Source organism: Paraburkholderia bannensis NBRC 103871 (genome assembly GCF_000685015.1).
GTDB classification, from domain to species: domain Bacteria; phylum Pseudomonadota; class Gammaproteobacteria; order Burkholderiales; family Burkholderiaceae; genus Paraburkholderia; species Paraburkholderia bannensis.
On record NZ_BAYA01000032.1, the window covers coordinates 1 to 86,851 of the forward strand.

Consider the following 86,851-nt stretch of genomic DNA (forward strand, 5'->3'; position numbering starts at 1 on the left):
CTGGAAGCTGGAAGTGCCGTTCTCGATGCCGGGCCTCATCTGGAACATGATGATGTCGATGTCGGGCGGCTGGTTCTTCGTGGTGGCGTCGGAAGCCATCACGGTGGGCAACAACACGATCACCCTGCCGGGTATCGGCGCGTACCTGGCCCAGGCCATCACCGAAAAGAACCTGCACGCCATCGGCTGGGTGATCCTGGCGATGACGGTCGTGATCCTGGCTTACGACCAGTTCCTGTTCCGCCCGCTCGTCGCCTGGGCCGACAAGTTCCGCATGGAGAACACGAGTTCCGGCGACGCGCCCGAATCGTGGCTGCTCGACCTGATCCGCCGCACGCGCCTGATTCATCGTCTGCTCGTGCCGATGGGCTTCATGCTCGCGACGCTCGCGCGCATTCCGATCCGCGTGCAACTGCCGAAGGCCATGCCCGCGATCAGCACGACGCGCAGCAAGAGCTCGCGCGTCGGCGACATCGTCTGGGCGATCTGCGTGATCGTGCTCACCGTGTTCGTGGTCTGGCGCGTGTTCTCCTACGTGCGCACGGGCGTGACGCTCGACGAAGTCGGCCACGTGTTCGTGCTCGGCCTCATCACGCTGCTGCGCGTGGTGCTGCTGATCGCGATTGCCTCGGTGATCTGGGTGCCGCTCGGCGTGCTGATCGGCCTGCGCCCCGCGCTCGCCGAAAAATTCCAGCCGCTCGCGCAGTTCCTCGCCGCGTTCCCGGCCAACCTGCTGTTCCCGGTGTTCGTGATCGTCATCGTGCGTTTCCACCTGAACCCGGACATCTGGCTCTCGCCGCTGATCGTGCTGGGCACGCAGTGGTACATCCTGTTCAACGTGATTGCGGGCGCAAGCGCCTATCCGAACGACTACAAGGAAGCGTCGAAGAACTTCCACATTCGTGGCTGGCAGTGGTGGCGTCAGGCGATGCTGCCGGGCATCTTCCCGTACTACGTCACGGGCGCGATCACGGCCTCGGGCGGTGCATGGAACGCGAGCATCGTCTCCGAATTCGTGCAGTGGGGCGATACGAAGCTCCAGGCGCACGGCCTCGGCGCATATATCGCGCAGATGACCGCCGCCGGCGACTTCCCGAAAATCATTGTGGGCATCGCGATGATGTCCCTGTTCGTCACGCTCTTTAACCGCGTGCTCTGGCGTCCGCTGTACACCTACGCCGAGTCCAGGCTGCGCCTCGATTGAGATGGAGTAGATCATCATGCTGAATCCCAAGACCGTCTCATCCGACCTGCTGCCGCTGCGTCCGACGCTCGGCGAAGAAGTGCTCTCGGTCAAGCACATGTCGCGCGGCTTCGCGAAGAAGGACGACGAGCGCCTCGTGCTCGACGACGTCAATCTCTCGCTGCGCGAGGGCGAAATCGTCGGCCTGCTGGGCCGTTCGGGCTCGGGCAAGTCCACCCTGTTGCGCATCATCTCGGGCCTCATCGAAGCCAGCTCAGGCGAAGTGAACTGGCGCGGCAAGCCGCTCGACGGCCCCGCTGAAGGCGTGTCGATGGTGTTCCAGACCTTCGCGCTGTTCCCGTGGCTGACCGTGCTGCAAAACGTGGAAGCGGGCCTCGAAGCGCAGGGCGTGCCCGCGCGCGAGCGCCGCGAGCGCGCTCTGGCCGCGATCGACCTGATCGGGCTGGACGGCTTCGAAAACGCCTATCCGCGCGAACTGTCGGGCGGCATGCGCCAGCGCGTGGGCTTCGCGCGCGCGCTGGTGGTCGATCCGATGCTCATGCTGATGGACGAGCCGTTCTCGGCACTCGACGTGCTGACCGCCGAAACGCTGCGTACCGACCTGCTCGACCTGTGGACGCAAGGCCGCATGCCGATCAAGTCCATGCTGATCGTCACGCACAACATCGAGGAAGCCGTGTTCATGTGCGACCGCATCCTCGTGCTGTCGTCGAATCCGGGCCGCGTGGTCGCCGAAATCAAGGTGCCGTTCAAGCATCCGCGCAACCGTCTCGACCCGGCGTTCCGCAAGCTGGTCGACGAGATCTACGCGAAGATGACCGCGCGCGATGCGGCGGAAACGTCGTCGCGCCGTCTCGAAGTGGGCAGCCGCCTGCCGGACGTGTCGACCAACCTGATGGCCGGCCTGATCGAAACGCTGGCGGCAGCGCCTTATCATGGCCGCGCCGACATGCCGGAAATCGCGCGTTCGCTGCACCTCGAAGTGGACGACCTGTTCCCGATCGCGGAAATGCTGCAACAACTCGGTTTCGCCGATGTGCGCGACGGCGACCTGCTGCTCACGCCGCCCGCGCGCGTATTCGCGGAAATGGGCACGCAGGCGCGCAAGCTGATGTTCGCCGATCACCTGCTGCGCAACGTGCCGCTCGCGGCGCGGATCAAGAAGGTGCTCAACGAGCGTCCGGGTCATCGCGCACCGCGCGTGCGTTTCGAGCAGGAGCTGGAAGATTTCCTTTCGGACGTCGCGGCGGAACAGACGCTCGATACGGTGATCGACTGGGGCCGTTACGGCGAAATTTTCTCGTATAACGACCAGTCGGAAATCTTCAGTCTCGAAGACGTCGAGGCTTGATACGGCGAGCGCCGTCGAAGCTTTATGCGCAAAAAGCCGGGGCCAGGTGCCCCGGCTTTTTTTTCGTGCGTCGCGTATCTAAAACGCGGCTAAAGGTGAGCTTGTTCGGGAGTGGGGCGGGACGCGCGATCGTTGTGTCGGCAAGCATCGCGCAAAGCCCTTATTTCAAGGCTTTCAACGCTGTGCGTGAATGCGGGGAATCGCGCGCGACAGCGCTAGAGGTGAGGGTTTTCGGGAGGGGCGTTAGGGTGAGGCCGGTGCGTGCGAGACATGCACCGGCCAGAGCGACATCAGTTTGGCTTGCTGCGCGGGGTGTTCTGGGCGTTGCGCTTCTGGGCGCCGCTGCCTGAAGCCGGCGTGCGTCCAGCACGCGAGTCCTGGGTAGCGTCACCATCGTCGCGTTCATCGTCGTCGAGCGTGCGGCCTTCGACATCGTGCTCGTTCGACAGGTTGATGAGGAAGTTGCGCTGCGGATTGGCCAGTTCGATGCCGCGTTCCGTGAAGGTCGTGAGCACGCGGCGATTGAACTCGCGCTGCACGCCCCAGCGCGACGAGTCCTTGCACTGGATCTGGCCGACCAGCGTGACGCTCGCGCCATCGACGGAATCGACGCCCCAGTAGGCGAAGTCGCTGAGAATGCCGTTCTTGAATGCGTCGTCCTTGCGGATTGCCGCGCCAATGTCCTTGAGCGTGGCGATGGCGCGTTCGAGATCCGCGCCATTGGCGATCATCACCTTGACCGCCGCGTTGCCGATCCCGCGGTTCGTGTTGTTCACCGTCGTCACCGAACTGAACGGCACCGTGTAGAGCGAGCCGTCGCCGCCGCGCAAGCGCACCGTGCGGATCGACAGGAACTCCACCGTGCCCGATACGCCCGCGACCGTCACCCAGTCGCCGACCTGCATGGCGTTTTCGGTGAGCAGGAAGATGCCGGTGATGAAGTCCTGCACGAGCTTCTGCGAACCGAACCCGAGCGCCACGCCGAAGATACTCGCGCCTGCAATCAGCGGCGCGGTGTTGATGCCCAGTTGCGAGAGCGCCGTAAGCCCCACCACCACGAAGATCGCCACGAACAGCGTGGTGCGGAACATCGGCAGCAGCGTGCGCAGGCGCGCGGCGCGCACGTAGTCGCCCGCCTCCGTCCACGAGGTCAGGCGGCGCTCGGCCGCGCAGTTGGCGGCTTCCCAGATGACGATGGCGACCACGATGGCGACGGCGATCGTCAGCAGCGCGGAGCCGATCAGGTGGCCGATCGGCGCATCAACCAGGAAGCGCCCCGGATGCAGGCCCCAGACATGCAGCAGCACGTCGATCAGGACGATCCAGAGCACCGCCATCACGACGCGCCGCAGCGCGGGGTAATAGCGATAGGCGCGGCGTTGCGCGATCGAGAGGTTTTCGCCCTTGCCGTTCGGGTCGAAGACGCGCCCGAGCGCACCCAGCGCGACAATCGCGACCATGCGCGCGACCAGCGTCACGCCGAGCGAAATGGCGCCCGCGCGCAGCAGTTCCTGATAGCCGCCGCGCAGGTCGAGCGCCCACACGAACCACAGCGCCATCACGACGAAGATCGCGGCGGTAGCCCAGATGTCCGAGAACCAGTGCACGAGCCAGGAGAACGACCCGCGTGCGGCCGCCGAGTTGCGGATGCGCTCGGCGACGGCATGGCGGCATTGCAGGATCATGATGGCAATGGCGATGTGCGCGACGAGGATCACGAGCTTGACGAGCGCAAGATGCGCGTCCTCGGTCATGCCGAGCGGCACCGCGCCCGCGAGCGCGCCACCCACGCCGCCGATCACGACGATGCGCGCGAGCCAGCGCTGCGAGAACGCCGCCCACGGCGCCGTCATCGGCATGAGGCGCAGGTCGTCCGAATCGGGCGCGAACAGCAGGTGACCGGCTGCGACGATGATGCGGCAGATCACCCACGTATCGACGACATGGCCGACGGCGGCGGCGGGCGCCGCGTCTTCAGGGCCGAACAGCGAGAGCACCCCTGCGGCGCACAGGCCGAACGCGATCACCGGCACAAGGTCGAGCAAGGTGAGGACGAAGGCGAGCGGCAGGCGCTTGAGCAGGCCCCAGTGGTGTGAGCCACGGCTGCGTTGCAGGGCCTCGCGCGCGAGCGTGGCGGCGCTGCGCATGTAGGACGTGTCGCTGGCGGCCGGCACGTGCGAGATCTCGGCGGCGATTGCGTTGGCATCGACGCCTTTCTCGCTGGCGTCGTCCTGCACGGCTGCGGCGTCTTGCGTGCCCATGCCGGCGGCGATGCGCAGCGCGTCCTTTTCGGCGTCCTTGCGGGCGTCTTGCTGCGTAGCGGCTTCGCGCACGGCGGCGGTGCCGCTGGCTTCAGGCGTTTGCGGCTGGGCGGGTTCGCGCGCATCAGCAGTGGCGGCCGGCGTGGCGTTTTCGCTGCTGTCCTCGCGATGCGCATGCGCGACGATGGCGCGATGAGGGCGCACCATCAAGCGCCGCAGCAGCGCTTCGAGCAGCACCGCAGGCACGAGCGTGAGCAGCAGCACGCGCAGCAGGCCGATCAGCATGGCATGGCCTTGCGGCGTGCCCAGCTTCACGCTCCACCAGTCGCGCGCCGAATGCACGTTGAAAAGCGCGCTGCGCGCGCGCAACAACTGCTTGCCTGCGACGTGCGCGCCGCGAGCGGCGCCATCGGCGATCTGGAGCACGAGACCGTTCGAGCGCAGCGCGGTCGAGAGCGCATCGGAAGCGGGCGAGGCGCTGGCCGCGGACGCGGCGGCCGGGGCGCTCGCGCCAGCCGTACCGTTGGCGGCGGCGCTACCCGGCGTGGACGCTGCGGGCGTGGCGAGCGCCCCGGCGGCGGCAATTGCCCGCAGCGTGTCCGAGACGTGCGCGCGCTGCACCGGATCGTTGAGCACCTGCAGCGCCGCGCGGGCCTGTGTTGGCGTCAGCACGACGGGCGCTGCCGGATTGGCCGCGGCCGCCGATGCAGCGGCACCCGCCGCCATGGCCTGGCCCGGCGCTGCGGCGAACATCAGCACGCAGGCGAGCAGGGCAATCAGGGGATCGAAGCGCCGCGCCCGTAAATCGACAAGAGAGCGGAAAAGAGAGCGAGAGAGCAAGGGCATCCTTGGCATGGGAAAAACGAAGTCGAACTCGATGGCTGGCGGACTTGCGGGCGCATGCCTTCACGCTGTCCGGATGAATATTCGACGCACTGCCGCAAATTTTGTGCCCCCGGACAGCGCTGTGCGCGCAGATTTCGATTGTGCGAAGCAGAACCGGGCGAGCGAGTGGGGGCGCTAAATGGTGTCGGACACCATGACGGACTGCAGTTGTCAGTCCGTGTGCGCGGCAGACGCGCGAGCGTTTTGAAGTGACAGAGTATGCGCTCAATGGCATTCGACTGGCGTCGAGTTCGCATGGCCGCGTGCATGCATCAGGCATCGCGATCAAACAAAACGCGCCCCTGAAATAGGGGCGCGAAAATCTTGCTTGCCGCGTTATTACGAAGTGCTTACGTATTGGTTGCGCGTACCTGGCGAGCCGCTTCGAGATTGGCGTCGAGCTGGCGCGCGAGTCCATAGAGCATGCCGAGCGACGGAGCACCAATGCCCGCGCGCTGTGCGAGTTCGTAAGGCGCGCCGAGCAGGGCTTCGACTTCGAGCGTGCGGCCCGCTTCCACGTCCTGCAACATCGACGTCTTGAACGCGCCGAGCTTGCGCGTGATGGCGTTGCGCTCGTCGATCGTCATGGCAAGGCCGATTCCCATTGCCTCGCCGATCGTGCGTGCTTCTGCCATGACCGCCGCGACCAGTTGCGCCGTGAGCGGATCGTCGAGGATCACGTCCGCCGTCGAGCGCGTCAGCGCGCTAATGGGGTTCATCGTCATGTTGCCCCAGAGCTTGGCCCAGATTTCGTGCTGGATGGACTCGGGCGCCTGCACGTCGAAACCGGCCTGGGTCAGCAGCGCGCGCGCTTCGTCGGCTTGCGCGGCCGTGCGTGCGGACGCCGCGCCCACGATCAGCAGATTGCCCCGGCCCTTGCGAATCACGCCAGGCGCGGCAATCGACGAGGACAGATGCACGACGCAGCCCGACGCCTGCGCGGGCGGCAGCGCCGCCGAAACCGCGCCGCCCGGATCGACCGATTCGAGCCGGCCATTGGCCAGCGTCTTGCCGAAATCGCTCAAGAACCACCAGGGCACGCCGTTCATCGCCGACACGATGTGCGTGTGCGGCCCGACGAGCGGCGCGAGCGAAGCCGCCGATTGCGCGAGTGCCTGACCCTTCAGGCAGACGAACACAATGTCCTGTGCGCCGAGCGTGGCGGCGTTGTCGGTCGCGTTCACGTGCGCGGTGTAACGCTCGCCTTCAGCATCGCCTTCGATGACGGTCAGGCCGTTGCGGCGAATTGCTTCGAGTTGCGCGCCGCGCGCGAGCACGCTGACGTTGGCCTGCGTGGAAGCGTAATGAGCGAGGCGCGCGGCGACCAGGCCGCCGATTGCGCCCGCGCCCACCACGGTGATACTGCGCTGCGAGGCGTTCACGGCTTACTCCTTGTATGAGGGATCCTGGCGATCGACGCGCCGGATCAGCGCGGCGAGGATGTTGTCGCCGGCACCGTGCGCGGGCGAGAACTGCAGCGCGTCGCGCGTGGAGCGCGCCGTGATGGCGGGATCGATGGGAATGGCGTTGCCGCGCATCGAATCGGTCACGACCTGGATTTCGCACGCGCGATTGAGCGTCCACAGCAGCGCGAACGCGTGCGCGAGACTCACGCCGTGCGCGAGCAGCCCGTGATTGCGCAGGATGAGCAGGCGCTTGTCGCCCATCGATTCGAGCAGACGCGGCTTTTCTTCGTCGTGCACGGTGATGCCTTCGAAGTCGTGATACGCGACCATGCCGTGCAACTGGGCCGAATAAAAATTGGTCGAGGCCAGGCCGTCTTCCATGCACGCGACGGCGAGACCTGCCGTGGTGTGCGTGTGCATGACGCAATGCGCGTCTTCCACGTTCGCGTGGATTGCGCTGTGAATCACGAAACCCGCCGGGTTGATCGGGTAATCGCCGGGACTGAGGATCTTGCCTTCGAGATCGATCTTGACGAGATTCGACGCCTTGATTTCGTCGTACGCCAGGCCAAACGGATTGATCAGGAAATGTTTGTGCGGCCCCGGCACGCGCAGCGTGATGTGATTGAAGATCAGCTCGCTCCAGCCCATCTGATGAAACACGCGGTAGGTGGCCGCGAGTTGCACGCGGGCGGCCCATTCCTGCGGGTCGCACCAGTCGGGCCGGGTGGATTCGGCAGTTGCGCTCATGGGTGTCTCCTCATGGGGCATGTCGTCGGGACTTCTCGATTTGATGAGGCGATGCTACGCGCAAATAAATGCGTGCGCAAGCATCAAATTTTATCGAAGAGGCCATGTTTTAAGGGCTTGCTGCGATGCTATCCTAGCGACACGTATTGATACGGCGCACGACAGGCTGCGCGCGAGACGAGCCATGACTACAGCAAAATACCCGATCGAAGAACTGTTCACCTACCGGCTGCATGTGCTCAAGAAGCAGACCGACCGCATGATGAACGAGGCGTTTGCCTCGGCGCTTGCGCTCACGCTGACGGAGGCGCGCATCCTGCTGAGCGTGGGGGCGTTCGGGCCGATTTCGGTGTCGGATCTCGGGCGCGTGTCGAATCTCGACCGCAGCCAGGCGAGCCGCGCGACCGACGCGCTGGAGCGCAAAGGACTGCTGGAAAAGGCGTCGAACGAGGCGGACGCGCGTGGCGTGCTCGTCAAGCTTGGCGCACAGGGGCGCAATACCTACCGGCGTGCGTCGGCGATATCGATGGCGCAAAACGAGGCCATTCTGGCCGCGCTCAGCGCGCACGAGCGCGAGGTGCTGGAAAGCGCGCTCGCAAAACTCGTGGCGCAAGGCGGGGAGGAGGCGTAATTCAGGCTGCGTTCGCGCGAAACGCGACTGCAAGTTCGCTGGCGCTTTTCGCGAGCAACGAAACATCGCTGCCCACCGCGACGAAGTTTGCGCCCGCTTCCAGGTACTCGCGCGCAATGGCGCGATCGGCGGCCAGCACGCCTGCGGCCTTGCCGAGCGAGCGCACCGCGCGTATGCCCGCGACGATCGCTTCACGCACCGCTGGCGCGCCCGGCTGACCCAGCAGGCCCATCGACGCACTCAAGTCCGCCGGGCCGAAGAACACGCCATCCACGCCTTCCACCGCGGCGATTTCATGCAACTGCGCGAGCGCGTTGGCCGTTTCCACCTGCACCAGCACGCAAAGCTCGTCGGCTGCGCCGTGCAGATAGTCGGGCGAGCCGTTCCAGCGCGACGCGCGCGCGAGCGCACTGCCCACGCCGCGAATGCCCAGCGGCGGATAGCGCGTGGCGGCGACGGCGTCGCGTGCGTCGTTGGCGCTTTCGATCATCGGCACCAGCAGCGTCTGCGTGCCGATATCGAGCAGCTGCTTGATGAGCGACGCGTCGTTGCGCACGGGGCGCACGATCGGATGCGTGGGATGCGGCGCGACGGCCTGCAATTGCGCGAGCGTGCTGCGCAGGTCGTTGGGCGCATGTTCGCCGTCGATCAGCAGCCAGTCGAAGCCCGTGGTCGCGAGCAGTTCCGTGACATAGGAATCGGCAAGCGCGGCCCACAGGCCGATCTGCGCGCGTCCATCGTGGAGCGCGTGTTTGAACGTGTTGGCAGGGACGGTCATCGTATTCGTTAGCAGTATGGATTAAATATCAAACGAAGCTGAAGCCGATGCCGCCAAGCGGGCCGTAGTCGGCATGGAACGTGTCGCCTGCGCGCGCGGGGATCGGCGCGGTGAACGAGCCGCTCAGGATCACGTCGCCGGCTTCGAGCCGTTCGTCGTGACGCGCGATCTTGTTCGCAAGCCAGGCCACGCCCGTTGCCGGATGATTGAGCACCGCGGCGGCCAGCCCGCTTTCCTCGACGCCGCCGTTCTTGTAGAGCAGCGCGCCCACCCAGCGCAGGTCAACGTCGAGCGGCTTGACGGGCCGTCCGCCCAGCACCACGCCCGCATTCGCGGCGAAGTCCGAGATCGTGTCGAACACCTTGCGCGGCGCCTTGGTGTCGCGGTCGAACTGCTCGATGCGCGCATCGATGATCTCGATGGCGGGTGTCACATACGCCGTGGCGTCGAGCACATCGAACAGCGATACGTCCGGCCCTTGCAGCGGCTTTTGCAGCACGAAAGCCAGCTCCACCTCCACGCGCGGCGCGATGAAACGATCCGCGCGGATCGCGCTGCCCGCTTCGATGAACATGCTGTCGAGCAGCGGCGCGTAATCGGGTTCGTCGATCTGCGAGGCGCGCTGCATCGCGCGCGACGTGAGGCCGATCTTGCGCCCCTTGATCGTGTGGCCTGCCGCGAGCTTGAGCTTGACCCACTCGCGCTGGATGGCGTAACCATCGTCGATGGTCATGGACGGATGCGCGCGCGAGAAATGGCGCAACTGCGTGCGCGTGCGTTCGGCTTCGTCGAGCTGCGCGGCCAGCTCACGGATGATGTGCGGTTCTAGCATGTCGAATTCCTCAGGCGCGCGTGCAGGTTGTTGTGTTTCCACGCGCCTTCCTCGCTGAATTCGACGATCTCCAGCGAGAGCGCGAGTCCGTGCGCGGCGAACGCCTCGGCGAAATGCTGCTTGATCGCTTCGAACAAGGCTTCGCCGGTGGCGCGGCGCACTTCGGGCGATCGTCCCGCGCCGATCTTCAGGCAGCCGTGCAGGAAGGCATTGTGCGGATCGCCGTCGGCGATGAAGTACTGCTCGCAACGCAGCGCGCGCGTGCGGATGCCGCCGCGCGGATAGACGCGCGCGCCATCGGCGTCGCGCTGCGCATCGAGCACCTGCGCGAGCGTTGCGCAGAGCTGGCCGATGCTCGCCGCGTCGGCGAGATTGGCGCTGTATTCAAGGGTGAGATGGGGCACGTTGGACTCCTTCGTCGTTCAGCGCGGCAGCGGCGTAACCGGCAGCACGGCATTGATCTGCCCGGTGCCCGAACTGCCGAAGTACGGCGTGATGACTTCGGCGCGGCCTTCGTACTGATCCCAGCCGAGCGCGCCCAGCAGCATCGCCGTGTCGTGCATGCCGCCTTCGCCCCAGCACTTTTCGTTATAGAGCGGCAGCATCGCGCAGAAAGTCTTCCAGTCGCCGCGCTCCCAGAGCGACACGACCTGGCGGTCGGTCTGTTCGAGAAACGGATCCCAGACCTTGTGCATGAACTGCTCGGCGGTGCCGTTGTTCGCGAAGTGATGGCTCAGCGACCCGCTCGCGAGAATCGCGACCGTGCCGTCGTAACGCTCCTCGATGGCCTTACGCACAGCAAGGCCAAAGCGCGCGCTCGTCGCGAGGTCGTGCCACATGCACCAGCCCGCGACGGACACCGTCTTGAAGTGCTGATCGGCGTTCATGTAGCGCATCGGCACCAGCGTGCCGTATTCGAGTTCGAGCGTGGTTTCGCTATGCGCGCGGCTTTTCACGCCCATCTCGTTCGCGACATCGGCGATCAGATGGCCGAGCCCCGGGTTGCCCGGATACGCGTACTCCATGTTCTTGATGAAGTGCGGCAGCTCATTGCTGGTGTAATTGCCCGCGAAATGCGGCGCGCAATTGATGTGATATTCGCTGTTCACGAGCCAGTGCACGTCGAACACGACGATCGTGTCCACGCCCAGCTCGCGGCAGCGCCGCCCGATTTCCTTGTGACCGTCGATGGCGGCCTGACGGCAGCCCTTGTGCGGGCCGTCGAGTTCCGAAAGGTACATCGACGGTACGTGAGTGATCTTTGCTGCCAGCGCGAGTTTGCCCATCGCTGTGTCTCCTGTTCTAGTGGGCGGCCAGGTGAATCAGGCGCCCCAGCGCGGGATGTGATGCGAGCCCAGCGACACGCACACGTTCTTCGGTTCGAGAAAAACCTCGTAGCTCCACGTGCCGCCTTCGCGGCCCACGCCCGATGCCTTGGTGCCGCCGAACGGCTGGCGCAGGTCGCGCACGTTCTGGCTGTTCACGAAGCACATGCCCGCTTCCACGGCGGCGGCCACGCGCAGCGCACGGCCCGTGTTTTCAGTCCACACGTAGCTCGACAGGCCGTAGGCGATGTCGTTCGAGATGCGGATGGCGTCGGCTTCGTCCTCGAAGGGGATCAGGCACGCGACCGGGCCGAAGATCTCTTCCTGCGCGATGCGCATACGGTTGTCGACGTCGACGAACACGGTCGGCTGCACGAAGTTGCCTTTTTTAAGGGCATCCGGCAGGTCGGGCATGTCGAGTCCGCCGCAGGCGAGCGTCGCGCCTTCCTTCGGCCCCAGCTCGATATAGCTGCGCACTTTCGCCAGATGGCCCGCGCTGATCATCGGGCCGACCACGGTTTTCTCGTCGAGCGGATCGCCCACGACGATGCGCTTCGCGCGCTCGACAAAACGTTCCGCAAACTTCGCATAGATCGAGCGTTGCACGAGAATGCGCGAACCGGCCGTGCAGCGCTCGCCGTTGTTCGAGAAGATCATGAACACGGCGGCATCGAGCGCGCGCTCGAAATCGGCATCGTCGAAGATCACGAACGGCGACTTGCCGCCCAGTTCCATCGAGAACTTCTTGAGGCCCGCGCTCTGCACGATGCGGTTGCCCGTTGCCGTCGACCCGGTGAACGACACGGCGCGCACATCGGGATGCGCGACCAGCGGCTCGCCCGTTTCCTGTCCGAAGCCGTGCACGACGTTCAGGACGCCTGCGGGAATGCCCGCTTCCAGCGCGAGCTGCCCGAGCATCGACGCGGTGAGCGGCGACAGCTCGCTCATCTTCAGCACGGCGGTATTGCCGAACGCCAGGCACGGCGCGACCTTCCACGTTGCCGTCATGAACGGCACGTTCCACGGCGAAATCAGCGCGCACACGCCGGTTGGATGAAACAGCGTGTAGTTCAGGTGCGTGCTGGTGGGATAGGTGTGGCCGTCCACCGCCGTGCACATCTCGGCAAAGTAGGTGAAGTTGTCGGCGGCGCGCGGCACGAGTTGCTTGCCCGTCTGCGAGATCGTCTGGCCGGTGTCCTTCGTTTCGGTCAGCGCGATCTCCGGCACGTTCTTCGCGATCAGCTCGCCGAGCTTGCGCACGAGCTTCGCGCGCTCGGCTGCAGGCTTCGCGGCCCACGCGGGAAACGCGTTCTTCGCGGCGCTCACGGCGAGATTCACTTCTTCCGCACCGCCGCGCGCGACTTCCGCGAGCACTTCCTGATTGGCGGGATTCACGGTTTCGAAGTAGTCGCGCCCAGCGTGGGCGCGGCCGTCGATCAGGTGTTCTATGCGTCCTGTGGACATGGCGTGTTCATTCCGTCGGAGTGGCGCGACCGAAATCGGCATCGGACGCGATCGTGTTGACAAGGCGGCCGAGGCCGTCGATTTCGCAAATCACTTCGTCGCCAGCGTTCACGTTGACGACGCCTTCGGGCGTGCCGGTAAGGATCACGTCGCCGGGCGCGAGCGTCATGAAGCCGCTCAGGTATTCGATCAGTTCCGCGATGCCCGTCACCAGGTCGCGCGTGTTGCCGTGCTGCTTGAGTTCGCCGTTCACGAAGGTGCGCAGGTCGAGCGCGTTGACGTCGGCGATATCGGCGGCATCGACGAACCAGGGGCCGAGCACCGTGCCGCCGTCGCGGTTCTTCACGCGCAGGTTCGGGCGGTAGTAGTTCTCCAGGTAGTCGCGGATCGCATAGTCGTTCGCGATCGTGTAGCCCGCGACGTATTGCATGGCGTCCTCGCGCTTCACATTCTGCGCCGCGCGGCCGATCACGACGGCCAGCTCGCACTCGTAGTGCATGAAGGTGACGTCGGCCGGGCGGCGGGTGAAGCCGCGATGGCCGATCACGCTGCCCGGCCCCTTGAGGAACACGAGCGGCTCGTCCTGCTTGCTGAATTGCAGTTCTTTCGCATGTTCGGCGTAGTTCAGGCCGAGCGCGAAGATCGTGCCCGGCTCGAACGGCGCGAGCCAGACGACTTCGTGTTCCGCGCGCACGCGGCCGTCGGCCAGGCGGACACGTCCTTCGCCGTGTGGGTACGCTTCGTGAATGGCGCCTGCGTAGGCGACGCGTCCTCGCATCATGCTGCTGCTCCTTGTGCGGCGTGGGAGCCGATGAATTCGACGGCGAGCGACGGCCAGCCTTCAATCGAGATCGTTGCGCGCGCACCTTCATGCACGACGGGCGAACCGTGCGGCACGCCGAGCGTGATGACATCGCCGGGCGCAAGCGTCATGAAATCGGTGACATCGGCGAGCAGTTGCGCGACGTTGCGCACGCTGGCGGCGGTGTTGGCCGTGAAGCGCGCCGCGCCTGCGATATCGACGTTGATGGCGAGATGGTTTGCATCGGCGACGTGACGGCGTGCGATCACCGTCGGGCCAATCACGCAGAAATTGTCACGCGCCCGAAAGCGCACGGACGGCCGATAGACGCTTTCGTGCGGCACGCTCAGGTCTGCGACCAGCGTATAGCCCGCGATGTAGTCGAGCGCATCGCTTGCCGCGACGCGCGTGGCCGTGCGCCCGATCACGATGCCCAGCGACGCGCCAACCTGCACGCCCTGCGCGTCGGGCACGACGACGCGTGCGCCGTGGCCCGCGAGCGTATTGCGCGGCTTCAGATAGAGAATGGGCGCGCGCGGCGGCGCTTTATAGGGCGGCGCATTGACGGCGTCGCCGAGCGCTTCCAGCGCGTGGCGGTCGTTGAGCAGCGTGCCGTACACGGCGCCGGAGAGCGGCGCGCGGCAGCGTGCGCCGCCCGCGAGCAGCGCGTGGGCCTGCGCGGCGCTGACGTCGCGCGGCAGGGCTTCGCCTTCCAGATGCAGCAGATGATCGTCTACGGAAAACATGGCGTGGGTCGCTTTCCCGGAAAACACTAATATGTGAGTGATTCTGCGCTTGCTATCATCCAGCGTCAACCATCGACGTCGCTTTCGCGGGTTTCCCCTGGGCCACCGGGTATCCGCCGCTACGTCCTGAACAGAACCATCATGTCCGATTCCTCACGCACCTCCACGCGCGTCGCGCACCGCAACCTGCCCATGCTGCTCCTGCGGGCGCGCGAAAAGATGATGGAGCGCTTTCGCCCGCTCATCACCGCGCACGGGCTGACGGAGCAGCAGTGGCGCGTGATTCGCGCGCTCAACGAAAGCGGGCCGCTGGAGCCGCGCCAGATTTCCGATCTGTGCACGATTTCGAGTCCGAGCATGGCAGGCGTGCTCGCGCGCATGGAGGCGCTCGGGCTCGTGACCAAGGAGCGGTTCGCCGACGATCAGCGGCGCGTGCTCGTGACGCTCACGAAGAAGAGCCATCAGCTCGTGAAGGCGATCACGAAGGAACTGGAAGCGCGCTACAAGGCGCTTGAGGAAGAGGTGGGGCCGGAAGTGGTGGAGCGCGTCTATCGCGCCATCGACGATCTGCTCGCCGGGCTCGAATGAGCGAGCGCCGCGCGAGGCGGCGCCCGCGCGGCGGCGTTAGATCCGCTGGAAAGCAGCTAAAGGTGAGAACTTTCGGGAGGCGGGGCTGCGCTCAGGCGAGCGCTTCGAAAGCGTCTTCGAGTTCGCTGGCCGAGGTGGGCCGCACGATGCGCGCGACTTCGGCGCCGTCGCGCAGAAAAATCAGCGTGGGCCAGAGCTTCACGCGAAACGAGCGGCCCAGCGCCCGGCCCGGGCCGTCTTCCACCTGAATGCGGCGCACGCCGGGATGCTTCGCGAACGTGTCGCCAATCAGCGGCTGCGCGCCCTGGCAGTAGCCGCACCAGTCGGTGCCGAATTCCAGCACGGCGCGGCCTTGCAGCGCGTCGATCTCCTTGCGGGCGGGGGCCTGGGTGGCATAGCTCATCGCGATTCCTTACGTGTCAGGGCATCTTCATACGATAACGCAAGCGGCGCGAACGCGCTTCAGCTCGCTTCGCGCGCGGCGAGCGTCACCGTCGATTCGATACGCTCGACCAGCCAGCCGTCGCTGCCGTGCTCCGCGACGATTGCATCGACCTGCGAGAGCAGCGTATCGAGCCGCTCGCCCAGCCGCTCGCGCGACAGGCTCGACATCGACAGCGGACGCGCCTTCAACTGTTCCGCGCTCACGCGGCGGTATTCGATCACCGAAATACGCTCGATCGCACAGAACGCCGAGCGCGCCAGCACATCGGTATGGCTTTCCCATTCTTCCGAGCGGCGCAACGCGCGGGTGGGATCGCTGTTTGCATAGCTGTCCAGCAGGTTGCGATATTGCGCGGCCCACGGGCGCTGCGGATCGTCGAGTTGCGCGGTATTGAACAGCGCGACCGCACCGCGTGGCGCCAGGATCGTATCGAGCCGCGCGAGCGTATCCATGCGATCCATCCAGTGAAACGCGCGGCCAATCACGGCGAGATGAAACGTGCCGAGATCGGCGCAGAGATCGTACGAACTGCCCTGGCGATACGCGATATTGGGCGCGATGCCTGCGCCCAGTTGCGCCGCGACTTCGAGCATGGCGGGCTCGGGGTCGATCGCGGTGGCGTCGGCCACCCAGCTTGCGAACGCGAGCGAAAGCTGGCCCGGGCCGCAACCGAGATCGAGCAGACGCTGCGTACCGTCCAGTCCCATGCGCTGCGCGACGCGGCGAATCAACGCGGGCGAATAGGCGGGGCGGCCGATGAGGTAATGCGGCGCGGCGTGGTGGAAGCGGTCGGCGACGAAAGGGGTGATCTGGCTCATGGCGCGTGCGGAGTTTGCGGCGATAGGGGGACTCGCACAGTCTGGAGACGCGCTGCGGCGGCGTCAAGACGGGATAAGGTGAGGGTTTCCGGGAGTGAGCGACGAAGGCGCTGCGAGCGCACCTTTGCACTTTGCGCGTGCGTTGCTTTCCTGCGAGAAACAACAGAAGACACCGTAAAACAAGCGGTAAAGTGAATGGTCTATTGCTTTGTGCTGATACACGGAGCCAGCCGTGTGGGCGCGACGAGGCGCTGTGCAACTGCAATGGTGAGCGTTTGCGGGAGTGCCTGGCTTGCTCGGCAAACAGGCGTCGAAAAACGCTAAGTCATGCCGATGTCATTTTCGTAAACCAATAAAACCCCTGATTTTCAGGGGTTTTATTCGGCATCGGCATGAACCGGATCAAGCGGGCGCGGTGCGCAAACCTGCGCTCAACGCACAAAGGTGAGAAGATTCGGGAGTGGTCGGGAGGCCATTGGACGGCTGCCTGCGATGGGTATATAACAGCAGTGCGGGATTCTTTCTACGAAGCATTAGCGAGGGGAAACCATTCATCATGACGAGCGACGACACGCAAAAGCATGACGCTCAAGCGCCAGGCGCGAACGCGCCTCAAACCGATCTGGACAATCTGAACGCCGCTTTCTCGCACGTCGACGAAGGCGTGAAAAGCGGCAGTATCGCGGCAGGCGCGGCCAAGGGCCTCGTCTTCAGCCTGATCGAAACGCTGGGCGCGCTGGTGGGCGATCCTGACTTGCCCGAACACGCGCGTTCCGGCTATGAAGGCTTGCTCGAAGCCGCGCGCGAACTGCGCGTGAAGCTGGAGCGTTAAGCGGTAGTGTTAAACGTTGATGTTCAACCTGGGCATCAATCGGCAAAGGCGCTTCAGGCATCGCCTTGAAGCGCCTGCGCGAGCAAGGCGTCGGCCAGCCCGTCCGGCGCTTCGCCAATGCGCAATTCGGGTGTCCCATGCCAGTCGGCGCAACGTTGCAGCGCGCGCCGTAAATCGCTGACCAGCCGACCGCTTACGCGCACGCCCGGCTCCAGATGCAGCGACTTCACTTCGAAGACCTGCTGCGCGCGATGCGCTTTTGCATCCACGCGCCCCACCAGCTTTCCACGATTCAATATCGGCAGTACGAAGTAACCGTACTTGCGCTTGTGCGCGGGGACGTAGCATTCGATTGCGTAGTCGAAGTCGAACAGCGCCACCGCGCGCTTGCGATCCCACACCACTGGATCGAACGGCGACAGCAGTGTCGTGACGGTTGAAGCGAGCGTGCCGTTCGCGGCGGCGTCGAGCAGGGCCGCGTGCTCGCGGTGCACGAACGCATCGGCTTTCCAGCCATCCACGCGCACGGGGATCAGGTCGCCTGCATCGGCGAGCGCATGCAGCGCTTCGGCATACGGGCGGCGCGGCAGGCGATAGTAGTCGGCGGCCCAGTCCGCGCGCAGCACGCCCAGCGCGTGCGCGGTGCGCAGCAGCAGCGCGCGTTCGGCGTCGGCGCGCGAGGGCAGGTCGCGCGCATCGCTCCAGTTGGGCAGCACGCGTTCGGCCACGTCGTAGACGCGCTGGAAATTACGCCGCTCCGAGACCATCAGCGCGCCGGTCGCAAACAGCACTTCCAGATGGCGCTTTTCGGGCTTCCAGTCCCACCAGCCGCCGCCCTTGTCGCCTTCCGCGCGTGCGAAATCGGCGGAGCGCACCGGGCCGCTCGCACGGATGCGTTCGAGCAGTGCGTCGATGTCGCGTCGATGCTTCTTATGCCAGTCGGCCGCGTATTTCCAGCCCATGCCCGACGGATCCAGCATGCGATGGCGCAGCAGCCCATAGTCCTCGATCGGCACGAAACAGGCTTCATGCGACCAGTATTCGAACAGCCGGCCATCGGCGAGATGGGCGTCGAGCCAGCCCATGTCGTACGCGCCCACACGGCTGAACAGCACGAAATAAGGACTGCGTGCGACCACGTGAATCGTGTCGATCTGCAATTGCGCCATGCGGCGGATCGCGGCCAGCACATCGTCCTGCGTGGCCTTGCGGCGCGGCGGCGCGAGCAGGCCTTGCGCCGCCAGGTGCAGCGTGCGCGCCGCCGCGAGCGGCAGCGTCACACGCGCGGCGTCGTTCGGCGAGGCAGGCGCGGCATCGTTGCCTCGGCCGTCGAGCGCCGCGTCGTCACGCATGCAGGCCCGCCATCGCGGCCACCGGCGTCGCTGCCTGCACGATGGTGGAGGGCGTCGCGCCCAGCAACTGATGGATCTGCGCGACCACGGCCGCACCTTCGCCCACCGCCGCCGCGACGCGTTTGGTCGAGCCCGCGCGGGCATCGCCGATCGCGTAGACGCCTTCGACCGATGTCGCGAGACTGCACGACGCATCGTTCGCACCGGTCAGCACGAAGCCGTTCGCGTCGAGCGCCACGCCGCATTCGCGCAGCCAGCCGGTGTTGGGGTCGGCGCCCGTGAAGAGAAACAGATGGCGCGAGTCGAAGTGATCGATGCCTTCCGGGCACGGTTCCTTGAGCCGGATCGAGGAGAGGCCGGCGGCGTCTTCGTCGAGGCCGCCGATTTCGCTGCGCGGATGCACATTCACGTTCGGCAGCGAGGCGATGCGGTCGATCAGGTAGCGCGACATCGTCGATTCGAAACCGGCCTTGCGGATCAGCACGTCGATCTGCCGCGCCTGGGTGGACAGATAAACGATCGCCTGCCCTGCCGAGTTGCCGCCGCCCACCAGCACGACGTTCTCGTGCTTGCAGAGCTTGCCCTCGACCGGCGAGGCCCAGTAATAGACGCCGCGCCCGGTATAGCGGTCGAGGCCCGCGATGCTCGGACGCCGATAGTTCGCGCCGCTCGCGATCACGACGGTGCGCGCACGCACGTCGCCGCTACAGGTTTCGAGGCGGCGCGGATGCTCGTTGCAATGGAGCTTTTTCACCGTGACCGGAATCGCCACGTGCGCGCCGAACTTCTGCGCCTGCACGAACGCGCGGCCCGCGAGCGCCTGGCCGGAGATGCCGGTCGGAAAGCCCAGGTAGTTTTCGATGCGCGAACTCGCGCCCGCCTGGCCGCCCGGCGCGCGGGAGTCGAGCACGATCACCGATAAACCTTCGGACGCCGCATACACGGCGGTCGCAAGCCCGGCAGGCCCGGCGCCCACGACGGCCACGTCATAGACGCGCTCGCCGTTGAGTTCGGGCAGTAGTCCCAGGCACGTCGCGAGTTCCGGCGCGGACGGATGGCGCAGCACCGAGCCGTCCGGGCAGATCACGAGTGGCAGGTCTTCGCAGCGCGCCGCGAAGCGCTCGATCACGCAGAGCATGCTTTCGTCGCGCTCGTCGAGCACCGAATACGGGTGGCCGTTGCGCGTGAGAAAGCCTTGCAGCGAGAGCAGCGCGGGATCGTTGTGCTTGCCGACGAGGATCGGCCCGCCCGCGCCTTTCTCGATCAGCGAGACGCGGCGCAGGATCAGCGCGCGCACGATGCGCTCGCCGAGTTCGGCTTCGGCGACGATGGCCGCCCGCAGCTTTTCGGGCGGAATCAGGATCGCATCGACCGGTTCGAGCGCGAGGCCATCGACGAGCGCCGGGCCACCCGAAAGCTGGCCGACCTCGGCGAGAAAATGACCGCGTCCATGCTCGACGATCAAGCGCTCACGGCCCAGGCCGTCGCGCTGGAACACCTTCACGGAGCCCGCGAGCAGCACGAACATGCCGGGCCCGGTCTCGCCGGTGTGAAAGAGCAGTTCGCCCGCATCCCAATGGCGGCGCTCGCCGAAACGCGCGAGTCGCGCGATCTCGTCGTCGGTGAGTTGGGGGAACATCTGGTGCCGCCGCGTGGAGAGCGTCGAAAAAGGCGCTTCGGCGGGCTGCGGCTGGGTGTCGGAAAACGTGGAAGGCGTGGACTGCGAGGCCTCGTAGCGAGGCGGCTCAGTGGCAATGGAGCCCATCAGGCGATTCTCCTCATGCGCGCGGCGGCAGGCACGTCAGGCCCGCCGCCGCGCGGAATCAGACAGCTTTCGGCGTGATGTTGACTGGGACTTCGGGATGCTGGCTCACGAGCAGCGATTCGAGGGCGCGCCCGGAATCGCGCCAGGCGTCCAGACCGCCGAGTAGCGGCACCACGTCGGTGAAACCGGCCTCGACGAGCTTCTTCGCCATCCAGGCCGCGGAAATTTCATTCGGGCACGAGCAGTAGATCACGAGCTTTTGCTCGAGCGGATACTTCGAAAGAATCTCGTCGAGCTTGCGCTCGTCGGCGAACAGCGCGCCCGGAATGATGAACGGATCGAGCTTGCGCTTTTCCTCCGAGCGGATATCGAACACCACGGGCGGCGGCTTGTTGGCCATCGCGCGGTAGAGGTCGTCCACGGTGATGCGCGCATTCGCGAGCTTCTTGATGAGCTGGCGGCGGCGCTGCCAGCGGTAGGCCGCGTAGACCAGCAGCAGCACCACGACCACCACCAGCGCAAAACGGCCGAGGCGGCTCGCGCCTGCGAGCATCATGTCGATCTGCGGCGCGAACAGCACGCCGATCAGCAAACCGGTGCCCGACCAGAGCGCGGCGCCGATCCCGTCGAAACCCACGAACTGGCGATACGGCGTGCCCATCGCGCCCGCGAGCGGCACCGAGACGAGCGACAGTCCCGGCACGAACTTGGCGATGGCGAGCACGCGCACGCCCCAGCGGCCGAAAAAGCGCTCGGTCTTCTTCACGCAGGTATCGCGCGAAAGCGAGAGCTTGCAGAGCGTCTTGAGCGTGTTGCCGCCGTAGAGCCGCCCGGCCATGAACCAGACGCTGTCGCCGATCAGCATGGCGATCACGGACAGGCCGAGCACCGGCGCGACCTGCTGGCCGATCGAACCGGGGTGCATGGCGGCCATCGCGCCAAACAGCACGAGCGCGGGCATGGCTGGCACGGGCAGGCCAAGTGCGCCTGCGAGCACGTTGAGAAACACGAGCGCAGGGCCGTACTGCGCGATGAGGTCATGTAGCATCGGCTTACTTCCTGCCTGGGGAGCACCGCGCGAGACGGCGCAAATTGGAAGAGTAACGTAACGATTATGGACGCATTTCGAAGGCGTGCAAGCGAGCCTGCAAGCGCCTCGCGACGCGAGTTGGGGAGCATACGCGCAATGCGCAATGATTGCGCTTAAGCCCCGGCGCGCGTGGCGCCTCTTGCGCACGCGCGTGCGAGCATGCCCGCCGCGCGCGGCAGGCGTGTGAAACGGCCCGCAGCAGTTTTCGGAAGCGGCTGATTAAGCGTGAAAAACCGAACGTGAAAAGCTGAAAACAGGAACGGCGGGATACCAGCGTGGAAACGGCAAGCGCGCGAAGACATCACCAGGAAGTCTTCGCGCAGGTGGCCCGCACGGCTGGCGGGCGCGTGGTCAAGTCGCGTTCGACCCTTAACGGGTGTGCGATTCCCCTGGCAGCTCGGCGCCCTGTGCGCGAATGGCCGCGATCAGTTCCGCAGGCGTGATCTCATAACGCACTTCGCGGTGGATGCCCGGCTTGCGCTCGTCAATTTCGATCAGCAGCAGGCTCTTGCCGTCAGCCGATGATTCGAGGCGCAACGAACGCGTTTCGCGGGCGGTGGCGTCGTCATGCTCGGTGAGCAGGGTCATGGTTCCGGAAGCCCCGGTCGTGCGCATTGATGTTGTCCTCGTAGGTGGTCGAGCCAATTGTACGGGGTCGGCCGCGCGGCGTCTCAGTGCTGTGAGCGCGGGCGCACATACCGCGCCGCCGCCTGACCCGGCCAGCCAGTTTAACGCGACTCAACGTTTGCACGAGCATTTTTGCGCGCCCTGCAACGGTGCATCGAACTTGTTTCGTTGCCTGACGCATTGTCATGGGCGTGACGCAAAGGTGCCTGGTGCGTCTGCGGTCGCGGCTATGCCTTGTCCAGCCGGTATCCGCTTCCCGTAAGTCCTCACCCTTTTTCCCGGCCGCCGCAGCAAGAAAAAACGGCTCACCCGGTAGAGGCCAGGTGAGCCGTCGAAACGCCGTTGTTACTCGGATCAGCCACCCACATGGTGGGCGCTGACGGGATGATATTGCGGGGTGGAACGCCTGCTGTCGAGATGGGACAAATGCGGATCTGTCAGCTTAATCGGGGCACGCAATCGCATTACGACGGGCTTTCGCGCTGACCACCGCGCTGACCACCGCACTGACTGCCGTGCCGACTGCGGTGCTTCGGCTTCTCAGACCTCGGCGGCTTCCTCGCGGGCGTGCTGGGCACGCGTGGGCCGCGTGGCGGGGCGCTTCGCCGGGGCCGGGGTCTTGCGCACACTCGACTCCGCGCCCGCGACCGTGAAGAGGCGCACGGCCTCGTCGAGCACATCGGCCTGCTCGGCCAGGCGCTGCGCCGTGGCGGCGGCCTGCTCGACCAGCGCCGCGTTCTGCTGCGTCGCGCTGTCCAGATGGGCGACCGCCTGGTTGACCTGGCGGATGCCCTCGGCCTGTTCGCCGCTCGCGTTGGCGACTTCGACGATGATCGACGAGACGCGACTGACGGCCTCGTCGATGGAGCGCATCTGCGCGGTCGTCTGGCCGACCAGTTCGGTGCCCTGGGCGATCTCGTGCACGCTCGCATCGACGACCTGCTTGATTTCCTTCGCCGACGCCGCGCAACGCTGCGCGAGCATGCGCACCTCGCCTGCGACCACGGCGAACGAGCGGCCCGCCTCGCCCGCGCGCGCGGCTTCGACGGCCGCATTGAGCGCAAGGATGTTGGTCTGGAAAGCGATGCCGTCGATCACGCCGGTGATATCGGCGATGCGCTTCGAGGCGTCCGTGATGCCCGCCATCGTGCGCTCCATGCGGCCCGCGATCGAGCCGCCCTGGGCCGCGGCGTCCTGGGCCTCGCGCGCCAGATCGAGGGCGCGCGTGCTGGCTTCGGCGTTGGCCTGCACGGTGGTGGTGAGCTGATCCATCGTGGCGGCGGTCTCTTCGAGCGAAGCGGCCTGCAACTCGGTGCGGCGCGAGAGATCGAGATTGCCCGTCGAGATTTCGTGCGCGGCGTCGAGCATGCCGTCGATCTGCGAGCGCACGTCATAGACGATCGCCGTGAGGTTCGCCTGCAGCTGATTGAGCGCCTGCAGCACATCGCCGAGATCGTCCTTCGACGCGATGGCGAGCGACGCGGTCAGGTCGCCCGCGGCCATGCGCGTGGAGGCCATCGACATCTGTTCGAGCGGCGCGCCCAGATGGCGCGTCGACAGGCGCCAGGCCGCGACGCTGCACACGGCGGCGGCGCCGAACGCACACCAGAACGGCGTGGGCGGCAGACCTTGCCAGGCGCCGAAACCCGCAGCCGCGAGCGCGGCGGGCACGAGCGCATAGCCGATGCCGATACGCGTGGCGATCGGCAGGCGCATCAGCGACTTCGCCGCGCCGATGAGGCCGGTGCGCGTGAGATCGCCTTGTCGCAGACGCACGCCGCGCAGACGGCCTTCGCGCATCTGTGCGTAGAGCTGCTCGGCGTCGCGCACTTCCTCGCGGCTGGGCTTCACGCGCACGCTCAGATAGCCGACGACGGTGCCTTGTTCCGACACCGGCGTGACGTTCGCGCGCACCCAGTAGTGATCGCCGGACTTGCGGCGATTCTTTACGAGCGCAGTCCAGGGACGGCCCGAACCGATGGTCTCCCACATGTCGGCGAAGGCTTCGGCCGGCATGTCGGGATGGCGGATGATGTTATGCGCCTTGCCGATCAGTTCCTCTTTGGTGAAACCGGAAACGGCGACGAACGCGGGATTGCAATACTGAATGCGGCCCTTGAGATCGGTGGCCGAGACGAGCATCTGCGAAGCAGGGTAGTCGAACTCCTGCTGCGTGACGGGTTGGTTGTTGCGCATGGGATTCCTTGCAGATCGGCCGCTCACGGCCCGACAACATGTCGGGATTAACGGCATTTTCCCCATGATCTTTAGGGGAATTGTTTGCGCCCATGTTCGATTCATGGCGCATCGGTCTGCTGGGTGCTGCGGGGAATGCTTGCGTGATCAAGGAGTCTGGAGAGGGGGGTATGCGCGGGTTTGGGCTGGGAATGTGCGGGTACATGCGGCTCATCGCCCGTCGTCATGAGCCTCATGCGTTGCATTAATCTTCTTTCGCCGCCGGACTCAACATCAAAATCGCGCTTACCCCATCGCTGGCATCAATCGTCGAAGCCGCGCAATCGTGCAGGGCGATATCGAACTTGCCGTCCTTGAGATGAATCGTTGCGCTCCCATGCGGTTCGAACGTCAGGTTAGTCACGAAGCTTTGATCGGATTGCTCACACGCGACATGAGAGAGCGCCAGTGCATTCACGAAGATCGCGCCGAGCGGCTTCTGCTGTTCGAGATTGTCTTTGCTCTGCTTCATTCGGTTGACTCCTTGCTGCCGGGAGATCCGGCGATGTCGAAACAGATCGTAGGCGCGCGGGGAACCAGGCAACATAGAAGGAATGCGAAACATCGCTCCGTGGAAGGCCAACGTGTTGCTCAATGAGAGGGGATCAGCGCGGCCACAGTCAGTAGCGCCGTTGCCAGCAAGACAATGGCGATTCCCGCTGTGCGCAGGGCGACGCGTCGACGCTCGACACGGGGATCGGATGAAGGCATGAACAGGACGACGACGCCGGCCAGCACGACTGTCGATACGAGAATTGCACGGAACAAGATGGGACAGGCCACGATGCGGCTCCTGATGGATAAGACGGGGAGCCATATCGTAGAAATGCGCGCTACCGAAGCCAATCATATAAATTCGAAAGTGCAGTTGCAGCGCAGCGTCACACGCTGGTTTTGCGGGTTTCGAGGAACATTTAAATCATCAGCAATACGAATTAAATTCGGGCGAATGGCGCGATTTAAACCCGGCTCAAGCAACCAGAGAAATGGCTTTTAATCAGACAAATAAAGCCGATAAATTACATTTATCAATCTCAATACTTACATTTTCATTAAGCAAGGCGAAATCGAAAAATCCTTACTCGATGTAGCTGAAATGCATCAATCAATTGAAATAAAAAGTAACTTCTGGAATGATATCGATTCTCATTCTCTCGGCGACCTCACGACGGTTGGCCGGGTTTTAATTCAAGAATAGCCAGCCTCGTCGATCCCTGTGCGCCATTGGGGGCGGCACGCCAGCCACCGCCATCCAGGCCGAACGCGCCTCCATCGCGCGCTCTACCGGCCGGATTTTTCTTTCGCCGCACAGGGAACCCATGTTGAACAGGACGCCGCTCGCGAGTGCCCTCGCGCTAGCTTTTGCCTTGCCGTTTGCTTCTTCCGCGCTCGCCCAGAGCGCGCCTGCCGTTGCCGCCCCGGGTGCTGCCGCCACGTCGGCCGCGCCGGCTGCTTCGAGCCAGGCCGCTTCGCAGGCAAACACCAGGGCCAAGGCCGATGACAACGGCACGCTGCCCGCCGTCGCCGTCTCCGGGCAGGCCGCGCCGCAGGACTTCCAGGCCGAGAAATCGACCGTCGGCGCCAAGACGCCCACGGCGCTGCGCGACATTCCGCAGACGGTGACGGTCATCAACAAGGCGCTGATCCAGTCGCAGGGCGCGACCTCGTTCCAGGACGCGCTGCGCAACGCGCCGGGCATCACCATCGGCGGCGCGGAGGGCGGGCAGATCGGCAACAACATCAACCTGCGCGGCTTCACGGCGCAGAACGACATCTATCTCGACGGCTTCCGCGACCGCAACCAGTACTACCGCGACACCTTCGACCTGGAGTCGATCGAGGTGCTGTATGGCCCGTCGTCGATGTTGTTCGGGCGCGGCTCCACGGGCGGCGTGATCAATCAGGTGTCCAAGCAGGCCGGTCTCAAGCCGCTCACCGAAGTCTCGTCGACCATCGGCACCAACGACCGTTATCGCGCGACGCTCGACGTCGATCGCCCGCTTGGCGACCATGCGGCGTTCCGGCTGAACGCGTTCGGCCAGTCGCTGGGTTCGACGCGCGACGAGATGATGAACAAGGACTACGGTTTCGCGCCCACGCTGCGCTTCGGCATCGGCACGCCCACTGAAGTGACGCTGTCGGCGCTGATCCAGCACAACTACGACCAGCCCGATTACGGCGTGCAGGCGATCAACGGCCATGCGTTCTCGCCGTCCAGGAGCACGTATTACGGCCTGACCGACGATCGTACGATCCAGGACGTGCAGACCGTTTCGGCGCGCATCGATCACAAGTTCAACGACCAGTTCAAGATCAGCAACCAGACCGAGTTCTCGCACTCGCTCACCGATGCACGCGAGACCGCCGCGCAAGCGGTGCTGACGGGGCCGCTTTCGACCAGCACGGCGCTGAAGAACGGCAACTACACGTCGCTGCCGCTTTCGGATCTGTACGTGAAGTTGCAGAGCCACGATCGCGTGATCGAAAACCACTCGGTCTACAACGATACGATGGCGCAGTACAAGTTCAACACGGGCTTCGTGAAGCACGAGATGATCGCGGGCGTCGAGGTGGGCCACGACAGCTACACGAACCAGGCCTACACGCGCAACAACCTGCCGATCGTTTCGCTGCTCGACCCCGTCTATATTCCGACGCCTTCGAACGTCACGACGACGGTCGGCAACCACGCGGAATCGGGCGCGACCACGCTGGCCGCGTACTTCAACGAAACGATGTCGCTGGGCGAGCACTGGAAACTGATTGGCGGCGTGCGCTGGGATCGCTTCCAGGCGCACATTACGAACTCGATCAGTGCTCCGAACTATGCGGCGCAGACCAACACGTTCACGAGCGTGCGCGCGGGCGCGATCTATCAGCCGACCGACTGGCAATCGTATTACTTCTCGTACGGCACGTCGTTCGATCCGTCGCTCGAAGCGATGACCGTCACGAATACCACGCAGGGCCTCGCGCCCGAGCACACCAAGTCGTATGAAGTGGGCGGCAAGTGGGATCTGCTGGGCGGCAACCTGTCGGTGACGTCGGCGTTCTTCCAGCAGGAAATGGATAACGCGCGCACGCAGACCTCGACCGGCGAATACACGCTTGAAGGCGACATTCGCGTGCGCGGCTTCCAGGCCGGCGCGACGGGCCACATCACCGACAAGTTGCAGGTGTTCGCGGGCTATACCTATATGGACGGCATCGTGCTCAAGGCTGCCGACGGCACCCAGGGCAAGACGCCGGCGAACACGCCGCGCAATACCTTCACGCTGTGGACGACCTACGCGTTCACGCCGCATTGGGAAGTGGGCGGCGGCCCGACCTATATGTCGTCGCGCTACGCAGCCAACACGAACTACGTGCAGGTGGGCGGATACACGCGCTGGGACGCAATGGCCGAGTATCACGAGAAGAAGTGGGACGCGCGCCTCAATTTGCTGAACCTGACGAACAAGTTTTACTATGACGCCCTCATCCAGTCGGATGGCGGACGTTCGGTGCCGGGCGTCGGCCGTACGTTGCTCGCGACGTTCGACTACCGCTTTTAAACGGTACGTTTCGTAACCGGCGCTAATGAAGTCTCCACGCCGGTGTCACGCAAAGCCCGCATGATTGCGGGCTTTTGTGCGTCCGTACCCTCTGTAATGCCGCGTAATGAAGGCTGCGCGAAGCCAGCGCGCAGATCGCACGCAACCAGCGAAGGAAAACGACGATGCTGATTCATGTTCCAAACGTCTTGACGCCCGAACAGGTGCAGGCGATACGCGCGCGTCTGGACAACGCAGGCGATGCCTGGGTCGATGGCCGGGCGACGGCGGGCTGGCAGGGTGCGCCCGTGAAGCGCAATCAGCAGATCGCCGAGCACACGCCGCTGGCACGCGAACTGGGCGACATCGTGCTTGCTGCGATCGAACGCAATCCGCTGTTCATCAGCGCCGCGCTGCCTAACCAGGTGTACCCGCCGCTGTTCAATCGCTACGAAGGCGGCATGACGTTCGGCTCGCATGTCGACGGCGCGGTGCGCGTGCTGCCCAACGGCATGAAGCTGCGCACCGATGTATCGGCGACGCTGTTTCTTTCCGCGCCCGATGAATACGACGGCGGCGAGCTGGTCGTCGAGGACACCTATGGCGTGCAGGAAGTGAAGCTGCCGGCGGGCGACATGATCGTCTATCCGGCCACGAGCCTGCATCAGGTGAATCCGGTCACGCGCGGCGTGCGCGTGGGCAGCTTTTTCTGGGTGCAGAGTCTCGTGCGCGACGACACCAAACGCGCGCTGCTGTTCGACATGGACACCGCCATTCAACGCCTGAACGCGAGCGACGCGGACGCGCAGGCGCGCCGCAGCCTCGTGGGCTGTTATCACAATCTTTTGCGTATCTGGAGTGAGACGTGAGTTCTACTGAAAGCGCTGTATTTCTCGACGATCAGCAACGTAGCGAACGCGCGAAGCGTTCGCGCCGCGCTACCTTCATCAAGTGGCTGCGCAAGGTGCATGGCTGGGTGGGGCTGTGGGGCGCAGCGCTCGGCCTGCTGTTCGGCGTGACGGGGTTCGTGCTCAATCACCGCATGGAGCCGCTGCGTATTTCGCCGGGTGCGCCGCAGGTTTCGTCGATGCAGCTCGACGTGCCCGATCCCGCGCCCGAAACGCCGCGCGACATGGTCAAGTGGCTCAGGTCGCAGCCCGACCTGAAACTGCCGCAGCGCATGGGCCGCGTGCAGAAGGAGCCCGAGCGCAAGGTGGCCTGGGGCGACCGCACGACGGTTCAGCCCGAGCACTGGCAGATGATGTTCACGGCGCCGCACGAGACCGTGACGGCGGAATACTGGGTCGGCGACGATGCCGTCACGCTCAAGCGCAACGACAATTCGCTGATGGCGACCATCACGAACCTGCACAAGGGCGTGGGCATGAGCATCGGCTGGGTGCTGTTCATCGACACCTTCGCGGGCGCGCTCATTTTGCTGTCGCTCACGGGCGTGCTGCTGTGGACTGAACTGAACAAGCGCAAGACGGTGGGCGCCGTGCTGGTCATCGGCTCGATCGTCGTCGCGGTTTGCGTCGGGCTGGCTTGAGTTTTTACGCCGTTTGAGCCGGTTGCGACGTGTCGCCCAGGTGTTGCGCGAGATAGTCGATAAACGCGCGCACCTTGGGCGGCAAGAACCGGTTGGGCGGATAGAGGAGCCACACCGGGCCCATATAGGCGCGCGCCTCGAACGTCCATTGCGGCAACACCTGCACGAGACGGCCGTCGCGCAACGCCTCGGCGGCCGTGAAATCGGGCAGGCAGGCGATGCCCCAATCCTCCAGCGCCGCTTCGAACCGCGCGCCCGCGTGGTTCGCGATATAGCGGCCTTTCACCTCGACGGTCTGCGTTTGCGCGGCCTGGCGCAGACGCCAGCGATGATCGTCGGCGGTTTCTCCCAGCCATAGGCAATCGTGTTGCGCGAGCTCGCGCGGCGTGCCCGGCGCACCGCGCGCCGCCAGATAGCCGGGCGACGCGCAGAGCAGCCAGTGCACCGCGCCAAGCTGGCGCGCCGCGAGTCCGGGCGGCGGCGTGCGCGTCGGGCGGATCACGAGGTCGAGGCCGTCGCGCAGCGGATCGACGTCGTGGTCGGTAAAGACCAGTTGCACGTCCACTTCAGCGAATGCGCGCAGAAAACCCGGAATCAGCGGATGAATCACGGTCTTTGCGTAGGCCGTGGGCGCGGCCACGCTCACGCGGCCCTGTGGCTTGCCGGCGAGTTGCCCCGCCGCGTCGACCGCTCCCGCCGCCGCGCCGACCATGTCGCGGCAATGCCGATAGACCTGCTCGCCCGATTCGGTCACGCGAATCTGGCGCGTCGAGCGCTCCAGTAACCGCGCGCCCAGTGCTTCTTCCAGGCGTTTGATCTGGCGGCTGACCGTGGATGGCGTGCTGCCCAGCTGGCGCGCGGCCACCGAGAAGTTGCCGGCCTCGACGACCCGCGCAAAGGTCGCGAGGTCGGGCAGCAGGGCGAAAAGGTCGGTTGAGTTCATCTGTGCGTACGGAGCATAAAAGATGTGCACGGCAGCCCGATTATCGCCGTGGACGCAAAGCAGGACAATGGCCGCTCCCGCCCTTCACGAGGTTCCCTCCCATGTTTTCGCGCTTCGCCCGCCTGATGCATCTCGCCGACTGGCTGCTGCTCGCCGTCGCCTTCGTCTGGGGTACGAGTTACGGCGTGGTCAAGCACGCGCTGGCGTTTTATCCGGTTTTGGGGTTGCTGGCGCTGAGGTTCGGCATCACGTTCGTGCTGCTCGCGCCCGCGTTGCGCACGTTGCGTCATGCGTCGCGGCGCGCGCTCGGCGGCGCGCTGCTGGCGGGCGCGTTGCTGCTCGGCATCTTTCTGTGCGAGACCTTCGGGGTGATGCTCACGCGCGCGTCGAACGCGGCGTTTCTCATCAGTCTGTGCGTCGTGCTGACGCCGCTGGTGGAGTGGGCGATGTTGCGGCGGCGTCCCGCGCGTGCGGAATGGCTGGCCGTCGCAGCGTCGCTGGCGGGCGCCTGGCTGCTGACCGGCGGCGCATATGTGCCGAATGCGGGAGACGCGTTGATCCTGCTGGCGGCGCTGCTACGGGCGGTTTCGGTTTGCGTGACGAAGCGCGTGATGCGCGACGCCGCGCTGGCTCCGCTCGCGGTGACGGCGGTGCAGGCAGGCTGCGTGGCGTTCGGCAGCGCCTTGCTTGCGCTGGTGTTCGCGCCGCAGCAATTGCATGCTTTGCCGACGTTCGCGGGCCATGGCGCGTTCTGGGCAAGCGTGGCGTGGCTCGTGCTGGCCTGCACGCTGTTCGCCTTCTTCATCCAGAACTACGCCGTGCGCCGCAGCAGCCCGACGCGCGTGGCCTTGCTGATGGGCAGCGAACCGGCGTTCGGCGCGCTGTTCGCCTGCGTGTGGCTCGGCGAACGGCTGAGCACGGCGGCGTGGATCGGCGGCGCGCTGATCGTCGTGGCGTCGCTGCTCGCCACCGTGCAATGGCAGCGCGTGAGCCTCAGTCCTTCACGCCGCGCCGGCGCAGCAAATACGTATCCATGATCCAGCCGTTGGTCTCGCGCGCTTCGGCGCGCACCCGCACGATCTCGTCCTTCACCTCGTCCAGCGGCCCTGCCACGAGGATCTCGTCGGGCGTGCCCACATACGCGCCCCAGTAGATGTCGAGATCCTCGCCCGCCATCTGCGTATAGGCGTTCTGCGCATCGAGCATCACGACAGCGCTATCGGCATCGTCGGGAAAGCCGTTTTCCACGAGCCGTCGCCCGGTCGTGATGCTCACCGGCTTGCCGATGAAGTTCAGCGGCACGCGATGCTTCGCGGCGAGCGCCTGCACGCTGCTGATCCCCGGAATCACCTCGAATTCAAACGCGATGCGCCCTTCGTCGAGAATCGCATCGAGAATGCGGATCGTGCTGTCATAGAGCGAAGGGTCGCCCCACACCAGAAACGCGCCGCACTGGCCATCGGCGAGTTCGTTCTCGATCAGCCCTTCGAATACGCGCTGCTTGTCGCGGTTGAGCTCATCCACGGCGGCCTTGTATTCGACGCCCTCGCGCCGCCGCTCGGGACTCGTGGCTTCCACGATCCGATAATCAGGATTCCGGATAAAGCGCGCGCAGATCTCCTTGCGCAGCGCGACGAGCTTGTCCTTCGCGGGGCCCTTGTCCATCACGAAGAACACGTTGGCGGCGTTGAGCGCCTCGATAGCCTGCACGGTCAGGTAGTTCGGGTCGCCCGCACCAATGCCGATAATCAGAATTTTTTTCACGTCGAAGTTCCGGTGAGTGCGTCGTCGCAAAGGCGAGCACGTAGTCGCGACCGATGAAGCTTTTCACGCGCCATTGTAGATAGATCGACCACGGAACGCACTCCTGTTTCCGGCTTTCCCCGGGTTCGATCCGACGCGTTTAAGTCATTTTCTTCAATACACGCGCTTTTTCCTTGCGTACGCTCGACGATGAATCATCGCCGTTGGGCGTATCGAGGAGAAACGTGAGCACTGCACTGTCCATGGCCGCTTTCGCGCTGGCCACATCCATCACGCCTGGCCCCGTCAATATCGTCGCGCTAGGCGCGGGCGCGCGCTACGGTCTGCGCGCGAGCCTGCGCCACGTCACGGGCGCGACCGTGGGCTTCGCGCTGCTGTTGCTGTTGATCGGCCTGGGCTTGCACGAACTGCTCGCACGATGGCCGATACTCACGCGCGCAATCGAATGGGCGGGCGTGGCATTTCTGCTCTACGTCGCGTGGAAACTCGCCATCGACGATGGCCGCATCGATACATCGGGCACCGCGCGTGGCCCGACGTTATTCACCGGCGCGGCGATGCAATGGCTCAATCCCAAGGCGTGGCTGGCTTCAGTCGCGGGCATGGGCGCGTATGCCGCGTCGGGCGAAAAAGCCCTGGTCTGGCAATTCGCGGCGATCTATTTCGTGGTGTGTTACGCGTCGATTGCGTGCTGGGCGTGGGCGGGCGCATCGCTGCGCCAGGCGTTGCGCGAACCGGCGCGCGTGCGTCTCGTCAATCGCACGATGGCGGCGCTGCTGGCGGCAAGCGCGTTGTGGTTATTGCTCGATTGAAGCCGGTGCTTTAACCGCGATATTGTCCCGGCGTGGCCGCGACGAACTGCCGGAACGCGCGCTGCAAATGCGCCTGGTCGGCGAAACCGGCTTCGGCGGCCACATCGGCAATCGCGTGGCCGCGACGCAATTGCGCGCGGCTGAATTCGATGCGCCGGTTCACCACATAAGCATGCGGCGTCAGGCCGTATTGCTCGCGAAACGCGCGAATCAAATACGAAGGCGAAAGATCCGCCGCTGCGCAGATCTCGTCAAGCTTGAGCGCGCGCGTGTAGTTGTCGTCGATGAATTCGGCGGCGCGTGTTATGCGGCGATCCGGTGCAGGCTGCGCATCATTGTCCGGCGCGGGATTGAGCGTCTGCTGGAGCAGCGTGAAATACTGCGTGGCGGCGCTTTCCTTGCGCAACGCGTCCTCATGCGGATCGACCAGCAGGTCGTACAGTGCATTCAAACCCGTGAACAGATTCGCGTCCCACGTGAGCGTCTGCGCAAATGGCCTAAAGCCGTCCCGCGCGCCAAATCCCAGCGAGTGCTGCAGACGCGCGAGCCAGTCCACGTCGATATGAAACATGCGGTACGCCCAGGCTTCGTCATCGGCGGGATTGCACGCGTGCACCACTTGCGCATTGATGACGACGACCGCGCCCGCGTGAACCGACTCCAGCGTCTCGCCGTTCAGATACGTGCTACGCCCGCCCAGGATCGCGCCGATCGAAAACGTGCTGTGCGCGTGACGGCCATAGCGAACCTTGCGGCCATCGGCGATGGCGCGTACTTCGATAAAGGGCAGCGCGTCGTCGCGCCAGAAACTGGGCGTGGCGTCAGTCGATTGGGACATCGGGGGCATGGCGAACCTCGAAAAGCGATGCCTGTTGAATCGCACGGCATTGATCCGGCATTCAATCCGGCATGGAAGCCCGATCTTAACGCAGCGCGGCGGCGCGATTGCACGCGGCGCACGCGCGCTTCTGCTAATTTGCGGCTTCGAACGCATTTGAACGAGACACGCTTTGCCTATGAACGCCCCCACGCTGACGATTCGCACGCTGACCGAAAACGATGTCGATGCCTTTCGCGCCATGCGCCTGCATGCCGCCGTCGATACGCCTTTCGCCATCGTCCCCACGCACGAGGAAGAGTCGCGCTGGACGCGCGAAGAGAACCTCGCGCGCGTGCGCGAAACGGATCAGCAAGCCGTGTTTGGCGCATTCGATGGGGACACGCTGATCGGCATTACCGGCTGGCGGCGCGAACAGCGCGAGAAGTTTGCGCACAAATCGCTTGTGTGGGGCGTGTTTGTCGATCCCGCTTATCGGCGTACGGGCGTCGCGCGGCGCTTGCTGGAAAGCGCAATCGCGCGCGCAAAAGCGAGCGGCGTCGAGCAGGTGCAATTGAGCGTTGGTGCGCAAAATCCGCGCGCGCAAACGTTGTACTCGTCGTTAGGCTTCGAAATTTATGGTCGCGAGCCGCGTGCGATGCTGATTGACGGCCAGTATTTCGACGAGGAACTCATGGTGCTGATGCTCGATTGAGTCCGTCGATCAATTCCGCAATGTTGTCTGTGCGTTTGTGCACTAATTAAGTACATTCATCATTTCGTCATACACATGAGTCGATAATCCACTCCGAATAAATTGGCCTTCGTGTCACGAGGCGTGCAAACGATAGCGCGTCCGGCACGATGAAGGCCCGGGGATTTCGACATGACCATTCGTCACCGCATCACGCTACTCATCGTCCTGATGTTCGTCGCGCTGTCCGCCATTGGCGGCTACGCGGTCTATCAGACGCGCCGCAGTGCCACCGATGTTCACCAGGTCACGCAGGGCGTCGTGCCCAGTGCGCTGGCGTCTTCCGATCTCGTCTCGCTCGTCAAGGACGTGCAGCTTGCGACCATGACGCTGGTCTACGCGCCCGACGCGACCACCGCGCAACTCGCGCAGGACGATCTCAAGAAGAAGGAAACCGCGCTGCGCGCCGCGCTCGACGTGCAGAAGCAGGCTGCCGCGAGCCACGCGCAGGACGGCCTCGTCGCGCAGGCGCAGGAAAGCATCACGAATTATTTCAACGCGATCGACGACACCGCGAAGATGAAGGCGGCCGGCAAGAACGAGCTGGCGCAGGCCTATCTGTTCGCCAACGTCGCGCAGTATCGCGATGAGCTCGAAGGCATCGTCACGACGATGCGCGTCGAGAAGAACCGCCAGAAAGACGACGCCATCAACGCGCTCAACGGCATGCTCGACACGACCACGAGCGCCATTGCCGGCGTGACGGGCGGCGCCGTCGTGCTGCTCACGGCCATCGGCCTGCTGCTGTATCGCCAGATCACGCGCCCGCTTTCGCGCATGCAGGAAGAGATGAGCGAGATCGCGACGAAGCAGGACTTCACGCGCCGCGTGCCAGTGGGCCGCATGGACGAGATCGGCCATTCGATCGTCGCGTTCAACGGCATGATCGAGAAGATCCAGCACAGCTCTGCGCAGCTCAAGCGCAAGACCGCCGACATTCAGGCGATGTTGCAGAACATGCAGCAGGGCATTCTGACGATCGTTGAAGGCGCAACCATCCACAACGAATATTCGGCCTATCTGGAAGCGATTTTCGAAACCAGTGAAATCGCGGGCCGTTCGCTGATGGATCTCGTGTTCTCGGACACGGAACTGGACGCCGACACGCTGTCGCAGATCGACGCCGCCGTGCATGCGTGCCTGGGCGAAGACGACGTGAACTTCGCGTTCAACCAGCACCTGCTCGTGAACGAAGTTACGCGCACCATGCCCGACGGCCGCAAGAAGGTGCTCGACCTGAGCTGGTCGGCGATCACCGACGAAAATGATGTCGTTGTGCGCCTGATGCTCTGCGTGCGCGACGTGACCGAGCTGCGCGAACTCGCGGCGGAAGCGGGCGAGCAGAAGCGCCGCCTGCAGATGATCGGCGAAATCCTTGCGGTCAGCGAAGAGAAGTTCCACAACTTCGTTGAAGGCGCAACGGGTTTCATCCACGAGAACGAGCGCATCATTCGCCAGCACGATTGCGCGGACATGGGCGCAATCGACGCGCTGTTCCGCAACATGCATACCATCAAGGGCAACGCGCGCACCTACAGCCTCCAGCATCTCACGGGCGTCGTGCACGAAGTCGAGCAGCGCTACGACGCGCTGCGCCGCGAAGACACCAGCCATGCGTGGGATCAACAGGCGCTTATCGACGACCTCCATCGTGTGCGCGAAGCGGTCGATCACTACGCAACGCTCAACGAAGTCAGCCTTGGACGCGGCACGCGCACGAAGGACGAGCGCATCGCCATCGGCCGCGACCAGATCGACGCGAGCCTGGCGCTGCTGGACGGCGCGAACGGCGACGACCTCGGCTCGCTGCGTGCGATGCGCGACGAATTGCGCAGCATGCTGAGCGGCATCGGCACGGAAACGGTGGAAAGCGCGCTGGCCGGTGTGGTCGACTCGCTGCCGTCGCTTGCGCAGGAGCTAGGCAAGGTTGCGCCGGTCGTGCGTATCGACGATGGCGGTTACCGTCTGCGCGGCGAAGCGGCCGGCACGGTCAGCGACGTCTTCACGCACCTGCTGCGCAACTCGCTCGATCACGGCATTGAAACGCCGGAGCAACGCCGTGCACAGGGCAAGGACGAAGCCGGCCATATCGACGTCAAGCTGGGCGTGACTGAAGGCGCGCTGCGTATTGCGCTCGCCGACGATGGGCGCGGCCTTGCGCTCGCTCGCATTCGCGGCATTGCGGCGGAACGCGGCTGGCTTGCCGCCGACGAAACGATTGGCGACGACGCGGTGGCGGCGTTTATTTTCCGCGCGGGCTTTTCGACGGCACATAGCGTGACCGAGGTGTCGGGTCGTGGCGTGGGCATGGACGCGGTGCGCGACTTCCTCGAACGCGAAGGCGGCCGCATCGAACTGCGCTTCACCGATAACCGCGAAGGCGCCGATTATCGGCACTTCGAAACAATCGTCTATCTGCCGCAGACCTGTGCAGTCGCAGCCGCACCTGCACGCCCGGCAATTCAAGAGGAAGCGCTGGCATAGCGCGCAGCGGGGGATGACGTGGTGTTTCCGTATTTGATTGGCGCGGTGGCGGGTTTCGCGGTGGCGGCGCTGTGCGCCATCGTGTTGCGCCTGCGCGCGCGTAGCCTGGCGAATGACGCGGTGCTCGCATTGCAGGACGCGCATGCCGAAGCGCTCGCGAACGCCGAAGCGCGCCTGCAGGTCGCACAGGACAGCGCGGCGAACGAGCAAGAGGATCTGGCGGTGCAGATCGATTCGCTGCGTGCGGATCTCGCGCAACGCCGCATGGTGGCCGACGCGATGGAAGCGACGCTGGCCGCCGAGCGCGCGCGCAACACCGACGCGCTGCATCGCATCGAGCGCATTGCCACCGAGGCCGCGCGCCTCAAGCAGATGTCGGTGACGTTCGAGCGCTGGCACGAGCAGATGATCTCGCTGATGTCGCAGAACCACGACATGCACCAGAAGAACCAGGAGCTGTCGTCGATCGTGAGCCACGTGCTGATCGTGTCGCTGAATGCGTCGATCGAAGCGGCGCGCGCGGGATCGGCGGGACGCGGCTTCTCGATCGTGGCGGGCGAAGTGCGCACGCTGGCGACGCGCTCGCAGGAACTGTCCAAGAGCTACCGCGACAGCCTGCATCGCAACGACCTCATCACGACGGCGACGTTCCAGGACATTCAGGCGGGCGGCAAGATGATCGCCGCGTCGCTGGCGAGCGTCGAATCGCTCTCGCAGCAGTTGCGCGCGGAACTGGGCGAAGCGCGCGCCGAGGCGCTCGCATGATCGGCACGCACGCGCAGGACAGCTTCGAGCGGATCTTCTTCGGCGCGGCGCGCACGCGCCTCGTCAGCGATCCGCAGCATGCCTGCGAAATCACGCCTGCCGCGAACGATGTCGCGCAGGGCGAACATGTGGTCGTGCTGACGATTTCGTCGATGCAGTTCCGGATACTGCTGTTGCTGCATGTGAAGGATGACGAAGCAACGCGCGACTACTACGCGGGCGATGGCGAGCGCACGGTGCTGGACACGTTCATGGAATTCGGCAACCTGTGTTGCGGATCGATGAACCAGCAACTGGTCGAGCATTTCCCCGATCTGGGCATGTCGACGCCGTATTCGCTCGGCAGCCAGTGCTTGCCGTATCTGCGCGAACTGAAGCCGGACAGCGTGAAATCGTATGCGCTCACATTGGACGGACGCGTGCGGCTGGGCGCGACGCTGTGCATCTGCACGCATGCGCCGCTCGATTTCATCGCGGTTGAACTGGTTGGCGAGCACGAAAGCGCTGGCGAACTCGAATTGTTTTAAACGGATCTTCTGGGTAGCAAGCGCAGAGAATGCGCAGGAAACACGCAGGAAAGCCAACGCATGAACACGAACCAGCCAGTCAGCAAGATTTTGCTGCTGGAAAACGATAGTACCCGCGCTGACGCGCTCGAAGCCTTCGGTGCCGCGCATCAGCTCGTGTGCGTGCCGGTGCGGCGCGAAGCGCTGGCGGCGGCGCTGCAGACGCATTACGACCTGGGCGGCGTGCTGCTCGGCGAGGATTTCGGCGGCTCGCGCGAAGCCGCAGCGGCGGTGGCTGTCGCGCTCGAAGTGGAGCGCCCGGAGTTGCCGATCCTGCTGCGCCGCGCATCGCGCGACGACGCCGACGACGCATTGCCGGAAGCGCTGCGCCGCGTGCCGCGCGCAAGCTGGTACGAGGACGAACCCGAGTCGCTGCTTGCCGCGCTCGACGCGCATGTGTTCTCGCACGAGTATCCGGATCCGCTCGTCGACGGCATCACCGACATGACGTTCGGTCGGCTGCGCGGCCTGTTTCCGGGCCTCGACGTGAACTGGGATACGCCGAGCGTCGTGCGCGATCGCATTATCTTCGGCGAAGTGCTGACCTTGATTCCGATTGAGACGGCATGGTGCCGCGGCTGGCTGCTCATGCAGACCGAGGAAGCGCCGCTGATCGAACTGCTGCCGCCGCGCGCGGGCCGCGACGAAGCGAGCGATTTCCGCGACGTCAACGGCGTGCTGGGCGAGCTGACGAACCTCGTGTGGGGCGCGTTCCGCAACCGCTACCTGGGCAACGCGAGCAACGCCGGTGAAGGCGGTGCGAGCCGCGCGCAGGTGCAGGTGCCGCTGCTCATCAACCATCGGCGGCGCTACCTGTCGTTTGGCTCGGACAATCCGCAGCTTTGCATCAAATATCGCCTCACGTGTCCCACGACGGGCCGCGAGGTGGTGATCGACCAGCGTTTCGTATTCAGCCTTGGCTGGTCGCGCGAGGGTTTCGACGAGACGGCGGCACAAGCCGCGGCCGCCGCCGAAGTGGAGCAGGCGAGCGGCGAACTCGAACTGTTTTAACGAACGATTTTGATAGGCGCGCCAGGCAAGGCGCGAAGGAAAGAGACAACATGGCAAAGATTCTGGTGGTGGACGATTCGAGCACCGTGCGCGACGAAGTAGCGGGCTTTCTGCGCAAGAACGGTCTGGACGTGGACACGGCGGTGGACGGCAAGGACGGTCTTGCGAAGCTGAAGGCCAATCCGGGCGTGAAGCTCGTGGTGAGCGACGTGAACATGCCGAACATGGACGGCCTCACGATGGTCGAGAAGATCCGCAGCGAACTGGCGAACACGGCGGTGAACGTGGTGATGCTGACGACGGAAAGCAGCCCGGCGATGAAGGAGCGCGGCAAGGCGGCCGGCGTGCGCGGCTGGATCGTGAAGCCGTTCAAGGGTGAGGCGGTGCTGGAGACGTTCCGCAAGCTGGCGGGTTAATCGACGCGGCGGGGTAGGGCGTTGTTCTGGCTGGGCTTTGCCTGGCTGGATTGAGGGTGGTGGTTGGGAAAAGGCTGATCCGGGTTTCGGGTTGGCCTTTTTTGTTTTTCAGAATTGTTTAGTGATTTTGTTGGTCGACGTGAAATTCTATTTTCTATTTAATATTTATCAAATCAGAATTTACTGATTTTCTTGTCCTCCATTGTTCGGCGAGGATGTTTCGTGAGGAGGCAGTCAAGCTCTTGCGCCTCCGCCCAGCCAATATCAGTTGACTGATTGTTGTCGAGTTATGGAGGAAGCGAAATCATGCGACGTCGAATTGCTGTCGTTGGCGATATATTGAGTACGAGTGGTAGCGTGGTCGAGTATCCAATCGCCATGAGTGTAAGTTTCTATGGGCATCAGCCCGCGTTAATCGGTGGTGACGCGTTCTGCGAAATCTGCAGCAGCATGGGGCAGATTATTAAGGCAGGCGGTATGAATCGTCGTTTCGTGAAAGATCGCGAGATTGCGCTCGATGGCGACCAGGTGGTGTGTAAGTGCTCCGAGCCACCTCAGATCGTTGCACTGCTGGCGCGAGAAACGTGGCATGAAGATCAGTCGGCACCGGCTTTGGTAGAAGCTGCCGATAGAGTTGCAGCGGCATCGGAGAAATTAAAGGTCGAGCATTTCAGCGAACAATTCACCTTAAAAGACGTTCAGGGTCGTCCACTCGCTGGTGCGCTTTACACGCTAAAGACCTCCACTGGCGTCATGATTCGTGGCGTCACGGACGGCGAAGGGCGTACAGGACGATATACAAGCGATGGCGAGCAAATCGTCGCAGTATACCTGGGACACCGGGAGCGAATTTAATGGACGCTCTCTGTGTAGCGACAACCAACACAATTGCGGATTCAATTCGAACTGTCTACACCTCACGTCTGTGCAAGCCGTGGAAAATATCGGATGCAGGCCTCTCGTTTCTTGCCCAATGGGAATCAGGCATGCTGAATGGCATTAATTTTCAGGGGCACACGGTCGTCGAAGGTTTTATTCTAAAAGCCTATCGCGACAACCGTGGCATACCGACCGTCGCTTGTGGACATCGGATTACTCCAGTAGACCAAATCGAAGTCGGACAAACCATTTCATTGGAGCGAGCACGAGCGTTCAAACGCCGGGACGTACAGGCTGCGGAGCATCGATTGAATCGGGATGTCCGCGTTCCACTTTTTCAGTTCGAATACGACGCAGCAATCAGTATCGTTTTCAATTCCGGCGCCAACGATGGTGCCGACGAACTTGTCAAGAAGCTTAACGTCGGTCGTTACGACGATTTGTTCAGCTTCATTTTGAGCTATCGCATTGGCAGCAATCCGGGGCTGCCGCCGCGGCGATACTCGGAAGCTCGCCTTTTTGCGTCGGGAGTTTATGATGCTTCGCATTGACCCGCGCCTTGTCGGCGCCATGATCGGCCTGATGCTTTCAGGATTTGTCTGGGGTAAGACCGATCCGGAATGTCTGAAGCATCTGGGCGGCGGATATGCCGATGCCGAGTGCTATTCGGGTCTCCGACAAGACGTCGAGGCCCAGAACCAGCAACTCTACAAACGCATCCGTGGGCAAATCCCGGCTGGCAACTCACATCTCGCGCTGCTTGACTCGTACATGCGAGCACAAGACGAAGCACTGAAATTCTGCGAATTGCAGCGCGACTCAAGCGCCAGATGGAGTAGCAAACTCGACGGTTCGATGTACCCCGCGCTCTACGAACAGTGCGCCTATGAGCACAGAAAAATCCAGAACAAGTTCCTGACCGATTTACTCATGATGGAGCAGGAGTAACTCCGATCCGAGGCCTGAGACATTGCACTCGATAGTGGCATCGCGAGGCAAAAAAATATCTCGCGCAACGATATCCTTTGCGTTCACGCTTGTGATGTTGTCGATCTGCCCATCGTCCATCGCGTGCACCATCGCCGAGTCAATGGAGACGCGCCTCCCTCTCAATTCCATCTACCTGGCGAACGACGACAGATTAGCAATCGCGAACATTGTCCTCGAAGCCAGACAGTGGCCTGACGTTGATATACAGGCCGTAGTTATCGCGGGGGCGTATGTTGGGGAAAAAAACGTCGAGAAGCTGAAAAGCGAGCGAGGCGCAATTGTCAGCACCTATCTGGTTCAATTGGGTATCAAGCCGCAGAATATCTTGATCGAGTTGAAGACGCTAACCGATCAGATGGTGAAGAACGACGACGGCACTTTAAATCTCCATCAGATCTCGATTGAACTCGTTCCGTTGTGTAACGGTGGTTGCGAGAAACTCTGCAACGATCCACGCGTGACGCCGAAGAGTCGCGCGATCCAGTACCTAAGGGCGTTCGGCACGCTAGACCCTGCTTCGGCAGGGTGTTTGTTTGAGGCGGCGCGGCGTTGCCTGAAGTGCCCCTTATCCGGCCCTTCCCCTCCCCAACCCCCACTGCGATAAAATAGCGGGTTGCGCCTTCCAAAGCGCAGTCCATTCAGCAAGCAGCAAGCAGGACACCCGGGCACGCCCGTTGGGCGTTGCGTCAAACTGCGGGGTCGAATCCCCGCGCTCTGCAGCAACATCGCCTCCGGTTTTTGTCAGCCATCCGTAAAAAAGCGGACAGGGCTGCGCTTGCGGAACGACCGCGCCCAGGCCCAGAAGAACACCCAGTCACACTAGCCAGAAAGAAACAGAGTTATATGGATTCGGATCCGCATCGCGTTTCAGGGGGCACATCCCGCTCCGGAGACGAGCAGCCTTCTTTGCATCGCAGTCTCAAAGCCCGCCACCTCACCATGATCGCGATTGGCGGCTCGATCGGCACGGGGCTGTTCGTCGCCTCGGGCGCGTCGATCTCGCAGGCCGGCCCGGGCGGCGCGCTCGCCGCCTATCTGGTGATCGGCCTGATGGTCTACTTCCTCATGACGAGTCTCGGCGAGATGGCGGCCTTCATGCCCGTCTCCGGCTCGTTCGCGACCTATGGCGCGAAATTCGTCGACGAAGGCTTCGGCTTCGCGCTCGGCTGGAACTACTGGTACAACTGGGCCGTGACGATTGCGGTCGAACTCGTGGCCTCGCAGCTCGTGATGGGCTACTGGTTCCCGCACGTGCCCGGCGTCTGGTGGAGCGCGGGCTTCCTCGCCATCATGTTCCTGCTCAACGCGCTGTCCGTGCGGGGCTTCGGCGAGGCCGAATACTGGTTCTCGCTGATCAAGGTCGTGACCGTCGTGGCGTTCATCGGCGTGGGGCTGTTTATGATCGTCGGCGTGATGAAGGGCGGCGCCGACCATGTCTGGGGCACCTTTACCTCGGAAGGCGGCCCGTTCGTGGGCGGCCTGCCCGCGCTGCTGGGCGTCACCATGATTGCGGGCTTCTCGTTCCAGGGCACCGAGCTGATCGGCGTCGCCGCCGGCGAATCGGAAAACCCCGGCAAGACGATCCCGCGCGCCGTGCGTCAGGTGTTCTGGCGCATCCTGCTGTTCTACGTGCTCGCGATCATCGTCATCGGCCTGCTGATCCCGCACACCGATCCGAACCTGCTCAAGTCCGATGTCACCGATATCGGCGTCAGCCCGTTCACGCTGGTGTTCCGTCGCGCGGGTCTCGCGCTGTCGGCGGGCGTCATGAATGCGGTGATCCTGACCGCCGTGCTGTCGGCGGGCAACTCGGGCATGTACGCGTCGACGCGCATGCTCTACAACCTCGCCGTCGAGGGCCGCGCGCCCAGGATCTTCGCGAAGCTGTCGTCGAGCGGCGTGCCGCGCAACGCGCTCTACGCGACGACGGCAGTGGGCGCGCTGTGTTTCCTGTCGTCGATGTACGGCGACAAGACCGTCTACATGTGGCTGCTCAACACCTCGGGCATGACGGGCTTCATCGCGTGGCTCGGCATTGCCGTGAGTCACTACCGCTTCCGCAAGGGCTTCGTCGCGCAGGGCCATTCGTTCGCGCAACTGCCGTATCGCTCGAAGTGGTTCCCCATCGGCCCGATCTTCGCGTTCGTGGTCTGCCTCGTCATCATGCTGGGCCAGGACTATCAGGCGTTCACGTCGAGCAAGATCGACTGGGCGAGCGTGGTGGCGACGTATATCGGCATTCCGCTGTTCGCGCTGATGTGGCTGGGTTATCGCCTCGTCAAGCGCACGCGTTTCATTCGTTACGACGAAATGGAAATCGGCCCGCTGACGGGGCAAGCGGGCGCGGCGGCAAAGTCTGCGCGCACCGTGATGGAAGCGAAAAGCGAAGCTTGATCCCGCTTTAAAAGCCGTCGCAAAACAAAAAAGCCATTCCGGTTCAAAACCGGAATGGCTTTTTTTATGGCCGGGCTTTTAAATCAGGCCGCCATTGCTGCAACCTTCGCACGCGAAAGCAGCACCGGAATCGACTTCGAGGTCGGCGTGCCCGCGCCGTCGGCGATCGACGAAAGCGGGACGAGCGGATTCGTTTCCGGGTAGTAAGCGCCGAGGCAGCCGCGCGGGATGTCGTACTCGACGAGCAGGAAGTCTTCCACGTGGCGCTCCACGCCGTCGTCCCAGACGCTTGTGATGTCCACGTGCTCGCCGTTTGCGAAGCCGAGCATCGCCAGGTCTTCGCGGTTGGCGAACAGCACGCGACGCTGGCCGTACACGCCGCGATAGCGGTCGTCCAGGCCGTAGATCGTCGTGTTGTACTGATCGTGCGAGCGCGTCGTCATCAGCGTCATCAACTGCTGGCCGTGTTCGGCGCGCGCGCGGTGGATCGGCGTGTCGAGCGCGATGGCGTGCACCTTGAACTGCGCCTTGCCGCTCGGCGTTTTCCACACGCGGTCGCGCGACGCGACGCCCAGGTGGAAGCCGCCCGGGTGCTTGATGCGCTCGTTGTAGTTCTGGAAGCCGTCGAACACCTGCTCGATGCCGTCGCGGATCTTCGCGTAGTCGGCGGCCAGGTCGAGCCAGTCGACCTTGTCGCTGCCGAGCGTCGCGTGCGCCATGCGCGCGACGATGGCGATTTCCGAGAGCAGGTTCTGCGACGCCGGGCGGTTCATGCCGTACGAGATGTGCACCATGCTCATCGAGTCCTCGACGGTCACGCCTTGCGCCACGCCGTTCTGCAGGTCGATTTCGGTGCGCCCGAGCGTCGGCAGGATCAGCGCGTCTTCGCCGTGGATGAGGTGGCTGCGGTTGAGCTTGGTCGTCACGTGCACGGTCAGCGCGCACGAGCGCATCGCGTCGAAGGTGCGCGGCGTGTCGGGCGTGGCGATGGCGAAGTTGCCGCCCAGGCCGATAAACACCTTCACGTGGCCTTCGAGCATCGCGTGAATCGATTCGACCACGTCGTAGCCGTGCTCGCGCGGCGGCTCGAAATCGTAGGCCTTGCCGAGGCGGTCGAGAAACGCCTGGGTCGGCTTTTCCTCGATGCCGACCGTGCGGTCGCCCTGCACGTTCGAGTGGCCGCGCACCGGGCACAGGCCCGCGCCGCGGCGGCCGATATTGCCGCGCATCATCATGAGGTTCGAGAGCAACTGGATCGTCGCCACCGAATTCTTGTGCTGCGTGATGCCCATGCCCCACGTCGAGATCACGGCCTTGCCGTTCACGTAGATATCGGCGAGCTTGAGCACTTCTTCGAGCGGCACGCCCGCTTCGGCGACGATCGTGTCCCACGATTCGGCGCGCAGGTCGGCGCAGAAGGCGTCGAAATCGACGGTATGTTCAGCGATGAAGTCGACGTCGAGAATGCGTTGCGTGCCTTGCGCCACGGCCTCGTCGTCGAGTTCGAGCGTGCGCTTGGCCACGCCCTTGATGAGCGCGAAGTCGCCGCCGATGCGCGGACGGATGAACACCGAGCTGATCTGCACGCCCTTGGGCGAGAGCATGTCCAGCGTGTGCTGCGGGCTCGCGAAGCGCTCCAGGCCGCGCTCCTTGAGCGGGTTGATCGACACGATGGTCGCGCCGCGCTTGGCGCAGTCGCGCAACTCGCCCAGCATGCGCGGGTGATTGGTCGCGGGGTTCTGGCCGAAGATCAGGATGGTGTCGGCGTGCTCGAAGTCGTCGAGCGTGACCGTGCCCTTGCCGATGCCCACCGTGCCCGGCAGGCCGCGGCTGGTGGCTTCGTGGCACATGTTCGAGCAGTCGGGGAAGTTGTTGGTGCCGTACATGCGCACGAACAGCTGGTACAGGAACGCGGCTTCGTTGCTCGCGCGGCCCGAGGTGTAGAAGGCGGCGCGGTTCGGATCGTCGAGCGCCTTGAGGTGCTTCGCGATCAGCGCGAAGGCGGCGTCCCAGTCGATCGGCACGTAACGGTCGCTTTTGGCGTCGTAGACCATCGGATCGGTCAGGCGGCCGTGCTGCTCAAGCTCGTAGTCGGACTGCGCCATCAGGTCGCTGACCGTGTACTGCTCGAAGAACGCCGGCGTTACGCGCTTGCTGGTGGCTTCCGCCGCCACGGCCTTGACGCCGTTTTCGCAGAATTCGAAAGTCGAGGCGTGCTCGCGGTCGGGCCAGGCGCAGCCCGGGCAGTCGAAGCCGTCCGGCTGGTTCTGCTTGAGCAGCGTGCGGTAGTTGCCGCCCGAAACCTTTTCCTTGATGAGATTGATGGCGACCTGTTTGAGGGCGCCCCAACCGGCGGCGGGATGGTGGTACGGCTCGATGCGGGCTTCGGGCTTCTTCATGATGCGCTGGGCTTCGGATGTACGTCGGATCGATTTGGGCGGACTGCCCGATGTGGTGAGACTACTGTTTGCCTGTGCACCTGGTGAGCACAGAAATTCGGAAAAGCAAGGGATACAGTTGCGGCGATTTGACATAGACTCTCGGGATTGCTTTTGCCGCCGCCCAGGTTTTCATGAACGCTCCGCTGCCCCGCTACGAACAGCTTGCCGACGATATCGAGGCGGCCGTCCAGAGCGGCGTATTCGGCCCCGGCGAGCGCATTCCCTCGGTGCGGCGCGCGAGCGAGCAGCACGGCGTGAGCATCAAGACGGTGCTGCACGCCTACGCGCTGCTGGAGAGCCGCGGCGTGATCGAATCGCGGCCGCAGTCGGGCTTCTTCGTGAAGGCACGGCCCCGGATGCCAGCGGCGCGCGGCGCGCAGGCGGCGGCGAAGCCTCGCCGCGCGGGCGCGCCCGCCGAACTCAAACCGGCCAGCAAAGCCGCGCCGGCCGCCGCTGCGCCTGCGCCCGTGGACGTGAGCCGGCTGGTGCTCTCGACGCTGCGCAGTATCGGCGCGCAGGACGCCGTGCCGCTCGGCTCGCCGTATCCGGATCCCGCGCTCTATCCGTGGCGGCGCGTGAACCAGTACGCGAACGCCATCGCGCGTCGCCATGCGAGCTGGAACCTCATCGACGACCTGCCGCCAGGCAACCCCGAGCTGATCCGCCAGATCGCGCGCCGCTATGCGGAAAACGGCGCGACCATCGATCCCGACGAAATCGTCATCACGGTCGGTGCGACCGAGGCGATCAACCTGAGCCTGCAGGCCGTGGCCAAGCCCGGCGACACAGTGGCCGTCGAGTCGCCCACCTACTACGCGATGCTGCACGCCATCGAGCGTCTGGGCATGCGCGCAATCGAAGTGAGCACGCACCCGGACACCGGCATCGACCTGGACGCCCTGGAGCGCGTGCTCAAACGCCAGAAGGTGGCGGCCTGCATGGTCATGCCGAACTTCCAGAATCCGCTGGGTTTTCGCATGCCGGACGAGAACAAGGCGCGGCTCGTCGAGCTGGCGGCTGCGCACGACCTGCCGGTGATCGAGAACGACGTCTACCAGGAGCTGTACTTCGGCCAGACGCGGCCTTCGTCGCTCAAGCAGTTCGACACGCGCGGGCTGGTGCTGCATTGCGCGTCGTTTTCCAAGAGTCTTTCGGCGTCCTACCGCATCGGCTGGGCGCTGCCGGGCCGCTATCGCGCGCAGGTGGAAAAGCTCAAGTTCCTCAACACGCTGACCACGCCTTCGGTGCCGCAGGTGGCGCTGGCCGACTATCTGCGCCACGACGGCTACGACCGCCATCTGCGCCAGCTACGGCGTTTTTACCGACAACAGGCGCGTCTCATGCGTGCGATGATCGAGCGTTTCTTCCCGGCCGGCACGCGCACGTCCGATCCGCAGGGCGGTTACGTGCTGTGGGTGGAGCTGCCGCCGCGCGTCGATTCGATGCGGCTTTACCAGGCCGCGCTCGCGCAGGGCATCACGATCGGGCCGGGCTATATGTTTTCGATGCGCAACGACTTTCACCACTACATTCGCCTGAACTATAGCTATCCGTGGACGGCGCAAACCGAGGCGGCGTTGAAGACGCTCGGCGAACTGATCGCGAAGATGGCCTAAGGAGACCCACGATGCACGACGAAAACGAAAGCGACAATGACATGGAAGGCGGCGACGAAGGCGGCATCGACCCGGTGCTGGTCGCCATCCTCGAACAACTGTGGCGCGCGCACCGCGAGACGCCCGATCGGGAATGGTCGCTCGCCAAGCTCTCCAAGCAGGCCGGCGTGCCGATGAGCGGGCTGCGCCGCCACCTGACCGCGCTGGTGGACAGCGGCCTCGTGGTGACCACGCTGTCCGAGGACGGCACGGGCCGCGCGAGCCTGTCCGACGACGGCCGCACGTTCTGCGCCGAGGTCTTCGGCCAGGCCGCGCCGTAAATCGGCGGGCGTCAGCACGTTTGCGTGCGGGGCCTTAAGCTACGCCATCGATCACCGCTGTTAGCGTTGTTGTCATCGTCGTCGTCATTTCGAGCGTCATCGCCATGGACTACATCGACACCCTGCGGATCTTCCGTTCCGTCGTCGAAGCGCGCAGCTTCACGCGCGCCGCGGACATGCACGGCCTCGCCACGCCCGTCGTTTCGCGCGCGATCGCGCGGCTCGAAAAGCGCCTGGGCAGCCGGCTCTTTCATCGCACCACGCGCGCCGTCTCGCTGACCGAGGCCGCCGAGCGCTTCTACGACGGCTGCTGCCGCGTGCTCGACGACCTCGACGCGCTGGAGGCGGGCGCCACCGAACAGACCCGCGAAGCCAACGGCGTGCTGCGCATCGTCGCGCACACCACGGCTACGGTGAACCGGCTCGTGCCGCTGATTTCCAGCTTCAAGCGCGCGCATCCGAAGGTGACGCTGGACGTGATGATGACCGAGCGGCCCGTCGATCTGGTCGCGGACGGCTACGACCTCGGCCTCGTGCTGCCGTTCATGCTCAACACCGACACCACGGTCACCAAGCTGCTGGAGCGCATCCCGCTCGCGCTCGTCACCACGCCTGCGTACCTGGCCGCGACCTCCACGCCGACGCATCCCGGCGAGCTGGCCTCGCACGTCTTCGTGCCCATGCCGCCGTCGCTGCGCAAGCCGACGCTCACGTTCCGCGTCGACGGCGAAGACCTGACCGTGCCGCTCAAGTACGAGATCGCCTCGAACAATCCCGAGTTCAACCGCGAGATGGTGCTGCAGGGCTTTGGCATCGGCATCCTGCCGCAGGGGCTGGTGCAGACCGAGCTGGACGACGGCCGCCTGGTCACGCTGCTCGACGATTACCCGATGAGCGACATGCAGATCGAGATTCGGCTGGCCTATACGTCGCGCACGTTGCTGCCCGCGAAGGTGCGCGCGTTCATCGACCATGCGACGGAGTTTTTCGGCGGTGTGGTGACGCCCGCGCAGAAAGTTGGTTGAAAGCTGACGGGCGATAAAAGCGGGATTGTTCTCCGCGTGGTCATAAAGTAATGCCGCGCGCGGCGGTTGTAGAGGGACACACTGCCGTCTAATCTGTGCGTATGCACACGTACGCCGATTCTCTCGTGGATATCCTTGTCGACCTGCCGTCGAGCGAGCCGCTCCAGCAGGCCGAACCCGCGCCGTTCCCGGAGCACGACGACTGTTTCGCCGTGCGCCAGGCCGCCCGCCATCTCTCGCAGCTTTACGAGCGCCACCTGAGCGCGGCGGGCCTCACGCCCACGCAGTTCAGCATTCTCGGCGCGCTGGGCGCGGCGGCGGTGGGGCAGGGCGGCGAGGCGTCGGTGACGATGGCGCAACTGTCGCGCACGATGGTGATGGAGCGCACGACGCTGGTGCGTGCGCTGCGCCCGCTGCTGCGCGGCGCGCTGGTGGAGGATCGGGCGCAGGCGAGCGATTGCCGCCGCCGGCGGCTCGCGCTCACCCAGGCAGGCCGCGCAAGGCTGACCGAAGCCAACGTGCATTGGCGCGCCGCGCAGGACGAATTCGAGCGCCGTTTCGGGCCGCGACGCGCGGCCTGGCTGCGGCGCGAGCTGTTGCGCATCACGCGCGCGGTGTAAATCCCGCAGGTCGACAGGTTTCAGGCAAGTTTTGAGTTGGGCCGCTTCAATCGCAAGGCGGCAATTTTTTAACCTAGATAGTGCATATACACAGGTGAACGACATGTCGAGTCCTTCCACTCCCGCCTCAGGTGCCGCGCCGCGCGAACGCGCCGGACTGCCCTGGATGCGTCTCGCGCTCGGCGCGGTGGCGCTGGTGCTCGCGGCGGCAGCCGGTTACTGGTTCTTCGTGCTGCGCTTCGTGCAGAGCACCGACGACGCCTACGTGGGCGGCAACGTCACGCTGATGGCGCCGCGTGTGAGCGGCTTCGTCTCCGAAATCGACGTGCAGGACAACCAGTACGTGAAGGCGGGCCAGTTGCTGATGCGCCTGGACTCGCGCGACTACGACGCGAAGCTTGCGCAGGCCGACGCCGATCTCGCCAGCGCGCGCGCCGCCGTGACGGAGCTGGAAGCGCAGCGCACCTTGCAGGCGGCGGTCATCAACCAGCACCAGGCCGAAGTGCGTTCGTCGAGCGCCGAACTCACGCGCAGCGCCCAGGATCAGACGCGCTATCGCGAGCTGGTCAAGGACGACGCGGTGTCGAACCAGCTGGTCGAACGCGCCGATGCCGATTTCGCCAAGGCGCAGGCGTCGGTGGCGCAAAGCGGTGCGTCGGTAGTGGCGGCGCAGCGTCAGCTCGACGTGCTGGCCGCGAAGATCGTCGATGCGCAGGCGCGCGTGGGCACGGCCGAAGCGGCCCGGCGTCTGGCGGCGCTCAACGTCGAATACACGACGATCCGCTCGCCCGTGGACGGCTTTATCGGCAATCGCACGGCGCGTGTGGGGCTGCTCGCGAATGTCGGCTCGCCGCTCCTGACCGTGGTGCCCGCGAACGGCCTCTGGGTGGACGCCAACTTCAAGGAAGACCAGTTGAAGAAGATGCGCGCAGGCGACCGCGCCGATATCGAACTCGACGCCGCGAGCGGCACGCTGCACGGCACGGTGGAAAGCCTCGCGCCCGCTACCGGCGCGACCTTCAGCGTGCTGCCGCCCGAGAACGCCACGGGGAACTTCACGAAGATCGTGCAGCGCGTGCCGGTGCGTATCCATGTGAACGTGCCGCAAGGCATGGAAGGCGTACTGCGGCCCGGTCTGTCCGCCACGGTGAAGGTGCACCTGGGCGAGCAGGGTGAAGGCGGCAAGCCGGTCACCGCGGCTTCGAACTGAACCCCTGGCGAGACGATATGAACGCCCCGACCTCCGTCGCCGAAGTCACGGCCGCGCCGCCCGCGCCTGCTGCATCTGCAGCACCGCTCGCGCCGCATCTCCAGCCCATGAGCCAGCGCGTCTTTGCCTTCGCGCTCATGTGCATCGGCTTTTTCATGGCCACGCTCGATATCCAGATCGTCGCGTCGTCGCTGCGCGATATCGGCGGCGGTCTGTCCGCGAGCCAGGACGAGCTGTCCTGGGTGCAGACCGCCTATCTGATCGCCGAAATCATGGTGATTCCGATGTCGGGCTGGCTCTCGAAAGTGCTCTCGACGCGCTGGCTGTTCGTCGCGTCGGCGGTGGGCTTCACGATCACGAGCATGCTGTGCGGCCTCGCGTGGGACATCCAGTCGATGATCGTGTTTCGCGCGCTGCAAGGTGCGCTGGGCGCGGCAATGATCCCGACCGTGTTCACGACCGCATTCGTGCTGTTTCCCGGCAAGCAGCGCATCGTGGCGTCGACGACGATTGGCGCGCTCGCGTCGCTTGCGCCTACGCTCGGCCCCGTGATTGGCGGCTGGATCACCGATCAATGGTCGTGGCACTGGCTGTTCTACCTGAACCTCGCGCCCGGCATCGCCGTGGCCGCGCTGGTGCCGAAGTACGTGCATATCGACGAACCCGACTACTCGCTCATCAAGCGCGGCGACTACATCGGCATTTTGCTGATGTGCGGCTTTCTCGGCTGCCTCGAATACGTGCTGGAAGAAGGGCCGCGCAAGAACTGGTTCGGCGACGACGCCATCGTGGCCTGTGCGTGGATCGCGGCGATCAGCGGCTTTCTGTTTGTCGTCCATGCGCTCACCGCGAAAGATCCGATCGTCGACCTGCGGGCGCTTGCCGTGCGCAACTTCGGCATCGGCAGCGTGCTGTCGTTCGTGACGGGCATCGGCATCTTCGTGGCGGTGTTTCTCACGCCGCTCTTTCTCGCCGAAGTGCGCGGCTTCAGTTCCTTGCAGATCGGCTTGTCGCTGCTGTCGGTGGGCGTGTTCCAGTTGCTCGCGCTGGGCGTCTATGCGTACGCCACGCGTTACTTCAGCATGCGTGCGCTGCTGATGTTCGGGCTCGTGTGCTTCGGCCTGGGCTGTTATCTGTACGTGCCGCTCACGCATGACTGGGGCTGGCAGCAGTTCCTGCTGCCGCAGGCGTTGCGCGGCATCGGCCAGCAATTCGCGGTGCCGCCCATCGTGACGATGTCGCTGGGATCGCTGCCGCCTTCGCGCCTCAAATCGGCCAGCGGCCTGTTCAACCTGATGCGCAACCTGGGCGGCGCGATCGGCATTGCGGTGAGCGCGACCATGCTCAACGACCGCCTCAATTTCCACTATCTGCGCCTGAACGAAAGCGTCACGCACGGCGTGCCGCAAGTCGAAGGGATGCTGGCGGGGCGCACGGCGTACTGGCAATCGATGGCGGGCAATACGCTCGATGCCGCGCAGAGCGGTCTCGCGCAACTGCATGCGCTCGTGCTGCGCGAAGCGCTGGTGATGACTTTCTCCGATACGTTTTTCGTGCTGTCGCTGTGCTTCGTCGTCGCGATTGTCAGCGTGCTGTTTTCGCGGCCCATCACGACCGCCGCGCCGCCGCCCGACGCTCATTGAGCCTTAGAGGTCTTATATGTCTACGCTTTTTCGTTCCTTCGTCCGGCCCGCGCGCATTGTGAAGTCGACGCTCGCCGCCGCCGCGCTCGCCACCCTGGCTGCCTGCGCCGTGCAGCCCGCGCAGCATCCCGACCTGCCCGCGACCGTGCAGTCGACGGCGCCCACGGCCTGGCGCATCGACGCGCCGCAGGACGCCGTCGATGCGCGCGCCTGGTGGGCGCAGTTCGACGACGCGACGCTCGACACGCTGCTCGCGAGCGTGCTGAGCGGCAACCTCGACTTGCAGGCCGCCGCCGAGCGCGTGAAGCAGGCGCAAGCGATCACCACGCAAAAACACGCGGCGTTGCTCCCGCAACTGGATTTCACGGCGCAAGGCGCGTATGCGCGCCAGAACACGCCGCCGCCGCTGGGCTATGTGAAGCAGGCAGGCGCGGGCTTGTCGCTGAGCTGGTCGCCCGATGTGTTCGGCGGCGAGCGGCTCGACCTGCTGGCGGCGCAGGCGAACCTGGTCGGCCAGCAGCATGCGCTCGATGCGGTGCGTCTCGCGCTGGCGGCGGACACGGCGTCCGCCTATGTCGATCTGCGCTGGGCGCAGGCCGAATTGAAGATCCTTCAGGATAACGTATCGATACGGCAGCGCACCTTGCAGCTCACGCAGGATCGCCTGAAGTACGGCTTGTCGACCCAGCTCGACGTGACGCGTGCGCAGACCCAGTTGAGCGAGCTTCAGGCGCGCATTCCGCGTGCGCAGGCCAGCATAGATCATCAACTCAACCTGATCGCCGTCTATACGGGCCGCACGCCCGAATCCGTCGCGCAGCTTGCCCTCGCCACGCCCGCGCCGATTCCCGTCGCACCGGATAGCGTGCCGCAACTGCTGCCGTCCGAAGCGCTGCTGCGCCGCCCCGATGTGCAGGCCGCGTACGCGACCGTGCAGCAGCGCGCGGCGGAAGTGGGCGTGGCGCGCGCCGAGCGTTATCCGAAGTTCTCGCTCAACCTCACCGACGGCGTACTGGCGTCATCGTATCTGGGCATGCCGACGCTGACCGACAACCTCTTCAGCGCCGCGCTGGGCGCGACCAGCCCGATCTTCAACGCGGGCCGCATCACCGCCGATATCAAGCAGAGCGAAAGCCGCATGCGCGAATCGCAGCTCAACCTGCAACAGACGATGTTGCAGGCGCTGCGCGAAGTGGAGGACAGCCGCACCGATCTCGTGAGCACGGCGACGCAGACCCAGCAGCTGCACGACGCGGTGGGCTCGTCGGCGCAGGCGCTCAAGCTTGCGAACCAGCTTTACAAGGGCGGCGCGGCCGACTTTCTCGACGTGCTGAGCGCGCAGCAAACGTGGCTCGCCGACGCCGACCTGCTCAACGATGCGCAACGCGAGCGCGCGCAGGCGGCGGTGGCGTTGTACCGGTCGCTGGGCGGCGGCTGGAGCCAGAGCGGCGACGTCATCGCGCAGCGTGCAGACAAGGACAAAGACACGGCGCAAGGCGGCTAATGATCAGTCATCCGAATCGATTGCCGATCTCAGGCGTTGGCGCGCGCGGCCGTGCGCCACTGCGCGGGCGTCATGCCCACGTGGCGCTTGAAACCGCGCTGGAACGCGGCGTCGGACTGATAGCCCACGTATTCGCCGATCTCGGCGACGGGCTGGCTGCCCTGGGCGAGCAGGCGGCCCGCGAGCGTCATGCGGATATCGGTGAGCACGTCGGCGGCGGAACGGCCAATCGCTTCGTCGAAATGCCGCGCGAAGGTCGCGCGCGACATGTGGCACAGCTCGGCGAGTTCAGGCAGCGTCCAGGGCTTGCCGGGCGTGTCGAACATCGCGTCGATGGCGGGTTGCAGGCGCGGGCGCTGAGCGAGCGCGAGCAGGCCGCGCGGCGGCGCGTCGGTGTGGCTCGCGTAGCGCAGCGTGAGCGCGAACAGCGCGCCCGACAGATGGTTGACGAGCGATTCGCTGCCTGGCTGCGCTTCGAGCGCCTCGTCGCGCAGCAGGGCGATCAGGCGCACGAGCCGCTCGGGCACGTCGCCGCCGGTGGGGGCGCTGCGCACCACGAGGCGGCCAGGCAGGTTTTCGCGCAGCAGGCGCTGCGGCACGGCAGGCAGCACGAAACTGCCGCACAGCACGTCGACGACATCGCCGTCGCCGTCATTCGTCTCGATCGTGCGGCCATGCTCGATGCGTTTGTCGATGGCGACGGGCGGCGCGCCGCTGCCGTCATGCAGCTGGTGCGCGCCGCCCGAGGGAAACAGCACGATATCGCCCGCATGCAGCGCGGTGGGCGCGCCGTGGGCGTCTTCGACGACCGCCGCGCCGCTCAGCAGCACGTGGTAGCGCATTTCGCGCGGATCGGCGTCGGGCTGGTCGATGCGCCAGGGCGCGCCAAAGTGGCAACGCACGTCGAGGCGGCCCGCGACGGGCATGAGCGACAAAAGGCGGCTGAGGATATCCATGGTCGGCGGCGTGAGACGAATGAGCATGAAGTCGCGCCATTCTGGCATTAAAAAGGCGAGGCTGCGCGCATAGACTCCATTCATGCCATCGACGATGGCGAGCCTGATCCGGCAAACGCATCGGGCAACCCTCTCACTGAACCAAGGAGTCGATCATGTCCCGTCTTACCGCAATCAAGCCCGAAGAAGCCACCGGCGCCGCCGCCGAAGTGTTCGCGAAGATCCGCAAGGCCGTCGGCAAGGTGCCGAACGCCTACGCGACCATCGGCACGCACAGCCCGGGCGCGCTCGCCTCGATCCTGGGCGTCGAAGCCGTGCTGGCCGGCGGTTCGCTGACCAAGCCCGATATCGAAGCGATCAAGCTGGCCGTCAGCGAAGTCGCTGGCTGTGACTATTGCGTGGCCGCGCACACGCTGGCAGGCAAGTTCGCGGGCCTGTCGCCCGAAGCGATGAAGCAGGTACGCGCCGGTGAAGCGACTGGCGACGAGAAGCGCGACGCGCTGGTGCGCTTCGTGCGCACGCTGGTCAAGACGCACGGCACGGTGCCGCAAGCGGACGTGAACGCGGTCAGGGAAGCGGGTTACACCGAGCAGCAGATCGTGGAAACGGCATTGGCGATCGCCTCGATCACGTTCACGAATCTCGTGAATCGCGTGAACGATACGACGCTGGATTTCCCGGCCGTGGCGTAACGGCAGGGGCAGGGCGCTTCATGCGATACGCGCCCTGCCTTCGACACAAACCGTGCCACGTGAGACGAATGCCGCCTCCACGAATTTCTTTGAATGTGTGCATATGCATACATAAACTGAAGCAGTGAACGCAGTGTGTCTGCAATCTCATGGAGAAAACACGATGAGCAGCATGAATCCAGCGCGGGAAATCGTTTTGTGTCAGCCGGTGCGCACGGCCATCGGCGCATTCAATGGGTCGCTCAAGGGCGTCCCGGCGACGGAACTGGGCGCGATTGCGGTGCGCGAAACGATCGCGCGCGCGAAACTCGATCCGGCCCTGCTCGGGTCGGTGGTGCTTGGCAACGTGATTCAGGCCGGCAACAAGATGAATCCCGCGCGTCAGGCCGAACTGGGCGGCGGCGTGCCGGTGCAGGTGCCCGCGCTCACGGTGAATCGCGTATGCGGATCGGGAGCGCAGGCGATTGCAAGCGCGGCGCAGGAAATTCTGCTTGGCCTCGGCGATGTCGCGCTGGCGGGCGGCATGGAGAACATGGATCGCGCGCCCTATCTGATGGACGGCGGGCGCTGGGGTTATCGCATGGGCAACGCCGAAGTGCATGACAGCATGCTGCGCGACGGCCTGGTCGATGCATTCTCGGGCCAGCATTCGGGCTGGCACACCGAAGACCTGGTGACGAAGGCCGAACTCACACGCGAGGCGCAGGATTGCTGGGCCGCGCGCTCGCAGCAGCGTTTCGCGGCGGCGCAGGCGGCGGGGCGCTTCAAGGAAGAGATCGTCGCGGTGGAGGTGAAGGGCCGCAAGGGCGTGGAGCGTTTCGATACCGACGAAGCGCCGCGTCCCGATACGACATACGAAACGCTCGCGAAGCTCAAGCCCGCGTTCCGCCCTGACGGCAGCATCACGGCGGGCAACGCGCCGGGGCTGAACAGCGCGGCGGCGGCGATGCTGGTCGCGGAGCGCGGTTTCGCCGAAGCGCATGGGCTCGCGCCGATGGTGCGGCTGGTTTCGTGGGGCGTGGCCGCCGTCGAGCCCGGCATGTTCGGGCTGGGGCCGGTGCCGGCCGTGCAACTGGCCTTGCAGCGTGCGGGCTGGTCGCTCGCGGACGTCGATCGCTTCGAGATCAACGAGGCCTTTGCGGCCGTGCCGCTCGCCGTGATGAAGCAGCTCGGCATTCCCGACGACGTGGTCAACGTGGAAGGCGGCGCGATCGCGCATGGCCATCCGATCGGCGCGACCGGTGCGATCCTGACGACGCGTCTTGCGTGGTCGATGCAGCGTGACGGCGTGCGTCGCGGCGTGGTGACGCTGTGCATCGGCGGTGGCCAGGGTATCGCGCTCGCGCTTGAGAAAGTATGATGGCCGGGCGCGCGCCGCGGTATGCGAGACGCGCGCGCGCCCAGGACAATCGAAGCGAACGTAGCAATCGAAGCAAAACGCGGAAGGTGAACGACAATGACGAAGCGAGTAACGCGCGAGGAATGCAACTGTTTTGCGCTGCGGCAGGCCGCGCGCTTCGTCACGCAGCTTTATGAGCGCCATCTTTCGCAGGCGGGCGTGACGGCGGCGCAATTCACCATCCTCTCGCGTCTTGCGGGCCGTCCCGACGCCACCGCCGCCGAGCTTTCCGACGACCTCGTGATGGATCGCACCACGCTCGTGCGCGCGCTCAAGCCGTTGCAGCGCGATGGCCTCGTGCTCACGGCGGCGGCGGAGCACGATACGCGCACGCTGGTTTACCGGCTGTCGGCGAGCGGCTTGCGACGTTATGACAAGGCGCATGCGCTGTGGCAGGACGCCCAGGCAGAATTCGAGCAGTACATGAAACGCGATCGCGCGAAGGCCTTGCGCAGCGAACTGTTCGCGCTGACTCACGCGGCAGCCTGAGGCGTCGCCGGCTGGCGTGCTGATCGCGCGCCTGTCACGCACCTATCGCGCGCTTACATCGCTTTCAGCGCTACAACGCACGCGCAACTTCGCGTAACCCCGCGGAACCACTAGCGTCCCGATCCGGCGCGAAAATGGCATGATGCAGTTTCCAGAGTTCGACGCCACGCCGCCGGGTTCTCATGAGACGACATCGACCGCCCCTGCCGCATTTCATGCGCGATCCCTCGCACCCCGCGTGGCGCGACATCGCCTTGTCCACGCTGCCGGTCGCCCTGTTTTGCATCGTCGTGATCGCCGTGGTGGTGTGGCTGGTCGATCCCGCGCCGCCGCGCTCCATCACCATCAGTGCGGGGCCGCGCGACAGCTCGTTCATGCAGATGGCCGATGCCTATCGCACGATCCTCGCGCGCAACGGCGTGAAGCTGAAGATCCTTGAATCGGACGGCTCGGTCGAAAATCTCCAGCGCCTGCTCAATCCCAAGTCGCATGTCGATCTCGCCTTCGTGCAAGGCGGTGTCGCGCAAGGCCTCAATACCGATTCGCTGATGTCGCTTGGCAGCGTGGCGTACCTGCCGATCGTCGTGTTCTATCGCGGCAACGGCCTCACGAAGCTATCCGATCTCGACGGCAAACGGATTGCGATTGGCCGCGTGGGCAGCGGCACGCGCGAGCTGTCGCTGCGCCTCTTGCACGCGAACGGCATGGATCCTGGCGGCGACGCGACGTTCCTGCCGCTCGACGGCCTGGAGGCCGCGACCGCGCTGGTCTCCGATCGCGCCGACGCCGCCATGCTCAGCGGCGACTCCACCACGCGCACGTTGATGCTGCGGCTGCTCGACATTCCGGGCATCTCCGTGATGAGCTTCGAGGAAGCGTCCGCTTACACGCGCATCTTTCCGTATCTGGACGAGGTCGACCTGCCGCCTGGCGTGCTCGACCTGCGCCGCCGCATGCCGCCGCAGACCGTGCATCTCGTCGGGCCGACGGTGGAGATCGTCGCGCGCAATACGCTGCACCCGGCTATCTCCGATCTCATCATCGAAGCCGCGAGCGAAGTCAACGGCGTGCCCGGCCTGTTGCAGCGCGCGGGGCAGTTCCCGAGTCCCGATGCGCACGACTTCCGCATTAGCGAAGACGCCACGCGCTACTACAAGTCGGGCAAGAGCTTTCTCTATCGCGCGCTGCCGTTCTGGCTCGCGAGCGTCGCAGACCGCCTGCTCGTGCTGCTGCTGCCGCTTGCCGTGCTGGTGTTTCCCGCGTTGCGCGCCATTCCCGCGCTGTATCGCTGGCGCGTGCGCTCGCGCATCTATCGCTACTACGGCGCACTGATCGCCATCGAGCGCGACGCGCTCAAGCACACGAGCGAGGAGGAACGCGTGGCGCTCGTCAACGAACTCGACGAGATCGAACGTTCGCTGAATACGCTGCGCATGCCGCTCGCGTATGCCGATGCTTTTTATGTGCTGCGCGAGCATATCGGCTTCGTGCGGGTACACCTGACGCCGGCAAGAAAGCAGCAGGAAAACGCAACACATTGATAGAATTGCTCGCCCTTCGCGGGGTGTATCGAAGCCGGTTGAAGTCGATCGAATGCTTATCGAATTGTTTCGCACTCCGTTCTTATTGGTTTAATTGCTGCGCTTTTGTAAACGGACAAACTTTAACGATTCGCCGGTTGACACTGCGAATCGCGTCCCTATATTTTGCCGCTAGTACGTGTACGAAGTCGCAGGGCATTCCGGTGCACAAGCATAAGCAAACGTTCGCGCCGCAAGCGGGAATGCCACAGTTCGACATCCTTAAAGACCTACCCGCAACGAGGAGGATCGATTCGTGAAATCGTCCGGTGTACGCCAGCATGCTGCCTGGCTCATGTGCGCCGCGCTCGCGGCCGCACCGCTGTTTATTGGGCCTGCCGGGCCCACTGCTGCGCTTGCGCAGAACGCAGCGCATCTCTCCAACCAGCAACTCGACTCGCTGACCGCGCCTATTGCGTTGTACCCTGACGCGCTGCTTGCGCAGGTGCTGATGGCCGCCACGTTCCCGCAGGATGTGCAGGCGGCAGCGGCCTGGTCCAAGGCCAATCCCAAGGTGCAGGGCGACGCCGCCGTGAAGGCCGTTGCCTCGCAGCCGTGGGACCCGAGCGTGCAGTCGCTTGTCGCGTTCCCGCAGGTGCTGGCCACGATGGAGTCCAAGCCAGACTGGGTCGCGCAGATCGGCAATGCGTTCCTCGCGCAACCGAACGACGTGATGGACTCCGTGCAGCGTTTGCGCGCGCAGGCGCAGAAGGCCGGCAACCTCAAGTCGAACGAGCAGCAAAAGGTCGTGGTGCAGCCAGCGGCAAATACGTCGACTACGCAAACCATCGTGATCGAGCCGGCCAATCCGCAGGTGGTCTATGTGCCGACCTACAACCCCACGGTGGTCTATGGCGCGTGGCCGTATCCGGCTTATCCGCCTGTGTATATGCCGCCGCCTCCGGGGTATGCGATCGCCACGGGTTTTGTGAGCGGCCTCGCGTTCGGCGCGGGCATAGCGGTGGCCAATTCGTTGTGGGGCGGTTTCAGTTGGGGTTCGCATGACGTGAACATCAACGTCAATCGCTATAACAACATTAACGTCAACAACCGCATCAACACGAACGGCACGACCACCAACTGGAATCGCAACACCAACGTCGAGCGGCGCCAGAACTTCAACCAGAACATCAACAACGCGAACCGCAACGGCGAGCACAACCAGTACCGCGGCTATGACCAGTCGCGTCAACAGGCCGCGCAGACGCTCCAGAACCGCACTGGCCAGAATATGAACGGCAACGCCAGCCAGCGTTTGCAGGACATCCAGCATGGCGGCGGCCGGCCGGGTTCGGGAGGGCCGGGCGCGAACGGCACGCAGAACGCCAATCGCGGCAACGACCTCAACAACCGCGGTCAAAACGGCAATCGCCAGGGCGACCTCAACAACCGCGGTCAAAACGGCAATCGCCAGGGCGATCTCAACAACCGTGCGCAAAACGCCAATCGCGACAACGCGTTGCGTGGCGCTGGCGACGGCGGTGGCGCCCGCGCCGATACGCAGCGTGGCCAGCAAAGCCGCGATGCATTCCAGAATCGTGGCGGGGCCGGTCAGTTCGGCGGCGGTGGCGGCGGTATGGGTGGCGGCGGTGGCCGACTGGGTGCGGGCGGTGGCGGCGAACGTCACTTTGGCCGCCGTTGAATCTCTATAGGAGTCTCGCGATGATCCGTACTCACGCACGCCGCCGCCCTTCGCAAGGCACGCGGCCTGCCGGGCTCGCCCGGCTCACCGCGGCAGTGGCGTTCGCGCTGTTCGCCGCGCCCGCGTTGCTGTCCATGCCCGGTGCGGGCGTGGCCTCGGCGCAGGCCGTGTATCCCACGCCCGATGCCGCGGCGCAGGCCTTTACCGACGCGCTGTCCAGCAACGACCACGAAGCGATGAAGCACGTGCTCGGCAGCAATTTCCAGCACTTCATCCCCACGCAGAACATCGGCGATGAAGACATCAACGACTTCCTCGGCGCGTGGGCCAAGGGCCATCAGATCGTGCCGGACGACAAGCCCGTTGCGGGCAAGGCCAGCGCGCATCTGGCGGTAGGCGACAGCGGCTGGACGCTGCCGATTCCGCTTGTGCAGAGCGGCAACGGCTGGCGTTTCGACCCGCGCGAAGGCGGGCTGGAAGTGCTGACGCGGCGTATCGGCCGCAACGAGCGCGCGGCCATGCTCTCGTCGCTGGCGTATGTCGATGCGCAGAACGACTACCGCCAGCTCACGCAGCACTACGCGCTGCGCCTCGTGAGCACGCCTGGCACGCATGACGGTCTGTACTGGCCGGTTGCGCCCGGCGAGGCCGAAAGTCCGCTCGGCCCGCTTGCCGAAGCCATGCCGCACGATGCGAAGGTCACGCCGGGGGAGGGCTATCACGGCTATCACTTCCGCATCCTCACGGCGCAAGGCGCGCATGCGGACGGCGGCGCGCGCAGTTACCTCGAAAACGGCAAGCTGGCCAACGGCTTCGCGCTGGTGGCCTGGCCGGCGCAGTACGGCAAGACGGGGGTGATGAGCTTTATCGTCAACCAGGACGGCAAGCTCTATCAGAAGAACCTTGGGCCGAATGGCGCGAAAGCGGCGGCTGCGCTCAAGAGCTTCGATCCCGATTCGTCGTGGCAAGCCACCGCACCGTGAGGTGGCGAAGCGCCATGTAGTCTCTACATGGCGTGTTTGCAGCGAATGCACGCAGTTTTCACGCAGTTTTCACGCAGTTCATCCCAGGCGCCTTCGGGCGCCTTTTCTTTTGTTGGCCCTTGTCACCTTCGTTTACCGCTCTGAGCGGCGGCGCCTGTTTGCGTCGCTTGAACGCTCGTATCTCGTAAATCGGGCACAATCGGCCGGACGTGGAGGCTGACGGCGCGCAGCCGGCCTCCATGTTGCGGCTGGGGAGAGGGTGAAAGCGAAGCCAGATTCGAGTCGGGCACGTCGATTGCTGTATCCCTGCGCAAAATCCTTATTCGTGTGGAGATAACGACATGCAACGACGCAACTTCATGCTTTCGGCAGCCGCAGCGCTCGCCTCCGGCGGTCTGGCGCTCGCAGGCTGCACCACCACCCCGGGCAATTCCTCCAACGCTTCGACGGATTCGTCGAAGCGCCAGTCGATCGACGCCAGCGTCAACGACGCCATGACGAAGCTGTACGCGACCGTCAATGGTTCGCGCGAACTCGTCGCGAAGTCGCGCGGCGTGCTGGTGTTCCCGTCGGTGCTCCAGGCGGGCTTCATTGTCGGCGCGCAGTACGGCGAAGGCGCGCTGCGCGTGGGCGGCGCGACGACGGGCTACTACAGCACGGTGTCCGGCTCGTTCGGCCTCCAGGCTGGCGCGCAGTCGAAGGCCATCATCTTCTGCTTCATGACCCAGGACGCGCTGGACAAATTCCGCGCCACGGACGGCTGGGCAGCGGGCGCCGACGCCTCGGTCGCGCTCGTGACGGTCGGCGCGAACGGCGCGGTCGATACCAACACGGCAACGCACCCGGTCGAAGTCTTCGTGATGACCAACGCCGGCCTGATGGCGGACGTCTCGCTCGCGGGCACGAAGGTGACGCGCCTGAAGATCTAAGGACTTAAGGTCGTGCAGTGAGAAAGGGCAACGCTTGAGGCGTTGCCCTTTGTATTTTTGCCTGCATGTCTGAAAGATCTGGCATCGACGCTGTGTGACATCAAGGCCCGTGCTGATCGCGCGAACGATAATCGTCGAATTGCCTGGCATGCCTATCTTAATTCTTCGCTGACGAATGAGTCGTGGCGATCTGGTGACGCTGCGTGGGCAGCTTTTCTCACTCCCGCAGCAGTCTCAATGCAACCAGGTCACAGGAAAGACTCATGTTAGGATCGACCGGCAAACCACCACGCCACGGCAATACGGATCCCGGCTTGCCCGGCACTCCCGATATGAGCAACCACGAGCGCTTCAATGTTGTCTATGACGGCCCCGCGCTAGCGGAGCATCGCATGGACGTGCGCGACCTGGCTCCTGCACTGGTCGCGATGGCCGATTTGTTCACGGCCGCCAACAAGGTGCTCAACGGCGACGCCGCGGATGTGCGCGTCGAAGTGAACGGCAGCTTCCGTGCCGGCTCTTTCAATATCGAGCTGATTTTCGCCCAGCAGTTCCTGGCACAGTTGCGCGACATGTTCGCGGGAACCAGTGCGACCGCTGTGGCCAACGCATGGACGATACTCGGGCTGGTGGGCTACGTCGGCGGACGCGGCATCATTGGATTGCTGCGGGCGCTGCGCGGGCGGCGTGTGCACCGCATCGAGTCGCTGGGTGAGAACGTGCGCATCTGGATCACCGAGTCGGAGTCTATCGAAGTCGAAGATCAGGTCATGCGGCTCTGGCGAAGCCAGAGCGTGCGCATTGCGCTTCAGAAAACGCTTTCACCCCTCGAACGCGAAGGCATCACCAGCTTCGGCATCGTTCGCGGCACGCAAATCGAACTTGCCATCGACGACGCAGAATTGCCGACGTTCGAATCGTCGACGAGCGAAGGCGAGGTCGTGACCGACCATGTCGTGCGCAAAGTGCTCCTGATCGAATCGGTTGTGTTCAAGGACGGCAATAAGTGGCGGGTTCACGATGGCCAGTACCCGTTCTTTGCATCGCTTGAAGACGAGACGTTTCTTGCGAGGATCAACGCGGGCGAGCGCTTTGGAAAGGGCGACGTGCTCGTGGTCGATCTACGGCAGATTCAGACCGTCGAAGCGGGCGCGCTGAAGACCGAAAACCATATCGTCAAGGTTCTCGAACATCGCGCACCGCTTCAGCAAAGCCTTCTTTGATTGAGCGTCGGGGCGCTGCTCAGCACCCCGTATTCCTCACCCGCTCCACCTCCAGCCCGAACATCGGACGCAGTCGCGTGCCGACCACGTTGCCCGCAAACGCGCACACGAGCCACAGCCAGCCGTGCAGGCTGCCCGACACGATCCCGCTGAAATACGCGCCGATATTGCAGCCATACGCGAGCCGTGCGCCATACCCCAGCAGCAGCCCGCCGATCACCGCCGCCGCGAGCGAGCGCAGCGGAATGCGCCAGACCGGCGCGTAGCGGCCCGCGAGCGAGGCCGCGGCCATTGCGCCCAGCACGATGCCGATATCCATGACGGTGGTGACGTCGTGGCTGGCGGGCGCGGCGAGCGCGGCGGCATTCGGCCCGGCCATCCAGTACTTCCAGCTGGCGACGTCGATGCCGAGCGAAGCGAAACCTTTGGCGCCCCACAGCGCGAACGCCGAGGTCACGCCCCACGGCCGCCCCGACAGCGCGAGCGTCGCGAAGTTGAGCACGGCAAGCGCAACGGCGCCCGCGAGCAGCGGCCACGGGCCATGCAACCACGGCGAAGCGTGCGGTGCGCGCTCCGGCTGATTGACGAGTCGTCCATGGCGACGCTTTTCGATTGCGACGGTGAGCGCAGCGATCGCCGCGAACACGGCCAGGTTCAGCACGATTGCGGGGACGACGCCCAGCGTATTGACGAGCGAGACCGGCTTGAGCTGCGGCATCGACGTCCAGAACGGCATGTGCGCCGTCGCGACCACCGAGCCGACCACGAAAGCGATCAGCGTGACGACCATGCGCGTGCTGCCGCCGCCGACCGTATAGAGCGTGCCCGAAGCGCAGCCGCCGCCCAGCTGCATGCCAATGCCGAAGATGAACGCGCCGACGATCACCGACGTCCCCGCAGGCGACACGAGCCCAACCACGGAATGACCAAACAGCGAGCCCGCCGACAGCGCCGGAAAGAACAGCAGCACGCCGATGGCGAGCATGACCATCTGCGCGCGCAGACCCGCGCCGCGCCCATCGGCGATAAACACGCGCCAGGCCGAAGTAAAGCCGAACGCCGCGTGATAGAGCGTCATGCCGAGCAGCGCGCCGACCACATAAAGCGCCGCCTGACGCCCGCTGACCGTCTGCGCCAGATAGACGGCGCCGAGCGCGACGAGCAGCAGCGCCAGGGCGAGCGGCTTCGGATTGATGGAGTCGAGGCGGCGCGGCGCGCGCGCCAGCGGCGAAGAGAGGTCGGACATGATGGGGAGCAGCGAAAGTGCGGCGCGAAGGCAGAAAAAGCTAAAAACCAGCCAAAAAATCGCCCGAAAGGCCGCGCAGGTCAAAAAATGAAAGGAAAACGATAGCACGAAACGCATAACGGCCTGGCGGGCTACCCGCGCCGCCCTCATGGATATCCCCTATGCGGTTTTGCGGCGTACCTGCCGATAGGACGTGTCGAAGAGCACAAATGCGCAACATAAAGAAGTACAGAACTGACGCAACAAGTGACGCAAATCAGCGACGCCCCCCAGAGCGATCGCGGACAAATACGCCAGGAGACCGGACTACATGCTCAGGAACATCACGATTCGCGGAGGGCTCACCCTCGTCATCGGCATCTTCGTCGCCTTTTTGCTGGTCGTGATCGGCGTGGCCTACGGCGCGCTGAAGCTGACCAACGAGAGCCTGCTCGACACCCAGCGCACCGCGCAGTCGCTCGCCGTGCTCAAGACCAGTTCCGAGCGGCTCCTGCAGGTGCGCCTCGCACTGGGCGGCTACGAGACGCTGTTCAGCGTCGGCAAGTCGACCGAAGGGATGCTCGACCAGGCGCACAAGATCCTCGTCGATTCGAACAAGGACTTCGCGAGCTACAGCGCCGGCCCGTTCGCCGATAACGACGAGGCGCGCCTCGCGCAGGCCGTCGCGCAGGCGCGCACGGCGCTCGTCGAACAGGCGCTCGAACCCGAGTACAAGGCGCTGGTCGACAACGACTTCAACACCTTCCGCACGATCCAGGGCGAGACCGCCGACCGTTACTACAGCACCTACGCAAAGGCCATCGACGCGCTGGAGGACTGGCAGGGCGAGCGCGAGAAACACGACGCGCAAACGGCGGCGACGCGCTTTCGTCTCTCGCTGGTCGTGTTCGGCGTGATCGGCGCGGTGGGCGTGGCGATTGGCGTGATCGCGCGCAGCGGCCTGGCGGCAGCGGTCGTCAAGCCCATCGATACGGCGATTCGCCACTTCCAGCGCATCGCCGCCGGCGACCTGACCGTGGACGTGCGCGTGCGCTCGAACAACGAGATGGGCCAATTGCTGGGCGCGCTGGCGCAGATGCGCGAAGCGCTGATCGGCACCGTCGCGCGCGTGCGCGGCAGCACCCAGGAAATCACGCTCGGCGCCAACCAGATCGCGGCGGGCAATGTCGATCTGTCGAGCCGCACGTCGCAGCAGGCGGCCGCGCTGCAGGAAACGGCCGCGAGTCTCGAACAGCTTTCGGCGGCGGTGCGCCAGAACACGGCGGGCGCGCAGGAGGCGAGCGGTCTCGCGCAAGGCGCGCTCAGCACTGTGTCGCGCGGCGCCGATGTGGTCGCGCGCGTGAACGAGACGATGAGCGATATCTCGTCGTCGTCGCGCAAGGTCGAGGAGATCACCGGCATCATCGAAGGCATCGCGTTCCAGACCAATATCCTCGCGCTCAACGCGGCGGTCGAGGCCGCGCGCGCGGGCGAGGAAGGGCGTGGCTTCGCGGTGGTGGCGCAGGAGGTGCGCAGCCTCGCGCAGCGCTCGGGCACGGCGGCCAAGGAGATCAAGGAACTGATCGCGGCGTCGGTGGCGACGGTGGGCACGGGCGCGCGGCTCGTCGAGGAGGCGCGCCACACCATGGGCGAGGCGCGCGACGCCGTCGCACGCGTGAGCCACATCATGGGTGAGATCACGGCGGCGACGCACGAGCAGAGCGACGGCATCGAGCAGGTCAATCGCGCCGTTGCGCAGATCGACGAGGTCACGCAGCGCAACGCGGCGCTCGTGGAAGAGGCGGCGGCTTCGGCGCAGTCGCTGGAGTCGCAGGCCGATGCGCTGCGCGAGGCGGTTTCGGTGTTCCACCTCGGCGAAACCGCCCGTATGAATGCGCTCGCCTTAACCTGAGGTTATGCCCCCCGTCCGATTCGCAATTGAGTTCCTTTTTTTGCCCGGCGAGACTGCAGGGAACATAGCAATCGGAACTGACGGGATATGCGAATTTGCGTGCTGGGCGGCGGGGTGATCGGAGTCACGACCGCGTATTTTCTTGCCCGCGACGGTCATCAGGTCACGCTCGTCGAGCGTCACGCGGACGTGGCGCAGGAGACCAGCCACGCCAACGGCGGGCAACTGAGCTACAACTATGTGGCGCCGCTGGCCGACCCGTCGGTGCTGCCGAAGTTGCCGCAATGGCTCTTTTCGCGCGACGCTGCGCTGCGGTTCGTGCCGCGTCTCGATCCGCGTCAATGGCACTGGTGCGCGGCTTTCCTGCGCGCCTGCACGCGCGCGCGTAGTCGCGCCACCACGGCGGAGCTGCTCGGGCTGGGGTTCCTGAGCCAGCGCCTGCTGCACGATATCGTTGCGCGAGAAACCATTGATTTCGACTACGTGCACAACGGCAAGCTCGTGGTGTTTCGCGACCGTGACGGCTTCGAGGGCGCGCGCCGCCAGGCCGACTATCAGGCTCAACTGGGTTGCGAGCAGCATGCGCTCGACGGCGCTGCGTGCGTCGCGCTTGAACCGGCGCTTGCGCATATCGGCGGCGCGATTGCGGGCGGCATTCACACGCCGGGCGAAGAGGCGGGCGATTGCGATAGCTTTACGCGCGGCCTTGCGCGGGCGGCGCAACGTGACGGCGTAGACCTGCGCGTCGCGACGGAATTTTCCGGACTGCGAACGAAAGGGCGTGAAGTCGAAGCCGCAATAACGTCGGCGGGCGAGATCGAGGCCGATGCGTTTGTCGTCTGCCTCGGCATGCAGAGCCAGCCTTTGCTGAACTCGCTCGGTGTGCGCGTGCCCATGTATCCGCTGAAGGGCTACAGCCTCACGCTGGCGGGCGCCCATGCGCGTGGCGCGCCGCGCCTCTCCGTCACGGACGCGCATCACAAGGTGGTCTATGCGCCCCTCGGCGAGCGCCTGCGCATTGCGGGCATGGTCGATCTCACGGGCATGAGCGCACATGCGGATCAGGCGCGCATTGCGTTGCTCACGCGCCAGGCGCGCGAGACCTTTCCCGAGGCAGGCGATTACGGCGCGGCGCAAACGTGGACTGGCATGCGCCCGGCCACGCCGGATAGCAAGCCGCTGATCGGCGCGACGCAGTTTCGCAATCTCTGGATGAACACGGGGCACGGCGCGCTGGGTTTTACGCTGGCCTGTGGCAGCGCGCAGTTGCTAACCGATCTTGTGGCGCAGCGCGCGTTGCCGCTCAATGGCGATGCATTCGCGCCAAATCGTTGAACGTTCTTTTGTCACCGCATTTCTCACAACACGCTGGGAGTCACGCACGATGAACACAATCAAAACGATCACGGCGCTCGCGCTGGGCTTCGCCACGATAGCCACGATGGCGAGCACAGCGCGTGCGGACGAACTCACAGGCACGCTCAAGAAAGTGCATGACAGCGGGGTGATTTCGCTCGGCACGCGGGAATCGTCGATTCCGTTTTCGTATTACGACCAGAACCAGAACGTGATTGGCTATTCGCAGGAGATTGCGCTCAGGATCGTCGATGCGGTCAAGCAAAAGACCAATACGCCCAACCTCAGGGTCAAGACGATTCCGATTACCTCGCAAAATCGCATTCCGCTCGTGCAGAACGGCACCATCGACCTCGAATGCGGTTCGACCACCAATACGTTCGAGCGCCAGAACCAGGCGGCTTTCTCGAACAGCATCTTTCTGTACGGCATCCGCTTCATCACGCGCAAGGATTCGGGTGTGAAGGATTTCCCCGATCTCGCGGGCAAGACCGTGGCGACCACGGCGGGCACATCGGATGAACGCATGCTGCGCAAGATGAACGAAGAGAAGCACATGAACATGACGATCATCAGCGCAAAAGATCACGCCGAATCGTTTCTCAACGTGACGACGGGGCGCGCGGTGGCCTTCGTGATGGACGAGCCGCTGCTCTACGGCGAGCGCGCGAAAGCGAAGAATCCGCAGGATTATGTGGTGACCGGCGTGCCGCCTGTTTCGGAAAACTACGCCTGCATGTTGCGGCGTGACGATCCGCAGTTCAAGGCGCTCGTCGATGAAACGGTCGCGAAGATGCAGACCTCGGGCGAAATGGCGAAGCTCTACACGAAGTGGTTCACGCAGCCGATTCCGCCGAGCGGCATGAATCTCGACTATCCGCTTTCGCAGCAGATGAAAGACCTGTTCGCGCATCCGAACGACAAGGCGCTCGACTGATGCAAGGCTTCGCGTAGCAACGCGATCCGGACATTCGGAAATTCTGGAAAGCCAAAAGAAAATGCCGCATTCCTGTGAAGGAGTGCGGCATTGTCATTGCGCAGCGAACTGAGCCGCGCGGTACTGCATATTCGTTGGTAGGCTCGATTGGATTCGAACCAACGACCCCCACCATGTCAAGGTGGTGCTCTAACCAACTGAGCTACGAGCCTGTTGAGAGCGCGAATTATAGAGAGGCTCCCGCAGCCTTGCAAGCCCTTTTCGCAAATTGTTGAAAAAAGTTTTGGCGAGGGGTTTTCGGGAGCCCGTGACGCCTAGCGCTCCGCGGCCTCCAGCGCCGCTTCCATCTCCTGCGCCGCGCGCTGCAATTCGGGCACGAAGCGGCGCACGGCTTCGGCGGGATGAATGGCCTGCTCCAGATAGATCACGTTAAGGCTCGCGATCACGCGTCCATGCGCGCCGATCGCCACTGCGAGCGCGCCGATCTTGCGCTGGTCGGCCCAGTCGCCGTGATTCGAGCCGAAGCCGTCGGCCAGCGTCTGCCGCACGAGATTGCGCACGAAAGCCGGATCCGCGGCCAGTTTCTGCTGCTGCTCGCCGCCCGCGCCCGTGCGCAGCATGTCGAGAATGTCTTCGCGCTGCGCCTCGGGGCAACTCGCGAAATAGGCGCGACCCGCCGCCGTGAGCAGCATCGGCAGGCGGCGGCCCACCATCGCGCGGTGAAACGAGAGCGGACTGAAGCGATGCGTGGTCTCGCGAATGATCATCGCTTCGCCATCGGGCGTCGTGAGATCGGACGGCCACACGACGCGCTGCATCATCTGGCCCATGATGGGCGGCGCAATCGTGGCGATGAGTTCGTCGTCCGTGAAGCCTTCGCTTAGCGCGCGCACATTCATCGTCAGGCGAAAGCTGTCGTCCGACGCGCTACGCCGCACCAGGTTTTCTTCCACCAGTGTCTCCAGCAAACGCCGCACCGTCGTGCGATGCAGGCCCGTGGCTTCGCTCAGTTGCTGGCTCGTCGCGCGGCCGTTTTCCATCGCGTTGAGGGCCCGCAGCACTTGCAGGCCGCGTGCGAGACCGCGCACGTTTGCATACGTCGTCATCAAAAAATCTCTTTTAAATCAATTGTGTGCATTCTATGCACATTTCTCTCAAATTGTTGAGCGCGTGTCGCGGCGACTCTAGACTCGCTTTCATGCCTTGCATGAGATCGCCCCGAACAAGGGCGACTGACACGGAGACAACATGAACACCCCTCCCGCCGCAGCGGACGCTGTACGCCTGCGCCAGCGCGCCACCGACGTCGCCATCATCGGCGCAGGCCCCGTCGGCCTGATGATCGCCAATATCCTCGGATTGCAGGGCGTGCGCGTCACGCTCATCGAAAAGCTCGAACAGATTATCGACTATCCGCGTGCAATTGGTTTGGATGACGAAGCATTGCGCGTGTTCCAGTCGATAGGACTCGCCGACGCGCTGCTGCCGCACACCACGCCCGATCACTGGATGCGCTTCGTCACGAAGGACGGTCATTGCTTCGCGTCCATCGAGCCGCGCACCGACGAATTCGGCTGGCCGCGCCGCAATGCCTTTATCCAGCCGCTCGCCGATCGCGTGCTCTATGAAGGCCTCGCGCGCTTCGAGCATGTGGACGTGTTGCTGGGCACCAGCGTGAATGGTTTCGCGCAGGACGCGCAGGGCGTGTCGATCGACGTGACCGACGCACACGGCGAGCGCCGCACGATCCGTGCGGCGTATATGGTGGGCGCGGACGGCGGCAATAGTTTCGTGCGCCGCGCGCTCAACGTGCCTTTCGAAGGCCGCACAAAGCCGAATCAATGGATCGTGGTGGACGTGCGCAACGATCCGATTGGCTCGCCGCATATCTATATGCATTGCGACCACGAGCGCCCGTACGTGTCGGCGGCGCTGCCGCATGGGATTCGCCGCTTCGAATTCATGGTGATGCCCGGCGAGACCGAAGAAGAACTCTCGAAGCCTGAAAACCTGGCCGCGCTGATCCGCAAGGTGGTCGCGGATCCGGACAAGGTCGACTACATCCGCAAGCGCGTCTATACGCACAACGCGCGCCTTGCCGAGACCTTCCGCGTCGACCGCGTCCTGCTGGCAGGCGACGCCGCGCACATCATGCCGGTGTGGCAGGGCCAGGGCTACAACAGCGGGATTCGCGACGCGAACAACCTGGGCTGGAAGCTCGCGATGGTCGCAAAGGGGCTGGCCGATGGCCGCCTGCTCGACACCTATACCGTCGAACGTCGCGCCCATGCGCGCTCGATGATTCACCTCTCCGAAGTCGCAGGCGATATCTTCGCGCCCAACACGCGATTCGGTGCCCGTTTTCGCGATGCTTTCGTGAAGTCGATGAACGTGTTTCCCGCAGTGAAACGCTATTTCGTGGAGATGCGTTTCAAGCCGATGCCGCGTTACGAAGCGGGCGTCGTGCTGCTGCCGCCGCCGCAGCGAACCGGTGGCTGGCTTGCGCGCGTGCTCGAACGCTCGGGCAATTCCGCGCCGGGACGCCTGCTGGGCCTGATGAGCCAGAAGCGCGATTCGCTGCTCGGGCGCCTGGCTTATGGGCGCGATCCGCTTGCGGCCTCGCCGGTGGGGCGCATGTTTATCCAGCCGCGCGTGCGCTTGAGCGATGGCCGCGTCGTGCGTCTGGACGATGCGATCGGCAACGGCTTTGCCGTGCTCGCCTGGGGCGCGGATCCGACCTTCGGCCTCACGCCGCAGGCGCGTGCGTTGTGGGAGCGGCTGGGCGCGCGCTTTGTCCTTGCGAAGCCCGACGTGCAACTCGATTACACCGATGACGTGCCTGAAGGCGTGCTCGCGCTCGGCGACGTGCAAGGACGCCTGAAAGACTGGTTCAGCCGCTTGCCGGAATCGGTCGTGCTGCTGCGCCCGGATCGCTTCGTCGCGGGCGTGTGCTCGCCGCAAGAAGTCTCGGACGCCATCGTCGAACTCGCGGGCAAGCTCGGCATGACCGATCTGGCCGTGCGCGAGGCGGTTGAACAACTTCGTCCCGCGCGCGCAAACGTCGCCGTCGCGCACGCGGCATGAACAGCATGAGCAGCAGGAGCCGCACCTTGAACACCCGCATGCCGATTCACCTCGAATGCCTCTCGCACACGCCGCTGCACGGCTACTTCGATCCGCACCCTGACGTGGTGGCCGAAGTCGAACGCGTGGGCCGCGCAGCGCGCGCTCGCGTCGAGGCATTCCAGCCCGACCTGATCGTTGCGTTCGCACCCGATCACTTCAACGGCTTCTTTTACGACGTGATGCCGCCGTTCTGCATTGGCGCAAGAGCGCAGGCGATTGGCGACTTCAAGAGTCTTGCGGGCACGCTGCCGGTGCCGGAAGACCTGGCTTACGCGCTCGCGCAAAGCGTGCTCGACGCCGATATCGACGTGGCGCTCTCGTATCGCATGCAGGTCGATCACGGCTGCGCGCAGGCGCTCGAAGTGCTGACCGGCGGGCTCGACCGTTATCCGGTGATTCCGGTCTTCATCAATTCGGTTGCGCCGCCCATGGCGACGCTGCGCCGCGCGCGCTTGCTGGGCGATGCGATTGGGCGCTTCATGACGCGTACCGGCAAGCGTGTCCTCGTGGTGGGGTCGGGCGGCATTTCGCACGAACCGCCAGTGCCGGAACTGTTCGACGCGACGCCCGAAATTGCGGAGCGTTTGATCGCAGGCCGCAACCCGTCCGAGGAATCGCGCAATGCTCGCCAGGCGCGCACGGTCGCCGCGGCGCGAGCCTTCACGCAGGGCGACAGCCATTTGCATCCCCTGAATCCCGAATGGGATCGTGCGTTTCTCGAACGGCTCGCCTCGGGTGAATTGACCGCTGTGGATGGCATGACGAATGCCGCCATCACGCGCGATGGCGGCAAGTCGGCGCATGAAATCCGCACGTGGGTGGCCGCATTCGGTGCGCTCGCTGCGTGCGGCCCGTATCGCGCATCGCTCGACTACTACCGCGCGATTCCCGAGTGGATCGCCGGTTTCGCCGCCATGCACGCAACGCCCGCGCACGCGGCCTGAACGATATCGAACCAGGAGAATGCCATGACCGATCCGAAACTCATCGCGACGCTGGCCGCGCGTCTGCGCGAAGCCGAGGCCTCGCGTGCCGTGATCGCACCGGTGCGCGGAGACATCGCCATTGACGATATCGCCACCGCTTACGCCGTGCAGCAGGCCAACGTCGATCTGCGCGTGCGCAACGGCGAGCGCATCGTGGGCCGCAAGATCGGCCTCACGTCGCTCGCGGTGCAACAGCAACTGGGCGTCGACCAGCCCGATTTTGGCGCGCTGTTTGCATCGATGGCCTACGGCGACGGCGAACCGATTCCGCTTTCGCAACTGATCCAGCCGAAAGTGGAAGCGGAGATCGCGCTCGTGCTCGAACGCGATCTCACGCAGGACAAGCACACCTTCGTCGATATCCTGCGCGCGAGTGCGTATGCACTGGCGGCCGTCGAAATCGTCGATAGCCGCATCCAGAACTGGGATATCCGCTTCGTCGATACGGTCGCCGACAACGCATCGAGCGCGCGCTTTGTCGTGGGCAGCCGTCCGGTGCCGCTCTCGCAGATCGATCTCAGCGCCTGCGCGATGACGCTGACGCGCGACAACGAAGTGCTTTCGCGCGGCAACGGCGCCGCGTGTCTTGGCAATCCGCTCAATGCGGCCGTGTGGCTCGCAGACCGCATGGCGCAACTCTGCACGCCGTTGCGCGCCGGCGACGTGGTGCTCACGGGCGCGCTGGGGCCCATGGTCGCCGTGAAGGAACCCGGCACCTATACCGCGCAGATCGACGGCCTCGGCAGCGTTCGCGCGACTTTCACCGCCTGAAACAGGACTTCAAATGGCTTGCGAAAAACTCAAGGCTGCGATCATCGGCTCCGGCAATATCGGCACGGACTTGATGATCAAGATAATGCGTCACAGCCAGCATCTGGAAATGGCGGCGATGGTCGGCATCGATCCGAACTCCGACGGCCTCGCACGCGCCGCGCGCCTGGGCGTCGCGACCACGCACGAAGGCGTGGAAGGGCTCACGCGCCTGCCCGTATTCAACGATATCGATTTCGTGTTCGACGCGACGTCGGCGGGCGCGCACGTGAAAAACGATGCGCTGCTGCGCAAGCTGAAACCGTCGATTCGCGTGATCGATTTGACGCCTGCCGCGATTGGGCCGTATTGCGTGCCGGTCGTGAACCTCGACGCCCATATCGACGCGCCCAATGTGAACATGGTCACGTGCGGCGGCCAGGCGACGATCCCGATGGTGGCGGCAGTCTCGCGCGTGGCGAAGGTGCACTACGCGGAAATCGTCGCGTCGATCAGCAGCAAATCGGCGGGGCCGGGCACGCGCGCCAATATCGACGAATTCACCGAAACCACGTCGAAAGCGATTGAAGTCGTTGGCGGCGCGGCGAAGGGCAAGGCGATCATCGTGCTGAATCCGGCTGAGCCGCCGGTCATGATGCGCGACACGGTTTATACGCTTTCTGACATGGCGGATAAGGACGCAATCGAAAAATCGATCGAAGAAACCGTCGCGAAGGTGCATGCGTATGTGCCGGGTTATCGCCTGAAACAAAAGGTTCAATTCGATGAAATTCCCGCGCACGCGCCTTTGACTATTCCGGGACTCGGCAAATTCAGCGGCCTGAAGACTTCGGTGTTTCTCGAAGTGGAAGGCGCCGCGCATTACCTGCCCGCGTACGCAGGCAATCTCGACATCATGACTTCAGCCGCGCTCGCCACCGCCGAGCGCATGGCGCAGACGCTCTTGAGCGTCCAGGGAGCGTAAAGCGATGAGCAAGAAACTCTATATCTCCGATGTGACGCTGCGCGACGGCAGCCACGCAATTCGTCATCAGTATTCGATTCAGAACGTGCAGGACATCGCACGCGCACTGGACAAGGCGAAAGTCGATTCCATCGAAGTCGCGCACGGCGACGGCCTGCAAGGTTCGAGCTTCAACTACGGCTTTGGCGCGCATAGCGATCTCGAATGGATCGAAGCCGTTGCGGACGTGGTGAAGCACGCGCAGATCGCTACGCTGCTGCTGCCTGGCATCGGCACGATTCACGATTTGAAGGCTGCCTACGATGCGGGCGCGCGCATCGTGCGTGTCGCGACCCATTGCACCGAAGCCGATATTTCGAAGCAGCACATCGAATACGCGCGCGAACTCGGCATGGACACGGTCGGCTTCCTGATGATGAGCCATATGACCACTCCGCAGAATCTCGCCATCGAAGCGAAGAAGATGGAAAGCTACGGCGCGACCTGCATTTACGTGGTCGATTCGGGCGGCGCGCTGACGATGAACGACGTGCGCGATCGATTCCGCGCCGTAAAAAGCGTGCTCAAACCGGAAACGCAAACCGGCATGCACGCGCACCACAACCTCTCGCTGGGCGTGGCGAATTCGCTCGTCGCCGTGGAAGAAGGTTGTGACCGCATCGATGCGTCGCTCGCGGGCATGGGTGCGGGTGCGGGCAATGCGCCGCTTGAAGTCTTTATCGCCGCCGCCGAGCGCATGGGCTGGAATCACGGCACCGATCTCTACACGCTGATGGACGCCGCCGACGACATCGTGCGCCCGTTGCAGGATCGCCCGGTGCGCGTAGACCGCGAAACGCTCGCGCTTGGTTATGCGGGCGTCTATTCGAGCTTCCTGCGCCACTCTGAAGTGGCCGCGAAGAAATACGGCCTGAAAGCCGTGGATATTCTTGTCGAACTCGGCAAGCGCCGGATGGTGGGCGGCCAGGAAGACATGATCGTCGATGTCGCGCTCGACCTGAAACAGCGCGCCGAAACAGCATCGCAGTAACAATGCACGCCCCGCCTCGCATTGCGCGATGCGGGGCGTTGCTACGTAGTACCGGCAATACAAACGATTAGCCGCCATCAAGAGCGGCTGACACCCAACATTGGAGACTTTTCAAATGACGTCACGAATCCGTGGTGCTGGAAGCAGCAACAAGGCGACGATTGGCTTGTGCCTCGCTATCGCCTTGCTCGAAGGGCTCGACCTGCAATCGGCGGGCGTGGCCGGGCCGCGCATGGCGAAGGAGTTCTCGCTCGCCGTCGCGCAGATGGGCTGGGCGTTCAGCGCGGGCGCGATTGGCCTGTTGCCGGGCGCGGCGCTGGGCGGGCGGCTGGCCGACCGCTACGGGCGCAAGCGCGTGCTGATGGCATCGGTCACGCTGTTCGGCCTGTTTTCGCTCGCGACCACGCTGGTCTGGAACTTCGAAAGCCTGCTGGTCGCGCGGCTGCTGACGGGCCTGGGTCTGGGCGCGGCCATGCCCAATCTCATCGCACTGTGCTCCGAAGCCGCAGGCCCGCAGCAGCGCAGCACGGCGGTGGGCGCCATGTATTGCGGCATGCCGTTCGGCGCGGCCATCGCGGCGTTGATCGGCATGCTGGGCGCGAGCCCGACAAGCTGGCGCGATGTGTTCTACGTCGGCGGCCTGGGGCCCATCGTGATGGTGCCGTTGCTTGGCGTGTTCCTGCGCGAGTCGCATCAATTCGTGGCGGCGCGGGCAGCAAAGGGCGCACGTGAGAGCGTGCCCGGCGTGAGCGAAGCGCTGTGGCGTCATGGCCGCGCGCGCACCACGCTCGCGCTGTGGATCAGCTATCTCGGCACGCTGGTCGTGCTGTATTTCCTGATGAACTGGCTGCCTTCGATGGTGCTGTCGCGCGGCCTCACACGCGTGCAATCGAACATCGTGCTGATGATGTTCAACATCGGCGGCGGCATCGGAGCCGTTGCGATCGCAACGATCATGGATCGCTTTGGCCGCCGTCGTACCGTGATCGGCATGTATGCGGGTATCGCGCTGGCGCTGGCCGCGTTGGCGAGTGCGGGCGGCGCGGTATCGATGGCATGCGGCGGCCTGTTGTGCGGCCTCTTCCTGGTGGGCGGCCAGTCGGTGCTCTACGCGCTCGCGGGCCACGCATATCCCACAGAAGTGCGCGGCACGGGCGTGGGCGCGGCGGTGGCCGTGGGTCGGCTGGGCTCGATTCTCGGGCCCCTCGTGGCGGGGCAGTTGTTCGCGCTGGGGCAGAGTTCATCGGTGCTGGTGGCGTCGAGCATTCCGCTGTGCGTGATCGCGGCGCTCGCGGCGTTGACGGTGGTGGGCGGCTTCGCGCGGCGCGGCGCAACCGGCGCGCAAGGCGTCTGACGTGAAGTATTGAAGCGGAATTTTGAAGCGAATTTTTGGCGGAGCAGGCAAGCGCCTGCTCCATGACGGATGAGCGGGTTTTACTGCAAGGACATGATGATGAACGCGACGGCAAACACGATCACGGAAGCCTCCACGAGCCAGTTTGCGCAAGTGAAGGACGGCGAACTCGAATTTCGGATTCACTACAACGACACCGGCGCGGGCGCAGCCAATGCCAACGGCGAAACTGTCGTCATGCTGCACGGCTCGGGGCCGGGCGCGAGCGGCTGGGCCAACTTCAATCGCAACGTCGAGCCGCTCGTCGCAGCGGGTTATCGCGTGATCCTGATGGACTGCCCGGGCTGGAGCAAGAGCGATCCGGTTGTTTGCACGACCTCGCGTTCGGAACTGAATGGGCGTGTGCTCAAGGGCCTGCTCGACGTGCTCGATATCGAACGCGTGCATATTCTCGGCAACTCGATGGGCGGACATAGTGCGGTGGCGTTTGCGCTTGCGAACCCGCAGCGTGTCGGCAAGCTCGTGCTGATGGGCGGCGGCACGGGCGGCCCGAGCAATTTCGTGCCGATGCCGACCGAAGGCATCAAGCTGCTGCAAGGCCTCTATCGCGAGCCGACCATCGAGAACCTCAAGCGCATGATGAACGTGTTCGTCTATGACGCGAGCGCATTGACGGAAGACCTGATGCAGGCGCGGCTCGATAACATGCTCGCGCGTCGCGATCATCTGGAGAACTTCGTAAAGAGCCTCGCGGCGAACCCGAAGCAGTTCACCGACTACGGCCCGCGCCTTGGCGAAATCGCCGCGCCCGCGCTCGTGATCTGGGGGCGCGACGACCGTTTCGTGCCGATGGATATTGGCCTGCGTCTGCTGGCAGGCATGCAGAACGCGCAACTGCATGTGTTCAATCGTTGCGGCCACTGGGCGCAGTGGGAACATGCGCAGGCGTTCAATCGCATGGTGCTCGACTTCCTGCAGCATTGATGACGACGTGGCGCGCGCGGGCGGACACCATCGCGCGCCACCCGGATGAGCGGCGTACACTGAACATTCCCTCGAACGCGCTATGCATGCGGCATGCGCGGATTCGATGGCCGGCATGTTCAACCGCATCCACCGGGAACGTCATGAAGAAACTGGTCAATCAACCGTCCGACGTCGTGCGCGAAATGCTCGAAGGCATTGCGCTGCAGGATCCTCATGTCGTCATCCTCGGCGATGAAAACGTGCTGGTGCGCCGCGATATCCCCGAGCCGCTGTCGCGCCCCGTCGCGCTGATTTCGGGCGGCGGCAGCGGCCACGAACCGGCGCATGGCGGATACGTCGGGGCGGGCATGCTGAGCGCCGCCGTGTGCGGCGAGGTGTTCACGTCACCGCCAACCGACGCTGTGCTCGCCGCGATCCGCGCGACGGCAGGCCCGAAGGGCGCACTCCTGATCGTCAAGAACTACACCGGCGACCGACTGAACTTCGGCCTTGCCGCCGAACTCGCGCGCGCGCAGGGCATTCCCGTCGAAGTCGTGACCGTGGCCGACGATGTCGCGCTGAGTGCTCACGCCGAAAAACACCAGCGTCGCGGCATCGCGGGCACCGTGCTGATCCACAAGATCGCGGGCGCGGCGGCTGCGCGCGGCGCGTCGCTCGACGTGGTGGCGGCGACCGCGCGCGACGCGGCGGCGAACCTGGGCACGATGGGCGTGGCGCTCGATGGCTGCACGCTGCCGGGCGTGGCGCAAGCGAGCTTCACGCTCGCCGACGACGAGATCGAACTTGGCCTCGGCATTCATGGCGAAAAGGGCGTGGAGCGCAGTGCGCCTCTTCCCGCCGACGCGCTTGCCGAAACGCTGCTCGTGAACGTTCTCGACGACCTGGCGATTACGCGCGGCGAACGCGTGGTGTTGCTTGTCAACGGCCTGGGCGCGACGCCGCAAATGGAGCTCGATATCGTGCTGCGGGCGGCTTACACAAGCCTGCGCCGCCGCGAGGTCTGCGTCGAGCGCGCCTGGGCGGGGACGTTGTTATCGGCGCTCAACATGCCGGGTTGTTCGATATCGCTCATGCGGGTCGACGACAGCCGGCTTGCGTTGCTCGATGCGGCAACCGGGGCGCACGCATGGCCCGGAAAAGGCTGCATCAATCCGACAATCCGCCTGGATGTCTCGTCTTCTCCTGTTCATGAGGAATCCGTATCGAAGCCGTTGGATGATGCGCGTGCCGCGTGGGCGGCGCGGGTCAAGTCGGCGCTGGATGACGTTGCGCATGCGTTGGTGCACAACGAGGCGCGCTTGACCGAGCTTGACGCGCTGGCAGGCGACGGCGACCTGGGCGCGAGCATGCATCGTGCGGCCGATGCGGCTGCGGCGTTGACGGTGGATGCGCTGGGCACTGCGCCACAGGCGCTGGCTGCGCTGGGCGCGAGCTTGCGGCGCGCGATTGCGGGAAGTTCGGGGCCGTTCTACGCGACTGCGTTGTTGCGCGCCTCGCGCGTACTCGCCGATGCTCCCGAGCCGACGCCGCAGCAATGGGCCCGCGCGTGGCGCGGCGCCATCGAGGCGATCAGCGAACTAGGCGGCGCGAAGGCCGGCGATCGCACGATGCTCGACGCACTGGTGCCTGCGGTGGAGGCGTTCGAAGAAGCGCTGAAGAATGGGCAGGCGTCGCAGCAGGCATTGGGCGCTGCCGTCGCTGCCGCCGAACACGGCGCACAGGCCACGGCTCATATGCACCCGCGGGTGGGGCGCGCGAGTTATCTGGGCAAGCGTGCAATCGGATCGCCGGATGGCGGCGCGGTGGCGGTGGCGTGCTGGCTGGCGGCGCTCAAGCCGCATGTGGCGAAGTAGCCTGCATCCCCGGATCTTGTTGGCGTTTTAGAAAAGACGCGGGTAGTGCGCCCGCGTCCTTGTGGCTTAGTTTGCCGAAGGCAGACCGGCCATCTTCGCCAGGCCATTGGCCAGCTGAACGCCGACATTGCCTGCAACGTCGTTGATGCCGTTCACGACAGTGATTGCCGAATCTTCGATCACGAACACCGGCTCGCCAACGGTGACCTGCGCGCGGATGTGGTCGTTGCCCGCAAGTGCGCCCACGAGCCAGCGCGCCGCCGTCGAGCGTGCGCGGTATTCGTCGATCGTCACCGTCACGGGCGTGCCGCCGTCGACGACCTTCAGGCCGTCTTTCGCGGCTTGTTCATTGAAGGCCTTGAGCAGGGCGTCCTGGACTTCCGGCGTGATTTCGTGACCGTTTGCGGCGATGGTCGGCGTTGCGACGCCTGCGGCCAGGCTGGTTTTCACCGGAGCGCTGGTGGTCGACGTGGTGTTCATGGTGGGTTGCGTCGATGCACAGCCTGCGAGCAGCGCGACGACCAGGGCGGTCGACGCGAGTCGGGAATTGCGAAGCATGTTTGACTCGTCTTGAAGTTTTTATGGGACGTCCGATGGCTCTGGTCTCGGGGTACCGGACGGTGGCGAGTTAGTCGCGCACAATGGTTTATCGGTTTATTTAATCAAAGCTTTAGGCTTTGCGATTGCACAATCGAATTAAATGTAAAAAGCATCATCGATAAAGGAAGTCGAGCGCTTTGGTTGAGCGCAGGAAAGCCCTTTATTCATGCAGGATTGTGCAAACCGATGCGCCCGTTGCGGGCGTGAGGAAGGAAGGTAATTAGAGAGCCGCAATATGCACGAGGCTTTGTGTTTTGCCTCGTGCATATTCACACCGCATACCGATTAAACCAGACCCGTCGTGTAGTAAACCGCGATCACAAAGAACACCGCAAGCGTCTTGATGACCGTCACCGCAAAAATGTCGCGATACGACTCGCGGTGCGTCAGCCCGGTCACGGCCAGCAGCGTAATCACCGCGCCGTTGTGCGGCAGCGTATCCATGCCGCCGCTGGCCATCGCCACCACGCGATGCAGCACGTCCAGCGGAATACCCGCCGCCTGCGCGCCCTTGATAAACGTATCGGACATGGCGGCCAGCGCGATACTCATGCCGCCCGACGCCGACCCCGTAATCCCCGCGAGCGAGCTTACCGAAATCGCCGCATTCACCAGCGGATTCGGGATCGCCTTGAGCGCATTGCTCACGACGATAAAACCCGGCAGCGCCGCGATCACGCCACCGAAGCCATATTCTGAAGCCGTATTGAGCGACGCCAGCAGCGCGCCCGCGACAGCGGCCTTCGTGCCGGTGGCAAAACGCTCCTTCACGCGCGAGAACGCCGTAATCACGACAAACAGGATACCCAGCAGCAACGCGCCTTCGACCGACCAGATCGCCACGACCTGCTTGACCGTCGTGGTCACGGGCGTATGGACGCCAGGCAGCACATCCGGCGTGACGGTATAGGTATCGCCATACCACTGCGGAATCCAGCGCGTGAGAAAGAAGTTCGCCACGCCCACCAGCACGAGCGGCGCGATCGCCAGCAGCGGATTCGGCAGATGATCGGTCTTCACGTGCTCGGGTTCGTTCACGAGCGACGTGCCGTAGCCTTCGCCCTTGGCCATCGCGCTGCGGCGACGCCATTCCAGATACGTGAGGCCGACCGCGATGATGAACAGCGAGCCGATGATGCCAAGCGCCGGCGCGGCCCAGGCCGTGGTTTTAAAGAACGTCGTCGGGATGATGTTCTGGATCTGCGGCGTGCCGGGCAGCGAATCCATCGTGAACGAGAACGCGCCGAGCGCAATCGCGCCAGGCATCAGCCGCTTGGGGATGTCGCTCTGGCGATAGAGTTCGGCGGCGAACGGATAGACCGCGAACACCACCACGAACAGCGACACGCCGCCGTACGTGAGCAGCGCGCAAACGGCCACGATCACGGCATTGGCGCGCGAACTGCCGATATAGCGGATCGCGGCGGCGACGATCGCCTCCGAAAATCCCGATAGTTCGATGACCTTGCCAAATACCGCGCCAAGCAGGAACACGGGGAAGTAAAGCTTCACGAAGCCCACCATCTTTTCCATGAAAATGCCGGAAAAGACCGGTGCGACCGCGGCGGGATCGGTGAGCAGAACGGCGGCCAGAGCCGCCACGGGAGCGAACAGAATCACGCTGTAGCCGCGATAGGCGGCAAGCATGAGAAACGCTAGAGCGGCTAGAACAATGATGAACGACATGGAGTCTCCTGCAGGGCGTGTTGCACTTCGTCGATGCACTTCTGGATTGCGCCTTCTTTTTGTACTGCGTGGCCCACGTTCGATGCATGGTGCGCCGCAGCGATTGTACCGAAACGGTTCAGGAAGGCTTCGTTATTGCGGCGCGCGCCGCGCGGCCCTATCGTGTCGGGATCGGTGACGGGATCGGCATTTGGGAGACAGCCATGCGCGAGCACAGGACGATCCGGCGGCGGGCCGCGAGGGCGTGCAGCGCCAGCGCGATCGGCGTGGCGATTTTTGTGACGTTTTCAGCCGCGGCGATGGCGCAGGCGCAGGCATCGTCGAGCGATCCCAACGAAGTGCGCAACTGGTACAACGACCCGTTTTTCGCGCTGTCGAGCGCGGTGAAGGCGTGCGTGCAGCCGCTCGGCCCGCGCATGACCAAGGCCGAAGCCGACGACGACGCCCACTACCGCGTCGAGCGCGGCACGACCTGCTGGCTCGCGCACAAGTGTTCGAAGCCGAATTCCTATCTCTACGACGCCGATATCGCCCAGGCGATCCGCACGCGCTTCAAGGGCGACGCGAGCCTCGCGGGGACGAGTCTGTGGATCACGGTGCAGCGGCGTTTCGTGTATGCGGAGGGGTGCGCGGGCGCGCATTTCGACAGCGCGGCGCTGGAGCGGCGCCTGTCCGCCATCGCCAATGTCGAGCAGGTGTTCGTACGCGTGAGCGCCGATCCGCACGCGCCGCCGCCTTACAAAACGATGCCGCCATCGCATTGATGGCATCGAGCGGCGTGCGGCGGCGCTGGGGCCGCCAATGCGCGCCGCATGGCGCTCAGGCGTCACGCGGCATGGCACAATCGCACCGTCGAAAAACTAGAACGCCCCCGGGGTACTCCATGACTCGTTTCATCTCGCGCTCGTTGTCCCGTTCTTCCCTTCGCAGGCTGCCGCTGGCGGCGGGCGCCCTTGCGATGCTTGCGGCGCTGTCCGCGTGCAGCAGCGGCCCGCCGCTGTTCCTCTCCGATGGGCGTCCGACGATCCAGGTGCAGTGCCCGGCGGGCGGCGACCGCGATTCGTGCGTGCAACAGGCGCGCGTGCGCTGCGACAGCACGGGTTATGACACCGTCGATACCAGCACGACCGGCGATACCTTCACGCTCGTGTTCGCCTGCAAGGCGAAATAAGGCTTCCGGGTTGCCGCGCGGCACGCGTCAATGCGGGTCGACGCCTGGCCTGCCGCGCGCGGGCAGGTTCATCAGCAGGCGCAGCAGGTCGGGCTGCCGCCGCGTGGCGGTCTTCAGGTAGATCGACTGTAGTTGCTTGCGCACCGTGTCGTACTGGACGCTCACGCGCGTGGCGATTTCCTTCGGCGTGAAGCCGTCCACCAGCAGGTGCACGATCCGGCATTCGGCGGGGGAGAGATCGAACGCCGTCGACAGTACCTGCTCGTCCACCGCGGGCGCCGAGCGCGGGTGATAGAACGTGAGCGCCGCCATGGCGCGCAGATCGGCCGTCGAGGCCTCGCCCGGCGTCACCACGTTGTAGAACGCGTAAAGCACTTCCGGAGCGGCGGGCAGCGTCGATTCGGCGTCATCGCCCGCGCGTGGTGCGCTCCCGGCACGCTCGGCTGCGCTCACGATGCGCAGCGCCCGCAGCCGCGCCGCCGCGGCTCGCGCGCCGCTCACGTGGTTCTTCAGGCGCGCCTCGCTGATCGCCACATCCTCCAGAAAACGCGCCTGGTACGGCGCGGCGAGCGCGATGCGCTTGCTGCGCACGCGCACGAGCGAGGTGGCCCGCAGCAGGCGCTGCGCGGGTTCGTTGCTGTTCAGCACTTCGCCCATCGCGCTGACCAGCATCGCGGGCGGGCGCGCCTGGCCTGCGAGCGTATCGGCGTCAGGCAGCAGGCGGCGCAGGCTCAGGCGCATCGCGCGGATCAGGTGGGGCGTCAGGCGTTCGAGCAAGGCGCGCCCGGCTTCCGGCAGCGGCCCGTCGGCTTCGTTGCGGCGGCAGGCGATCATCGCCGTGAGCGTGCCGCTGTCGATCAACTTGCACAGCGAAACGAAGCGCGCCGCGCCCGCGAGCAGGCAGGGCTCGAACACGGCCTGGCCCTGGCTGTGGCCGGCATCGGTGCAGCAATAGAGCCACTTGCCCGGAGCGCAGGCGCGCAGCCATTCGAGGCGGGCGTCGTCGCGATATAGCGAGGGGATGAATTCGAGCGGCTCGGTTTCCATCAGCGTGAAACCGTCGGCCCAGGAGAACAGTTCGCGCTGGCGGTCGAACGCGCTCAACTGAATCGAGGCAACGCCGAGCGCTTCGCGCAACTGGCCGCAAAAATCCTTCCAGGCCGCGGGTCGTTCGAGCGTGGCGTAAATGCCGTGCAACAGGCAATCGTATTCCGATTCATTCGATTTCACGCCGACCCCGTTTTCAAACCCGCCGCGAAGACCCGGCCGCATAAAATGCGTGTCGCATATTCCTTGCACAACTGTGGAATATACAGCCGTTTTGGCCGCCGTTAATCTTCTATTTGTCTGATAACTCATTATCGTCAGACTGGACGAGTCGCTCTTTGCTTTCCGTGCGTTAGGCAACGGATCGGTCGTCACTGCCGTTTTAATCTCGGCTGGAGAGGCTGGTGAAAATCGCCTCGCCAGGAAGTTTGCAGAGAAAAATCACCGCGATGGCAACGTAATGAAACGGTCGCAATTTTGCAATCCGTCGGGACAAGGGGCATGCGCCGATTTAATCTTTTTTCGTCGCGCGGCATTGAATACGCCGGCGCCACTTTGATTTTGTTAAATGGCGTCTTTCTGAAGCTGGATGAATCCCGGGGCAAGGCATGAATCATCATCAACTTGAAAAGGATATTGAGCATCTTGAGCAGGTCATTGCAAGACTCTCCGGCGTTGACCGCATTCCTCTTTCTTACTGGCGCGGCCGCGTCGCTTCGGTTTGCGGCGCCGACCTGGTGCCGTCGCAGCAGCAGCGCGTCCAGCGTCTTTCCGAGGCGCTATGCGCTCTGGAGCGGCGTGCAAAAGGCTGTCCAGCTCGCGAAACCGTTCGTTAGCGAACACACGGCTTCAAATTTCGCGTGTAAGAAATGGCAATAACTTGATGAAAATAAGCGAAAAAGATGTTTAATTTGTCACTATCGCGCGCGAGAAGGGCCACAATAGCCGTCTGTGTCCCTCCTGGAGATCTCTATTCATGCCGAGCTATAAGCAACTGACCGCCCAACTCGAAAAGCTGCACAAGGAAGTTGCCGCGGCACGCGAAAAGGAAGTCGAGCAGGCGATCGCCGAAATCAAGGAAAAGATCGCGGAATACGACATCACGGCGGAAGAGCTCGGCTTCACGAGCGCGGGCGCCGCTGCTACGCGCAAGAAGACGCCGCTGCCGGCGCGCTACGCGAACCCCAAGACCGGCGAAACCTGGAGCGGCCGTGGCCGCGCCCCGTCGTGGCTGGCGGGCGTGAAGAACCGCGATCGCTTCCTGATCAATCAATGAGGACGCACAGGCTCCCGTAAGTTCTCACCTTCAGGCGGCGCGCGGTGTTCTGGACGCGCCGCCGCTGGCCCGCCGCCGCGCCACCGTGGCGCCGGGCCGCCTCGCCGAACGGCGGCCGTCCGTGGCGCCAGTGACTCGCAAGTCCATGAACTAAAAAGATTTCTTCTGCAAGCTGCGATTGCGCGCCGTCACGGCGCTGGCCGCGCGCCGCGAGATTGGCGCAGCGCCTTGCCGCCGCGGCCTCCTGCTTGTGGCCCCGTACGGCCTCTCTCCCGTAAAAGCTCACCTTCAGCATTCGCCTGTCGTGCAACGCTTCGCGCCCTGGTGCAGCGAACTCTTAGTCGTGGGCGGTAATGCCGTGTATCATTCGTCCCCGGCGCCTTCCTGCTGCGGACGTCGGTCGCGTTTTTCTGACCGATCGTGCTAATCGCCTC

At 64.5% G+C, this 86,851-nt stretch carries 81 protein-coding genes and 1 tRNA gene; 51 read left to right on the forward strand and 31 right to left on the reverse strand.

From position 1 onward, the window contains the following. Both BBA01S_RS32280 and BBA01S_RS32285 read left to right on the forward strand, forming a co-directional pair. Positions 1 to 1,204 (forward strand): ABC transporter permease (locus BBA01S_RS32280; RefSeq protein ID WP_027820043.1); only part of this gene is annotated, 1,204 nt, incomplete at its 5' end. Positions 1,205 to 1,220: 16 nt separating this feature from the next. Further along, positions 1,221 to 2,555, forward strand: a complete 1,335-nt coding sequence (locus tag BBA01S_RS32285; RefSeq protein ID WP_027820044.1) for an ABC transporter ATP-binding protein — start codon at positions 1,221 to 1,223, stop codon at positions 2,553 to 2,555. A gap of 290 nt (positions 2,556 to 2,845) precedes the next feature. Here the strand turns inward: BBA01S_RS32285 and BBA01S_RS43775 are convergent, their stop codons facing one another. The 3 genes from BBA01S_RS43775 to BBA01S_RS32300 form a co-directional block, all read right to left on the reverse strand. Further along, complete coding sequence (locus BBA01S_RS43775) at positions 2,846 to 5,656, reverse strand: mechanosensitive ion channel family protein (protein WP_156966154.1); 2,811 nt, start codon at positions 5,654 to 5,656, stop codon at positions 2,846 to 2,848. Between the two features lie 395 nt (positions 5,657 to 6,051). After that, positions 6,052 to 7,083: a 2-dehydropantoate 2-reductase gene (locus tag BBA01S_RS43780; protein ID WP_042298284.1), complete on the reverse strand. Its 1,032-nt coding sequence runs from the start codon at positions 7,081 to 7,083 to the stop codon at positions 6,052 to 6,054. A 3-nt stretch (positions 7,084 to 7,086) separates the two neighbouring features. Further along, positions 7,087 to 7,857 carry a class II aldolase/adducin family protein gene (locus BBA01S_RS32300; RefSeq protein ID WP_027820045.1) on the reverse strand — a complete coding sequence of 257 codons (771 nt, stop codon included), beginning with the start codon at positions 7,855 to 7,857 and terminating at the stop codon, positions 7,087 to 7,089. 184 nt (positions 7,858 to 8,041) lie between these two features. Between BBA01S_RS32300 and BBA01S_RS32305 the strand changes: the two genes are divergently transcribed. Beyond that, positions 8,042 to 8,488: a MarR family winged helix-turn-helix transcriptional regulator gene (locus BBA01S_RS32305; protein WP_027820046.1), complete on the forward strand. Its 447-nt coding sequence runs from the start codon at positions 8,042 to 8,044 to the stop codon at positions 8,486 to 8,488. 1 nt (position 8,489) lies between these two features. Here BBA01S_RS32305 and hpaI read toward each other — a convergent pair whose 3' ends face one another. The 7 genes from hpaI to BBA01S_RS32340 are packed head-to-tail and all read right to left on the reverse strand — an operon-like array spanning position 8,490 to position 14,435. Beyond that, on the reverse strand, positions 8,490 to 9,266 hold the full coding sequence (hpaI, locus tag BBA01S_RS32310) for a 4-hydroxy-2-oxoheptanedioate aldolase (protein WP_027820047.1): 777 nt from the start codon (positions 9,264 to 9,266) through the stop codon (positions 8,490 to 8,492). Positions 9,267 to 9,294: 28 nt separating this feature from the next. Then, positions 9,295 to 10,098 carry a 2-oxo-hept-4-ene-1,7-dioate hydratase gene (gene hpaH, locus BBA01S_RS32315; RefSeq protein WP_027820048.1) on the reverse strand — a complete coding sequence of 268 codons (804 nt, stop codon included), beginning with the start codon at positions 10,096 to 10,098 and terminating at the stop codon, positions 9,295 to 9,297. Beyond that, complete coding sequence (locus BBA01S_RS32320; protein WP_027820049.1) at positions 10,092 to 10,502, reverse strand: 5-carboxymethyl-2-hydroxymuconate Delta-isomerase; 411 nt, start codon at positions 10,500 to 10,502, stop codon at positions 10,092 to 10,094. The genes hpaH and BBA01S_RS32320 overlap by 7 nt, the downstream gene beginning before the upstream one ends. Positions 10,503 to 10,520: 18 nt before the next feature. Continuing rightward, complete coding sequence (gene hpaD, locus BBA01S_RS32325; protein ID WP_027820050.1) at positions 10,521 to 11,384, reverse strand: 3,4-dihydroxyphenylacetate 2,3-dioxygenase; 864 nt, start codon at positions 11,382 to 11,384, stop codon at positions 10,521 to 10,523. Between the two features lie 36 nt (positions 11,385 to 11,420). After that, positions 11,421 to 12,887, reverse strand: coding sequence for a 5-carboxymethyl-2-hydroxymuconate semialdehyde dehydrogenase (gene hpaE / locus BBA01S_RS32330; protein ID WP_027820051.1), 1,467 nt, complete (start codon positions 12,885 to 12,887; stop codon positions 11,421 to 11,423). A 7-nt stretch (positions 12,888 to 12,894) separates the two neighbouring features. Further along, entirely contained in the window at positions 12,895 to 13,668 is a 774-nt protein-coding gene (locus BBA01S_RS32335) for a fumarylacetoacetate hydrolase family protein (RefSeq protein WP_027820052.1), read from the reverse strand. Further along, positions 13,665 to 14,435 (reverse strand): fumarylacetoacetate hydrolase family protein, encoded by a 771-nt coding sequence (locus BBA01S_RS32340; RefSeq protein WP_027820053.1) that lies wholly within the window; start codon positions 14,433 to 14,435, stop codon positions 13,665 to 13,667. The genes BBA01S_RS32335 and BBA01S_RS32340 overlap by 4 nt, the downstream gene beginning before the upstream one ends. A 192-nt stretch (positions 14,436 to 14,627) precedes the next feature. On the opposite strand from BBA01S_RS32340, the gene hpaR reads away from it, so the two are divergent. Further along, positions 14,628 to 15,023 (forward strand): homoprotocatechuate degradation operon regulator HpaR, encoded by a 396-nt coding sequence (gene hpaR / locus BBA01S_RS32345; protein WP_027820054.1) that lies wholly within the window; start codon positions 14,628 to 14,630, stop codon positions 15,021 to 15,023. A 91-nt stretch (positions 15,024 to 15,114) separates the two neighbouring features. Here the strand turns inward: hpaR and BBA01S_RS32350 are convergent, their stop codons facing one another. Next, positions 15,115 to 15,426 carry a thioredoxin family protein gene (locus BBA01S_RS32350; protein ID WP_027820055.1) on the reverse strand — a complete coding sequence of 104 codons (312 nt, stop codon included), beginning with the start codon at positions 15,424 to 15,426 and terminating at the stop codon, positions 15,115 to 15,117. A gap of 59 nt (positions 15,427 to 15,485) precedes the next feature. Further along, positions 15,486 to 16,286, reverse strand: a complete 801-nt coding sequence (locus BBA01S_RS32355) for a class I SAM-dependent methyltransferase (RefSeq protein WP_027820056.1) — start codon at positions 16,284 to 16,286, stop codon at positions 15,486 to 15,488. Positions 16,287 to 16,842: 556 nt separating this feature from the next. Here BBA01S_RS32355 and BBA01S_RS32360 point away from each other — a divergent pair. Beyond that, a complete protein-coding gene (locus BBA01S_RS32360; protein WP_027820057.1) occupies positions 16,843 to 17,118 on the forward strand; it encodes a hypothetical protein in 276 nt (91 codons plus the stop codon). A 53-nt stretch (positions 17,119 to 17,171) separates the two neighbouring features. Here BBA01S_RS32360 and BBA01S_RS32365 read toward each other — a convergent pair whose 3' ends face one another. The 7 genes from BBA01S_RS32365 to BBA01S_RS47165 all read right to left on the reverse strand — a co-directional run bounded on the left by BBA01S_RS32365 (position 17,172) and on the right by BBA01S_RS47165 (position 24,970). Beyond that, positions 17,172 to 18,470, reverse strand: a complete 1,299-nt coding sequence (locus BBA01S_RS32365) for a winged helix-turn-helix domain-containing protein (protein ID WP_084162687.1) — start codon at positions 18,468 to 18,470, stop codon at positions 17,172 to 17,174. Then, positions 18,463 to 20,235 (reverse strand): FAD-dependent oxidoreductase, encoded by a 1,773-nt coding sequence (locus BBA01S_RS43785; RefSeq protein ID WP_084162688.1) that lies wholly within the window; start codon positions 20,233 to 20,235, stop codon positions 18,463 to 18,465. Before BBA01S_RS43785 ends, BBA01S_RS32365 begins: the two co-directional genes overlap by 8 nt. 58 nt (positions 20,236 to 20,293) lie before the next feature. Next, positions 20,294 to 21,283, reverse strand: coding sequence for a DedA family protein/thiosulfate sulfurtransferase GlpE (locus BBA01S_RS32375; RefSeq protein ID WP_027820059.1), 990 nt, complete (start codon positions 21,281 to 21,283; stop codon positions 20,294 to 20,296). 411 nt (positions 21,284 to 21,694) lie between these two features. Beyond that, the gene (locus BBA01S_RS32380) at positions 21,695 to 21,940 is read right to left on the reverse strand and encodes a hypothetical protein (protein ID WP_027820060.1); all 246 of its coding nucleotides are present in this window, start codon (positions 21,938 to 21,940) and stop codon (positions 21,695 to 21,697) included. Positions 21,941 to 22,492: 552 nt separating this feature from the next. Beyond that, positions 22,493 to 24,148 carry a methyl-accepting chemotaxis protein gene (locus tag BBA01S_RS43790; protein WP_042298285.1) on the reverse strand — a complete coding sequence of 552 codons (1,656 nt, stop codon included), beginning with the start codon at positions 24,146 to 24,148 and terminating at the stop codon, positions 22,493 to 22,495. Between the two features lie 244 nt (positions 24,149 to 24,392). Further along, positions 24,393 to 24,659, reverse strand: a complete 267-nt coding sequence (locus BBA01S_RS32390) for a hypothetical protein (RefSeq protein WP_027820061.1) — start codon at positions 24,657 to 24,659, stop codon at positions 24,393 to 24,395. Positions 24,660 to 24,778: 119 nt separating this feature from the next. Then, positions 24,779 to 24,970 (reverse strand): hypothetical protein, encoded by a 192-nt coding sequence (locus BBA01S_RS47165; protein ID WP_156966155.1) that lies wholly within the window; start codon positions 24,968 to 24,970, stop codon positions 24,779 to 24,781. A gap of 536 nt (positions 24,971 to 25,506) precedes the next feature. Here BBA01S_RS47165 and BBA01S_RS32400 point away from each other — a divergent pair. From BBA01S_RS32400 to BBA01S_RS43795, 3 genes are all read left to right on the forward strand, one after another. After that, positions 25,507 to 27,741 carry a TonB-dependent receptor gene (locus tag BBA01S_RS32400; protein WP_027820063.1) on the forward strand — a complete coding sequence of 745 codons (2,235 nt, stop codon included), beginning with the start codon at positions 25,507 to 25,509 and terminating at the stop codon, positions 27,739 to 27,741. A gap of 164 nt (positions 27,742 to 27,905) precedes the next feature. After that, on the forward strand, positions 27,906 to 28,589 hold the full coding sequence (locus BBA01S_RS32405; protein ID WP_027820064.1) for a Fe2+-dependent dioxygenase: 684 nt from the start codon (positions 27,906 to 27,908) through the stop codon (positions 28,587 to 28,589). Beyond that, positions 28,586 to 29,269: a PepSY-associated TM helix domain-containing protein gene (locus BBA01S_RS43795; RefSeq protein ID WP_042298286.1), complete on the forward strand. Its 684-nt coding sequence runs from the start codon at positions 28,586 to 28,588 to the stop codon at positions 29,267 to 29,269. Before BBA01S_RS32405 ends, BBA01S_RS43795 begins: the two co-directional genes overlap by 4 nt. Positions 29,270 to 29,273: 4 nt before the next feature. Here the strand turns inward: BBA01S_RS43795 and BBA01S_RS32415 are convergent, their stop codons facing one another. After that, positions 29,274 to 30,212, reverse strand: coding sequence for a LysR family transcriptional regulator (locus BBA01S_RS32415; protein WP_027820065.1), 939 nt, complete (start codon positions 30,210 to 30,212; stop codon positions 29,274 to 29,276). A gap of 101 nt (positions 30,213 to 30,313) precedes the next feature. Here BBA01S_RS32415 and BBA01S_RS32420 point away from each other — a divergent pair, with 101 nt between their 5' ends. Further along, positions 30,314 to 31,249, forward strand: a complete 936-nt coding sequence (locus tag BBA01S_RS32420; protein ID WP_027820066.1) for a DMT family transporter — start codon at positions 30,314 to 30,316, stop codon at positions 31,247 to 31,249. On the opposite strand, the gene cobF is transcribed toward BBA01S_RS32420, so the two are convergent. After that, positions 31,206 to 31,976 (reverse strand): precorrin-6A synthase (deacetylating), encoded by a 771-nt coding sequence (gene cobF, locus BBA01S_RS32425; protein ID WP_027820067.1) that lies wholly within the window; start codon positions 31,974 to 31,976, stop codon positions 31,206 to 31,208. The two genes, BBA01S_RS32420 and cobF, sit on opposite strands and share 44 nt — an antisense overlap. A gap of 224 nt (positions 31,977 to 32,200) precedes the next feature. Here cobF and BBA01S_RS32430 point away from each other — a divergent pair, with 224 nt between their 5' ends. Next, the gene (locus tag BBA01S_RS32430) at positions 32,201 to 32,788 is read left to right on the forward strand and encodes a LysE family translocator (protein WP_027820068.1); all 588 of its coding nucleotides are present in this window, start codon (positions 32,201 to 32,203) and stop codon (positions 32,786 to 32,788) included. 10 nt (positions 32,789 to 32,798) lie between these two features. On the opposite strand, the gene BBA01S_RS32435 is transcribed toward BBA01S_RS32430, so the two are convergent. Continuing rightward, positions 32,799 to 33,626 carry an AraC family transcriptional regulator gene (locus BBA01S_RS32435; RefSeq protein WP_027820069.1) on the reverse strand — a complete coding sequence of 276 codons (828 nt, stop codon included), beginning with the start codon at positions 33,624 to 33,626 and terminating at the stop codon, positions 32,799 to 32,801. A gap of 178 nt (positions 33,627 to 33,804) precedes the next feature. Between BBA01S_RS32435 and BBA01S_RS32440 the strand changes: the two genes are divergently transcribed. From BBA01S_RS32440 to BBA01S_RS43815, 11 genes are all read left to right on the forward strand, one after another. Beyond that, positions 33,805 to 34,320 carry a GNAT family N-acetyltransferase gene (locus BBA01S_RS32440; RefSeq protein WP_027820070.1) on the forward strand — a complete coding sequence of 172 codons (516 nt, stop codon included), beginning with the start codon at positions 33,805 to 33,807 and terminating at the stop codon, positions 34,318 to 34,320. Positions 34,321 to 34,491: 171 nt separating this feature from the next. Beyond that, on the forward strand, positions 34,492 to 36,843 hold the full coding sequence (locus tag BBA01S_RS32445) for a HAMP domain-containing protein (protein WP_027820071.1): 2,352 nt from the start codon (positions 34,492 to 34,494) through the stop codon (positions 36,841 to 36,843). A gap of 18 nt (positions 36,844 to 36,861) precedes the next feature. Next, positions 36,862 to 37,608 carry a methyl-accepting chemotaxis protein gene (locus BBA01S_RS32450; protein WP_027820072.1) on the forward strand — a complete coding sequence of 249 codons (747 nt, stop codon included), beginning with the start codon at positions 36,862 to 36,864 and terminating at the stop codon, positions 37,606 to 37,608. Further along, positions 37,605 to 38,135, forward strand: coding sequence for a hypothetical protein (locus tag BBA01S_RS32455; RefSeq protein WP_027820073.1), 531 nt, complete (start codon positions 37,605 to 37,607; stop codon positions 38,133 to 38,135). The genes BBA01S_RS32450 and BBA01S_RS32455 overlap by 4 nt, the downstream gene beginning before the upstream one ends. A gap of 60 nt (positions 38,136 to 38,195) precedes the next feature. Beyond that, positions 38,196 to 39,185, forward strand: a complete 990-nt coding sequence (locus tag BBA01S_RS32460; RefSeq protein WP_027820074.1) for a chemotaxis protein CheX — start codon at positions 38,196 to 38,198, stop codon at positions 39,183 to 39,185. 50 nt (positions 39,186 to 39,235) lie between these two features. After that, positions 39,236 to 39,601: a response regulator gene (locus tag BBA01S_RS32465; RefSeq protein ID WP_027820075.1), complete on the forward strand. Its 366-nt coding sequence runs from the start codon at positions 39,236 to 39,238 to the stop codon at positions 39,599 to 39,601. Between the two features lie 306 nt (positions 39,602 to 39,907). Next, on the forward strand, positions 39,908 to 40,456 hold the full coding sequence (locus BBA01S_RS45355; protein WP_084162689.1) for a PAAR domain-containing protein: 549 nt from the start codon (positions 39,908 to 39,910) through the stop codon (positions 40,454 to 40,456). Further along, positions 40,456 to 41,031: a lysozyme gene (locus BBA01S_RS47170; RefSeq protein ID WP_156966157.1), complete on the forward strand. Its 576-nt coding sequence runs from the start codon at positions 40,456 to 40,458 to the stop codon at positions 41,029 to 41,031. Before BBA01S_RS45355 ends, BBA01S_RS47170 begins: the two co-directional genes overlap by 1 nt. Further along, positions 41,018 to 41,428 carry a hypothetical protein gene (locus tag BBA01S_RS32480; protein WP_052392002.1) on the forward strand — a complete coding sequence of 137 codons (411 nt, stop codon included), beginning with the start codon at positions 41,018 to 41,020 and terminating at the stop codon, positions 41,426 to 41,428. The genes BBA01S_RS47170 and BBA01S_RS32480 overlap by 14 nt, the downstream gene beginning before the upstream one ends. 142 nt (positions 41,429 to 41,570) lie before the next feature. After that, entirely contained in the window at positions 41,571 to 42,074 is a 504-nt protein-coding gene (locus BBA01S_RS43810; protein WP_174479193.1) for a hypothetical protein, read from the forward strand. Positions 42,075 to 42,313: 239 nt separating this feature from the next. Continuing rightward, entirely contained in the window at positions 42,314 to 43,864 is a 1,551-nt protein-coding gene (locus tag BBA01S_RS43815) for an amino acid permease (protein WP_042298287.1), read from the forward strand. A gap of 83 nt (positions 43,865 to 43,947) precedes the next feature. On the opposite strand, the gene BBA01S_RS32495 is transcribed toward BBA01S_RS43815, so the two are convergent. After that, positions 43,948 to 46,263, reverse strand: coding sequence for an FdhF/YdeP family oxidoreductase (locus BBA01S_RS32495; protein ID WP_027820078.1), 2,316 nt, complete (start codon positions 46,261 to 46,263; stop codon positions 43,948 to 43,950). A gap of 185 nt (positions 46,264 to 46,448) precedes the next feature. Between BBA01S_RS32495 and BBA01S_RS32500 the strand changes: the two genes are divergently transcribed. The 7 genes from BBA01S_RS32500 to BBA01S_RS32530 all read left to right on the forward strand — a co-directional run bounded on the left by BBA01S_RS32500 (position 46,449) and on the right by BBA01S_RS32530 (position 54,243). Next, positions 46,449 to 47,921 carry an aminotransferase-like domain-containing protein gene (locus BBA01S_RS32500; protein WP_156966160.1) on the forward strand — a complete coding sequence of 491 codons (1,473 nt, stop codon included), beginning with the start codon at positions 46,449 to 46,451 and terminating at the stop codon, positions 47,919 to 47,921. A gap of 41 nt (positions 47,922 to 47,962) precedes the next feature. After that, on the forward strand, positions 47,963 to 48,241 hold the full coding sequence (locus tag BBA01S_RS32505) for a winged helix-turn-helix domain-containing protein (protein ID WP_027820080.1): 279 nt from the start codon (positions 47,963 to 47,965) through the stop codon (positions 48,239 to 48,241). 104 nt (positions 48,242 to 48,345) lie between these two features. Continuing rightward, the gene (locus BBA01S_RS43820; RefSeq protein WP_042298288.1) at positions 48,346 to 49,266 is read left to right on the forward strand and encodes a LysR family transcriptional regulator; all 921 of its coding nucleotides are present in this window, start codon (positions 48,346 to 48,348) and stop codon (positions 49,264 to 49,266) included. A gap of 125 nt (positions 49,267 to 49,391) precedes the next feature. Beyond that, positions 49,392 to 49,886, forward strand: a complete 495-nt coding sequence (locus tag BBA01S_RS32515) for a MarR family winged helix-turn-helix transcriptional regulator (protein ID WP_322787845.1) — start codon at positions 49,392 to 49,394, stop codon at positions 49,884 to 49,886. A gap of 103 nt (positions 49,887 to 49,989) precedes the next feature. Next, entirely contained in the window at positions 49,990 to 51,096 is a 1,107-nt protein-coding gene (locus BBA01S_RS43825; protein WP_042298299.1) for an HlyD family secretion protein, read from the forward strand. A 107-nt stretch (positions 51,097 to 51,203) separates the two neighbouring features. Then, positions 51,204 to 52,739 carry a DHA2 family efflux MFS transporter permease subunit gene (locus BBA01S_RS32525; RefSeq protein ID WP_042298300.1) on the forward strand — a complete coding sequence of 512 codons (1,536 nt, stop codon included), beginning with the start codon at positions 51,204 to 51,206 and terminating at the stop codon, positions 52,737 to 52,739. A 58-nt stretch (positions 52,740 to 52,797) separates the two neighbouring features. Then, complete coding sequence (locus tag BBA01S_RS32530) at positions 52,798 to 54,243, forward strand: efflux transporter outer membrane subunit (RefSeq protein WP_027820083.1); 1,446 nt, start codon at positions 52,798 to 52,800, stop codon at positions 54,241 to 54,243. 29 nt (positions 54,244 to 54,272) lie between these two features. Here BBA01S_RS32530 and BBA01S_RS32535 read toward each other — a convergent pair whose 3' ends face one another. After that, the gene (locus BBA01S_RS32535) at positions 54,273 to 55,226 is read right to left on the reverse strand and encodes an AraC family transcriptional regulator (RefSeq protein ID WP_245641649.1); all 954 of its coding nucleotides are present in this window, start codon (positions 55,224 to 55,226) and stop codon (positions 54,273 to 54,275) included. Between the two features lie 128 nt (positions 55,227 to 55,354). On the opposite strand from BBA01S_RS32535, the gene BBA01S_RS32540 reads away from it, so the two are divergent. The 8 genes from BBA01S_RS32540 to BBA01S_RS32575 all read left to right on the forward strand — a co-directional run bounded on the left by BBA01S_RS32540 (position 55,355) and on the right by BBA01S_RS32575 (position 64,136). Further along, a complete protein-coding gene (locus BBA01S_RS32540) occupies positions 55,355 to 55,891 on the forward strand; it encodes a carboxymuconolactone decarboxylase family protein (RefSeq protein WP_027820085.1) in 537 nt (178 codons plus the stop codon). 172 nt (positions 55,892 to 56,063) lie between these two features. Next, positions 56,064 to 57,251, forward strand: coding sequence for a thiolase family protein (locus BBA01S_RS32545; protein WP_027820086.1), 1,188 nt, complete (start codon positions 56,064 to 56,066; stop codon positions 57,249 to 57,251). A 96-nt stretch (positions 57,252 to 57,347) separates the two neighbouring features. Beyond that, complete coding sequence (locus BBA01S_RS32550; RefSeq protein WP_027820087.1) at positions 57,348 to 57,779, forward strand: MarR family winged helix-turn-helix transcriptional regulator; 432 nt, start codon at positions 57,348 to 57,350, stop codon at positions 57,777 to 57,779. Between the two features lie 182 nt (positions 57,780 to 57,961). After that, complete coding sequence (locus BBA01S_RS32555) at positions 57,962 to 59,320, forward strand: TAXI family TRAP transporter solute-binding subunit (protein ID WP_027820088.1); 1,359 nt, start codon at positions 57,962 to 57,964, stop codon at positions 59,318 to 59,320. A gap of 295 nt (positions 59,321 to 59,615) precedes the next feature. Then, the gene (locus tag BBA01S_RS43830; protein ID WP_052392003.1) at positions 59,616 to 61,001 is read left to right on the forward strand and encodes a DUF3300 domain-containing protein; all 1,386 of its coding nucleotides are present in this window, start codon (positions 59,616 to 59,618) and stop codon (positions 60,999 to 61,001) included. Between the two features lie 20 nt (positions 61,002 to 61,021). Then, the gene (locus tag BBA01S_RS32565; protein ID WP_042298290.1) at positions 61,022 to 61,984 is read left to right on the forward strand and encodes a DUF2950 domain-containing protein; all 963 of its coding nucleotides are present in this window, start codon (positions 61,022 to 61,024) and stop codon (positions 61,982 to 61,984) included. Positions 61,985 to 62,325: 341 nt separating this feature from the next. After that, a complete protein-coding gene (locus BBA01S_RS32570; RefSeq protein ID WP_027820090.1) occupies positions 62,326 to 62,913 on the forward strand; it encodes a BPSL1445 family SYLF domain-containing lipoprotein in 588 nt (195 codons plus the stop codon). 263 nt (positions 62,914 to 63,176) lie between these two features. Then, the gene (locus BBA01S_RS32575) at positions 63,177 to 64,136 is read left to right on the forward strand and encodes a hypothetical protein (protein WP_245641650.1); all 960 of its coding nucleotides are present in this window, start codon (positions 63,177 to 63,179) and stop codon (positions 64,134 to 64,136) included. 19 nt (positions 64,137 to 64,155) lie between these two features. Here BBA01S_RS32575 and BBA01S_RS32580 read toward each other — a convergent pair whose 3' ends face one another. Further along, positions 64,156 to 65,382: a YeeE/YedE family protein gene (locus BBA01S_RS32580; RefSeq protein WP_027820092.1), complete on the reverse strand. Its 1,227-nt coding sequence runs from the start codon at positions 65,380 to 65,382 to the stop codon at positions 64,156 to 64,158. 310 nt (positions 65,383 to 65,692) lie between these two features. Here BBA01S_RS32580 and BBA01S_RS32585 point away from each other — a divergent pair, with 310 nt between their 5' ends. The 3 genes from BBA01S_RS32585 (at position 65,693) to BBA01S_RS32595 (ending at position 69,566) form a co-directional block, all read left to right on the forward strand. Next, positions 65,693 to 67,273 (forward strand): methyl-accepting chemotaxis protein, encoded by a 1,581-nt coding sequence (locus BBA01S_RS32585; RefSeq protein WP_027820093.1) that lies wholly within the window; start codon positions 65,693 to 65,695, stop codon positions 67,271 to 67,273. An 87-nt stretch (positions 67,274 to 67,360) separates the two neighbouring features. Then, entirely contained in the window at positions 67,361 to 68,608 is a 1,248-nt protein-coding gene (locus tag BBA01S_RS32590) for a D-amino acid dehydrogenase (protein ID WP_027820094.1), read from the forward strand. Positions 68,609 to 68,657: 49 nt separating this feature from the next. Further along, positions 68,658 to 69,566 carry a glutamate/aspartate ABC transporter substrate-binding protein gene (locus BBA01S_RS32595; protein WP_084162694.1) on the forward strand — a complete coding sequence of 303 codons (909 nt, stop codon included), beginning with the start codon at positions 68,658 to 68,660 and terminating at the stop codon, positions 69,564 to 69,566. 135 nt (positions 69,567 to 69,701) lie between these two features. Here the strand turns inward: BBA01S_RS32595 and BBA01S_RS32600 are convergent. Then, positions 69,702 to 69,778: transfer RNA gene (locus BBA01S_RS32600), tRNA-Val, on the reverse strand. 102 nt (positions 69,779 to 69,880) lie between these two features. Then, entirely contained in the window at positions 69,881 to 70,672 is a 792-nt protein-coding gene (locus BBA01S_RS32605) for a DNA-binding transcriptional regulator (RefSeq protein ID WP_027820096.1), read from the reverse strand. Positions 70,673 to 70,814: 142 nt separating this feature from the next. On the opposite strand from BBA01S_RS32605, the gene BBA01S_RS32610 reads away from it, so the two are divergent. From BBA01S_RS32610 to BBA01S_RS32645, 8 genes are all read left to right on the forward strand, one after another. Continuing rightward, positions 70,815 to 72,650 (forward strand): bifunctional 3-(3-hydroxy-phenyl)propionate/3-hydroxycinnamic acid hydroxylase, encoded by a 1,836-nt coding sequence (locus tag BBA01S_RS32610; protein WP_027820097.1) that lies wholly within the window; start codon positions 70,815 to 70,817, stop codon positions 72,648 to 72,650. A gap of 38 nt (positions 72,651 to 72,688) precedes the next feature. Continuing rightward, the gene (locus tag BBA01S_RS32615) at positions 72,689 to 73,636 is read left to right on the forward strand and encodes a 3-carboxyethylcatechol 2,3-dioxygenase (protein WP_027820098.1); all 948 of its coding nucleotides are present in this window, start codon (positions 72,689 to 72,691) and stop codon (positions 73,634 to 73,636) included. A 24-nt stretch (positions 73,637 to 73,660) separates the two neighbouring features. Beyond that, complete coding sequence (mhpD, locus tag BBA01S_RS32620) at positions 73,661 to 74,449, forward strand: 2-keto-4-pentenoate hydratase (RefSeq protein ID WP_027820099.1); 789 nt, start codon at positions 73,661 to 73,663, stop codon at positions 74,447 to 74,449. A 13-nt stretch (positions 74,450 to 74,462) separates the two neighbouring features. After that, positions 74,463 to 75,413, forward strand: a complete 951-nt coding sequence (locus BBA01S_RS32625; RefSeq protein ID WP_027820100.1) for an acetaldehyde dehydrogenase (acetylating) — start codon at positions 74,463 to 74,465, stop codon at positions 75,411 to 75,413. 4 nt (positions 75,414 to 75,417) lie between these two features. Then, positions 75,418 to 76,443 carry a 4-hydroxy-2-oxovalerate aldolase gene (gene dmpG, locus BBA01S_RS32630; protein ID WP_027820101.1) on the forward strand — a complete coding sequence of 342 codons (1,026 nt, stop codon included), beginning with the start codon at positions 75,418 to 75,420 and terminating at the stop codon, positions 76,441 to 76,443. A 115-nt stretch (positions 76,444 to 76,558) separates the two neighbouring features. Beyond that, complete coding sequence (gene mhpT, locus BBA01S_RS32635; RefSeq protein ID WP_042298292.1) at positions 76,559 to 77,797, forward strand: 3-(3-hydroxy-phenyl)propionate transporter MhpT; 1,239 nt, start codon at positions 76,559 to 76,561, stop codon at positions 77,795 to 77,797. Positions 77,798 to 77,896: 99 nt separating this feature from the next. Continuing rightward, complete coding sequence (locus BBA01S_RS32640) at positions 77,897 to 78,781, forward strand: alpha/beta fold hydrolase (RefSeq protein ID WP_027820103.1); 885 nt, start codon at positions 77,897 to 77,899, stop codon at positions 78,779 to 78,781. A gap of 143 nt (positions 78,782 to 78,924) precedes the next feature. Further along, positions 78,925 to 80,637: a dihydroxyacetone kinase family protein gene (locus BBA01S_RS32645; RefSeq protein WP_027820104.1), complete on the forward strand. Its 1,713-nt coding sequence runs from the start codon at positions 78,925 to 78,927 to the stop codon at positions 80,635 to 80,637. 66 nt (positions 80,638 to 80,703) lie between these two features. On the opposite strand, the gene BBA01S_RS32650 is transcribed toward BBA01S_RS32645, so the two are convergent. Then, positions 80,704 to 81,195: a DUF4410 domain-containing protein gene (locus tag BBA01S_RS32650; RefSeq protein WP_027820105.1), complete on the reverse strand. Its 492-nt coding sequence runs from the start codon at positions 81,193 to 81,195 to the stop codon at positions 80,704 to 80,706. Between the two features lie 327 nt (positions 81,196 to 81,522). After that, positions 81,523 to 82,923 (reverse strand): GntP family permease, encoded by a 1,401-nt coding sequence (locus tag BBA01S_RS32655; protein ID WP_027820106.1) that lies wholly within the window; start codon positions 82,921 to 82,923, stop codon positions 81,523 to 81,525. A 203-nt stretch (positions 82,924 to 83,126) separates the two neighbouring features. Between BBA01S_RS32655 and BBA01S_RS32660 the strand changes: the two genes are divergently transcribed. Together BBA01S_RS32660 and BBA01S_RS32665 are read left to right on the forward strand one after the other, a co-directional pair. Next, the gene (locus tag BBA01S_RS32660) at positions 83,127 to 83,687 is read left to right on the forward strand and encodes a BON domain-containing protein (RefSeq protein ID WP_042298301.1); all 561 of its coding nucleotides are present in this window, start codon (positions 83,127 to 83,129) and stop codon (positions 83,685 to 83,687) included. A gap of 119 nt (positions 83,688 to 83,806) precedes the next feature. Next, on the forward strand, positions 83,807 to 84,094 hold the full coding sequence (locus BBA01S_RS32665; protein WP_027820108.1) for a hypothetical protein: 288 nt from the start codon (positions 83,807 to 83,809) through the stop codon (positions 84,092 to 84,094). Positions 84,095 to 84,121: 27 nt separating this feature from the next. Here BBA01S_RS32665 and BBA01S_RS32670 read toward each other — a convergent pair whose 3' ends face one another. After that, positions 84,122 to 85,324: a helix-turn-helix transcriptional regulator gene (locus BBA01S_RS32670; protein WP_167336067.1), complete on the reverse strand. Its 1,203-nt coding sequence runs from the start codon at positions 85,322 to 85,324 to the stop codon at positions 84,122 to 84,124. Between the two features lie 425 nt (positions 85,325 to 85,749). On the opposite strand from BBA01S_RS32670, the gene BBA01S_RS46205 reads away from it, so the two are divergent. Together BBA01S_RS46205 and BBA01S_RS32675 are read left to right on the forward strand one after the other, a co-directional pair. Continuing rightward, entirely contained in the window at positions 85,750 to 85,977 is a 228-nt protein-coding gene (locus BBA01S_RS46205; RefSeq protein WP_084162690.1) for a hypothetical protein, read from the forward strand. A 140-nt stretch (positions 85,978 to 86,117) separates the two neighbouring features. Further along, positions 86,118 to 86,417, forward strand: a complete 300-nt coding sequence (locus tag BBA01S_RS32675; protein ID WP_027820110.1) for an H-NS histone family protein — start codon at positions 86,118 to 86,120, stop codon at positions 86,415 to 86,417. Here BBA01S_RS32675 and BBA01S_RS32680 read toward each other — a convergent pair. Then, complete coding sequence (locus BBA01S_RS32680) at positions 86,407 to 86,712, reverse strand: hypothetical protein (RefSeq protein ID WP_027820111.1); 306 nt, start codon at positions 86,710 to 86,712, stop codon at positions 86,407 to 86,409. The two genes, BBA01S_RS32675 and BBA01S_RS32680, sit on opposite strands and share 11 nt — an antisense overlap. Between the last annotated feature and the right edge of the window lie 139 nt (positions 86,713 to 86,851).

What these genes read in the sequence shown, in the direction of transcription:
- hpaD (WP_027820050.1), bottom strand. Translation starts at nt 11,384, where the DNA reads ATGGGCAAACTCGCGCTGGCAGCAAAGATCACTCACGTACCGTCGATG.
- BBA01S_RS32550 (WP_027820087.1), top strand. Translation starts at nt 57,348, where the DNA reads ATGACGAAGCGAGTAACGCGCGAGGAATGCAACTGTTTTGCGCTGCGG.
- BBA01S_RS32660 (WP_042298301.1), top strand. Translation starts at nt 83,127, where the DNA reads ATGCGCGAGCACAGGACGATCCGGCGGCGGGCCGCGAGGGCGTGCAGC.
- BBA01S_RS32665 (WP_027820108.1), top strand. Translation starts at nt 83,807, where the DNA reads ATGACTCGTTTCATCTCGCGCTCGTTGTCCCGTTCTTCCCTTCGCAGG.
- BBA01S_RS32540 (WP_027820085.1), top strand. Translation starts at nt 55,355, where the DNA reads ATGTCCCGTCTTACCGCAATCAAGCCCGAAGAAGCCACCGGCGCCGCC.
- BBA01S_RS32585 (WP_027820093.1), top strand. Translation starts at nt 65,693, where the DNA reads ATGCTCAGGAACATCACGATTCGCGGAGGGCTCACCCTCGTCATCGGC.
- BBA01S_RS32505 (WP_027820080.1), top strand. Translation starts at nt 47,963, where the DNA reads ATGGAAGGCGGCGACGAAGGCGGCATCGACCCGGTGCTGGTCGCCATC.
- mhpD (WP_027820099.1), top strand. Translation starts at nt 73,661, where the DNA reads ATGACCGATCCGAAACTCATCGCGACGCTGGCCGCGCGTCTGCGCGAA.
- BBA01S_RS32440 (WP_027820070.1), top strand. Translation starts at nt 33,805, where the DNA reads ATGAACGCCCCCACGCTGACGATTCGCACGCTGACCGAAAACGATGTC.
- BBA01S_RS32625 (WP_027820100.1), top strand. Translation starts at nt 74,463, where the DNA reads ATGGCTTGCGAAAAACTCAAGGCTGCGATCATCGGCTCCGGCAATATC.
- BBA01S_RS43825 (WP_042298299.1), top strand. Translation starts at nt 49,990, where the DNA reads ATGTCGAGTCCTTCCACTCCCGCCTCAGGTGCCGCGCCGCGCGAACGC.
- BBA01S_RS32405 (WP_027820064.1), top strand. Translation starts at nt 27,906, where the DNA reads ATGCTGATTCATGTTCCAAACGTCTTGACGCCCGAACAGGTGCAGGCG.
- BBA01S_RS32580 (WP_027820092.1), bottom strand. Translation starts at nt 65,382, where the DNA reads ATGTCCGACCTCTCTTCGCCGCTGGCGCGCGCGCCGCGCCGCCTCGAC.
- BBA01S_RS32545 (WP_027820086.1), top strand. Translation starts at nt 56,064, where the DNA reads ATGAATCCAGCGCGGGAAATCGTTTTGTGTCAGCCGGTGCGCACGGCC.
- BBA01S_RS43820 (WP_042298288.1), top strand. Translation starts at nt 48,346, where the DNA reads ATGGACTACATCGACACCCTGCGGATCTTCCGTTCCGTCGTCGAAGCG.
- BBA01S_RS32590 (WP_027820094.1), top strand. Translation starts at nt 67,361, where the DNA reads ATGCGAATTTGCGTGCTGGGCGGCGGGGTGATCGGAGTCACGACCGCG.
- BBA01S_RS32375 (WP_027820059.1), bottom strand. Translation starts at nt 21,283, where the DNA reads ATGCTACATGACCTCATCGCGCAGTACGGCCCTGCGCTCGTGTTTCTC.
- BBA01S_RS32455 (WP_027820073.1), top strand. Translation starts at nt 37,605, where the DNA reads ATGATCGGCACGCACGCGCAGGACAGCTTCGAGCGGATCTTCTTCGGC.
- BBA01S_RS32350 (WP_027820055.1), bottom strand. Translation starts at nt 15,426, where the DNA reads ATGAGCTATGCCACCCAGGCCCCCGCCCGCAAGGAGATCGACGCGCTG.
- BBA01S_RS43810 (WP_174479193.1), top strand. Translation starts at nt 41,571, where the DNA reads ATGGAGACGCGCCTCCCTCTCAATTCCATCTACCTGGCGAACGACGAC.
- hpaR (WP_027820054.1), top strand. Translation starts at nt 14,628, where the DNA reads ATGCTGCTCCTGCGGGCGCGCGAAAAGATGATGGAGCGCTTTCGCCCG.
- BBA01S_RS32340 (WP_027820053.1), bottom strand. Translation starts at nt 14,435, where the DNA reads ATGTTTTCCGTAGACGATCATCTGCTGCATCTGGAAGGCGAAGCCCTG.
- BBA01S_RS45355 (WP_084162689.1), top strand. Translation starts at nt 39,908, where the DNA reads ATGCGACGTCGAATTGCTGTCGTTGGCGATATATTGAGTACGAGTGGT.
- BBA01S_RS32355 (WP_027820056.1), bottom strand. Translation starts at nt 16,286, where the DNA reads ATGAGCCAGATCACCCCTTTCGTCGCCGACCGCTTCCACCACGCCGCG.
- BBA01S_RS43815 (WP_042298287.1), top strand. Translation starts at nt 42,314, where the DNA reads ATGGATTCGGATCCGCATCGCGTTTCAGGGGGCACATCCCGCTCCGGA.
- BBA01S_RS32420 (WP_027820066.1), top strand. Translation starts at nt 30,314, where the DNA reads ATGTTTTCGCGCTTCGCCCGCCTGATGCATCTCGCCGACTGGCTGCTG.
- BBA01S_RS43785 (WP_084162688.1), bottom strand. Translation starts at nt 20,235, where the DNA reads ATGGGCTCCATTGCCACTGAGCCGCCTCGCTACGAGGCCTCGCAGTCC.
- BBA01S_RS32650 (WP_027820105.1), bottom strand. Translation starts at nt 81,195, where the DNA reads ATGCTTCGCAATTCCCGACTCGCGTCGACCGCCCTGGTCGTCGCGCTG.
- BBA01S_RS32360 (WP_027820057.1), top strand. Translation starts at nt 16,843, where the DNA reads ATGACGAGCGACGACACGCAAAAGCATGACGCTCAAGCGCCAGGCGCG.
- BBA01S_RS32575 (WP_245641650.1), top strand. Translation starts at nt 63,177, where the DNA reads ATGTTAGGATCGACCGGCAAACCACCACGCCACGGCAATACGGATCCC.
- BBA01S_RS32595 (WP_084162694.1), top strand. Translation starts at nt 68,658, where the DNA reads ATGAACACAATCAAAACGATCACGGCGCTCGCGCTGGGCTTCGCCACG.
- BBA01S_RS32435 (WP_027820069.1), bottom strand. Translation starts at nt 33,626, where the DNA reads ATGTCCCAATCGACTGACGCCACGCCCAGTTTCTGGCGCGACGACGCG.
- hpaH (WP_027820048.1), bottom strand. Translation starts at nt 10,098, where the DNA reads ATGCTAGAACCGCACATCATCCGTGAGCTGGCCGCGCAGCTCGACGAA.
- BBA01S_RS32495 (WP_027820078.1), bottom strand. Translation starts at nt 46,263, where the DNA reads ATGAAGAAGCCCGAAGCCCGCATCGAGCCGTACCACCATCCCGCCGCC.
- BBA01S_RS32605 (WP_027820096.1), bottom strand. Translation starts at nt 70,672, where the DNA reads ATGACGACGTATGCAAACGTGCGCGGTCTCGCACGCGGCCTGCAAGTG.
- BBA01S_RS32380 (WP_027820060.1), bottom strand. Translation starts at nt 21,940, where the DNA reads ATGCGCACGACCGGGGCTTCCGGAACCATGACCCTGCTCACCGAGCAT.
- BBA01S_RS32555 (WP_027820088.1), top strand. Translation starts at nt 57,962, where the DNA reads ATGAGACGACATCGACCGCCCCTGCCGCATTTCATGCGCGATCCCTCG.
- BBA01S_RS32390 (WP_027820061.1), bottom strand. Translation starts at nt 24,659, where the DNA reads ATGAAGCAGAGCAAAGACAATCTCGAACAGCAGAAGCCGCTCGGCGCG.
- BBA01S_RS43790 (WP_042298285.1), bottom strand. Translation starts at nt 24,148, where the DNA reads ATGCGCAACAACCAACCCGTCACGCAGCAGGAGTTCGACTACCCTGCT.
- BBA01S_RS32305 (WP_027820046.1), top strand. Translation starts at nt 8,042, where the DNA reads ATGACTACAGCAAAATACCCGATCGAAGAACTGTTCACCTACCGGCTG.
- BBA01S_RS32675 (WP_027820110.1), top strand. Translation starts at nt 86,118, where the DNA reads ATGCCGAGCTATAAGCAACTGACCGCCCAACTCGAAAAGCTGCACAAG.
- BBA01S_RS32285 (WP_027820044.1), top strand. Translation starts at nt 1,221, where the DNA reads ATGCTGAATCCCAAGACCGTCTCATCCGACCTGCTGCCGCTGCGTCCG.
- BBA01S_RS32445 (WP_027820071.1), top strand. Translation starts at nt 34,492, where the DNA reads ATGACCATTCGTCACCGCATCACGCTACTCATCGTCCTGATGTTCGTC.
- BBA01S_RS32615 (WP_027820098.1), top strand. Translation starts at nt 72,689, where the DNA reads ATGCCGATTCACCTCGAATGCCTCTCGCACACGCCGCTGCACGGCTAC.
- BBA01S_RS32645 (WP_027820104.1), top strand. Translation starts at nt 78,925, where the DNA reads ATGAAGAAACTGGTCAATCAACCGTCCGACGTCGTGCGCGAAATGCTC.
- BBA01S_RS32465 (WP_027820075.1), top strand. Translation starts at nt 39,236, where the DNA reads ATGGCAAAGATTCTGGTGGTGGACGATTCGAGCACCGTGCGCGACGAA.
- BBA01S_RS32570 (WP_027820090.1), top strand. Translation starts at nt 62,326, where the DNA reads ATGCAACGACGCAACTTCATGCTTTCGGCAGCCGCAGCGCTCGCCTCC.
- hpaE (WP_027820051.1), bottom strand. Translation starts at nt 12,887, where the DNA reads ATGTCCACAGGACGCATAGAACACCTGATCGACGGCCGCGCCCACGCT.
- BBA01S_RS32335 (WP_027820052.1), bottom strand. Translation starts at nt 13,668, where the DNA reads ATGATGCGAGGACGCGTCGCCTACGCAGGCGCCATTCACGAAGCGTAC.
- BBA01S_RS32525 (WP_042298300.1), top strand. Translation starts at nt 51,204, where the DNA reads ATGAGCCAGCGCGTCTTTGCCTTCGCGCTCATGTGCATCGGCTTTTTC.
- BBA01S_RS47170 (WP_156966157.1), top strand. Translation starts at nt 40,456, where the DNA reads ATGGACGCTCTCTGTGTAGCGACAACCAACACAATTGCGGATTCAATT.
- BBA01S_RS32365 (WP_084162687.1), bottom strand. Translation starts at nt 18,470, where the DNA reads ATGCGTGACGACGCGGCGCTCGACGGCCGAGGCAACGATGCCGCGCCT.
- hpaI (WP_027820047.1), bottom strand. Translation starts at nt 9,266, where the DNA reads ATGACCGTCCCTGCCAACACGTTCAAACACGCGCTCCACGATGGACGC.
- BBA01S_RS32565 (WP_042298290.1), top strand. Translation starts at nt 61,022, where the DNA reads ATGATCCGTACTCACGCACGCCGCCGCCCTTCGCAAGGCACGCGGCCT.
- BBA01S_RS32400 (WP_027820063.1), top strand. Translation starts at nt 25,507, where the DNA reads ATGTTGAACAGGACGCCGCTCGCGAGTGCCCTCGCGCTAGCTTTTGCC.
- BBA01S_RS32640 (WP_027820103.1), top strand. Translation starts at nt 77,897, where the DNA reads ATGAACGCGACGGCAAACACGATCACGGAAGCCTCCACGAGCCAGTTT.
- dmpG (WP_027820101.1), top strand. Translation starts at nt 75,418, where the DNA reads ATGAGCAAGAAACTCTATATCTCCGATGTGACGCTGCGCGACGGCAGC.
- BBA01S_RS32480 (WP_052392002.1), top strand. Translation starts at nt 41,018, where the DNA reads ATGCTTCGCATTGACCCGCGCCTTGTCGGCGCCATGATCGGCCTGATG.
- BBA01S_RS32610 (WP_027820097.1), top strand. Translation starts at nt 70,815, where the DNA reads ATGAACACCCCTCCCGCCGCAGCGGACGCTGTACGCCTGCGCCAGCGC.
- BBA01S_RS32460 (WP_027820074.1), top strand. Translation starts at nt 38,196, where the DNA reads ATGAACACGAACCAGCCAGTCAGCAAGATTTTGCTGCTGGAAAACGAT.
- BBA01S_RS46205 (WP_084162690.1), top strand. Translation starts at nt 85,750, where the DNA reads ATGAATCATCATCAACTTGAAAAGGATATTGAGCATCTTGAGCAGGTC.
- BBA01S_RS32415 (WP_027820065.1), bottom strand. Translation starts at nt 30,212, where the DNA reads ATGAACTCAACCGACCTTTTCGCCCTGCTGCCCGACCTCGCGACCTTT.
- BBA01S_RS32535 (WP_245641649.1), bottom strand. Translation starts at nt 55,226, where the DNA reads ATGCTCATTCGTCTCACGCCGCCGACCATGGATATCCTCAGCCGCCTT.
- BBA01S_RS32680 (WP_027820111.1), bottom strand. Translation starts at nt 86,712, where the DNA reads ATGCTGAAGGTGAGCTTTTACGGGAGAGAGGCCGTACGGGGCCACAAG.
- BBA01S_RS32300 (WP_027820045.1), bottom strand. Translation starts at nt 7,857, where the DNA reads ATGAGCGCAACTGCCGAATCCACCCGGCCCGACTGGTGCGACCCGCAG.
- BBA01S_RS32655 (WP_027820106.1), bottom strand. Translation starts at nt 82,923, where the DNA reads ATGTCGTTCATCATTGTTCTAGCCGCTCTAGCGTTTCTCATGCTTGCC.
- mhpT (WP_042298292.1), top strand. Translation starts at nt 76,559, where the DNA reads ATGACGTCACGAATCCGTGGTGCTGGAAGCAGCAACAAGGCGACGATT.